Consider the following 101,434-nt stretch of genomic DNA (forward strand, 5'->3'; position numbering starts at 1 on the left):
AGATGCTCTCGTGCTCGCCGTTGGTGCGCAGCAGGTAGGCCTGCAGCTCCGCGCTGGTCTCGTTGCCCAGCCGCGCGCGCGGGATGATCTTGGCGCCCAGCGAGCTCAGCAGCTCGGGGAAGTGGCCGTTCTGCGTGGCGCGGGCGATCTCCAGGTGGAAGCCGAAGTCCGGCCCCACCGCGTCGCGCCCTTCGGCCACCGCCGCGGCGAAGGCGTCCAGCGCGCTGCGCATCTCGCGCAGGTTGTCCTCGGTGCGGCGCACCGCCGCCAGCGCCGCGGCCTCGGTCTCCAGCCCGATGCGCAGCTCCAGCACCGCGATCACGTCGCGCAGCGTCTCCAGCTGCTCCGGCGTGATGCGGAACGAGGCCTCGCCCGGCCCCACCACGAAGGTGCCCACGCCGTGGCGCGTCTCCACCAGCCCCGCGGCCTGCAGCTTGGAAATCGCCTCCCGCACCACGGTGCGGCTGACGCCGAACTCGGCCATCACCGCCGCCTCGGTGGGCAGCTTGTGGCTTGGCGCCAGGGCGCCCTCGCGGATGCGCTCGGTCAGCGCCTCGACCAGCTCCTGCGCCAGGGAGCGCGGCCTCTTGCGCGCGGTCAACACGGTGTTCATGACTAGTGAAACCCCTAACAGTTGCGCCTTGACAGTCAAGGCGCGAAAAATTCAAATAGTTGTACGACAACAGACGACAGACGACAAGCGTGGTTTCCCACTCAAACCTGTCGTGACACCCCGGAGTTTCGAACACCATGCTGACTGAGCCTGTCACCTCCCTGCGCTTCCATCGACTGCTGCTGACCGGCGCCGCCGGCGGCCTGGGGCGCGAGCTGCGCCAGCGCCTCAAGCGCTACTGCGACGTGCTGCGGCTGTCGGACGTGGCACCGCTGGGCGAGGCCGCCGAGGGCGAGGAGCTGATGTCCGCGCCGCTGCAGGACAAGGCCGCCATGCAGGCGCTGCTCAAGGACGTGGACGCCGTCATCCACCTGGGCGGCGTCTCCACCGAGCAGCCCTGGCAGCCGATCCTCGAAGCCAACATCGTGGGCACCTACAACCTGTACGAGGCCGCGCGCATCAACGGCGTCAAGCGCGTGCTCTTCGCCAGCTCCAACCACGTCTGCGGCTTCTACAAGCAGAGCGAGGTCATCGGCACCGACGCCCCCGCGCGCCCGGACGGCCTCTACGGCCTGTCCAAGGCCTTCGGCGAGGACGTGGCGCGGCTGTACCACGACCGCTTCGGCATCGAGACCGCCTGCGTGCGCATCGGCTCCTCCTTCCCCGAGCCGCGCGACCGCCGCATGCTGGCCAGCTGGATGAGCTACGACGACCTGGAGCGCCTGGTGATGGCCGTGCTGACCACGCCGGTGCTGGGCTACAGCGTCATCTACGGCATCTCCGACAACAAGACCCGCTGGTACGACAACAGCGGCGCCGCGCACGTCGGCTACCGCCCGCAGGACAGCTCCGAGCCCTGGCGCGCCGCGCTGGAGGCCAAGCAGCCCAAGCTGGACCTCAACGACCCGGCCGTGATCTACCAGGGCGGCGCCTTCGTGCGCACCGGCCCCTTCGACAACAACGCCTGAGGACCCTCCAGCCATGAACGAGCAGGACCAGGCCCTGGCGGCCGTGGAGGCGCTGTGCCCCGTGCGCAACCGCGTGGGCGAGAGCCCGGTGTGGAGCGTCGCGGAGCAGGCGCTGTACTGGGTGGACATCGAGGGGCGGGCGCTGCACCGCTTCGACTGGGCCACGCGCCAGGAGCGCCACTGGGCGCTGGCCGAGCGCGTGGGCTGCATCGCGCTGCACGCCGGGGGCGGGCTGATCGCGGGCATGGAGACGGGCGTGTTCCGGCTGCAGCCGGGCGCCGGCGACGACATCCGCGTGGAGCTGCTGCAGGGCGTGCAGTTCGCCCAGCCGGGCATGCGCTTCAACGACGGACGCTGCGACCGCCAGGGCCGCTTCTGGCTCAGCTCCATGGTGATGGACATGTCGCTGGCGCAGCCCGCCGGCGTGCTCTACCGCTACGACGCGCGCGGCCTGGTGCCGATGCTCGACGGGCTGATCACGGGCAACGGCCTGGGCTTCAGCCCGGACGGGCGCACGCTGTACCTGTCGGACTCGCACCCCAAGGTGCAGCGCGTGTGGGCCTTCGACCTCGATGCCCAGGGCAACCTCTCCAACCGGCGCGAGTTCATCGACATGAACCAGTACCCGGGCCGCCCCGACGGCGCCGCGGTGGACGAGGACGGCGCCTACTGGATCTGCGGCAACGACGCCGGCCAGGTGCACCGCTTCGGGCCCGACGGCCGCCTGGAGCGCTCGCTGCGCCTGCCCCTGAGCAAGCCGGCCATGTGCAGCTTCGGCGGCCCGGCGCTGCGCCACCTCTTCATCACTTCCATCCCGCCCGCGCAGCCCGCCGCGGGCTTCGATGCCGCGCTCGACGGCGCGGTGCTCGTGGCCCAGCCGGGGCCGCGCGGGCTGCCCGAAATGCCCTTCGCCGGCTGATTCCAGACCTGACCTCCACAACCACACCCATGGAGACACGCACCATGTTCAAGCAACTGACCCTCGCCGTGGCCGCCGCGCTGGCCGCCTTTGGCGCACAGGCCGTCGAATTCCGTTCCGCCGACGTGCACAACAGCGACGACTACCCCACCGTCGCCGCCGTGAAGCACATGAGCGAAGTGCTGCAGCAGAAGAGCGGCGGCAAGTACAAGATCAAGGTCTTCAACAAGAGTGCCCTGGGCACGGAGAAGGAGACGCTGGACCAGGTCAAGATCGGCGCGCTGGAGATGAACCGCGTCAACATCTCGTCGCTGAACTCCATGTGCCCGAAGTCGCTGGTGCCCACGCTGCCCTTCCTGTTCAACAGCGTCGAGCACATGCACAAGGTGCTGGACGGCCCGGTGGGCGAGGAGATCCTCAAGGGCTGCGAGCACGAGGGCCTGGTGGGCCTGGCCTTCTACGACAGCGGCGCGCGCAGCATCTACGCCAAGAAGCCCGTGCGCACCCTGGCCGACGCCAAGGGCATGAAGATTCGCGTGCAACCTTCGGACCTGTGGGTGGCCGTGGCCTCCGCGATGGGCGCCAACGCCACGCCCATGCCCACCGGCGAGGTCTACACCGCGCTCAAGACCGGCCTGATCGACGCCGCCGAGAACAACATCCCGTCCTACGAGGGCTTCAAGCACTACGAGGCGGTGAAGGTGTACTCCAAGACCATGCACTCCATGGCGCCGGAGATGCTGGTGATGAGCAAGGCGGTGTTCGACAAGATGCCCAAGGCCGACCAGGACCTGTTCCGCGCCGCGGCCAAGGAATCGGCGGACTTCCAGCGCAAGAAGTGGGCCGAAGCCGAAGCCAAGTCGCTGGAGATCGTGACCAAGGGCGGCGCGCAGATCGTCTCCGACGTGGACCTGCCTTCCTTCAAGGCCGCCATGGCGCCGGTGTACGCCAAGTTCGCCAACACCCCCGACCTGCAGCGCCTGGTCAAGGCTGCGCAGGACACCAAGTAAGCCTTTCCTCCAGGGCGCCAGCGGTTTCGCCGGTGCCCCTTGATGCGGGCCGCGCCGCCTTGGCGCGGTCCGCCCTTTCTGGAGACCCGTCATGACACACGCCGCTATGCCGGCCACCGTCGCGGACAACGAGAACGTCAACGCCGCCACGGGCAATCCGCTGATGGCCGAGGCCGAACACGCGCGTCCGCCGTCCACCCACCTCTACTCGCGCTTCTGCGCCTTCCTCTCCAAGGCCAGCCTGATGCTGGCCGTCGTCGGGCTCATCGCCCTGATTCTGTGCGTGCAGTTCCAGGTCGTCGGTCGCTACATCTTCAATGACACGCCCACCTGGGCCGAGGCCCTGGCGCTGCAGCTCGTGCTCTACATCACCGCACTGGGCGTGGCGGTGGGCGTGCGCGACGCGGGCCACATCGGGCTGGAGTCGCTGGTGTCGCTGCTGCCCGACGCCTGGCGGCTGCGCCTGGAGATCCTGATCCACGGCTTCGTCGTGCTCTTCGGCGCCATCATGGCCAAGAGCGGCTGGCTGTGGACCACCATCAAGTGGAGCGACATCAAGCCCATGCTGGGCGTGCCCGTGGGCGCGGACTACCTCGCGCTCGTGGTGGCCGGCGTGCTGATCGTTCTCTTCTCCATCGAACACATCATCGCGCTCATCCGCGGTGAGGAAGTGGTGCCGGCATGGAACTGACCGTCCTGACCCTGAGCTTCTCCGCCCTGCTGATCCTGGGCGTGCCCGTGGCCTTCTCCATCGGCCTGGCCTCCATCGCCACCGTGCTGTACTCGGGCATGCCCGTGGAGATCGTCTTCCAGAAGATGGTGGGCGGCATGCAGGTGTTCTCCTTCCTGGCCATCCCGTTCTTCGTCTTCGCCGGCGAGCTCATGCTCTACGGCGGCATCGCCGACCGCATCGTGCGCTTCGCCAACTCGCTCGTGGGCCACGTGAGGGGCGGCCTGGGCATGAGCAACGTCGTGGGCTGCACGCTCTTCGGCGGCGTGGCGGGCTCGGCGCTCGCCGACGTCTCGGCCATGGGCTCGGTGATGATCCCGCTGATGAAGAAGGAGGGCTACGACGCCGACTACGCCGTCAACGTCACGACCCACGCGGCGCTGGTGGGCGTGCTCATGCCCACCTCGCACAACCTCATCATCTTCACGCTGGCCACCACCGGCATCGCCTCGGTGAGCGTGCTCAGCCTGATCCTGGCGGGCATCATCCCGGCGCTGCTGCTGACCTTCTGCAACCTGGCCGCGGCCTACTACGTCGCCAGGAAGCGCGGCTATCCCATCCGCGGCGGCTTCCCCGGCTGGGCGGAAGTGCTGCGCGCCTTCCTGGGCTCGCTGCCGGGCCTGCTGATCGTGGTGATCATCCTCGCGGGCATCCTCTCGGGCATCTTCACCGCCACCGAAAGCGCCGCCACGGCCGTGTTCTGGGCCCTGCTGGTCACGGTGCTGGTCTACAAGACGCTGTCTTGGAAGGACTTCATCAAGGCCTGCGCCAAGGCCTGCAAGGCCACCGGCGTGGTGCTGCTGCTCATCGGCATCTCCAGCGCCTTCGGCTACTTCATGGCCCTCTATGAAGTGCCCCAGAAGACCGGCGAGCTCATGCAGTCGATCTCCAGCAACCCGCTGGTCATCTTCCTGATGATCAACGTGATGCTGTTCATCCTGGGCACCTTCCTGGACATGGCCGCCACCATCCTGGTGTGCACGCCGATCTTCCTGCCCATCGCCGTGCAGTACGGCATGGACCCGGTGCAGTTCGGCATCGTCATGCTCATCAACTGCGCGCTGGGCCTGAACACCCCGCCCGTGGGCGTGACGCAGTTCGTGGGCTGCGCCATCGGCGGCATCTCCGTGGGCCAGGTGATGAAGTCCATCCTGCCCTTCTACGGCGCCCTGGGCGTGTGCCTGGCCCTCGTGACCTACGTGCCGGCCTTCTCCATGTGGCTGCCCAACATGTTCCGATGAGGGTCCCGCGGTCGCGCCGCTCGCCGGCGCGCACCGCCCCGCCCTCCCCTTCCCGTTGAACCCGCGGCCGGCAAGCTCTTCCCCACAGGGCTTCCGGCCGCGCCCCATTTGAAGCAGGACCTTCACATGACCGCCTCTTCCGCACCGCTGCTCATCCGCATGCATGCGAACGACAACGTCGCCATCGTCGCCAACGACGGCGGCCTGCCCGCCGGCACCGAGCTGCCCGGCGGCCTGGTGCTGCGCGAGCACGTGCCCCAGGGCCACAAGGTGGCGCTGGTGGACTTCAAGGCCGGCGACGCCGTGCGCCGCTACGACGTGCCCATCGGTTTCGCCCTCGACGACCTGCCCGCCGGCAGCTGGATGCACGAGCGCCGGCTGCAGATGCCCGAGGCCCGCGGCCTCGAAGACCTGCCCATGGCCACGCGCCAGGTCGAGCTGCCGCCGCTGGAGGGCTACACCTTCGAAGGCTTCCGCAACCCGGACGGCTCCGTGGGCACGCGCAACCTGCTGGCGATCACGACGACGGTGCAGTGCGTGGCCGGCGTGCTGGACCACGCGGTCAAGCGCATCCGCGAGGAACTGCTGCCCAAGTACCCCAACGTGGACGACGTGGTGGGCCTGGAGCACGGCTACATTCCGCATGCCCTGGGCGTGTGCCTGGCCCTCGTGACCTACGTGCCGGCCTTCTCCATGTGGCTGCCCAACATGTTCCGCTGACTTCAGCGCAAACCCCGATTGCTTACCGCCAAGGTATCGGAAGCAACGAATTTTGAATTGGACGCTGCCCCCCGGCGTCTGCTGAAGTACCCGCCTACCGGTTCGAAACCCGGCGCAGCCCACGCGCCGGTTTGCACCACCCCGGCCGCCTCGCCGCGGCCCCATTACACCAAGGAGACAAGGATGCAAGCTCGATTCATCGCCCGCAGGACGGCGCTCGCCGTCGCCATCAGCGCGGCCTTCGCCTTCGGCCTGGCCGGCTGCGGCGGCTCGGACGACGACGCGCCCGCGCCCACCCCGCCGGCGCAGGCCACCAGCGCCTGGATGGGCGCGGAGATCGTCGCCGAGCAGAAGGCGGCCACCACGGACACCACCAGGGAAGCGGTAGCCAACCGGCGCGCCAAGGCGCTGCTGGCGGCCATGACGATCGAACAGAAGATGCAGCAGCTCACGGGCAGCATGCCGGAGCTCATTCCCGAGCTGCCGGGCTGCTACGGCGCCCGGCACGTGACGGGCATCGCCGCGCTCAGCATCCCGACGCTGCGCATCACCAACGGCCCCGTCGGCGTGGGCCAGAACGACTGCGTGGCGGCCAGCCTGGCCGAGGACGTCAAGGCCGGCCGCGCCAGCTTCACCATCGCCTACACGCACCCGTCCTCCGCGCAGGCGACGGCCCTGCCGTCCGCGATCTCGGCGGCCGCGTCCTTCGACCCGGCGGTAGCGACGGCCTACGGCGACGTCATCGGCACGGAGATGAACAACCTGGCGCTGCATGTGTTCGAGGCGCCGGGCCTGAACCTGGCGCGCATCCCGGTGCTGGGCCGCAACTTCGAGTACTTCGGCGAGGACCCCTACCTCACCGGCGTGATGGGCGTGGCCGAGACCAAGGCCGTGCAAGCCAAGGGCCTGATCGCCATGCCCAAGCACTTCGTCGCCAACGAGCAAGAGAGCAACCGCCAGAAGATCCAGGAGACCGTCGATCGCCAGGTGCTGCGCGAGCTGTACCTGCTGCCCTTCGAGATGGCGGTCAAGGACGCCAAGCCGGGCTCCGTCATGTGTGCCTACAACTACGTCAACGGCGTGCAGTCCTGCGAGAACAAGGAGCTGCTGACCGACGTGCTGCGCAACGACTGGGGCTTCACGGGCTACGTGCAGTCGGACTTCTTCGCCATGAAGAGCACCATCGGCACCATGCAGGCGGGCATGGACCACGAGATGCCGATCCCGCAGCAATGGGCGCCGGCCAAGCTCTCCTCCGCCATGGCCTCGGGCGCCATCACGGCGGCCATGATCGACAAGGCCCTGGAGCGCCGCTACACGCAGATGTTCCGCATGGGCATCTTCGACCGCCCGCTGGTGCAGACGGCGATCGACTTCGCCAAGAACGGCCAGGCGGCCCGCGACATCGGCACCCGGTCGGCCGTGCTGCTGCAGAACAACGGCGCGCTGCCCATCGCGTCCACGGTGGGCAAGGTCGTGCTCGTCGGCAAAGCCTCTCAGGTCTACGCGCAGCAGGCCGTGGCCGGCGGCTCGCTGCTGGGCAAGCCCATGGGCGCCGGCGGCGGCAGCTCGGATGTCGTGCCGAACTACACGGTGACACCGGTGGACGGCATCCGGAACACGCTCAAGGCGCTGGGCAACACCGCGGCCACGGTGCAGCTCGTCCTGGTCGATGACGCGAACGCGACCGCCACCATCGACGGCCGCGCGGTGTCCTTCGCCGAGGCCGTGGCCGCCGCGGCAGCGGCCGACGCCGTGGTCGTGATGGCCGGCACCATCTCCGAAGAAGGCGCGGACCGCGCCACCATGGCCGACGGCAGCACAACGTCGTCCAACACCGTGCCGCTGGCCTCCAGCGCGAAGCCCTCCGACGGCAGCAGCCTGGACTGGTACGCCACCGCCAGCTCCAGCGCGTATGCCACGGTGACCGGGACCAACGCGGTGAAGAACAGCCAGACGGTGGCGATGGTCAAGGCGCTCATGGCAGCCACTTCGACCACGGCGCGCACCATGGTTCAGAAGACGGCGCTGGTGCTCAAGGACAACGCCGGCGTGTCGATGGACCCGGCCCTGGTCGGCACGGCCGGCCCGTCCATCCTGGAAGCCTGGTTCCCGGGCCAGGAGGACGGCAACATCGTGGCCGACCTGCTGTTCGGGGTGAAGAACCCCTCGGGCAAGCTGCCGGTGACCTTCCCCATCCTGGGCAAGAGCTTCCTGGACCACGCGACGCTGGAGCAGTTCCCCGGTGTCGTGGCGGCCGACGGCGTCACGCAGACGGTCAACTACACCGAGGGCCTGCACATCGGCTACCGCTGGTACGACGCCAACAAGAGCGGCGAATGCGCGGTGGTCAACGGCAGCAACCCCTGCGTCGCCTTCCCCTTCGGACATGGCCTGTCCTACACCACCTTCGGCGTCACGGCGCCGAGCGTGGCGCTCAACCCCACGACGCGCGCCTATGACGTGAAGGTCAAGGTCACGAACACCGGCAGCGTCGCGGGCTCGGAGGTGGTGCAGGTCTATCTGGCGCTGCCCGCCAGCGCCAGCTCGGTGGGCGTGGAGCAGCCGCCCAGGCGCCTGGTCGGCTTCCAGAAGGTCGAGCTGGCACCGGGCGCGTCCAAGGACGTGGTGGTCTCCATCGACCCGAACGCGAGCAGCCACCCGCTGAGCGCCTGGAGCAAGAGCTACAACATGTGGATCACGCCGGCGGGCAGCTACACGGTCTACACCGGCACCTCCTCGGCGCCCGGTGCCCTCGCCGTGGCGGGCAGCTTCAGCCGCTGACGGCCAGGCTTCGCCTCGCCGGCACGCCAACACGGGCGCGGGCCCGCCATGCCCCGTGTTGGTGTTTGCCGGCTCCGCGAGGCGCAAGGCTGGTGCGTGACATGGATCTCGGTTGCATCGCTGTCGTACGCAATCTGTAAGCAACAGTGTGTACGACAATTGCTTGGTCTCTCCCTTTCCGGCCAAAGCGAGCACAACTCCTTGGCCGGCGACCCGGCTTCCGGCGCATGCCCCGGAGGCCGGAACTCTTCAACCGCTGCCGCGAACCGGCACCGGACGGACCAAGACGAAACCCATGTCAACCCTGCGCCAGCTCTCCATCCGTACCCGTTTCCTACTGGTCACCGCGCTCGTCACCGCCGCCCTGGTGGTGGTGGGCGTGTGGGGCCTGATCTCCACCGCCAGCGGCATCGCCACCGTCTCCAGCCTGTTCAACCAGGCCACCACCGCCAGCGAGGCCGTGGGCTCGCTGCGCGAGGCGCTGTCCGGGCTGCGCCGCTACGAGGCGGCGATGATTGCCCAGTCGGTCTCCAACCCCACCGAGGTCGAGAGCTACCACCGGCTCTGGAAGGAGCAGCTGCAGGCCCTGAAGAAGAGCGGCGAGGAGCTGCTGGCCGCCAGCGGCGGCGCGGCGGACATCGCGGCCCTGGTGGCGAAGCAGCAGCAGCTCGCCACCGAGTACGCCGGCATCGTTTCCCCCATCGCCGACAAGCTCCAGGCGGCGCAGCTCGATGCCTCCGCGGCGCTGGCCTACGCCTCGCAGGCCGAGGACACGGCCAAGGCACTGCAGGCCGTCAACGAGGAACTGCGCAAGGCCGAGCAGGCCAGCCAGGCCGGGCTGCATGAGCAGCTCTCCTCCGGCATGCAGCTGGCCTCCATGCTGCGCCTGGGCCTGGTGGGCGGCGTGCTGGCGATCTTCCTGCCGCTGATGCTGCTGACGCTGCGCTCGGTGTGCAGCCCGCTGGACGAGGCCGTGGCCATGGCCCGGCGCATCGCCCAGGGCGACCTCAGCACCGCGCCCACGGTGCAGGGCCGCGACGAGACGGCGCGGCTGCTGGAAGCGCTGGGCGACATGCAGGCCAACCTGCACCGCCTGGTGGGCCAGGTGCGCGACGCCGCATCGAGCATCCAGCTCGCCAGCGCCGAGGTGGCCAGCGGCAACACGGACCTCTCGCAGCGCACGGCCAGCACCGCGGCCAGCCTGCAGCAGGCGGCCGCGTCCATGGAGCAGCTCAGCAGCACGGTGGGGCACAGCGCGCAGTCCGCTTCCACCGCCAGCCGCCTGGCCGGCGAGGCCGCCGAGGTGGCCACGCGCGGCGGCGCGGTGGTGTCGCAGGTGGTGGCGACCATGCAGGAGATCGACGCCAGCTCGCAGCGCATCGCCAGCATCATCGGCACCATCGACGGCATCGCCTTCCAGACCAACATCCTGGCGCTCAATGCCGCCGTAGAGGCCGCGCGCGCGGGCGAGGCCGGGCGCGGCTTCGCCGTCGTGGCCAGCGAGGTCCGCTCGCTGGCGCAGCGCAGCGCCGAGGCGGCGCGCGAGATCAAGGCGCTCATCGGCACCAGCGTCGAGAAGGTGGACAACGGCGCGCGCCTGGTGGGCGAAGCCGGCCAGACCATGGACGAGATCGTCTCCGGCGTGCGCCGCGTCGCGCAGCTCATCGGCGAGATCAGCACCGCCGCCGGCACGCAGAGCGACGACATCGGCCAGGTGCACAGCGCGGTGCGGCACCTCGACGAGAGCACGCAGCAGAACTCCGCCCTGGTGGAACAGTCCGCCGGCGCGGCGCAGAGCCTGCGCCAGCAGGCCGAGCGGCTGGCGCAGGTGGTGGCGGTGTTCAGGCTGGAGGCGCGGGGGGCCTGAGCCCCGCCGCCGGGCTGCGCTTCACTCCCGGCTCGCCAGCAGCACCAGCGAGCGCCCTGCCATCGTCAGCCTCTCGCCGACGTCCAGCGCGATCGGCGGCGCATCGGGCTCGGCCGTGTCCAACAGCCGCAGCCACGGGCTGCCCTCGTCCGGATGCGCGGGCAACGAAAAATGGATCGGCTCGTGCCAGGCGTTGAACAGCAGCAGCACGCTGGCGTCGTCGGCCTGGCGCGGCACGGCGGAGGACGGCGCGCGCCCGTCCAGCAGCATGCCCAGGCAGCGCGTGTTCGAATCGTCCCAGCGCCCGGCGTCCATCTCGGCGCCGTCGCAGGACAGCCACACCACGTCCCGCACCTCCTCGCTCACGAGGTCACCGGTGAGAAAGCGCTTGCGCCGCAGCACCGGGTAGCGCCCGCGCAGCTCCAGCAGGCGCCGCGTGAAGGCCTCCAGCGCGCGCCCTGCGTCGTCGATGGCGGACCACTGCATCCATGAGATGTCGTTGTCCTGGCAGTAGGCGTTGTTGTTGCCCTGCTGCGTGCGGCCGAGCTCATCGCCAGCCAGCAGCATCGGCGTGCCCTGCGACAACAGCAGCGTGGCGAGCAGGTTGCGCTGCTGACGCGCGCGCAGCGTCAGGACTTCGGCATCGTCCGTCGGCCCTTCGGCACCGCAGTTCCATGAGCGGTTGTCGGAGTGGCCGTCGCGGTTGTCCTCGCCGTTGGCCTCGTTGTGCTTGTCGTTGTAGCTGACCAGGTCGGCCAACGTGAAGCCGTCGTGGGCGGTGATGAAGTTGACGCTGCACCAGGGCCGGCGCCCGCGGCGGTTGAAGCGGTCGCCGCTGGCGGTGAGGCATTGCGACAGCGGCGCGGCCATGCCCTCGTCGCCCTTCCAGAAGGCGCGCACGGTGTCGCGGAAGCGGTCGTTCCACTCGGCCCACCCCGGCGGGAAGCCGCCCACCTGGTAGCCGCCGGGGCCGCAGTCCCAGGGCTCGGCGATGAGCTTGACGCTGGAGAGCACCGGGTCCTGGCGGCAGCTGTCCAGGAAGCCGCCGCCTTCGTCGAAGCCGTATGGCTCGCGGCCGAGGATGGTGGCCAGGTCGAAGCGGAAGCCGTCCACGTGCATCTCCGTGGCCCAGTAGCGCAGGCTGTCCGTGACCATCTGCAGCACGCGCGGGTGGCTGAGGTTGAGCGTGTTGCCGGTGCCGGTGTCGTTGATGTAGTAGCGCGGCTGATCGGGCATCAGCCGGTAGTAGCTGGCGTTGTCGATGCCCTTGAAGCACAGCGTGGGGCCCAGCTCGTTGCCTTCGGGCGTGTGGTTGTAGACCACGTCCAGGATCACCTCCATGCCGCGCGCATGCACGCGGTCCACGAGGTACTTGAACTCGTCGATCCACGGCCCGGCCAGGTATGCCGGGTGCAGCGCGAAGAAGGCCAGCGTGTCGTAGCCCCAGTAGTTGGCGAGCCCCTGGTCCTCCAGCATCTGCTGGCTGATGAACATGTGGATGGGCAGCAGCTCGATGCTGGTGACGCCCAGGTCACGGATGCGGTCCAGCACCGCATCGTGCGCCAGCCCGGCGAAGGTGCCGCGCAGGTGCTCGGGCACGTCCGGGTGGCGCATGGTGAAGCCGCGCGCGTGCAGCTCGTAGAGCACGGTGCGGTCCCAGGGCACGCGCCGGCTCAGCGTCTGCGTCCACTTGAAGTGCGAGTCCACCACCACGCTCTTGGGCATGAAGGGGGCGCTGTCGCGCTCGTCGAAGCTCAGGTCGCCGTCCGGATGCCCCAGCGTGTAGCCGAACAGCGCCGGGTCCCACCGCAGCTGGCCCATCACGGCCTTGGCATAGGGGTCCAGCAGCAGCTTGTTCGGGTTGAAGCGGTGGCCCTCCAGCGGTGCGTAAGGTCCGTGCACCCGGTAGCCGTAGCGCGCGCCGGGCTGCAGCCCGGGGACGAAACCGTGCCACACCTCGTCGGTGAACTCGGGCAACGCCCAGCGGTCGATCTCGTGCTCGCCGCTCTCGTCGTAGACGCACACCTCCACGCGGGTGGCGTGCGCGGAGAACAGCGCGAAGTTCACGCCCTGGCCGGTGAAGGTGGCGCCGCGCGGAAAAGGTTCGCCTTCCTCGGCGATCTTGACGCCGTGGGACAGGATGGAGTCGGACATGGGCCTCCCAGTCGATGAGTGAGCCCCCTTGGCAAACGACGTACCAATTCCGGCGGTTTCAAGGCCGGTTCACGTTTGGAGCAGGAGTTTTCAGGGAATTTCCAGCGATCGTTCCGGACGCGTGTTAAACCGCCGGCGAGAAAAACAAATTCGCGCACCGCGTCAATCTGTCTCTCCCACACAACACTGGCGGCCGGCGCAATCCCATATCCACCAGGCACAGCGGCTTGAAGAATTTTCTTCAGCTGCCGCTACTGGACTCTCAATTTCGGTATCGAGAAGGAGCGTGCATGAAGGCAGTGAATATGTCGCGGCGGCGGCTGGTACAGGCCGTGCCTGCAGGGCTGGCCGCGCCGGCATGGGCGGCACCGTCGGGTCCGCGGCCCAATATCCTGTTCATTCTCGTGGACGACATGGATTACGGGATCTTCCAGCAGATGCCCAAGGTGAGGCGGTTGATCACCCAGCGGGGCATGGAATTCAAGAATAATTTCGTCAGCCTGGCCATCTGCTGCGCCTCGCGTGCCTCCATACTGCGGGGCCAGTTCGGGCACAACCATGGGGTACGCGACAATGAAGGCCCTTCGGGAGGATTCGAAAAATTCTTTCTCACCGGCCTTGAATCTTCCACCGTGGGCGTGTGGCTGCGCAGCGCGGGTTACCGGACCGGGCTGATGGGTAAATACCTCAACAACTACCCGAAGGAAGCATCGGGGCCGAATCACGTGCCCCAGGGCTGGGATACCTGGCTGGTCCCCAACGGCGGCAACTATTACCGGCAGCTCAATTACACGCTCAACGACGACGGCCTGACCGTGGCCTACGGCCATGCGGACGATGACCATTTCCACGACCTAATGACGCAGCGCGCCAACCGCTTCCTGCGCGCCGCGGCGGGAGACCCGCCCAGCCGGCCCTTCTTCCTGTACCTGGCGCCCTTCCTGCCGCATGGGCCCTCGCTGTCCCCGGAGCGCTACCTGAACCTGTTCCGCGACCTGGAACTGCCGCGCCCGCCGTCCTTCAACGAGGCCGATGTGAGCGACAAGCCGCGCTGGCTGCAGCGCCTGCCGCTGCTCGACGACGCCACCATCAAGCGCGTCCACGGCTTCTACCGGCGCCAGCGCCAGGCGGCGCAGGCCATCGACGACACGGTCGAATCCCTGGTCAACACGCTGGAAGCCACCGGCCAGCTGGACAACACCTACATCGTGTTCAGTTCCGACAACGGCTACTTCCACGGTGAGCACCGCATCCCGGGCGACAAGCGACGTGCCTATGAGGAAAGCATCCGCGTGCCGCTGGTGATGTGCGGCCCCGGCATCCCGGCCGGGCGCACGGTGGGCCAGCTCAGCTGCAACGTGGACCTGGCGCCCACCTTCGCCGCCATGGCGGGCGTGACGCCCCCGTCGTTCGTGGACGGCCGCTCGCTGATGCCGCTGTTCAGCGGCGCCGGGCCGGCACGCTGGCGCCAGTCGCTGCTGCTGGAGAGCCAGACGCCGGAGGTCAACAGCATCTACCAGTCCTACGTCGGCCTGCGCACGCGCAGCGGCAAGACCTTCGTGCGCTGGGACTACGGCTTCAACGAGTACTACGACCTGCGCACCGATCCCTACCAGCTCGACAACCGCGTCCGCACCATGCCGGCCGAGCTCAAGTCGGCGCTCGTGACGCAGCTGCGCACGCTGGAAAACGCCAGTGGCGCCGCGCTGCGCCGGGCCGAGGAAGTTGCCGCGGGCTGACCCAGGGCCTGCAGACAAGCGGTTTCATATCTGGCTTGACGCATGAGGGGAAGCGTAGGAATTTCGCTTCCCCGTTTTTCCGAATGCCGGGCGCAAATCCCGGCCCAGGAGCTGGACATGAAACCTGAACGCAAGAACAGCACGGCAGCCGTGAATATCTCCAGGCGCCGGCTCACCTTGGCAGCCTCGGCCAGCCTGGCCACGCCGGCGGGTTTGACGGCACAGGAAGCGACCCGCAGCAACATCCTGTTCATTTGCGTCGATGACATGGATTACGGCTTGTTCCAGCACATGGCGCAAGTGCAGCGCCTGGTGGGAACTCCCGGCATGGAATGCGCCAATCATTTCATCAGCCTGACGCTGTGCTGCCCTTCGCGCGCGACCATGCTGCGCGGCCAGTTCGGGCACAACACCGACATCGTCGCCAACGGCGGGAAATTCGGCGGTTTCAACAAGTTCTTCCAGGACGGACTGGAATCTTCCACCATCGCGACTTGGCTGCAGCGGTCCGGATACCGCACCGGGCTGGTCGGCAAATACCTCAACGATTATCCATCCGAAGCCTCCGGAAAGACGCATGTGCCGCCGGGCTGGAATACCTGGTTCGTGCCCAATGGCGGTGATGAATATGGCCAGTACAACTACGACGTCAACGACGACGGCCGCACCGTGCATTTCGGCAGCCGGCCCCAGGACCATTTCAACGACGTGATGCTGCAGCGCGCGCAGGCCTTCCTTCGCGACGCGGCGAGCGACCCGCCGGGGCGGCCGTTTTTCCTCTACGTGGCGCCGTTCCTGCCGCACGAGCCCTTCACCGCGCCGCCGCGCTACCTGAGCCTGTTCCCGGATGTGAAGGCGCCGCGGCCGCCTTCCTTCAACGAGGCCGACGTGAGCGACAAGCCCGTCTGGGTGCAGCGGCTGCCGCGGCTGGATGCCGACGCCATCCGCGCCATCGATGTCATGTACCGCAAGCGCCGCCAGTGCACCCAGGCGCTGGACGACATGGTGGCCGCGCTGGTGTCCACGCTGCGCAGCACCGGGCAGCTGGCCAACACCATCGTCGTCTTCACCTCGGACAACGGCTTCTTCCACGGCGAGCACCGCATCCCGGACGACAAGCGCCGTGCTTTCGAGGAGGCCATCCGGGCGCCGCTGGTGATGCGCGGCCCCGGCATCCCGGCCGGGCGCGTGGTGCGCGAGCTCACGGCCAACGCGGACTTCGCCCCCACCTTCGCCGCCATCGCCGGCGTGGCGACGCCCACCTTCGTGGACGGCCGCTCGCTGGTGCCGCTGTTCAGCGGCGGGCCGCCGTCGCGCTGGCGCCAGTCGCTGCTGCTGGAGAGCCAGCCGCCGGAGATCAACGGCCCGCGCCTGTCCTACAGCGGGCTGCGCACCGCCCAGCGCCAGAGCTTCGTGCTCTACAACAGCGGCGAGGGCGAGTTCTACGACCTGCGGCTGGACCCGTACCAGCTGCAGAACCGCTACGACAGCATGCGCGTCGCGCTCAAGGGCGCGCTGGCAGAACAGGTGCAGGCGCTCAAGAACGCGCGCGGCGCGGCATTGCGGCGCGCGGAGGAAGTGCCGGCCGGCACGCGCTGAAGCCTGAATTTGATCCCGCCACCGGTTTCTTCCCCGGCTTGACGGACGGCGGCAAAGGCGGAAATTCCCGCTCCCCTGCCGCCATTGCGCATCAGGCCTGGGGACATGGAAAGGAGCACCGTGATGAAACCGGCTCGTCAATCCGTGCAAGGTCCCGTCAATATCTCGCGCCGCCGCCTCGCCCTGGCGGCAACGGCCAGTCTCGCCATGCCGGCCAAGTCGGCCCCTCCCGGCGGCGAGCACCGCAACATCCTGTTCATCACCGTTGACGACATGGATGTGGGCGTGTACCAGCACATGTCCAAGCTGCGGCGGCTGGTGACGCAGCCCGGGATCGAATTCGCCAACCACTTCATCAGCCTGACGCTGTGCTGCCCTTCGCGCGCGACGATGCTGCGCGGGCAATTCGCTCACAACACCGGCATCCGGGACAACGTCGCACCCGACGGCGGCTTCGGAAAGTTCTATCTGGAGGGCAAGGAAGCCTCGACCGTCGCCACCTGGCTGCAGGCAGCCGGGTATCGCACGGCAATGATGGGCAAATACCTCAACAACTACCCATCCGTGGAGTCCGGGATGAATTACGTCCCGCCGGGCTGGAATACCTGGTTCGTGGCCAACGGCGGCAGTTACTACACCCAATACTGGTACAGCGTCAACGACAACGGCACGACGCGCAATTACGGCGGCGCGCCGGAGGACCATTTCCAGAACGTGCTGCTGCGCCGCGCTCAGCAGTTCCTGCGCAGCGCCGCCGCCGATCCGCCCGGACGGCCCTTCTTCCTGTTCCTGGCCCCCTTCCTGCCGCACAAGCCGTACCGGGTGCAGGTGGAGTACGAGGATCTTTTCCCCGGCATCCAGGCGCCGCGCCCGCCCTCCTTCAACGAAGCCGACGTGAGCGACAAGCCGACCTGGGTGCAGCGGCTGCCCCGCCTCGGCCCGGCCGCCGTCAGCGCCATCGACACCGTCTACCGCAAGCAGCGCCAATGCGCGGCGTCGCTGGATGACATGGTGGAGCGCCTGGTGTGGACGTTGCGCAGCACCGGCCAGCTTGGAAACACGTACATCTTCTTCACCTCGGACAACGGCTTCTTCCACGGCGAGCACCGCATTGCGGACGACAAGCGCCGGGCCTACGAAGAGGCCATCCGCGCGCCGCTGGTGGTGCGCGGCCCCAGCATCCCGGCCGGGCGCGTGGCGCGCCAGGTGACGGGCAACGTGGATTTCGCCCCCACTTTCGCGGCTTTGGCCGGCGTGACGCCACCGGACTTCGTGGACGGGCGCTCGCTGGTACCGCTGCTCGGCGGCGCGCCCGTGGTGCCCTGGCGGCGCGCCTTCCTGCTGGAGAGCCAGACGGCACAGGCGGTCGGCGCCGAGCTGGCCTACGCAGGCCTGCGCACGACGGCGCGCCAGAGCTTCGTGCTCTACGACAACGGCGAGGGCGAGTTCTACGAGCTCGCCACGGACCCCTACCAGCTGCGCAACCGCTACGCCGGCATGCCGGTCGCGCTCAAGGGCGCGCTGGCCGGGCAGCTGGGGCTGCTGCGCAATGCGGGCGGCGCTGCACTGCGCAGTGCCGAGGAAATGGTGGCTGGCGCGTAGTGCCAGCGGCAAGGTTCAGCGCCGCAGCTCCATCACCAGCGTGGGCAGCTCCCAGGCGCCGCCGCCGAAGCCCTTGCACAGGCCGGTGCTGCTGAGCCGGGTCTGCACGAAGCGGCGCCCGTCCCAGGCCCATTCCTCGTGGCCCCAGCAGTCGCCGATGCCGCGTCCCTTCTGCGCCGAGCTGATCACGCCCGCCGCGTAGTCCGTGGCCGCGGCCGTGACCAGCACCGGTTGGTAGGGCGGCTTGTCGTTGACGATCCACATGCCGTCGCCGCGGTTGTAGGCGGCCATCCAGCACGGGGTGGACACCAGCAGCTTCGATCCCGTCAGGCGGTGCACGGCCAGCGCGACCTCGGCGTCCCGGGTCTCGATCAGCAGGCTGCACTCCTCCTGCTGCTCGCCGTCCACGCTGTCGCGCAGCGCGTTGAGCAGCTCGACCGGCGGTTTCCTGGCCAGGCGGGCGTCCTCCGGCCGCGCCTTGGCCAGGGCGCCGAGCTTGAGCACCGGCACCGGCAGCGGCGGCAGCACGCGCTCCTCGGTCGCCGCTCCCTTGCGCGCCAGCGCGCCCTGCGTGCCCACGCGCTTCTGGAAGTCGTCCATCTTGAGCAGCACGGCGGCGGCGCCTTGGTCGGAGAGCGTCCAGCGCAGCTCCCCGGCGCTCCATTCAATGCGGCTCTTGCGCGTGAGCGAGGCCAGCAGCGCCGACACCTGCGCGGAGGACAGGTCGGCGCGCAGCTTGTCCTTGGGCACGACGACCGTGCCCTGGCCCTGGCCGTTGACCGTCATCGCCAGGCTCAGCTGGGCCGGCAGCTTCTTCAGCCGCATCTCGTCCTGGCCCAGGTCGATCTGCAGCTGGCCGGCGACTGCCTCTCCGGCACCGGCCTTGCGCGTGAGCAGCACCGACACGGGCAGCTCCGCGTCATCGCTTTGGTAGCCGGCGGCGCGGCAGGTGCGGGTGTTGTCGCAGGCGAGCTCCCAGTCGTGGTGGGAGAAGGACAGCTCCACGGGGTCCGCCGCCGAAGCGCCGGCAGCGAGGGTCAGGCCGGCGAGCAGGAGCAGCGTGCGCGGCGGGGTCGTCTTGTTGTGCATTGGAATGGGCCGTGGCCGGTGGAGGCCGCATTGTCCGGCCCGCCGGCCCGAGGCCGCTGGGGGCGGCGGGCGACCTGCGTCAAGGGCGGAGCAGATTCGTCCGCCGTTCCCGTCACTGCACGACCCGCACGTTCGCCGTCGCCGGCGACGTCGTCCCCCGGTTCTGCAGGCCGATGATCTGCGTCAGCAGCGAGAGCGCATGCACCGTGCGGTTGCCCGGCGCGTAGGGCGGCACGTGGTAGGTCTGGCCCTGGTAGTCGAACTTGAACACCGTGCGGCCCGGCTCCGCCGTGGGCATGTCGAAGAGCATGAAATCGCGCTCCCGCGTCGGCCCGTCCGGGAACAGCAGCGGGCGCCGGTTCGAGTTCTGCCAGCGCACCACCTCGCCCAGGTAATAGACCATCGCCTCGGGCGAGCGCAGCACCAGGCGGGCGCTGAGCTTCCCGGCCGCGGCGGCGGACGGGCTCGCCGCGCCGGTCAGGTCTGCCGGCGTCTCACGCCCCACGCCCGCGCGCGTGGTCGCCACCGTGGCCGACACCTCGCGCGCCTGGTCCTGCGCCGTCCTGAACTTGTGCTGGTCGCAGGCCGTACTGTCGGGCTTGTTGACCATCGTGAGCGCCAGGTCACCGTTGTCCGCCGCGAGCATGAAGCCGTTGGCAGCGTCCTGCTCCTGCGTGACCACCTTCCCGCCCACCACCGGCACCAGCCCGGCATTGCGTGCCGCCGCCGCGCCCACCGGGTCCTTCAGCTGGGCGCCGTCGAGACGGCCGGAGTAATAGACGAATTCACCGGTGGGGGTGCCGGCAATCTCGCAGTGGAACAGGGTGGCGACGAGGTCGGTGAAGCGCTGGAATTCCGCGCTGCCCGGCGCGTTTCGCACCCTTTCCCGCAACTGCCCGGCCTCGTCGAAAAACTCGATGGACTGCACGAACAGCGGCAGCAGGATGGACATGGGCCAGCCCTGGTCCAGGTAATACAGCAGCAGCGCGGGTTTTAGCGGCGTGGTGATGCCGCGGAAGAATTCCTGCTCATTCAGCACCGTGATGTCCACGTTGGGCGAGCCGTTGAGCGAAGGCCGCAGCGTGATGAGATTGCCCGCATCCCCGCCCAGCGCGAATTCAGCCCCCACGCCCGGTACACCCAGCCCGAAGCCATAAGGCGCCGGGCGCACCGCGGACACCTGCGTGAAATGCATGGGCATGCGGTTCACGGCCCGGGCCACGTTGAGTGCCAGCAGCTTGTTGTGTGCGTCCTCCTGCACCATGTTGGCGGAAACGGCGCTCTGGGACAGCGGCGCGGTGGTGCAGCCCGTGAGCAGGGCGCAGCCCGCCAGCAGCGCCATGGCACTCCAAAGGTTGGTCTTCAGATTCTCGCGCTCCGTCTTCCCAGGCAAATTCAAAAACATCCTTCAGCCTCAATATCCGATCGATTCCAGAAGCCAAGCCGGTCGAATTGAGCTATCGGCCTGGCAAACGCAGGCGACGCAAGGGCAGTTTCCGTGCCGGCCAAGCCGGGCATTTCCCGGGGTGTTCCGGGCATTGGAAAGGCCGGGTTTGAAAATGCCGCTTCGCCGGGAACCGGACTTGCCAGACAGGCTCACAGCCTCAAAAAAACGGAGAAGCCATGAGCCACGAATCCGAAGCCGCACAAAACACCTGGTCGCAGGCGCAGGTCAATCTGCAGGACGAAGCCGCCGTCCGGCGCTGGAGCGAGGCGCTGGGCACCACGGACGAAGCGCTGGTCGGCGCGGCCCAGGCCGTGGGCACGCGCATCGACCGGATCAAGGACTACCTGGGCGCCGGCGGCATGGCGGGGGATCAGGAAGACGCCTGAGCGGCAGTCACGAAGCGTTAAAGGGGGTCCGATCGCTGACCGGGCCTTGGGCAATGTTGCCCCGGCCCGCGCCACCACCCATCAGGCGCTGCCGCCTTCTTCCTTGTCCGCCTCGTTGCGCACGCGCTCGAAGGCGTCGTGCTCCTCCATCACCTTCTCGATGTAGCGGGGAGCCCGGCCCGAGTACTTCTGCAGCCCGCGCTGCAAGCTGGACTCGGCGTCGATGTACTCGGCCAGGATGCGCGCACCGACGTCGATGTTGGTCTCGGGATGGAACAGCGAGGCCTGGGCGTAGGTCGCGCGCACTTCCTGGAGCTTGTCCATGTGGAAACGCGGTACGACCTGCATCAGGCCCTGCGCGCCGTAGCCGCTGGTGGCACGGGGATTGAACGTGGACTCGCGCGAGATGATGGCCAGCAGCAGCGAGGGCTGCAGCTGATAGCGCGCGCCGGCCGCGTAGGCGGCGTTGACGATGCGCGCGGCCAGGTCCCGCGTGGTCTTGTACTCGACGGCGATGAAGCGTGCGAGCGCACCTTTCTCCGCCTCGCTGCGCACTTCCGCCAGCCTGGCCGGCGTGAGCATGGGCGCCGGCTGCGCCATCGGCGCACCCGCGGCGGAGTCGGCCGGCAGCGGCACGACGGTCAGGGCCCGCATGCTTTGCAGGGCCTCCAGCAGCGTCTGCGCCTGGGCGACGGGGGTGCCGACGGTCAGCGCCAGGCAAGCCATGGCCGCCGAAAAGGCCGGACGTCGTCGGCGCGGTGTGGTGACACTGGTCATCACAAGCATTCCTTGTTGTGCGGCGCCACCTCCGCCGAGGCCGGCACGCGTGTCGTCCGGACACCGCACACCAACGGTCACCCGGTCAGTGAACAGACCGGAGACCGACGTTTGCAGGCCGGGCAGGCTGATCCCAACGCCCGCGGCCGCCCAAGGCGAGCCACGAAGCGCCGAACCACGACCCCACAAGAACGCGCAGCGGTTATCAGACCCGGTGAGACGGCGCCCGGCTCGTGGCCAGGGCCGCGGTGCGCTCCAAGCGCCGCCGCGTGCCGTCCTCGGGAAATGCGTTCACCGTGGGACACATCTCGCAGTCACAACCCCTGGGCTGACGGACCGTGAAATACGTCACGGCACCTGCAAGACGGGCGGAGTCTAAAAGGGGGAACCGAAATCCCACCAACGGGGGAGGAAATGTCCCCACGGTTACTTCAGGCCACGAAAAAGAATGCAACGTGGGTGCGGGCACGACGACTTTTTATGGACAGGCCGCGGCACCTGGTGTTGCACAGGACCGCTGCTGAATAACCCTTCAGCAGCAGCCAAACTTGCCTTATCAGTTGCACTTGCAACGATATGGACCGCAAGAAACTCGCATTCAATCGGGCGCCCACGCGCACCGTGAAGTAGCGCGGCCTGATGTGAGCGCCTGCTTGCGCCAGATGACCCACTTGACGAACACGGCAGGAGGACGGGCCTTTATTCGCCCTGCAAGCCGTATTTGCGAATCTTGTCGTTGAGCGTGGTCTTGGGTATGCGCAGCGCCTTGGCGCTGCGGGCGATGTTGCCGCCCTGGCGCTGCAATTCGGCGCGAATGAGGCTGCGCTCGTAGCCCTCCACGCTTTCCGCCAGCGACAGGCTGCCCTCTTCCGCCGCGGCGGGCGCGGGACCGGGCTCCGCCGCCGCGGCCTCCAGCCCCGGCACGTTGGCGCGCACGCCCAGCACCAGGCAGTCCGCCACGTTGCGCAGCTCGCGCACGTTGCCCGGCCAGTCGTGCGCCATCAGCTTGTGCATCTGTTGCGTGCCCACCTCGGGCTGCGGCCGGCCGTAGCGGCTCGCGGCCAGCAGCATGAAATGCTCCAGCAGCAGCGGAATGTCCTCGCGCCGCTCGCGCAGCGGTGGCAGCTCGATGGTCACGACGTTGAGCCGGTACACCAGGTCGGCGCGGAAGCTGCCCTGCTTCGCTCGCGCCAGCAGGTCGTCCTTGGTAGCGGCCACCACGCGCACGTCCACCGGCTGCGGCACGTTGGAGCCCAGCCGCTCCACCACGCGCTCCTGCAGCACGCGCAGCAGTTTCACTTGCACGCCCATGGGCATGCTTTCCAGCTCGTCCAGGAACAGCGTGCCGCGGTGCGCGTGCTCGATCTTGCCAACGCGGCGCCGCTGCGCGCCGGTGAAGGCGCCGGCCTCGTGGCCGAAAAGCTCGCTGTCGAGCAGGTTGTCCGGCAGGCCGCCGCAGTTCAGCGCCACGAAGGGCGCGCCGCGCCGCTGCGACAGCTCGTGCAGTGCCTGCGCAACCACTTCCTTGCCGGTGCCGGTCTCGCCGTGGATGAGCACGTCCACCGGCGAGTCCGCAACGTCCATCACCAGGCGGCGCACGCGCTCGATCTGCGGCGAGCGGCCCACGATCTTGCCCTCCACCCCGCCGCGCTCGCGCAGCGCTCGCCGCAGCGACGCCACCTCCAGCGTCAGCGCCCGCTTCTCCAGCGCGCGGCGCACCACCTCCACCAGCTGCTCGGGCGAGAAGGGTTTCGTGATGAAGTCGTAGGCGCCGCTGCGCATGGCCTCCACCGCCAGGCTCACGTCGCCGTGGCCGGTGATCATGATGGCCGGCAGGTCGGGGTCGAGCTCGCGGCATCGGCGGATGACCGACATGCCATCGGCGCGCGGCAGCCGCATGTCCGTGACCACCACGCCGGGGAAGCCGGCGTCGAGCCTGGGCAGGGCCTCTTCCGCGGAGCCCACGGCCTGCACCTCCAGGCCCGCGAGCTGCAGGGCCTGCACGCAGGCGATCTGCATGTGGAGGTCGTCTTCGACCAGCAGGACGGTCAGTTCAGCGCTCATGGTTCGTCATTGTCCGGCGCCGCCGGCAGCCGCAGCGTCAGCCGCGCGCCGCCCTCGGGGCGGTTGGCGGCTTCCAGCTCGCCGTGGAAGTCGCGCGCGATGTCGCGCGAGATCACCAGTCCCAGGCCCAGGCCGGCGCCCACGGGCTTGGTGGTGAAGAAAGGTTCGAAGACGCGGTCCAGCGCCTGCGTGGAGAAGCCGCTGCCGCTGTCCAGCACGTCGATGCGCACGTTTGCGCGCTCACCCTGCGCGCCCGGCTCCAGCACCGCCCCCAGCGTCAGCGACTTGTGCGGCGCGTCCTTCATCGCGTCCAGCGCGTTGGCGACGAGGTTGATCAGCACCTGCTCCAGTCGGTTCTGGTCGCACCAGGCGAAGACCTGGCCCGGCTCGCAGCCGTTGTGCAGCACCACGCCCTCCTTGGCGATGCGCTGCTGGAACAGGAACAGCGCGTTGCCCACGGCCACCGCCACGTCGCAGCGCACCGGCAGCGCGGGCGACTTGCGGGCGAAGGCCTTGAGCGGCTGGATGATCCCGCCCATCTGGTCCGACAGCCGCGCCACCATGTCCAGGTTGCCCGCCACCGCCTGCAGGTTGCCGCGGCGCAGGAACTCCGCGGCGTTGCCGGAGAGCGTGCGGATCGCGCCCAGCGGCTGCGTCAGCTCGTGGGTGATGCCCGCGGCCAGCTGCCCCACCACGGCCAGCTTGGCGGCCTGGATCAGCTCGTCCTGCGCCGCGCGCAGCGTCTGCTCGGCCTGCACGCGCTCGGCCACCTCGCGGCGCAGCCGGGCGTTGGTGTCGGAAAGCACGCGCGTGCGCCGCGCCACCTTCTGCTCCAGGTTGGCGTTGGCCTGCTCCAGCAGCCGCTGCGCCTCCAGGCGCTGGCGCACGTTGCTGCGGCGCTGGCCCAGGAACAGCGACAGCAGCACCAGGAAGCCGGCCACCAGCGACGACAGGATGGCGTGCTCCAGCGCCTGATTGCGCGCCTCGCGCAGGTCCAGGAAGGTCAGCAGCCGCCAGTTCATGCCGTCGATGCTGCGGCCGATGAGCAGCATCTCGCGGCGCAGCAGCAACTCGCGCGGCGAGGCGCCGCCGCGCACGGTACCGTCGATCACCTGCCCGTCCTCGTCGAAGCGCAGCTGCACCGGCAGCGGAAAGGGATGGATGGGCTGCTCGTTGTAGAGGCGGCCGAGCTGCGCGTCCACGCGCTGCTCCACCGGCTGATCCACCAGCGCGGTGTAGAGCCACGCGGGCTCGGAGGACAGGATGACGACCTGGTTCGCGTCGGCCAGCAGCGCCGGCCCGTCGAGCATGGACCAGGCCTGGTCCACCGCCTGCAGGCCGATCTTGATCACCGCCACGCCCACCACGCGCGCGCCGTCGCGGATGGGATGCGAGACGAAGTAGCCCGGCTCGCCGTGCCGGATGCCGATGGCGAAATGCCGCCCCACGCGGCCCGACAGCGCTTCCAGGAAATAGGGGCGGAAGGAGAGGTCCTCGCCCACGAGGCTGTCGTCGCCCTCGCCGGCGTTGCTGGAGGCCAGCACCGTGCCGCGCTCGTCCAGCACGAACAGCGAGATGCTGCCCAGGTGCGCGTTGAGCCGGCGCAGCCAGGCATTGGCCGTGTCCACGCGCTGCGGCGACGCGGGCTCGCGCAGCAGCGCAAGGATGTAGGGGTTGAGCTGCACCGTGGCGGGGATGTGCTCCAGCCGCTTGACGACGCCCTCCACCGCCATGGCGAAGAGGTCCAGGCGATGGCTGGCCTCGGTGCGCAGCTCCGCGGTGGCGTGCTGGCGGCTCACGGTGTAGCCCAGCCAGCCGCTGCCGGCCACCACCGCCAGCGCCAGCGCCACCTGCGCCAGGCGGTGGCGCAGGGGCCGGCGCGCTTCGGGCTTGGTCGTGGCGGGCTCGGCAGGAGCAGACATGCCTGGGGCTGGGAAGGCTGCGGAGGAAGTCTGCGAAGTGTCCGTCATGCCGAACCCATGCGCCTGCAGGCCGCCTGTCCGGCTCCTGCCCGCCGTGGCGTCAGCCTCCCCTCGCCCGCCGGCGCGTGAAGGGCAAGGCGGAGGGTTGCGCCCTCAAGCACGCCGCTGCCGCTCAGTGCTGCAGGATCTTGGACAGGAATTCCTTGGCCCGCGGCGAGCGCGCGTCGGGGTTGCCGAAGAACTCCTGCTTGGTGCAGTCCTCGATGATCTTGCCCTGGTCCATGAAGATCACGCGGTGGCTGACCTTGCGCGCGAAGCCCATCTCGTGCGTCACGCACATCATGGTCATGCCCTCGTGGGCAAGCTGCACCATCACGTCCAGCACCTCGCCCACCATCTCCGGGTCCAGCGCCGAGGTGGGCTCGTCGAAGAGCATCACGATCGGGTCCATCGACAGCGCGCGCGCGATGGCCACGCGCTGCTGCTGGCCGCCGGAGAGCTGGCCCGGGAACTTGTCCTTGTGGGCGCTCAGGCCCACGCGGTCGAGCATCTTCAGGCCGCGCTTGAGCGCGTCGTCCTTGTTGCGGCCCAGCACCTTGATCTGCGCCAGCGTGAGGTTCTCCGTCACCGACAGGTGCGGGAACAGCTCGAAGTGCTGGAACACCATGCCCACGTGGCTGCGCAGCTTGGGCAGGTTGGTCTTGGGGTCGGCGATGCTCACGCCGTTGACGACGATGTCGCCCTTCTGGAAGGGCTCCAGCGCGTTGACGGTCTTGATGAGGGTGGACTTGCCCGAGCCCGAGGGGCCGCAGACCACCACCACCTCACCCTTCTCGATGTGGGTGGAGCAGTCGGTGAGCACCTGGAAGCTGCCGTACCACTTGCTGACGTTGCTGATCTTGATCATGGCGATGCTCACTCAACGGATGATGGCGATGCGGGCCTGCAGGCGCTTGACCAGCATCGACAGGCTGAAGCTGATGACGAAGTAGACGGCCGCGGCGAAGAGGTAAGTCTCGATCGGCCGGTTGAAGTTCTTGCCCGCGACCTCGAAGCCCTTGAGCAGGTCGTAGGCGCCGATGGCATACACCAGGCTGGTGTCCTGGAACAGCACGATGGTCTGCGTCAGCAGCACCGGCAGCATGTTGCGGAAGGCCTGCGGCAGCACCACCAGCTGCATGCTCTGGCGGTAGGTCATGCCCATGGCCTGGCTGGCGTAGACCTGCCCGCGCGGCACGCTCTGGATGCCTGCGCGCATGATCTCCGAGTAGTACGCCGCCTCGAACAGCGTGAAGGTGACGATGGCCGACACCTCCGCGCCCAGGCTGCGGCCCAGCAGCATGGGCACCAGCAGGAAGAACCACAGGATCACCATCACCAGCGGCACGCTGCGCATGGTGTTGACGTAGGCCGCGGCCGGCACGGCCAGCCACGGCTTGCCCGACAGCCGCATCAGCGCCAGCAGCGTGCCCAGCGCGATGCCGCCCAGCATCGCCACCAGCGTGAGCTGCAGCGAGAAGGCAAAGCCGCGCGAGACGTAGTCCACCAGCACGGAGCCGGTGAGGAAGGAGAAGTCAAGGTTCATTACTTTGCGCTCCCAGTGGCCAGGCCCGGCACGCGCATCGAGCGCTCGATCAAGCCGGCGACGCGGTTGATCACCAGCGCCGACAGGAAGTACAGGCCCGTGACGGCGAGGTAGATCTCCACGCCGCGCGAGGTCTCCTCCTGCGCCTGCATCGCGAACATGGTCAGCTCGGCCACCGACACGGCAAAGGCCACGGCCGAGTTCTTGATGATGTTCATGCTCTCGCTGGTCAGCGGCGGGATGACGATGCGCAGCGCCATGGGCAGCAGCACGTGGCGGTAGGTCTGCGGCAGCGTCAGGCCCATGGCCAGGCCGGCCATGCGCTGCCCGCGCGGCAGGGCCTGGATGCCGGCCTTGACCTGCTCCGACACGCGCGCCGAGGTGAAGAAGCCCAGCGCGAACACCACCAGCACCAGGCTGGGGAGCTGCTGCAGCACGGGGAAGACCTGCGGCAGCACGTGGTACCAGATGAAGATCTGCACCAGCAGCGGGATGTTGCGGAACACCTCCGTCCACGCGTTGCCGAACCAGCGCCACGGCGCCGAGGGCAGCGTGCGCAGGATGCCGATGAGGATGCCCGTTGCGAGCGCCACCATCAGCGCCAGCACCGACACCGACAGCGTCCAGCCCCAGGCCGACAGCAGCCAGTCCAGGTACGTGACGTCGCCGTTCTGGCCGAAGCAGCTCGTGCCGGCCTCCTCACCCAATGTGCTCTTGCAGAAAACCTGCCAGTCCCAAGTCATCGCTGACTCCTCGATGAAGGCTCACGCGGGGCGTGAGAGATGTTGTTGTTGGCCGCAGGCTCAAGCGGCCCGCCTACCACTTCGTCATTCCCGCGAAGGCGGGAATCCAGGCGGCCCCCAAGTGAGCCGCCAGAGGCCTGGTCGGCACGCCGCGGCTTCAAGCCCGGCTCGCTGCACCCTTGCTTCGCTCCAGCGTGGGGCCGCCCGGATCCCCGCCTGCGCGGGGATGACGAAGCAGGAGGCGAAACGCTCCGGCTAGCGGGATGCGCCAGGCTTCCTTGGAACCAGTTCAGTACTCCATGAAGAACCGCTGCACCTCGCGCGCGTCGGTCGTGCGCGTGAGCGCCAGCGCGGCCAGGATGCGGGCCTTCTGCGGGTTCAGGTCATGCGCCACGACCCAGTCGTACTGGTCGTCGGGCTGCTCGGCGTTGCGCAGCACGAAGCCGCCGCCGGTCACGCGCGCGGAGCGCACGATCTGCACGCCCTTCGAACGCAGCTCGCGCAGCGCGGGCACCACTTGCGCCGAGACGGAGCCGTTGCCCGTGCCGGCATGGATGATGGCCTTGGCGCCGCTGGCGGCCAGCGCCTTGTAGGCCACGTCCGTGACGTTGCCGCTGCCGTAGGCGATGCCCACCGGAGGCAGCGACTTGATGGCCTCGATGTTGAACTCCGAGTTGACCGTGTGGCGCTTGACCGGGGCGCGGAACCAGTAGGTCTTGCCCTCCACCACCATGCCCAGCGAGCCCCAGGGGCTCTTGAAGGCATCGGGGCGGATGTTGATGGCCTTGGTGACGTCGCGGCCCGAGAAGATCTCGTCGTTCATCACCACCAGCACGCCCTTGCCGCGCGAGGCGCGGTCCGAGGCGGTGGCCACCGCGTTGTAGAGGTTCAGCGCGCCGTCGGCCGACAGCGCCGTGCCCGGGCGCATGGAGCCCACCACCACCACCGGCTTGTCGGTGGGCACCACCAGGTTCAGGAAGAAAGCGGTCTCTTCCAGCGTGTCGGTGCCGTGCGTGATGACGATGCCGTCCACGTCGTCCTGCTTGGCCAGCGCCGCGACGCGGCGGCCCAGCGTCACCAGGTGCTCGTCGGTGAAGCTCTCGGAGGCGATCTGGAAGACCTGCTCGCCGCGCAGGTCGGCCAGCTTGCTCATCTCCGGCACGCTGGCCAGGAGCTTGTCCACGGGCACCTTGGCCGCCTGGTAGGTGGCGCTGTTGGCGGCGTCGGCACCGGCGCCGGCAATGGTGCCGCCGGTGGCCAGGACCACGACGTGCGACTTGGTCTGCGCGTGCACGGAGGCGGCCAGCGCCAGGCCGACCAGCGTGGCGGCCAGGGAGCGGGTGAAGGTCTTCGTCAGCATGGGAGAACTTCCTGTGGTGATCGGGAACGGGAGGTGGCCGCCCCGCGCCCTCGTGCGGCGAGGGGCGGCCAGTGCTTGCGCCACGGCGGCTGGCCGGGGCGCGATGCGCGAAAAGGATCGGAGATCGGGCGCCGGCGCTTATCCGGGCGGCCGGTCATTGGGGTTGCGGTAGAGCTCCAGCAGCGCCTCGGAGGGCGGCCAGTTCAGGTTGAGGCCCTTGGGCGGGATGGGCCGCTGGAACCAGCGGGTGTGGATCTGGCGCGCCTCGCCGGAGCGCATCAGCCGCTCCAGGCCGCGGTCCACGACCTGCTTGAAGGCGGTGTCGCCCTTGCGCAGCATGCAGCCGTACACCTCCGACGCCAGCGGCGTGCCCACGACGATCCAGTCCTCGGGCTTCTTCGCCTTGGCGCGCTCGCCGTAGAGCAGCGCGTCGTCGTGCATCACGGCCTGGGCCTCGCCGCTCTCCAGCAGCTTGAAGGCGGCGCCCTGCTCCCGTGCCAGCAGGATCTTCAGCCGCCGGCCCTGGTTCTCGTTGTAGGTGCGCAGCACGCGCTCGGACGTGGTGCCGGCGGTGACGGCCACGGCGCGGCCGGCGAGGTCGGCGAAGTCGCGGATGCCCGAATCCTTGTGCACCAGCAGCCGCAGCCCGACCACGAAGATGGAGTTGGAGAAGCTCACCAGCCGCTCGCGCTCCAGGGTGTGCGAGGTCACGGCGCACTCCAGGTCCACGGTGCCGTTCTGCACCAGCGGGATGCGGTTCTGCGTGGTCACCGGCACCAGCCGGATGGTGAGCGCCGGCAGCTTCAGCTCGGCCTTGATGCTCTCCAGCAGCCGCAGCATCAGCTCGTGCGAGTAGCCCACCACCTGCTTCTTGCCGTCGTAGTAGGAGAAGGGCGCGGCGTACTCGCGGTGGCCGAGGTTGATCGTGCCCGTCTGCGCGATGCGCTCCAGCGTCCCCATGTCCTGCGCGCGGGCGGCCGCGGCCAGCAGCAGGGCCAGCAGCGGCAGCAGCGGCAGCAGCCAGGGACGCGGACGGAAGAACATGGTCGAGGCTCCTTGCGGACGGACAGTGCGGCGATCCGCACGATGTGCCGTCTTGTCGCAGGGAGCGTGCCAGTGCGCCGCCATGCCGGCCGGCGCGTCCAAGTGCTTGATCCACAACAAAAGCCGCAGTTGCCGGCGCCCGCAAACGGACGGAAATCCGACCCTTGCCCGCCGTCCGTCGCATCAAAGAGACGGATTTCCGTCCCTAGCCGGACTCGGGGGTGGCGCACCGTCCACCGGGGTGCCACAAGTGCTCCGCCCCGGCAGGGGACTCGCTTAGGAGGAACGGAAATGAAATATCAGATTCTTGCGACCACGTTCGTTGCTTCTGCCCTGGTGGGCTGTGGCGGCGGTGGCGATGACACGGTATCAGGCGAAACCGCACTCTCGGCGGCGTCCAGCGAAACCGCCGCCGCCCTGCCTGCTCCGGCGGACGGCATTTCGGCCAGCCGGTTCAACCATCGCAGCATTGCCAACGGCAGTTTCGAGACCGGCGACACCACGGGCTGGAAGGCGAATATCGACCAGGGTTACTCTGGAATCTTCATTCCCCACGAACGGCCCGCGGGTACCGTGAGCGTGGTGGATTCCTTCAATTTCGGTGGAACCAAGCTGGCTTACGACGGCCGGTATTTTCTGAAGGCCTGCACTGGAAACGAATGGTTCGACGGTCAGGGCACCTACAACATCACGGCCAGCCAGACCGTGCTGCTGCACAAGGGTGATACCGTCACTGGCGCCTCGTCTTATTACAACGGCGACTTCGCGGCCCAGGACACGGTCTGGGTCAAGATTTTCGACAAATCCGGCAATCTGAAAGCCACGCCGTGGATCGATTTTTCCGGCAATGGCGCGCCGGGTGACAACAATTCGGTGCCCTACAACCACACCAGCGACTGGACGACCTGGGATTGGACTGCGCCGAAAACGGGCATCTACACCGTGAAACTCGGCGCCACGACCTTTGGCGACAACCGCTTCGCCACATGCGGTTTTCACGACGCCATCACCGTCGTGCTGAACGGCAAGGGCAAGCCGGCGGCTGCCGCCGCCCGCTGGCCCAACGGCATTCCGGCCCACGTGCCGGTGTTCGTGCACTGAGCGCGGAGCACGACTTCGGGCTTCGCAGCGAATCCACTCCAGTCATGAACTGACCCGTTCGCCCTGAGACATCGAAGGGCGAACCCGACAGGCTGCGATGGCTTACCCCGGCGAGGGCCGTTCACCCCTCAACACCTCGGGGTGACCGCAATACCTTGACCAACCGGCGCGAGCCGGGCTCAAGGCCCTGCGGTCTCCTCCTCCGCCACCTGCAGCGTCACTGTCACGCCGAAGGTGCTGCCCCGCCCCGGCGCGCTGTCCAGGCGCAGCTCGCCACCCATCATGGCCACCAGGCGGCGCACGATGGACAGGCCCAGCCCCGTGCCGCCGAAGCGCCGCGTGGTCGAGCTGTCGGCCTGGGTGAAGGGCTCGAAGATGCGCGCCTGCTTGCCAGCCTCGATGCCGATGCCGGTGTCCACCACCTCCATGCACAGCCTCGCGCGTCCGGGCTCTCGTGCCAGCTCGCGCACCCGCAGTGTCACGCTGCCCTCGGCCGTGAACTTCACGGCGTTGCCCAGCAGGTTGATCAGCACCTGCTTGAGCCGCAGCGGGTCGCCCAGCAGCTGAGGCGGCAGCGCCGCGTCGGCATCGAGCCGCAGCGCCAGCCCCTTGGCCTGCGCCTGGGGCCGCACCAGCGCGCAGGCCGCCTCCAGCAGCAGCGGCAGCTCGAAGGGCACCTGCTCCAGCCGCATCTCGCCGGCCTCGATGCGGGAGAGGTCCAGCACGTCGTTGATCAGCGCCAGCAGCTGCTCGCCGCCCTGCTCGATGTGGCGCACGAAGCCCAGCGCCCGCTCCGGCAGCTCCATGCGCGCCAGCAGGTGGCTCAACCCGATGACGGCATTGAGCGGCGTGCGGAACTCGTGGCTCATGTGCGCCAGGAAGGTGCTCTTGGCCCGGTTGGCCGCCTCGGCCTGCGCGGTGCGCTGGCGCAGCGCCTCCTCCAGCCGCTTGCGCTCGCTGAGGTCCGTGATCACGCCCAGGAAGCCCGTGGGCGTGCCCAGTTCGTCGCGCAGCACGCTGATGCTCAGCAGCGCCGGGAAGCTGCTGCCGTCGGCGCGCACGCAGCGCCACTCGCCCCCGGGCAGCGCGGGCCAGCGCCGCGCGTGCGGCTGCGAGTACGGCCACAGCGCGCGGCGCAACTCCGGCGGCAGGCCGTGGATGCGCCGGCGCAGCGTGCGGCGGTCGATGAAGTCCAGCGCCGACCGCCCCGCGGCCTGCGGCGCGGGCAGCCGCAGCAGGCTTTCGGCGGCGGGGTTCAGCGTGGTGATGTGCCCCGCCAGGTCGGTGGCGACGATGGCGCTGGCGGCGCTGTTGAGCACCGCGCGCAGCTCCCCGGTGCGCTGCTGCACGCGGCGCTCCAGCACCTCGCGCGCGCTGCGCTGCGCGTGCACGTCGGTGGCGGAGCCGAACCAGCGCACGGGGCCGCCGTCGCCGGCGTCGATCAGCTGCGTGCGAACGAGGTGCCAGCGGTACTGCCCGTCGTGGCGGCGGATGCGGTGCTCGTGCACCACCGGCTCGCGCCGGTCCAGCGCGCGGCGCCAGCGCGCGCGGGTCTCGGCCAGGTCGTCCGGGTGGATCACGGCCAGCCAGCCGCCGCCGTAGGCGTCCTCCGGCAGCAGGCCCGTGTACTCGGTCCAGCGGTGGTTGAACCAGTCCACGTGCCCTTCGGCATCGTTGCTCCACAGCAGGTCGGGCACCAGGTCCACGATGGCCCGGAAGCGCCGCTCGCTCTCGCGCAGCGCGAGCTCGGTCTCGCGGCGCGCGCTGAGGTCCACCGTCACGGCCAGCAGGTGCGGCTCGCCGCCATCGGGCGCGTCCAGCCGCGTGATGCTGCTCTGCGCGGGCACCGCGCCGCCGTCGGGACGCAGGTAGCGCTTGTCCAGCGTGGCGAATCCCTCGGACCCCAGCACCCGGCCCACCGCCGCGAGCGTGAGGGCCACGTCGTCCGGATGAGTGAGATCCAGCACGTTGAGCCCGCACAGCTCCTCGATGCGGCGGCCCACCAGCCGCGCCAGCTCGGCGTTCGCGCGCAGCACGCGACCGTCCACGGCGATCTCCGACAGCCCCACCGGCGCGCGCTCGAAAATCCGCGCCAGCCGCGCCTCGCTGGCGCGCAGCGCCGCCTGCGCCTGCTCGGCGGCCAGCGTCAAGGCGCGCAGCCGGTCCAGCATTTCGCGCTGCTGCGCTGGCAGCCTGGCCGTGGCCGGCGCGTCGCCTTGCTGCATCAGCCCCGTGAAGTCCTCGACGCGATGGATGACGAACGCCACCCCGCCGTCGGCAGCGCGCACCGGCGAGTTGACCGGGCTCCACCAGCGCTCCTCGAAGCCTGCGCCCAGCGCCGCGGGGCGGCGGATGGGGTAGCGCTGCAGCGGCATCACGTCCGCCTCGCCCGTGGCCACCACCCGCTGCAGCGAGGCGCGCAGGTTGTGCACGCCGTTGGCCTGCGCGTCCCGCGGGTCGTCGGGGAACATCTCGAACAGCCCCGCGCCCACCAGCGCCTCGCGCTGCGTCATGGTGGCGCGCAGGTAGGCGTCGTTGACCGCCACGATGCGGAACTCCGGCGGACGCAGCACCAGCAGCGGCGTGGGCACGGCCTCGAACAGGGCCTGGAAGTCCGGCGGGACCTCGGCCCCGGGGACGGGCTCAGGCGACGGTGCGCCGGCGGCAGGCGCGCACGGGCTCGGGGTCGTAGGTGGCTGCGGCGCCGGTCGCTCAGTGGGGAACATCAGACTGAAAACTGCGGGTGGCGGGTGGCCCGGGACCTCGGCTTCGTCGCCCCACGGCGTGCAAGCCGCATGCCCCGGGTCGCTGCAACGGATCAAGCAACACTGTAGCGGCGGTCCACCACGCGGCCTGCGCTGCGTCAAATCCGGCACGCATCGCGGGAAGACGGTGCGGCCCCCTCCAGGACAATGAAGGGCTGCGCACACGCAGCCAGCCCGCCACGGGCCACGACCAAGAATTCACCGAGGGATCCCCATGAAGCTTGTTTCTCCCATCCGCCGTGCCGGACGCCCGGGGCTGCGCTCCGTCCGGGCCCCGCTGTCGGCGGCCGTCCTGGCCTCGACGCTGCTGGGTCTGCACACGGCGCCGGCCTCGGCGGTCGAGCGGGCGCAGCCCAGCGCCGCAGCGGCCGCGGCGCCGCTGGAGTACAGCGACCGGCTGATCGTCCGGTACCGCAGCGCGGCCGAGGCCGACGTCCCGTCCGCCGGCCTACAGCTGCGTGCACATGCCGCTGCGCAGCCCTTCGGCACGCACATGAAGCACCTGCGCCGCCTGGGCACCGGCGCCCACGTGTTCCAGCTCGACCGGCCGATGCCGCAGGACAAGCTGCAGCAGATGGCCCGCGCGCTGCAGAACGGCGACGCCGACGTGGAGTACGCCGAGCCCGACCTGCGCATGCGGCCGCAGTTCGTGCCCAACGACGCGAAGTACGCCAAGCAGTGGAACCTGTTCGAGCCCACCACCGGGCTGAACCTGCCCACGGCCTGGGAAAAGTCCACCGGCGCCGGCGTGGTGGTGGCGGTGGTGGACACCGGCGTGCGCCCGCACGTGGACCTTCAGGCCAACCTGCTTCCCGGCTACGACTTCGTCACGGACCGCAGTACGGCCAACGACGGCAACGCGCGCGACGCCGACGCCTCCGACCCGGGCGACTGGACCGTCGCCGACGAGTGCGGCGAGGGTTGGCCGGGGGAGTCCAGCAGCTGGCACGGCACGCACGTGGCCGGCATCGCTGCCGCGGTTGCGAACAACGGCATCGGCGTGGCGGGCGTGGCCCACGGTGCCAAGCTGCTGCCGGTGCGCGCGATGGGGCGCTGCGGCGGCTACACCTCCGACATCGCCGACGGGATGATCTGGGCCGCGGGCGGCAAGGTCTCGCGCGTGCCGGCCAACAAGACTCCGGCCAGGGTGATCAACCTTTCGCTGGGCGGCGCGTCCAGAACGTGCAGCACCACCTACAGCGAGGCCATCAAGGCGGTGCGCCAGCGCGGCGCGGTGGTGGTGGTGGCCGCCGGCAACGAGAACATGAGCGTCGCCAGGAGCACGCCCGCCAACTGTGCCGACGTGGTCGTGGTCACGGCTGTCAAACGCAACGGCCACCGGGCCTCCTACGCCAATTACGGCACCGCGGTGGACCTGGCGGCACCAGGCGGCGACACGGGCGCAGGAATCCTCTCCACGCTCAACAGCGGGACGCGCAAGCCGGCCAAGGACACCTACGCCGGGTACAGCGGCACGTCCATGGCCACCCCGCACGTGGCCGGCGTGGCGGCGCTGATGCTCTCGGTCAACCCGAAGCTCACACCCACCCAGGTCGAGACGCTGCTCAAGGCTTCGGTGCGCCCCTTCCCCGGCAACTGCACCGGCTGCGGCAAGGGCATGCTGGACGCCAACATGGCGGTGGACGCGGCCATCACGGCCCGCTCGCTGACGGTGCAGGGCGCGCCCGGACCCTGAGGCCCGGGCGGTGCGGGTCTCCGGGCCCGCGCCACCCCATGCAGCGCAGGCTCAGGGCATGAACTGCCCGCCGTTGATGTCCAGCACCTGCCCCGTGATGTAGCCGCTGGCGGCGTGCGAGGCGAAGAACAGGAAGGCCGGGGCCGCCTCCTGCGGCCGGCCCAATCGCCCCATCGGGATGCCGCGCGCGATGGCCGCCTTCGTCTCGGCCGACTTGTCGGCATGGAAGGCAGTGTCGAAGGTGCCCGGCGAGAGGGTGTTGAAACGGATGCCGTCGGCGCTGTGGTACGCCACCCAGTTCTTCTGGATGTTGTGCAGCCAGGCCTTGGCCGCGCCGTAGAGCCCCGCGCCCGGCCCGCCGCCCACGTGCGCCGCCACCGAGCCGACCAGGATCACCGCGCTGCTCTCCCCGCTGGCCTGCGCCGACGCCTTCAGGTGCGGCAGCGCGAAGCGCGTGGTCATCAGCGCCGAGCGCGCGTTGAGGTCGTGCACGGCGTCGAAGAAGTCGTCGTCGATCTCCGGCAGCGGCTTGCGCGCCACCAGCCCGCCGGCGTTGTTCACCAGCACGTCGATGCCGCCGAAACGTTCCACGAAGGCCTCCACCACGCCGCGGCAGGCCTCGGTGCCTGAAAGATCGCCCGGCAGGAACATCCCTTCGCCACCGTGGGCGCCCAGCTCGTCCAGCCGGGCCTGCAGGTCCGCCGGGGCGCTGCGGCCGTTGAATCCCACCCGCGCCCCGCAGCGCGCGAAAGCCTGCACCGCAGCCCAGCCGATGCCCTGCGTCGCGCCGGTGACCAGCACCCGCTTGCCCTTCAAGTCGTCGTACATCAAAGCTTCTCCTTGCATCGCGTGGCAACCGGATCATCGATTCAGATACCGGTTTCATCGTGGCGGCACATGCTAGAAACGGCTTAGCGGCGGCGTCAAGGCTCTCAATATCTGGGATACATGCCCGATATTTGACTCAATTCAAGACCCAGTCATACGATGACATCCACCATGCACCACCTCATCACCTCGTCCCTCGAGCCTTCCACCGGAGCCGCCGCGAGCGCGGCGCCGGGCGAGGCACGCGGCACGGCCGGCGGCACGCAGACGCTGCTGCGCGGGCTGGCGGTGCTGGAGTGCGTGGCCGAGGGCGTGAGCGACGTGCGCGGCATCGCGGCGCGGCTGGGCACGCCGCGCAGCACCACGCACCGCCTGCTCGGCAGCCTGGTGGCACAGGGCTACCTGCACCACATCCCGTACCGCGGCTACCTGCTCGGCCCCAAGCTGCTGCTGCTGGGCCAGCGCGCGCTGGAGCAGCGTCCGCTGGCAGCGCTGGCGCGCTCGCACCTGGAGGCGCTGGCCCAGCAGACGGGCGACACCGTGCACCTGGGCGTCGTGGAAGGCGACGAGGTGCTCTACCTGGACAAGGTCTCCGGCACCAAGGGGCTGGAGATGCGCTCGCGCGTCGGCCAGCGCATGCCGCTGGCCTCCACCGGCGTGGGCAAGGCGCTGATGCTGGGCATGGACGAGGCGCGCTGGGAGACGCTGTACCGGCTGGCCGAGGTGCAGCGCTCGGGCCAGCCGGACAAGCCGCCCATGCGTCCCTGGGCCGGGTACCTGGACGAGATGCGGCGCTACCGCGCGCAGGGCGTGGTGCTGGACCTGGAAGAGAACGAGCTGGGCATCCGCTGCGTGGGCGCGCCGGTGCGCGACATCGGCGGGCGCGTGGTGGCCGGCCTGAGCGTGGCCAGCGCCCTGCCCTGGATGCCCGAGGAACGCATGGCGCGGCTGGCACCGGTGGTGCGGCAGCGCGCGGAAAGCCTGTCGAAGGAGCTGGGATGGATACCCGCATGAACGAGGCCGGCAGCCCGGCCGCCGCCGCCCTGGTGGCGCTGGACTGGGGCACCTCCAGCCTGCGCGCCTTCCTGATGGATGCCGGCGGCGCGGTGCTGGCCGAGCGCGCCGGCACGCACGGCATCCGGCACCTGCCGCAGCCCGGCCCCGCCGGCTTCAGGCAGGCGCTGGCAGCCATCGCGGGCGACTGGCTCGACGCCGGCCCCGGCTTGCCGCTGGTGGCCTGCGGCATGGTCGGCAGCGCACAGGGCTGGCGCGAGGCGCCCTACGTGGGCTGCCCGGCCGACGTTGCCACGCTGGCCGCGCACGCCGCGCGCGTGGACGACGCGGCGCAACGCCCGCTGTGGATCGCGCCCGGGCTGCTGTACGAGCCCCCCGGCGCGGCGCCGGACGTGATGCGCGGCGAGGAAGTGCAGATCGCCGGCGCGCTGGCGCTGCAGCCGGCGCTGGCGCGGCGCGCCTGCATCGTGCTGCCGGGCACGCACAGCAAGTGGGCCTGGATCGAACATGGCCGGGTCACGGCCTTCCGCACCTACATGACGGGCGAGGTCTACGCCGTGCTGCGCGGGCACTCGCTACTGGGCCAGCTGATGGCCGCGCCAGCGCAGCCCGAGGCCGTGGCGGCGGACGCCGAAGCCGCCTTCGACGCCGGCCTGGAGGCAGCACGCGCCAGCCGCCCCGGCGACCTGACGCACCAGCTCTTCGCCACGCGCACGCTGGGGCTCACCGGGCGGGTGCCCGCGCACGCGCTGGCCGACTACCTCTCGGGGTTGCTGATCGGCCACGAGATCGTGTCGGCGCTGGCGCAGGGCGACCCGGCCGCCCAGGAGGACGCGCCGCTGCTGCTGGTCGGCGAAGCCGGGCTGACGCGCCGCTACGCGCAAGCGCTGCAGCGCCTGGGCCGCGCGCCGGCGGCCGAGCTCGGCAACACCGCGCCGCAGGGGCTGTGGCGCTTCGCCGCGGCCGCCGGGCTGATCCATACCGCCACCTGAGCAAGGAGAACTTTTCATGAACACCGAGGACGCCGGTACGCTGCCGGCACGCCTGGACGCCGCCCTGCGCGCGCTGCCGCTGGTGGCGATCCTGCGCGGGCTGCGCCCCGACGAGGCCGCCGGCGTGGGCGCCGCGCTGTTCGACGCCGGGTTCCGGCTGATCGAGGTGCCGCTGAACTCGCCGCGGCCCTTCGAGAGCATCGAGACCCTGCGCCGCGGCCTGCCGCAGGAGGCGCTGGTGGGCGCGGGCACGGTGCTTCGCGCGGAGCAGGTCGCGCGGCTGGCCGGCATCGGCGCCGAGCTGGTGGTGATGCCGCATGCCGACGCCGCGGTGATCCGAGCCGCCAAGGCGCAGGGACGGCTGTGCATCCCCGGCGTCGCCACGCCCACGGAGGCCTTCGCCGCGCTGGAGGCCGGGGCGGACGCGCTGAAGCTGTTCCCCGCCGAGCTGCTCACGCCGCCCGTGCTCAAGGCCATGCGCGCGGTGCTGCCGCCAGGCACGCGGATGCTGCCCGTGGGCGGCATCGCGCCCGAGTCCATGCGTACCTACGTCGCCGCCGGAGCGGCGGGCTTCGGCCTGGGATCGGCGCTGTATGCGCCGGGCATGCCGGTGGACGAGGTGGCGCGGCGCGCGCGCGAGTTCGCCGCCGCCTGGGCCGCGCTGCGCGGCTGAGCCTCCACAGACCCACCCGCCCGCCAGGCCGGCAGCAGACCGGCCGGGGGCCGTGCTTTCCCAACCCGGCGCGCAAGGCGCCGCACCACCAAGAGCGAGCAAAAGGAGAGAGACATGACCCTGGACCGCAGAACCCTGCTGGTGGCCGGCCTGGGCGCGCTGGCGCTGGGCCCCGCGCCGGCGCTGGCGCAGGACTACCCGGCACGGCCCGTCGAGCTGATCGTCCCTTTCCCGGCCGGCGGCGGGACGGACGCGGTGGCGCGGGCCTTCGCGGACTCGTTGCGCAAGCACCTTCCACAGTCGGTGGTGGTGGCCAACAAGACCGGCGCCGGCGGCGCCATCGGCCTGACCGAAGTGATGTCCGCCCGCCCCGACGGCTACAAGCTGGGCGTCGGCACGGTGGAGATGACGATGCTGCCGCACCTGGGCACGGCGCGCTTCACGGCCGAGGACTTCGTGCCCATCGCGCTGCTCAACGCCGAGCCCAGCGCCATCACCGTGCATGCCCAGGCGCCCTGGCGCACGGTGGAGGAGTTCCTGGCCCATGCCAGGGCCTACCCGGACAAGGTGCGCGTGGGCAACTCCGGCGTGGGCGCGATCTGGCACCTGGCGGCGGAGCAGCTGGGCCACAAGAGCGGCGTGAAGTTCTCGCACGTGCCCTACGCTGGCGCCAACCCGGCCATCAACGACCTGATGGGCGGCCACATCGAGGCCGTCTCGGTCAGCCCGGCCGAGGTGGCGCAGCACGTGGCCGGCGGCAAGCTGCGGCTGCTGGCCGTGATGGCCGACCAGCGCGCGAAGCGCTTCCCCGACGTGCCCACGCTCAAGGAGAAGGGCATCGACGTGAGCGTGAGCACCTGGCGCGGCATCGTGGCGCCGAAGCGCACGCCGCAACCCGTGGTGGACACGCTGCGCAGCGCCGCCCGCAAGGCCGCGGACGAGCCGGATTTCCGCGACGCGCTGGCGCGGCTGGACCTGACCCACGCCTGGGCTGACGCGCCGGCGTTCCAGAAGGTGATCGAGCGCGACAACGCCTTCTTCAAGGGCCTGATGGGCGAGCTCGGCATCGCCAGGTGAGCCGGCGTCGGCGCGTGCGGCGCGCCGGAGAAAAAGCCTGCGGGCGCGGTTCGTTGAAGAACGAGCGGCGGGTCAGGAGGGGATGACTTGCGCGTCGCACCGCCGCCCGCGGGCGCAAACCTGGGCTCAGGCGCGGAGGTTCAGCTGCGAGCCGGTCGAGGCCTGGCTGCCGAACTGGGCGCTGACGGCGGCGTACTGCTGCACCATCAGCTGCGCCAGCTTGGCGGCCTGCGCCTGCAGCGCGCCGTCCTGCGCCGAGCCGGAGGACGAGGCCTCGGAACCGGCCGCGGAGGACGAGGACGCCCCGGCCACCGTCTCCAGCGCCTGGCTCAGCGCGTCCTGCATCGCCGACGCCTCGGTGGCGTCGATGCTGTCGTCGCCGTTGGCGTCGGCCGCCTCCAGCAGCTTCTGCATCGCCCCCTTGAGCTCGCCCACCGCGCGCTCCTGCGCCGACACCACGCCGTCCTCGTTGGTGTCCAGCGGGTCGTAGGTGGTGCTGGACGAGCTCTCGGTGCTGTCACCGCCGCCCGGGCCGCCGGGACCGCCCATGCCACCCATGGCCTGGCCGCCCTGCGGACGGCCGGCGGCGAACTCCTCGGCGCTGAGCGAGCCGTCCTCGTCGGTGTCCAGGCGCTCCATCGCGCCGTCGTCCTCGATGCCCATCTTCTCCTGCAGGGCAGCCAGCTCGTCGCTGTCGATCGAGCCGTCGCCGTTGCCGTCCACCTTGGAGAACAGGTCGTCCTCGCCGCCGCGCTGCTGCGCGAACTCCACCGTGGAGCCGGGTTTGGGCATGAGCGCCTTCATGGCCGTGTCCAGCTCGGTGGCGTCCAGGCTGCCGCTGCCGTCGCCGTCGAGCGCGCTGAAGTCCACCGAGCTGTCGTTCGCGGCGGACGCGCTGGCGCCGGGGCGGTGCGACACCAGCTCCTGCAGCTCGCTGGCGTCCACGCCGCCGCTGCCGTCGGCATCGGCCCGCTTGAAAAGCGCCTCCTTCGAGGGCGGTTGGGGACGCTGCAGGGCGGAAAAACCGCCGCCGCCGCTGCCGATCGATCCGATGCTGCTCATGGGATGTCCTTTCCAGTGGGGAGTCGCAGCGATTCTGGAAATCCCAGGTATGTGGGGTATTGCCCGGGTGTGTCGGCGTTGACACATGGCCCGGCGTGGATGGCCGGAGCCCGACCGCCCTTCCTGCTCAAGCCAGCGGCAGCCGCACCAGCGCGCGCAGCCCGCCGCCCTCGCGGTTGTGCAGGCTCAGCGTGCCGCCCTGGCGCCGCACCAGGTCGTGCGCGATGTGCAGGCCCAGCCCCAGGCCGGCGCGGTGGCGGCCCCGCGGGTCGTCGGCCAGCTGCACGAAGGGGTCCAGCGCCGCCTGCAGCTGCGCCTGCGGGATGCCCGGGCCGTCGTCGTCCACGCTGATGCTCACCGCGTCGCCCTCGCGGCGCAGCGCCAGCCAGGCCTGCGTGCCGTGGCGCAGCGCGTTGTCCAGCAGGTTGTTGAGCACGCGGCGCAGCGCCACGGGCTGCACGCGCGCGGTCGCGGCCTCGCCCTCGCAGTGCACGGCCTCGCCCTGCTCCGCGCGGTCGTCGGCCAGGGCCTGCACCAGCGCCAGCAGGTCCGTGGGGCGCGCGGGCTCCAGCGCCTGCTCGCTGCGCACCAGCTCCAGCGCCGACTCCACCAGCGCGTCCATCTCGCGCAGGTCGGCGATGCAGCGCTGCGCCAGCGCCGCGTCCTCCAGCCGCTCCAGGCGCAGCCGCAGGCGCGTCAGCGGCGTGCGCAGGTCGTGCGAGACGGCGGCCATCAGCAGCGAGCGGGCGCGGAACTGCTGCTGCAGCTGCGCCGCCATGGTGTTGAACACGCGCGCGGCCTCGCGCACCTCCTGCGTGCCGCCCGCCTCGTCCAGCCGCGGCGGCGCCGCGTCCGAGCGCAGCGCGGGGCCGAGCTGCTGCGCCGCGCCGGCCAGGCGGCGCATTGGCGCCGTCACCCAGCGCGCGCCCCACCAGGCGGCCAGCGCGATGACCAGCAGCCGCACGCCGTAGTCCAGCGCCAGGTCCGCCGGCGGCAGCCCGCCGCGGCGCGGCCACGCACCGGGCGGCGCGGACTCGGGGCCCCCTGCCGGCGCCGGCCCCATCGCGTCAGGGCCAGGACCGGGTCCGGGTGGCCGCAACGCCCCCGGCCCGGGCGATGGCGGAGGGACATGCGGCGCCGTCCCCGGCACGCCGGGCGTGGGCGGCAGCGACGGGAAGGTGGGCAGCGGCATGTCCGCCGGCCGCATGGGCAGCGCGCCGCGCAGCATCACCACCGAGTAGGCGGCCAGGTGGCTAAGCACCAGGGCGGCCCACATCAGCAGGAAAAAACGCTTGAACAGCGAGTCACGCAGCAGCCGCTTCATGGCCGCTCCCCGGCACCCGCACCCGCGCTCACGGGCCCACCCGAACGTCGAGCTGGTAACCCTCGCCGCGCACGGTGCGGATGAGCTGGGGGTCACGCGGCGAGTCGCCGAGCTTCTGGCGCAGGCGCGAGACGCCCAGGTCGATGCTGCGCTCGTTGACCTCCACGCCCGGCACGCGCGTGAGCTCCACCAGCCGCTCGCGCGCCAGCACCCGGCCCGCGTGCTCGACGAAGGCCGACAGCAGCCTGAACTCCGCCGCCGACAGCGACACCACCACGCCCTGCGGCGACAGCAGCTCGCGACGCAGCCGGTCGAAGCGCCAGCCCTCGAACTGCAGCTGCGCCGGCGCCTCGGCCGCGGGCGCGGCGCCGGCCCCCGCGCCGCGCCGGTTCCGCCGCAGCACGGCATGGATGCGCGCCACCAGCTCGCGCGGCTCGAAGGGCTTGCCGATGTAGTCGTCCGCGCCCAGCTCCAGGCCCAGCACGCGGCTGACCGGGTCGCCCTGGGCCGTGAGCATGATCACCGGCAGCGCCAGCTGCTGGACCACCTGGCGGCACAGCTCCAGGCCGTCCTCGCCGGGCAGCATCACGTCCAGCAGCAGCAGGTCGAAGCTTCCCTCGGCCAGCGCGCGGCGCATGGCCTCGCCATCGGGCACCGTGCGCACCGCCATGCCGTAGCGCTCCAGGTAGCCCTGCACCGCGTGGCGGATCTCGGCGTCGTCATCGACCAACAGGCAGCGGATCACGGCTTCCAACGCCAAGCCCCTTTGGAATTGCAATCGCGCGATTGTGGGGGCCGGCGTGAGCACAGACCCCGGCTCGCAAGCAATTGCAGCCGTCACGGCCCTTATGAAGAACACGCTTACAAGCACGGAAAGCGCATAAGAAAGCAGCAAATGCTTCGTAGGCGGGCGGGTCCGTGCTCATTACTTTCATGGCTCAACATCGTTGCGCCCGGCATATGCCCGCTGACTGGCGGGCCGTGCGGGCCCCGCCCCATGGAAGCACGCAATCCGCTCGAAGCCGTTCCTGTTCCCCTCGCCGCCGCAACCCAGGCCGCCGCTCCGCCGGGCGACTTCTCGGCCTCGCACCATCCCGACGACCATCCGGAGCTGCGCATCGCGCTGTGGGTGGCGGTGTCGATCCTGTGCGGGCTGCTGAGCTTCCTGGCCTGGCGGCTGTTCTTCGGCACGGAGGGCGTCAACGGGGTGCAGGTGGTGCGCGACGCGCTGGCCAACCCGACCTTCTGGAGCGCGGTAGCCGTGGGCCTGCTGGCGCAGGTGGTGGACGGCGCGCTGGGCATGGCCTACGGCGTCACGGCCACCACCTTCCTGCTGGGCGCGGGCGCCACGCCGGCGGCGGCCAGCGCCAGCGTGCACATCGCCGAGGTCTTCACCACGGGCATGTCGGGCATCTCGCACTGCAAGCTGGGCAACGTCAACAAGTCGCTGTTCCTACGCCTGCTGGTGCCGGGCAGCCTGGGCGCGATCCTGGGGGCGGTGGTGATCACGCAGTTCGACGCCTCGGTGATGAAGCCCATCGTCTCGGCCTACCTGCTGCTGATGGGGCTGTACATCCTGCGCAAGGCGTGGCGGGCGCGCTTGCAGCGCAAGGAGCCGCGCCACGTGGGCAAGCTCGCGCTGCTGGGCGGCTTCGTGGACGCCACGGGCGGCGGCGGCTGGGGCCCGGTGGTCACCAGCAACCTCATCGGCGCCGGCGGCGACCCGCGCACCACCATCGGCTCGGTGAACTTCGCCGAGTTCTTCCTGACGCTCTCCAGCGCCACCTCCTTCATCCTGCTGGCCGGCGAGCCCACGACGTGGCTGCTGGTGTCGGGCCTGGTGTTCGGCGGCCTGTTCGCCGCGCCCTTCGCCGCGCTGCTGTGCAAGCGGCTGCAGCCGCGCACGCTCATGACCATCGTGGGCTGCCTGATCACGCTGCTGAGCGCCTACAACGTGTGGCGCGCCCTGGCCTGAGCCTCAGCCGCCCACGGCCAGCCACAGCTCGTAATGGCAGGGGCGGATCGACCTGGAGTCCTCGTAGCCGGGGACGAGCCGCGCCGGCACGTTGGGCAGGCCCGCCCGGCGCAGCGCGGCCGCCGCGGCCAGCGCGCCGACGCCCTCGGCGTTTCGGAAGTAGCGGACTTCCGTGTCGGCGGGCAGCTTGCGCGCCGGCAGCACCTCCGCCTTCATGACGTTGAAGCCGGCTTCGCGCAGCGCGGGCTTCACGCGCTCGATCACCGCCAGGTCCGCCTCGCTGCCGACCTGCGGATAGAGCCGCCGCCCGGCGGGGCAGTCCGGCGGCGCCGGGGCCGGCTGCAGGCTGCTGTTGGCGTAGGAGCGCTGGGCTTCCGACAGCAGCTCGGTGGCCTGGGCCGGGGCTGATCCGCTCTTGAGCAGCTGGACGGCCTGGTCGACCTTGCGTTCGGCCGTAGTGAGGTTCTTCTGCGCGCTCTGCCACCGGTCGTACTGGCTCTGGGCCTGCAGCGCGCTGTCCCTCCACGCCGCTAGCGCCTCCTGCGCGCGCTGGCTCTCCTCGTGTGCGCGCTGCCGCTCGTTCCAGGCCCACACGGCCATCGCCCCGGCCCCGAAGACGGCGAGCACCAGCAGCCGGTTCATGCGCCGGAAACGGCGGCTCACGGCCTGCGCCTGCTCGGCACGCTGCTGCTCCTGCCGGGCTCGCTGCTCTTCCATTTCGGCGCGCTGCTCCAGCAGCACCCGCTCGGCGTTCTCCTTCTCGCGCAGCAGCCGCTGCGCGGCGTCCGCCTGCTGCAGCGCGGTCTGCGCGTGCCGCAGCGCCACCGCGGCCAGCCGGTCGTGCACCAGCTCCACCTGCGGGCCCTGCTCGGTGTTCTCCACGCGCAGCAGCCGCTGGTCCACCAGCTGCGCCAGCGCCGGACGCAGCTCGTCATCGACCGCCTCGACCGGAAACGGCCGGCGCGTACCGCCGTCGGTGATGAGCTCGTTCTCGACCCAGCGCGCCGCCGGCTCGCGCAGCGGCGGCGCCAGCGTGGCGAAGGCGTCGTCGTAGAAGCGGTCCAGGATCTGCGAGCCTCGGGCTTCCAGATCGTCCACCACCAGCGACGCCCCGGGCGGCTGCTGCGCCAGCCGGTCGGCGTTGAGGCTGGCGCAGACCAGGCTCAGCAGCGCCGGCTCGATGGCGCGGCTGGGCTGCAGCGCGCGCCCCGCGCCGTCGGCCGCCGCCTGGCGGCTCACGAAGTCCACGATGCGCGCTGCGTCCTGCGCCTTCACCAGCGTCCCGCCCGTCTGCCGCACCGCCTGCAGGGCCTCCTCGGCCGACATGGGCGTGAGCCGCACGCGCTGGGCGCCCAGCCGCGGAATGAGGTGGACCCATGCCTCCACTTCGGGCAGGAAGTCCTCGCGCAGCGAGAGCAGGAAGCGGTAGCGCTGCGCGTCCAGGTCGATGCGGTCGAGCAGCGCGTCGTCTGCATCCAGCCGCGCGTCCACCGTGGGCGGCAGCCGGTTCTCCAGCAGGTCCCCGAGCTCGCAGAAGAGCCGCCGGCGCAGCTCCTCGTCCGGCTGCAGCGTGAAGACCTCCTCGAACTGGTCCAGCACGAAGACGATGCTCCAGGCACGGCCCTGCTCGTCGAGCAGCCGCTGCTGCCGGTCGTGCAGCTGCTCCCACAGCGCAGCGACGAAGTCGCCCTCGGCCGGCGCCGTGCGGGGCGGGCCCTCCCAGCGCAGCGGCTGCGCGGAAGCCGCCACGGCCGCGTCGAGCGCGCGCAGCAGCTGCGCCGACAGCGGGGCGGCCCCGGCGCCGTGCTCCAGGCGCCGCAGCGGCACCGGCAGCATCTGCCGCTCGCGCAGCAGCGGAAACAGCCCGGCCAGGAGCAGCGAGGTCTTGCCCAGGCCCGACTTGCCGAAGAGCACGCACACCGGCACGGCCAGCACCGCGCGCAGCAGGGCCTGCAGCGCCTCGTCGCGACCGTTGAAGAAGCGGCTGGCGGACTCGGTGAACGGCTCCAGCCAGGGCCACGGGTGCTGCGCGTCGATGCGGGTGCGCTCAGTCATGGCGAGCTTGCGCGAAGCGCTCGCTGCGCTCGCGCAGTGCCTGCAGGCCCTCGGCCGGCAAGCGGCCCTGCGGCGCGTGCAGCAGGTGGATGCGGCGGAAGTCGCAGGTGAAGCCGCTGAAGATCCGCTCGTAGCCGCTGCGGTCCGGCGCCGTGTCGTCGATGCCCACGGGCAGCACGAAGCTGTCGTTGACGCGCATCGCCCGCACCACGGCCTTGCGCCACTCCTCCCAGAACACGCCCTCGCGGCGCCGGTCGGCCTGGTGCGAGAGCACCGGCATGAAGAAGTCGCAGTGCTCGATGGCCTCCTCGATGCGGTCGGACCAGTCGTCGCCGGCCACGAGCTTGTGCTGGTCGAACCACACGTCGCCGAAGCCCGCCTGCAGCAGCGCATCGGCCAGGCGACGCGCCGCCTCGCGGTCCTCGCTGGCGTAGCTGACGAACACGGTGGGCTGCCGTACGCCGGCCACGGTCGCGGCGGCTGCCGCAGCCAGGGCCGGGGCGTTGCCGGCCGGCGGCCTCGCCACCCCCACGCACAGCGCTTCGAGCTCGCCGATGAACTCCTGCGGCGACCACGGGAACACGCAGGCGTTGGGGTTGAAGCGGGCCAGGAAGGAGTTCAGCAGCGCGTCCTGCGTGTCCGCGGCGAAGAACTCCATCTTCTTCTCCGGCCAGGACAACCGCTTCTCGTTGGCCACGCGCAGGAAGGCGCGGCCGAGCCAGTCCGGCAGGTTGCAGCCCAGCAGCAGCAGGTCGCGGCTGCGCAGCTCGGCCAGCAGGCTGGGCGCGCGGCGGGGGCCGTACTCCTGGAACTGGTAGAAGTATTCGAGCGCGTCCTCCTCGTGGATGGCCAGGTGGTGGCCGGGGGCGCTGCGGCCCAGCGGGAAGAACACGCGCACGGCGCCGGCGCGCGGCAGGATGTCCACCGGCTGCGAGCTGTCGGCCGTGGGCGCGAAGGCGCCGATGTCCACCTCGCGGCCGGGCAGCCGGCGCAGGGCCTCCACCAGCAGCTCGTCCGGCGTGAGGCAGACATAGAGGTCGAAGGCATCCAGCCGCGCCAGCCGGTCCAGCAGCGGCGCGGCCAGCACCTGCGCCGCCAGCCGCTTGATGGTGGCGGACACGCAGCGGCGCAGCCGCTCGGTGCTGGATTCGCGCCTTTCGGCCAGCACCTGCGCCACGGCCTGGTGCAGCGGCCAGCCGCCGCCCTTGGCGCCGGCCGGCACCTCGGCCGGGGAGCAGCCGTAGGTGCGCAGCAGCTCCTCGGCCACGAGGCGGTAGAAGGGCACGCCGCGCCGCCGCCCGGTGCCGTCGTCCACCTCGACTTCCAGCATCTCGGGGCCGATGACCGGCACCACGCCGCGCTGGCCCAGGGCCAGGGCCAGGCTCTCCCGGCTGGTCAGCAGGCTGTCCATGCGCGGGCCCGGCTCGAAGACGTGCGGACGGGCACCGGCGTCATGCGCAGGCCTGTTTCCGGGCCGGCGCCGCGGCGCATCGGCACGCCACCGGCGCGGCTGCCGCCTCTGGGCTCGATGGGGTGAAGCATGGGTCGGCCCTCCTGCTCGGCCCACTGTAGCGCCGTGCCGGGCCGAGGCAAGGACGCGGCGCGGCACGCGTCCCGCGCGTGCCGCCGCGGGCGGCCCTTCAGCGCCGGCGGTTGAGCAGCGCCACGCCGGCGAGCACCAGCACCGTGCCCATCACCACGCCCGGCGTGATGGGCTCGTCCAAGATCAGCACGCCCATGGCGATGGTGCTCATGGGGCCGATCATCCCGGTCTGCGCCGCCGCGCCCGGGCCGATGCGCTCGATGGCCATCATCACCATGAGCACCGGCGCGAAGGTGCAGGCCGTGGCGTTGAGCAGCGACAGCCACCACACCGCCGGCGCCAGGTCGGCCAGCGCCCCCACCGGGCGCAGCAGCAGGTACTGCGCAATGCACAGCACGCAGGCCACGCTGGTGGCCAGCCCCGTGAGTCGCAGCGCGCCCAGGCGCCGCACCTCCTCGCCGGAGTAGGTCAGATACAGCGCATAGCTCAGCGCGCTACCCAGCACCAGCAGCAGCCCCAGCCCGGCCTGCGTGCCGGCGAACTGCGCCTCCTGCCCGAAGGCCACCAGCACGCCGGCGTAGCTCACGCCCATGGCGACCCACTGGCGGCGGTTGGTGCGGCGCCCGAACAGCAGCCAGCCCAGCAGCAGCACCAGGGTCGGATTGAGGTAGAGCACCAGCCGCTCCAGGCTGGCGCTGACGTACTGCAGGCCCAGGAAGTCGAGGTAGCTGGCGAGGTAGTAGCCGCTGAAGCCCAGCAGCACGACGGCGCGCCAGTCGCGCCGCGTCAGCGCCGGGCGCCCGCGCCCGGCCCAGGCCGCCAGCAGCAGGAACAGCGGCAGCGCGAACAGCATGCGCAGCATGATCACCGTCACCGCATCGGTGCCGTAGCGGTAGGCGAGCTTGACGATGATGGCCTTGCCGGAAAAGGCGGTGGCGCCACCGGCAGCGAGAAGCAGCCCGGGCCACTGGCGCTGCTGCGTGCCGGTGCCGGGAGAGGTTGCAGACATCGGGCGGATTCTAGGGAGAGCGCTCCGGCACGGCCTTCGCGACTGGACAAGTCCCGCTTGCATGTGGTTGCGCTGGCAACCTGCGCGTGGCGCGCAGTCGGCCTCAGCCCTTCAGCGTGGCGCGCAGCGCCGCCATGCGGCCGTGCAGCCCGGCCACCGCGGCCAGCACCGGGTTGGACTCCAGCGCGTACAGCTCCAGCTCGGCGGCGGCGAGGTCCCCGTCCGCCCGCAGGCATTCGGCCAGCCGCACGCGCGCCTCGGCCTCGCCCGCGGGCGCGCCCACCGCGTGCCAGTGGCGCACGGCCTGGCGCAGCTGCTGGATCGCCTCGGCATGCCGCTGCTCGTGCCAGTCCAGCTCGGCGCGGGCCTGCGCGGCCAGGCCCTGCAGGGCCTGCGGCGCCAGCAGCGGCGGGTCGGCCTCCAGCAGCCGCAGCGCCTCGCGCGCGCGCTCCGCCTCGCCGGCGGCCAGCGCGGCATGCACCAGCGCGCACAGCAGCTGTGCCCGCCGCTCGCACAGCGCCCAGTTGCTGTCGCCCAGCGCCCGCTCCAGCCCGCGCAGCGCCTGCTGCGGCTGGCCCTGCGCCAGCTGCAACCGTGCCAGGCCGGGCTGCGGCTCCCAGCCCAGGGCGTGGGCGCGGCGGAAAGCGGCCTCCGCGCCGGCCAGGTCGCCGCAAGTCAGCCGGATGTCGCCCAGCACCCGGTACGCATCGCCCTCGGCCCAGGGCGCCGCCTGCGCCAGCAGCGCGGCGGTCCGGTGGACCTCGTCCGCGGCGGCGACGAGGTCGCCGCGCACGCCGCGCACCTCGGCGCAGTAGAGGCGGCAGGTGCCGGGGAAGGCCGTCATCCGGCTGGCGCGGCACCAGTCGGCGAAGGCCTGCGTCCACTGCATCGCGCGCAGCCAGTCGCAGCGGTTGCGGCTGGCCGTGATGACGGAGCAGTACACCCAGCCCACCACCCACAGGCTCACGCCGCCCAGGCGGATGGCGGCCGCCGCCTCCTCGTGCTGTTCGCAGGCCGCGGCATAGTCGCCCAGCGCCATCAGCGCCTGCCCCCGGTAGGCCAGCCCCAGGCATTCGACGTCGGCGTTGCCCAGCGCCCGGCCCAGCGCCAGCGCCGCGTCGGCATGGCGCAGCGAGGCGCCCAGGTCGCCCAGGGCCAGCGCCAGCCGGCTCGACATCCAGGCGTGGTGCCCCTGCTCGGCGCAGGGCGGCAGGCCGTCGAGCCAGCGCACGGCGCGGCGCAGCAGCCCGCCGGCCAGTGCCGGCTCCATCCGGTCGGTGCGGATCTGCACCAGCAGCAGCACCGCGCGCGCGGCCCCCAGGGCGTCGCCCGCCTCGGCCTGGCGGGCCGCGGCGCGTTCCAGCGGCTCCAGCACGCTCGCGCCCTGCCCGGCGCTGATGGCCACGCGGCCCCACGCCAGCAGTTCCTCGGGCGGCAACCCGCCGTGCGCCTGCGCCCGCGCATAGGCCTCGCAGGCCGCGTCCCAGTCGCAGCGCGCGCAGGCTGCGCGGGCCTCGGCCAGGGCGCCTTCATCCCCACCGGCCGCCACGGCGGCGGACGCATCGCCCTCGGCCTCGGGCTCGGCGCCTTCCGGCGCGCAGAAGCGGTAGCCCAGGCGGGCATAGGTGCGCACCGCCTGCCCCAGGCCGGCCTCGGCCAGCGCGGCGCGCGCCAGGCTGACGCTGCGCTGCAGCGCGTTGTCCACCACCACGCTGCCCGGCCACAGCGCGGCCAGCAGCTCTTCCTTGGGCACCACGCGGTCGCGATGCCGCACCAGGTAGCACAGCACCTCGAACACGCGCGGCTGCAGCAGCACCTCGCGGCCTTGCACCAGCAGCGCGCGGCGCGCTTCGTCCAGCTCGCAGGCGCCGAAGCGCCAGCGGCGCGCGCCCGGCGGCGTGGGAGGCGGGAGGGAGGCATCCATGGCGGCGGGAAAAGTATCAGGAATCGATCAGCGCGCGCGAAGGACTTATGGCGACCCGGTTTCTAGTCTTGGGACAAGGCTGCAGCGGCGATGGAAACCCTCCACCCCCGGCCCGCCGCCCGACCGGCCAACTCCACGGCCCGATCGGGCGACCGCCTCCAACACCGCCGTGGACATCCCCAGGAGACAGCATGAACACCTTCACCATCCGCCGCCGCGGCATCGCCGCCACCCAGGCCGACATGGACGCCGCGCTGGAGCGGCTGCGCGCCCTGGACCAGGGCTCGGAGCGCACACATTGGATCCGCACTTACGTGCTGCGCGAGGCCGACGGCCGCTTCGGCACCCGCTGCGTGTTCCAGGCCACCGACGCCGCCGCGCTGCGCGAGCATGCCGCGCTGGCCGGGATGCCGGCCGAGGAGATCCTGCCCGCAGCCGACACCGTGCTCATCCGCCCCGACGCGCCGGTGAACGTCTACCAGATCCGCCGCCCGCACCACTGGTCCTGCGCCGACGACCTGAAGGCCACGGCCGCGGTCTCGCGCCGCGTGGGCGACACCGAGATGGCGGACAAGGTGAGCTGGCTGCGCAGCTACGTGGTCCACGAGTCCGACGGCACGCTGGGCACGGTGTGCATCTACCAGGGCGTGGACGCGCAGGCGATCCGCGAGCACGCCGCGCGCGTGGGCATGCCGGCCGAGGACATCGCGCCGGTCGTCGCCTGCGTCGTGCAGCGCGCGGACCCGATGGCGCAGCCGGCCGCAACGCAGGCGGCCACGGCCTGAGGCTCCGCCCGCCCGGCCGGCCCTACCGGTGCTTCGTCACCCCCACCCGCGCGCACATGTCGCGCACCGGGCAGGTGGAGCAGCGCGGCAGGCTGGGCGTGCACACGTGCTTGCCGAAGGGCACCAGCAGCGCGTTGATCTCGATCCAGTGCTCGCGCGGCAGTTGCCGCTCCAGCACTGCCAGCGTCCCTTCGGGCGCGCGGGCCTGCGCGTAGCCCCAGCGGTTGGTGATGCGGTGCACGTGGATGTCCACGCCGATGCGCGGCTGCCCGCAGGCGATGCCCAGCACCAGGTTCGCGCACTTGGGCCCCACGCCGCGAAAGCCCAGCAGCACCGCTTCGTCGCAGGGCAGCTCACCGCCGTGGCGCGCCACCACCTCGCTCGCGATGGCGTGGATCTGCGCCGCCTTGGGCTCGTGGAAGGTGCTGTCGGCGATGGCGGCGTCGATGTCCGCCACGCTCAGCGCCGCCACCGCCGCGGGCGTGCGCGCCAGGCCGAAGAAGCGCCGCGCGCACACCAGCGTGGTCTCGTCGCGGGTGCGGATGGACAGCATGCAGGCCACCAGCTGCTCGAAGGCCGACGTGAAACCCTCGTCGTGCAGCTCGAACAGCGCCGCCTTGGGATAGGGCCGCACCGCCACCTCGATGCGCCGCAGCGCCTCGGTGACGTCGAAGGGCTTCGAGGCGGCGGGCGTGTCCATGGCGGCGGGCTCCGGGCTCAGAACGAGCGCTGTGCCGCGGCTGGCGGCGTCCACTGGTAGCTCCAGGTCTCGCTCATGGCGCGGCCCTTGTAGCGCAGGAACAGCCGCAGCTCGACGGGATCGACCAGGTCGTCGGTGGGGCGCAGGTCGAAGCTCGCGCGCCAGCCGCGGATGGAGGCCAGCGGGCGCGCCGAGGTGATCTCGACGATGCCGCGCGAGGCGGTGATCACCGGCTCCAGCTCCGCCTGGCTGGCCAGCAGCTCGAAGTCGCCGCCGGCGAAATCGACCACGAAGCGCGTCGAGTAGTACTTGCGCTTCTGCCCCACGACGCCGCCCATGCCGGTGCGCGTGGCCACCACCTGCGCCATGCGCGGCGCCACCGGCAGCTGGGCGCCCCAGTGCAGCTGGTAGCTGAACAGCCGCTCCTCGCCCGGCACCAGCGGCTGGGCCGGGTTCCAGAACGCGACGATGTTGTCGTTGGTCTCGTCGTCGGTCGGGATCTCCACCAGCTGCACCTGCCCGCGGCCCCAGCCCGCCTTGGGCGTGACCCAGAGGCTGGGCCGCCGGTCGTAGAACACGCCGTCGTCCTGGTAGTGGTCGAAGTTGCGGTCGCGCTGCAGCAGCCCGAAGCCGCGCGGGTTCTCGTCGGTGTAGGCCGAGAAGCGCAGCTGCTCGGGGTTGGTGAGCGGGCGCCACAGCCACTCGCCCTGCCCGCTCCAGATCGCCAGGCCGTCGGAATCGTGCACCTCGGGGCGCCAGTCGTTGGCGCGGCGCCGGTCGTTCTCGCCGTACTGGAACATGCTGGTCAGCGGCGCGAGGCCCAGCCGCTCCACGGCGCGGCGCGGGTACAGCGCCGCGTCCACGTCCATCACCAGCGTGTTACCGGGACGGATGTCGAAGCGGTAGGCGCCGCTGACGCTGGGCGAGTCCAGCAGCGCGTACACCGTGAGCACGTCGTGGCCCGGCGCGGGGCGCTCGAACCAGAAGTCCGTGAACATCGGGAACTCTTCCGGGCGGCCCAGGCCGGTGTTGATGGCCAGGCCTCGCGCCGAGAGCCCGTACTGGCGCTCGCCGCCCACGGCGCGGAAGTAGCTCGCGCCCAGGAAAGCGGCGACGTCGCCGCGCCAGTCGGTGTGAAAGTTGACCCGGAAGCCGGCGAAGCCCAGGTCCTTGGGCAGCGAGCCGCCGCGCAGGCCGCTCTTGCCGTAGTCGAACAGGGCCGGGTCGTAGGCCAGCTCGCGCGCCTGCCCGTTCACGACCTCGTGCAGCTGCACGGCGGACTTGAAGAACAGGCCCAGGTGGAAGAACTTCAGGTGGAAGTTGCTCTGCGCGTCGTCGGCCCACAGGGCGTGGTCGTCACGGAAGCGGATGGCCTGGTACTGGTCCCAGTCCAGCGACTCCACTGCCTTGGGCAGCTCGGCGGGCGGCGCCTTGTACGGCGCCGCGGCCCGGGCGCGGGCCACGCCCTTGAGCCAGGCGTAGTCGAAGGGTTGGGAAGGCGCGGTGCCGGCGGGACTGCTGGCGGCGGGCGCCGCCCGGAGCGCGGGCCAGCAGGTGATGGTGGCGAGCGCGGTGGCGGCACGGGCGAAATCGCGGCGTTGCATCGGTTTCGTCGTTGGCTTGCTGCAGTTGGGACCGGCCCAGCATAGCCGGCCGGTTCGGGAAAGCCCGGTGCAGGGCTACGGCGCCGTCACAGCGAGCGCACGCACACACCGTAGCTGGCGGGGCAGCCCGTGCGCAGGCCGCCGGCGTTGTCGCGCCCGAAGGACTCGGACTTGAACATCCGCAGCACGTTGTTGTAGGGCTTGTGCGGCCCGCTCAGCGTGCGCGACCAGAACAGGTAGTTGGCGTGCAGCCGGTTCTGGGCGAACGCGTGCAGCTCCGTCACCTTGGGCGGCGAGTGCGGGCCGTTCTGGGAGCGGCTGATGTAGTTCTCCGGCTGCACCGACGGGCCGATGGGCACCTTGCCCTGCGCCTGGTCGTAGAGCGGGTAGGTGTTGCGGTTGAGGTCGTGGTCGTTGAGGAAGGTGTCCGGGCCGCCCAGCGCCACCGAGGCGTTGAGCATGTTGCGCACCAGCCCCGGCATGTAGCTGGACGGGAAGTTGATGAACTGCATCACCACGGTGTTGGGGAAGGCGCGGCGCGTGGCCGTGTTGACCTGTGCCAGGTTGCGGAAGAAATCATCGCTCTGCGCCTTGCTCAGCGGATTGACCGCCTGCCCCATGGCCGTCTCGTTGAAGGTCACGCCTTCGACGGCGTTGTTGAGGTTGAAGCGCCGGCCCATCGCGCTGGTCAGCGCGATGAGGCGGTCGCGCACCTGGCCGTTGTAGAGCGCGATGTTTTCGCCATAGCGGTGGCTGGTGCCCAGGGTGGGCTTGGCGCTGATGCGGATCTTGTAGGCCCCGCCACCGTACTCGCGCGTGTACATGTACGAGGGCGCCGCGCGCAGGCCGGACTTGAAGGCCTTGGTCTCGATCATGATGAACACCCGCTTGCCGTAGGAGCGCGCCAGCGCCACGTCGCGGTCGATGGTGGCGAAGTTGTACTCGCCCTTGCGCGGCTCCAGCTGGCGCCAGCTGTAGCGCAGCAGCAGGCCCTTGACCTGCGGAACGCTCTTGATCTCGCGCAGCGCGGTATGCAGCGAACCCACGTCGCGGCGGCTGAGCGCGACGTAGTGGCCCGGGTTCCACTTCACGCGCGTGCCGGCTGCGCGAGCCTCGGAGGACACCGGCGGCAGGCTAGCAATGAAGGCTTGCGCGGTGGCGTCGTCGTACTCCAGCTCCCAAGGCTGCGGGTCGAGCGAAGTGACGAGGTCGTCGTCGCCCTCATCCGCCGCGGCGGTGCCGCCTGCAGTGCTCAGGGCTTGGGCCGTCTCAAGCGATTGCGCCAGCTCCGGCGCCGATGCCGCTGCAAGCTCCTGCGGCGTGGCTTCTCCGCCACCGCCACAAGCTGTCAACGCGGCGGCGGCCAATATCGTGGAACTGCCCAGGAAAAGGCGCGAAAAAAGATTGCGCATAAATAGATACCCACGGTTGATGCGTGGCAGGGCGGGGCATGCCATGGCAATGGCACCCGGCATGCGGCCGGGAAAAGCCGGCGCAAACTGCCACATTCTTCGGAGGGGAAGGCCTGCCCGAAGGCGGCGTCCACTGGCCGCGGACTCTACAAGCCGAGGGCGCGCAATCAGCGCCCTACGTCTTCTTTCATTTTCACGAATGGTTAGATCACGTTTAGCAAGGTAAATCGCGCTTCATTTTTGGTTGTGATGAGGTCCAATGTGTGGGCATTTCACAAATTACGTAGCTAATTGAAAAATTACGGAACTCAATTTCCCCGCCAATTCGCAGTAATTATCGGTCGCGCACAGCACAAATCGCGGGAATGGTGTAGATAAACGAAGCAGCCGACAAGGGAAATTAAATCGCGGCGGCTTTTAATTAGAAATACCAGCTTGCCGCTGGTTTCCCCAGGCGTCAATCCGGCGCAGCAGCCATTTCCCAACACCGCCCCAAAAATTCCGGAAACCGGGCGGCCATGGGCCGGCCATCGCACCGGCGCGCGAGCGGGAGCGCTGCTGCACGTTCAGCGCAGCAGGGCCTGCACCTGGCAGTTCACGGTGTTGGCCTTGTACGGGAAGCTCAGGCTGGAGCTCGTGGTGCGCGACACCCGGCCGACGTTGCAGCCGGCCGAGACGTTGCGCGTGGCCTCCCAGGTGGCGCCCAACGCCGTGAAGCGCGTGGTGTCGCTGCCGCTGAGGTTCTGCACGCCGCCACCGGCGTCCACGACCGGGTTGACCAGCTTGCGGTCGCTGTAGCGCAGGTTGGCGTTGACGGCCACCTTGGCGGTGGCCTGCCAGGTGCCGTCCAGGATGGCCGAGTTCGTCACCCGCGAGCCTGCGGCCGTGAGGTCCGTGGTGTCCGCGGGCAGGAGGCGGTCGGTGTCGTCGGCGTCGCGCACCAGCGAGGTGGTGAAGGTGAGTTTGCCGGTGGGCTGCCAGCGCCAGCGCACCAGGCCGTTGATGCCCGAGAAGTCGCGCCGCGTCGCGAGCTCGTAGCGGCGCTGCTCGTAGCCGATGCGGCCGTCCAGCCGGCTCTTGCCGGTGGCCTCCCAGTCGGCGCTGATCTCGACGCCGTGGCTGCGGTACTCGTCGGGCAGCGGCGCGATGCCGCCGCCGCTGGTGCGGGAGAAGGGATATTTGCCCCGCGCCTGCACCGCGGCCGTGGCCAGCGTCAGCCGGTCGCTGGGACGCCAGCGCACGCCGGCACGCACGGCGCGGCGCTCGTTGTTGCGAAAGCGGTAGGCCTCGGCGGAATATTCTGTCTTGCGGGTATTGAAACCCACGAAGGGCTGCAATTTGCTGCTCGCCGTGCCGCGCTGCACCGTGGCGTTGAAAGTGCGCTCGCGCAGGATATTGCGCTCGCGCAGCGTGGTGGCCGTGAATGGCGAGCCATAAGACGCCAGGGATTTCTCTCTCGTGCCTTTCACCTGGCCGGAAAAGCGCCCGGCAGTTTCCCAATCCACACCCGCGCTGGCGCCATATCCATTGTTGTCCAGCTCGTTGAGGCGACTGAACCGCTGGCGCCGCACGGCCAAGTCGGTGTAGACGCGCTGGCGGCCGATGGGCTTGTCGACACCGGCCAGCACGGAGCCGGTGGTGTACGAGTCCGATTGGGGCCCCTGGCCCGGCGGCACGCGGAACACGTTCGAGTCACGCCCCCGCGCGACCGAGGCCCCCAGGTAGTAAGGGCTCGCGGCGCTGCTGGCCGGGGGCTTGGGCGGGCCGGATTGCGCCTGGGCCGCCAGGGAGGCCAGCAGCAGCGCGCAGCCGCTCAGGACCAGTCGGGCTCGCGGCGGTGTAGGGCTCACGGCAAATCTCCACGTCAGGTTTTTCTGGCGGCGGCCCCGGGCATGGGAAACCGCTGGCGCCGCCTGCCCATGACCGCCGAATCAAATCAGCCGGAAACCCGGCAGAAGTGACGGGAGATCCTAGGACACGCCCCTGCCCGCCTCGCCGTGCGTATCGAATTCGCCACGCCCGAAAATTCAGCCCGATACTGTAACCAAGCCCTGTCACGGCAAAAGACCCGGCTCTCCACGGGCAACGGGAATGCAGGCTTGTTAATTCTTGATGCGACAGAAATCCGAAATTGCGAACGGTTGGGAAATGATGCTTTTGCGCTCGCAAAACATGGCTGCCGGACTTCGATGCAAATCACGGCACGGGATGGCACCCGCGCGGCCGGCTGCGTGCGGTGCTTGGGCGAGGCCGGGCACGGGCGCCGGCCGGTCTCGTGCACCGCGCCGGCGATGGCGCGGCCGGCTCGAACGTTCTGCGGCAGTGAGGCCCTGGATCTGTCCGGCCTGACCGTGGGGGTGCCTGGCGCCTTGGGTGATGACGCAACCGATGGACGGCCTTGAGGTGGCCGTCCGGGATCAGCGGGCCGCCTGCGCCAGTTGCGCCAGCGCCGCCTGCAGCCCCGCCACGCCGCCCACGCGCTGGTCGTTGATGAAGATCTGCGGCATCTGGCGCACGCTGGGCCCGCAGCGTTCGTAGAACGCCAGGCGCTCGGCCTCGTCGTCGATCTGGATGACCTCGAAGGGCAGGCCGCGGCTTTCGAGCAGGCGCTTGGCGGTGTCGCACTGGGGGCAGGCGCTCTTGCTGTAGACGACGATTTTCAGATTCATGGAAGTTGTTGATACAAAGCAGGCTCCAGTATCGCCGCCCGGTAGAAGCTGCTCGTTTCGCCGGCATGCACGCGCTCCAGCGCCCTGCCCGCTTTGGCTGGCTGGCGTCAAGACACTGTTGCGCCCAGATCAAACGGGGCACCGCGACGCCGCATGCCTGCGGCCCATGCCATGGAAGAATCGCCACCCGGAGGATCGGAGGGAAGCGTGAAGGGGATCGTTGCGTTCGTGCTGTTTGCGCAATTGATGGCGGTGGCATCGGTGTTGGCCGCCGTGAAGCTGCGCCAGGCCCTGGGAGCGCCCGGGGTCACGCCGCTGCAGTTCCTCGTGATCTCGTTGCAGATGTGGCTACCCACGGCCGTCGCCTTCGTGTTCGTGATGAACGTGGTGCTGGAGAAGTGGGAGCTGCGTCCGCTGCTGGCCATCCCGGTGCTGCTGGTATCGTTGCTTGTGCCGGGAGTGGCGATCGCGGCCTGGCTGCTACGGCGCATACAGCGCCGCGCAAAGACGGCCCAGCCGCTCACGGCCTGAGCCTGTGCAGCAGGTTCGGGCCAGGGGCGGCATGCTTACCCCGGCCTTGCAATGATCCGGTGTACAACACCGGGCAAGCTTTATTGCCCTCCCCCTCCGTGCGCCCGGTGATCTGAGCGCACAATTTCCGCGTCGCAACAACGCTTCACTTCAGGAGACCGTCATGAACGTTTTCTTTACCCAAGCCCAGGAAGCCGCCAAGCAGTGGAGCGAGCTGAGCACCGCTTTCTTCCAGGAACAAGCCAAGCTGTTCCAGTCGCCGCTGACGGCCGGCGCCGGTGCCGCGACGGACCCGAACGCTGCCATGGCCGGCCTGGTCAAGGCCACCGAGCAGGCCGACGAGTTCATGGTCAAGGCCGTGAAGCTGCTCGACGCCCAGAGCGCCCAGCTGATGGACGCTGCGCTGCAGGACAACGCTGCCAAGGAATCGCTGGCCCCGGTGATCGCCGGCTACAAGTCGGCCTCGCAAGCCGTGGTGGCCGCCGTGGAGCAGCTGGCCCAGGCCCGCAAGGCGCTGCTGGACAAGACCCGCGCCGGCTGAACCGCCGCCGCGCTGACATCACAGGGGCCCTCGGGTCCCTTTTTTCATGGACGCGCGCCGGACCGGCGGCTACGCCGCCTCGTCGCCCGGGCCCAGCGCCCTGGCGGCGTGCGACACGAGGCGGTCGAGCAGCCGGTCGAGCTGCTCGCGCTCGGGCGCATCCAGGCAGGCAACAATTTCCTCGTTGCGGCGCTGGATCAGTGCCTTGACCCGGCGCCAGGTCTGACGCCCCTGCGGGGTGAGCTTGAGCACCACGCCACGCCCGTCCAGCGCGCTGGTCTGCTTGTCCACCAGCCCCTGGTCCACCAGCGTCTGTGCCGCGCGGCTGGCCTGGCCCTTGGTGAGGTTGGCCAGGCGCGCCAGGTCGTTCACCGACAAGGGCGCGAACGCCCCCACCGCGGCGAGGCAGCGCCCCTCGTTGAGCGGAATGCCCGCCTCCTGCAGGTAGACGGCCTGGCTCACCCGGTCGGTGAGCTTGGACAAGGTGTGGAGCCGGTGCGTGACCGTGCGATCGAGTTCGAAATCGGCCTTCTTCGCGGGCATTTTCTGGACGTCGGCAAATGTCGTGGACACGGCAAACCTTAACCCACTTCGGCCCGTGGACCGCCGCAGGCCGTGCCTGCTCCCGTCTTGATGCCTGTCAACGCCACGCCGCCCCGGCGCGTTGAACCGGACATGGCGGCTGGCGAAGCCGCCTCACCTGTTCAACGAGCCTGGAGTTGTCGTGGGTCTCGAAAAACGCCTCATCACGCTTGCCGCGGCCGGCCTGCTGAGCCTCTTTGGCGGTTGCGCAGTCGTTCCGGCCGGGCCACCTTATGCATCGGTCACGGTTGCGCCCGCACCGGTCTACATCGCTCCCGCGTATCCCAGTCCCGGCCCGGGCTGGGGCTGGGCGTACCGGCCGTACTACGGCTGGGGCTGGCGCCACCCCTACTACGGCTGGCGCGGCGGGTACCGCGGCGGCTGGCGCTGAAGACCGGCGCTGAAGGCAAGGACAGTCCCGGCCCGGCCGGGACGAGGCACATGGCTCGGGGAGTTTTCTTTCCCTTGTCCTTCAGCACCGCTCCGGCGGCCTTGCCGGCCAGCAAGGCCGCAAGGGCTTTTGCCGCGACCCTGGCTCCGGCCTGAGGCGGCGATGCCGCGTGCCACGTGCACGCTCAAGCCTGCTTGTAGGCCACGGCCGCGCTGCCCGGGCCCACCAGCGGGATCAACTCCGTGCGCTGGAAGCCGACCTCGCGCGCCCAGCGGTCGAAGTCCGCTCCCGTGTAGTCGAAGGCGTCGCCGAACTCGATGAGCATGTTCAGCGACATCAGCAGCCCGAAGGCGTTGTGGCGGCGGTCGTCGTCGATGAGGTTGTCCACGGCGATGAGGCAGCCGCCCGGCGGCAGCGCGTCGTAGGCCTTGCGCATGAGCTGCAGCTTCTTCTCCAGGTTCCAGTCGTGCAGGATCATGCCCATCGTGATCACGTCCGCCTGCGGGAAGTCATCGCTGAAGAAGTCGATGGGCCGAGCCTGCACGCACCCGGCCAGCCCGCGGCGCTCGATGTGGCGCTCGGCGATGGCCGTGACCTGGGGCAGGTCCAGCGTCGTGCAGCGCAGGTGCGGATGGCGCGCCGCCACGAGGCAGGCGAGCTGTCCCGTCGCGCCGCCGATGTCGGCCAGCGTGCGGTACGGGCCGAAGTCGAACTTGTCGGCCAGCAGGGTGAAATTGCCGGCCGAGATGCCGCTCATTGCGGCCATGAACTGCTCCAGCCGCGCCGGGTCCTCGTAGAGCTTGGCGAACATCGGTTCGCCGCTGTGCTTGATCTCGTTCTGGGGCTGGCCGGTGCGCAGCGCCTCGGTGAGGCCGGCCCAGAAGGGATACAGCCGCGCATTCGCCATCTCCAGGACGCCACCGATGTAGCCCGGCGAGGCGCGGTCGAGGAAGAACTGCGTCTCTGCGGTGTTGCTGTAGGCCGCCAGCTCGCCGCTGCCCTCGCGCTGCACAAAGCCCAGCGCCAGCAGCGTGTCCAGGAAATCGGGCATGGCGCGCGGGTGCAGGCCCAGGCGGCGGCGCAACTGTTCGGCGGTGTGCGGCCCCTCCGCCAGCAGCGTGAACACGCCCAGTTCCACGGCGGACAGCAAGGCCTTGGAGCCCCAGAAGGCCATGCCGGTCTGGAGGATGTGTTCGGGGGAAAGCGAGGCGTTCATGCGGGCTCCTTGCGGTGGGTCGCGGGGTTCAGTCACTGCCTGGGGCCGCCGGGTGGCGGCGGATCGGCAGTGTCCCGATACCGCAGCGGGCGCGCATCGCTCCAAGGGCGGCCGCGGCCTCGCTCGGACGGTGGCCTCGGCCCGCCCGAAGGTGGGTGCCCCGTCCGGGTCAGGTCGAAGGCGTCACCGGCACCGTGGGCCGGACCGGCTGCGCGGTGGTGTCCTGAACCACGCCACCGGCCAGCGGACGCGCCGTCGTGCTGGCAGGCCCTTCGTTCAGCCCGTACACCCCGCGCCAGAACGTGGCGCTGCCCATCTGCTCCATCGCTTCGGCATAGGCTTGGCGCAGCTCGGGCAAGCGCCGCAGGAACGGGCGCAACTGAGCCAGCATGTCGCGCATCTCGGCCAGGAAGCGCCCGCGGTCCAGCTCCACCATGTAGCCGGTTTCGCTGGCCACGTGACGGTAGAGCACGCGACGGAAGCCGAAGACGTCGCGGGCGCGGCCATGGAAGCTCTTTTCGTGCACCAGCACCTTGCTGCTCAGCAGCGAGCGCGGCAGCAGGTAGCCCTGCAGCGTCAGCACGCGCAGCAGGCGGCGCAGCTTCGGCTCGCGGCCACTGGGGCGCGGCAGCCGGTACGCCTCGTCCAGGCGCACCAGCGGCACCATCTTCTCCACCGGCGCCCAGCCCGCGATCTCCGCCCGCACCTGGGCCAGGTCCATGTTGTCGCGGAAGAAGCGAGGCCCCGCCGCCACGTGCCGCAGCGCCAGCGTGACGGCCCGCGCGCTGGCGTACTGGTAGCCCTTGAGCGCCTTGATGAACAGCTCGCGCACCAGCTTGAGCACGCGCCGTGCGCCGCCGCGCTGCAGCAGCACGGCCCACACCAGGTGATAGCGCGCATCCAGGTAGGCCGTCATCGGCCCGGCCTTGACGTGGAAGTCCTCGCCCTGACAGGCGATGCCCAGCGTGGTGATGATCTCGAAATCGTTGTGCAGCCCGAAGAAGATGTCGTCGCCGCGCACGAAGAACGGGAAAGGCCAGCGCTGCACGTCCGCCAGCCCGAAGGCGAAGAACCACCAGGCGCCGTAATCCGGGCGCGGGTCGCCGCGGTCGCAGTCCAGCAGCGCCGGCACGTGGCGCAGGTCGCGCCCGATGCCGATGGGCTGCACGTAGCCGTCGAAGCGCGCGCCGTTCTCCAGCAGTTGCCAGGGCCGCGACTCGCTGATCAGCGCCCCCGTCACCGCCAGGCGCGGCGTGCGGGCGTAGGACAGCAGCGCCAGCGCGCGCGCGATGGACTCCGTCTCGCACGAGGCATCGTCGTCCATGAACAGCGCATGGGTGTGGGTGCCGCCGTCGATCAGCGACAGCATCCCGCGCACGAACCCACCGGTGCCGCCGAGGTTCTGGTTCGGGATCACCGTCACTTCCGCGTCGCTGGCCAGCGGCAGGTTGCGCGAGTTGTCCACCACGGTGAGCGTGAGCCGCCCGCGCAGGTCGGGGCGGCGCAGCAGACACCGGATGCGCTCCACCGCTGGCAACACCTGCGCCACGCGGTTGAAATGCGTCACCACCAGCCCCAGCTGCACCGCGTTGGGCGGCGGCTGCGGCGTGACGTAGCGTGCCGCGGTGAGCCGCCCCGGCTCCAGCGCCCGCAGGCGGAAGAACAGCAGGCCGTCGGGCAGGCTGTCCCAGCCCGGCACGACCATCAGCGCCGGCATGCCGGGTTGCAGCCGCAATTCCTGCTCGGCCACCCACGACGGCGCCTGGGCGTGCCGGTGCAGGCCCAGGCTCAGCACGAAGCGGCCCTCTCCTTCGACTTGCAGCAGCACGTCCTTGAGCGCGCAGTGGCGGCGCCACGTGCTCACGGACAGCGCGCCGTAGTAGGTATCGGTCAAGGCCAGGCCGCCGGCCTCGAAATGCAGCGTGGGCTCGTCGAGGCGGCACCAGGCCTGGTCGTTGAGCCGCACATACAGATCCTCGGGCGCCTGCACGCCCAGGTTGGGCAGTACCAGGCTTTGCAGCGTGTGCAGGGTCGGGTTCAAAACGGAATCCATGTCGATCAGTCCAGGGTCTGCGCGCGCACCATGCCGGCATACAGGCCGCCCGCGGCCAGCAGCTCCTCGTGGCGGCCGCTCTCGACCATGCGGCCCTCGGACAGCACCACGATGCGGTCGGCACGCCGCACGGTGCTGAGCCGGTGCGCGATCAGGATCAGGGTGCGCGAGCCGCGCTGCTCCTCGATGGCGCGGTGCACGATGCGCTCGGACTCGCTGTCCAGCGCTGAGGTCGCCTCGTCGAACACCCACACCGCGGCCTCCTTGTAGAGCGCGCGCGCGATGGCCAGCCGCTGGCGCTGGCCGCCCGAGAGCCGAGCGCCGTTGGTGCCCACGCCGGTGTGCATGCCTTCGGGCAGCGACTGCACGAAGTCCCACAGGTGCGCCGCGCGCAGGCAGCGCTCGACGCGCGCCGAATCCTTGGGCTGGGCGTAGGCGACGTTGTCCTCGATGGTCCCGTCGAACAGCACGATGTCCTGCGAGACCACGGCGAACTGCCGCCGCAGCGAGGCCTTTCGGATGTCGGCGATATCGATGCCGTCGATGAGCACGCTGCCGGCGCTGGGCGTGACGAAGCGCAGCAGCGTGCTCACCAGCGTGGACTTGCCGCCGCCGGAAGGGCCGACGAGGGCCAGGGTCTGCCCGGCCGGGACGTCCAGGTCGAGGTCCGCCAGCGCCGGATGCTCGGCGCCCGGATGCATCACCGTCAGCGCCTGCAGCCGGATGCCCTGCCGCACACCGTCGATCTCGCGCTCGCCGCTGTCCGGCTCGGCCGGCGTGTCCACCAGCTCGAAGCAGGCTCGCGCCACGATCAGTCCCGTGATCACCGGCTGCGTGACATCGGTGAGGCGGCGCAGCGGCGAGATCGTCATCAGCAGCGCCGTGACGAAAGCGGCGAACTCGCCCACCGTGATGCCGCCGCGGGTGGCGTCCAGCAGTGCCAGCGTGATGATCAGCGCCACGCCCAGGCTGGCCACCAGCTGCGTCAGCGGGCTCATGAGCGCCGCGGCAGCCGCCGACTTCACCGTGGCATGGCGAAAGCGCTGGGCCTCCGCGGCGAAGCGGGCCTCCTCGAAGTCGCCGGCGTCGAAGGTGCGCACCACGCGCCAGGCGCGCGCGATGTCGTCCACGATCCCGGTGAGCCGCACCTGCGATTCGTAGCTGCGCGCGCCCAGCATCACGACGCGCTGCTTCACCCGCTGCACCACCCAGCCCAGCAGCGGCGCCGTCACCAGCGACACCAGGGCCAGGCGCCAGTTCAGGTAGAAGAGGTAGCCCAGCAGCGCGACGAACGAAGTGCCGTCCTTCAGCAGCGTGGTGAGCGCGTTGCTCAGCGACGCGGTGGCGTTCTGCGGGTCGTTGATGACGCGGGCCGCGGCCACGCCGGGACTCAGCGAGGCGAACAGCCGCGCATCGGCATGCACCAGGGCCCGTACCAAGTCGCGCCGCAAGTCGAGCACGCCCTTGGAGGTGGACCAGGCGAAGAGGTAGGTGCCGCAGAAGCTCAGCAGACCGCGCAACGCGAACAGGCCCACCACGACCACCGGGACGATCCACAGCGGGAAGCCGAGCTGGGGGCCGAAGCCGTGGTCCAGCAGGCGCTGCAGCAGCGCCGGGGCCAGCGGCTCCAGCGCCGCCGCGCCGAAGAAGGAGAGCACGCCGCCGCCCAGGGCCCAGCGGTACGGCCACATGCAGCGGCCCAGGCGCTTGCCGGCCGCGCCCAGGCTGCCCGGTCCGCTCTTGGGCAGCAGGGCGGCCAGCCAGCGGCGGCCCCGGCCTTGGCGCGCCTCAGCGCGCGCGCAGGTGCTTGCGCCGTCCATTGAGTCGCTTGAACCAGAACACGATGCGCTGGCGCATCGGCAGCGGCACCGCCCGCACCCGTGCGTGCACGCTGTACTTGGCCAGCGCGCGGATCTCCTGCAGCCCGTACTTGCGGATCAGCTGCGCGGCGTCGTTGCGGGGGTCGAGCTCGTGGTTGCGGTAGAGCTCACCGCCCAGCGGCCGCGTGTGCCAGACCGGCGTGGCGTCGATCACGGCGATGCCCGAGAGCCCGGCGCGCTCGCACAGCATCGGCCAGATCCAGTCCAGGCCCCAGCCGCTGCGGCTTTCGCCAAAGCTGCCGGCGCACGCGCGCAGCGCCGCGGCGCTGAACAGCGGCGCCATCACTTCGACGAAGCGCGTGTAGCGCAGGTGGCACTGCGGATCCTGCAGCAGCGTGTTCCAGGTGTGGTACGAGTTGCGCGTGAGCGCCGGCTGGGCCAGGTTGAGCTCGTGCGCGTGGAAGAAGGCAAACATGCGGTTGAGGGTGGCGGTCGAAACCGACAGGTCGTCGTCCGGGAACCAGACGCAGTCGTAGGCGGCCACCAGCGCGGCGTGCTCGGCCACCAGCTCGGCGATGCAGGGCCACTTGGGCCCGGAGCGCATCTCGTAGTGGTCGGCGTCCTCGCGCCAGCGTTCCGGGGTGCGGCCGTAGTAGCTGATGAAGAGGTCGAAGTCGCGCCGCGGCCCGGCGATCCATTCGCGATGCAGCGAGCCGTCGCCGGCACGCAGGACGATCAGGTTCCGGGTAGCGCGCGCGATGGGCTCAGGAGCGCTCATGCCGGCCCAGCACTGCCTGAGGCTGCAGCTGCCGCGGCAGCGCCGCGCCGCTGCCGGGCCGGCGGGCCAGCCGCGCCTGCCAGTTGCACCAGGTGTAGCGCGCCTGCTGCCACAGCCTGCGCCAGCGCTGCGCGGCATCGCGCTCGGCCGCGCGCCCCACCATGGACGACTCGCGCGCGCAAGGCGCTTCGCGCACCGGGTAGGGCTGCACGCCCTGCACCTCCAGCCCGCATTCCCACCAGTGGCGCAAATCCACGTCCACCGGGCGGCCAAACGGGGGGCGATGCGTGAGCAGCTTCTCGGCGCCGCGCCGGTGGAGCACGTAGGCAGCGGTGAGGCTGGGTACGCGGCGATAGCAGATCAGCGAGCAGCCCTCGCACAGCGGCTGCGCGCCGTCCACCTTCTCGACGCTGCGGCCGATGAGCTTGACCAAGTCCCAGTCGTCGGGCATGGACTCGATGGCCGCCAGCACTTGCGGCAGCGACGGGTCGATCTCGACGTCGTCCTCCAGCACCGCGATGCAGTCGGCACTGGAATGCAGAAGGCGCTGCCAAACGGCCAGGTGGCTGGCGTAGCAGCCGATTTCGCCGTCGCACAAGGGCTGATGGTAGAGGCGGCGGTTGAGCTGTTCGCTGTAGAGCACGGAGCGCTGCTCGCTGCTGAGCGAAGCGCCATGGACGGCGGGAATGCGGATCGGGCGCATGCCCATGCCCAAAAGCTGCTGCCACATGGCACTCCAACGCTCGGCCCGCGTGGCAAGGTTGATCACAACGACTTCCATCAATGCGACGGTGCCAGCCTGTGCTGCGGCGCAACAACCCGGGCAGCCGTCGCCTTACCCAGGGTAAACCCGGGTTTTTTGAGCGTTTGCGCCAGTGCCTTACAGCACTTACATGGCAAGTGTCCGCTCGCTGGCGAAACGAGCAGGCGCTCACGCGTTGGATTCTCCCGTGCTGTCAGCCTAATGTTGTACAGGGTCACTTGCACCAATTCACGCAGCAAATACTGTATGCGCGTACAGTATTTGCTGGCGAGCCAAGTTGAAGCAGTACGGCATGGGCACGAGAAAGTACCGGAAGGAAGCTGGAGCAGCGGCGGCAGCCGAAACCGTGCCGGCGCCGGAAATGACGCTCGAACCGGCGCTGGGCGTGACGCTGGATCTGTTCGGCGACCTGGACGCGGCCTTTGCCGGTCCGTCGGCGGACGAGGCACGCCGCACGGCGCGTGGCCGTGCGCGCGCCAGGCGCGAAGCGCCCGCCGCCCAGCGGCCCGCTGCCGCGGCTCGCATCGGCGTGCCGTTTTCCGTGCAAGCGCCGGACGAGGCGCCCACCCATGCCACCGTGCCGGCCGGGGTGGCGCAGGAGCTGCTGAGCGGCCCGGTGGAGCAGGCACTGCTGGCGCTGCCGGCCGAGCAGTTGCAGGGTGTGGTGGGCCAGGTGGCTACCGCGATCGTGCGCAGCGCGGAGTTCCAGGTGGCACTGCGCGCGCAGCTCTACACGCTGGTGGCGCCCGCCATCACGCAAGCGCTGCACGGCGCGTTGTCACAACAGGAGATCCGCGAGTCGCTGCGCGAGAGCGTCGGGCCGGGGGCACCGACGGCGACCACCTTGACGGGGCGCCCCGGCGCAGTGCCGCCGTCGCCCACGCCGGGCGTGGCACAGGTGGCACCGTCGCCGCTGCCGGCGGACGCGGTTCTGCCGGGGGGCGAGGTGGTGATGCTGGCCGGCTATGAGCCCGCCATCGCGCGGGGCTACAAGACAGCGCTGGCGGAAGCGGGGTACGAAGCGCTGATCGTGGAGATCGGCCCCAACGACCAGGCCCTGCCGGTGGAGGCCTACCGCTGCGCCATCGCCTGCCTGCCCGATGACGTGCTGGAGCACGTGGAGTCGGTGGTCTCGCGCCACCCGCTGCGCAAGGTGCTACACCTGAGCGTGACGGCACGGCGCCTGGTGGAGGCGGTGGAGCTGGAGCTGCCGCTGGGACAGGCGCAGGCTTGAGGCGTTGCTGACGCGCCCAGGCTCAGAACAGCTCCACGTCGCTCGTGGCCGAAGCCGATTCCTCGAACAGGTCCACGCTGCCACCGCGCGAAGCGCTTTCGAGCAGGCCTGCGGGCACCATGGTCGCCGGTCCCACGACGCAGTTGCGGCCCTTGGCCTTGGCCAGGTGCAGCGCGCGGTCGGCGCGCTCGATGGCGCTGGTGGGCAGGTCCGAGGGCCGCACGGCCGTGAAGCCGATGCTCACCATCACGTGACCCACCTGCGGAAACTTGTGGCGCGCGACCTGCTCGCGCAGGTCTTCCAGCACGGCCAGGGCTTCCTTCTCGTCCGCGGCATCCAGCAGCACCGCGAACTCCTCGCCGCCGAAGCGGAACAGGCGGTCATCGAAGCGCAGCACCGTGCGCATGACCCGCGCCGTCAGCAGCAGCACCTCGTCGCCGATGAAGTAGCCGAAGCTGTCGTTGATCTGCCTGAAGTGGTCCAGGTCCACCGCGGCCAGGAAGTATTGCGGCGTCGGCTCGCCGGCCTGCCCGGCGAACTGCTCGCTGGGTGTGATGGCGCGCTGCACCACGGCGTGCATGAAGCTGTCGTTGAACTTCTTGCGGTTGAACAGCCCGGTGAGGGGATCGCGTTCGCCGTAGTCCAGCAGCGCCCGGTAGTTGCCGTACAGCCTCACGATGGACTGCGCGGCACGCCGGCCCTCCTCCGTCAGGGTGTTGGCGCCGTGCACCTCCACCACGCCCACGGCCAGCGAGTTCACCACGATGGGCATCAGCGCCAGTGTGGGCGGGCCCTCACGCTCCACGATGCGCAGGTCGCGCAGGCACTCCACCCATTCCGGATGCCGGGCCAACGCCGGCCGGTGCTCGTAATCGACCCGGCTCGTACCCTCCGGTACCGGGCTCGCCGGTGCCTCGCTGCGAGGCAACGTGGTTCGCCAGCGCAGGTTGTGCGCCTCGCCCACGCAGTGGTGCAAGGCCAGGAACTGCGGCTGCAGCACCTTGGCGAGCATGTCGAGCAGGAGCGCGTCGGCCTGCTCACGGTCCCGATAGCTCGTGAGATCGGCCAATTGGTCAATCAAAAACGTCATCTGGTCGTATCGATAGGCTGGAAGGTCGACGTGGTCCTGCTCGGTCATGGCGTCCAGGGCACGGCTTGCATACCCGGGTGCTCTGCCTTCATCGGCTCTTTCAACGGAAACTCAAGGGGCACCGCGCAAGCAGCGGCACAAGTCCGCACCTTATCCGTCCAGCCCAACGCATACCTTGCGGTCACTCGGGCCCGCACCGGACCGCGGATTCGGGAACGACATGGCTTGTCGAAAGGGCAGCTGGAAACTTTCGAGGAAGGTTCGTGACGCTGCTTTTAGCTCAGATAACTACCCATAATCTTTAATATCAAAAAATCACTCCAATAGAGTGACCGGAGAGAATTCCAGTGAAGGGCTTTGTCCTGACAGCAGGATACGGAGGCCCGCCCTGCCACACCGTCCATTTGCGAAGCGGCATGGCAGCCAACTGCTCCACGGGTGCCACGCGCATCCACGGCCAGTTCCAGAAGGTTCACCGACACGTCAGGCCAAGCGGGCAATGCCGCTGAGACGACTCGCCACGGGCCTTGCAGGCTGCTCAAACGGACTCCGCTTGGTTTTCGGCCACGGGAAAGTCCATTTGTGCCGAGGTACTGGATGTGCCAACGGGCATGCTGGCTTGTCGCAAACCGCGGCTCTCCACCTCTCGATACCTCAAGCCGAACGGGATACGGGCTCGAAAACTTCTCAGGCCCCGTACCAGGAACTACCGCTCGCCATTGCAGCCCATCGTCACCGGCGTGCTGGAGCCTTCAGCGCGACATCGGAACCGCCTCGTGGCGGGTTTGGTGAGTGCGGGCATCGATGCCACCCGTTCGGCCCATGAACGGTCACCTTGAAATCCAGCCTGGAGATTGCGCTAGGACGGCTTGGATCCTTTCGCGATGCAAGGCGGAGCCGACTCTTGGCTGAAAAGACGCTCACCCGCTACGCCCGGTCCCATGGGCGGTCACCTGAACGTTGTGCCTTCGGCAAGCGCTGGCCGAACCAGGCATTGGTGACCATCTTTGGGATGGCGGACCTTGCATCGCATCCCCCAGCACGGTCCACGCGCCATTCCTGCCCGCCGATCATCATCTGAGCCAAGGCCCTTGGGAAGCCGCGAAGGGAAACGCTTACGGGATTCGAGGTGCTGCTTCGCGCCCTCTGGATGCAGGCCGCACCTTTGACGGGCCCCGAAGCCCCGCGATGTTCCCGACATGCGCCTTGTCGATTCGTACTATGAACCGCTTGAAAATCGAGCACTTGATTGCCGACGAAGGCGTGGCTGCCGGTAGAGCGGAAGGTAGCGGCCTGCCGGCATCGGCGTTGAATACGAAGGTGACCGTTTCTGGGACATCGCGCGGTCCGGGCACATGCCGGCCGGTCACCTTCAGGAAATTCCCCTGGGTCACGCGTGAATCTGCGGTGTTCCAGCGCGCATCCGTCCCATGGATGGTCACCCGAAGTCGCAGGCAGAAGGAACGGTCCACCTCCGGTACCGCAAGCCCGTGGCACGACCAGCCATTGCCATGGTCACCGGCATTTGACGCGGATCGATGCTTACGCATGAGCTTGCTTCGCTGCGACACCCGCGCACAGCGGTCCTGCGTGCCGACGGGCCGATCGCTGCAAACAGGCACCGGTTCTTGAAGACAACCACGGGCTGGCCCTGGCAGGCTTGTGCAAGCACCTTGGCGGCTCGCGGCGTCAGGGCCGACGCGGGCGCTGCGGCGAGTGCAGCCCCTGTGCTCGCGCAGTCGCACGAATGCCGTGTGGTCGAGGTGCTTGGAGCGGAGCCTGCACGTCACCTGGCACGGGCATCGTCCACTTCCGGCTTCCTTCATGCAGCAGGCGACCCGTTCCGTGGTTTGCGGGGGTACGGCATCGGGACCCGGGTGAGGGTGGTTCGTGCGCAGACCGCAACGACGCTCCGAAGCAGGAGCCCGTCCAGGTCACCGCACAAGGACTACGCTGTCAGGACTGCATCCAGGAGGCTCCCCACCCTTCTCCCCGGCCTCACCCCTGCAGCGCAGGACGTTGACCGGCGAGGGCTCATACCGCTCGCGGGCCAATGGCCGTTGAATGGGTTCGATGCGCACGAGCACCGTGGAAGAAGCTGCGACAAGCGACAGGCATGTGCGCGGTGAGGGCGCGTTGATCGCGACACGCTTGGCCAACTGCAGGAGACATGGCGGGCTTCCCGGCTTCAAGGACGATGCGCCGCGCGGCTGGAAACACATGGCCCCCCTCGCCCGTCTGCGCATGGCAACGACAGGGAATGAATGCCGCGGCTTCGCGGGTGAGGAGGTGAACAGCGCAGCGGGCTTGAGCCGGTCGGCTTGGCGAGGGCAGCCCATCGGGCTCAAGCTCGAATTGATGCCCCTGCTCGACGCTTGCCAGAGGGGTCCAGCAGCAGCACACCGGCGCCGCTGGCCGCCCAACGCGAAGTAGCAAGCTCGTTCATTTGCCGGGCCTCCAGCAAGGGCCGGGCGTCGTGTTTGAAGCTATCGGGCGTGCGCACAGGCGGGAACCCGGCGACGGACAGTCCGATGGGGATGCGCCGCACGTCCTTGCGCTTGGCCCCGGGTCGTCGAGCAACACCGCGTCGGCACTTGGTGAGCAGAGCAGCCCGTCACCAAGCTCTCCGAGCAACGCCTTGCTCTCCGACAGGGGGTGCAGCAGTTCGCCCTTGGCACCCTCGGCCGCCTCGGCCAGCGCGGCACGTTCGCGCTGGCGGCTCAGCCACGTAGCGCCAACCCACCAGGCTCGGGCGTTGTCCACCAACCCCTTGCGCGGCAGGCCTCCGGAGCAGCAGAAGGCTGCTTCAAGTCCATGCAGCCATGCCGATGGGCGCGCATGAACGAGCAGCACCATGGAGATACGGCGCGAGCAGCCCAGCGCGGCCATGGACAGGGACGCCTTCCACCTCCTCGCCCATGCCCATGTGTGTCGATCCAAAGCAGATCCGCAGCTGCAGCCTTGTGGCGTCTCGAAGCGCATCGTGGCCCAACCTTGCGCCAGCAGCTCGCGGTACAGGGATGCCGCGGCGCGTTCCACAGTGCGCCGTTTTACCAACGCCGTGCACGCACTGCAGTTTCTGGCGCAGGTCGCGCCATCCCGTGTTGCGGCTGCAGCCTGGCTCAGCGATCCCAGTTTGGGCATCGCCTGCACGATCTCAGGCATGTGCATCACCCCAGCCCGATGCCACACGTGCTGAAGATCCAGCGTGACGCGCTGCGCGGGAACCAGGCTTGACCAGGCCTGGCCTCAAGCCAAGGGCACAGCGCCGAACACCGGCGCGCACCCTCGTCTTTTCCATAAGTCCTTGATTCACAAGGACTTCATACTATGAACCGGTGCGTGAGCCCTCGGCCAGCTCCTGCAGCAGCCGTGCGATGCGCGCCTCGGCCTCGATGCGGTGCTCTTCGTCCTTGAAGTCGATGCGCAGCGTGGTGCCGCGGCTGACGTACTGGCAGAAGTCCAGCCGGCCCGCTCGCACCTTCACCGGCTTGCCGGCCGCGGGCGTCGGCGGCAGCCGTGCCGGACGCCGGCCCGCATGGCCCACGGCTTCCTTCTGCGTGAGCTTGCCGCTCACCAGCAGTTCCACCGCTTCCACCACCCGCTCGGCGGCACCCTCCCGCGCCAGCCGCGCCAGCTCGGCCGCGCAGTTCATGCCGATGCCGTCCGGGCGGTCCTCGATCAGCTGGCGCGCGCGCGCGGGCAGGTGCTCGAAGGCGAACAGCATTGACACCGTGGACTCCGGCACCCCGGCCGCCTGCGCCAGCTCCTTCTGCGTCGCGCCGGTCTTCTCCTTCTCGCGCCGGAAGCCCAGGTACTTCTCGAAGTCCGGCAGGGAAGGCTGCAGCAGGTTGGCGTAGAAGGCGGTGCGGTCGAGGATTTCCTCCTCGATGTCCACCACCACCACCGGCACGGCGGCGCGGCCCAGGGCACGGAAGGCATCCACCCGGTTGTGGCCGGAGACGATCTCGAAGCGCCCGTTGTCCAGCGCCTTCACCGCCACCGGATGCACCAGCGGGTTGCTGCGCAGGTTCTCCTTGAGCTCCTCGAACTGTTCCGGCGTGAGCTTGCGCTTGCGGCCCGGCTTCTCGTCGAGCTGCTCCAGCGGCACTTCCGTAGGCTGGCTGGCGAGCTTGCGGCGCAGCTCGGCATTGGCGGCCTCGGCGTCCTTCACCCGCTCATTGAGCGAGTCGATGGTGGGCTGCAGGAAGGCCACCGCGCCCGGCGTGGTGACCGGCCGCGCGCCCTGCGGCTCCGCACCCTTGGCTGCAGCCGGCTTGGCCACGCCCATGTGCTCGACGGCACGCTGGCTCTTCTTGAGCAGTTCGTCGCGCAGGCTCATTCCTCGGCCACCTTCCATACCAGCGCCTGGACCGACTGGTCGATCATCTCGACGAACTTGTCGAAGGCATCACGGATCCGGCCATAGGTGTCGGCGCTCACGCCACCGCTGTACTTGCCCAGGTCGTAGACGGTGCCGAACTTGATCGCGCTCAGCGAGCCGGCCGGGCTCTTCGGAATTTCCACCGGCAGCATGTAGGGCCCATAAGTCTTGATGATCCAGTCGCGCACCAGGCTGGAGGCAAGCTTGGAATCCACCTTGGACAGCAGCACGCGCATGAACGCGAAGTCCTTGTGGTAGCGCCGGCCGCTGGCCAGCGCGCCCAGCGTCTCGGACAGCAGGTTCCAGAACGCTACCGAGGAGGCGAAGTCCAGCGTCTCCGGCGGCACCGGCATGATCAGGCCGTCCGACGCGATCACCGCGTTCACCGCCAGGTACGACAGCGCAGGCGCGGTGTCGAAAATGATGACGTCGTAGTCCTCGCGCAACGGCGTGATCGCGCGGTTGAGCATGTCCCACCACGCGATGTCCGGATCGCGCGAGTGGATCGGCAGGAAGATCTCGGCGCCGAACAGCGCCGGCGCAGCCGGGATGATGTCCAGCCCGTCCCAGTAGGTGCGCTGCACGGCGTAGCGCAGGTCCTTGGGCGCCTCGCTCAGCGGCGGAATGAACAGCGGCGCCGCCGTCTGGTCTTCCAGCACTTCCGCCGCCGGCAGCAGCCCGGTGAGCGTGGTGGAGGAGGCCTGCGGGTCCAGGTCGCAGATCAGCACCCGCCGCCCGCGCAGCGTCAGCCCCTGCGCCAGGTTGAAGGCGGTAGTCGTCTTGGTCGAGCCGCCCTTGAAATTGACGATGGCGATCGTGGCGCCCGGCGCGCCCTCGGGACGCTTTGGGATCTTGGACAGCCTGGACACGTACTGCCGTGCCTCGGCCAGCGTGAACATGCGCCGCGCCCCATTGGCCTCATGGGAACCCGCCGGCAGGTCGCCGCGCTTGGCCAGATAGGTCATCTGCTTGGGCTCCACGCCGGCCAACCGCGCGACCTGCGCGCCGGTGAAGGTGGGCGGTGTCTTGCGCGGATGCGGTTCCAGCATGTCGGAGCGCACGGTGTCCAGGCTGTGGCTCGCCACCTGCGCCAGCTCGAGCAGCGCTTCCAGCGAGAAACGCTGGGCCGAGGAAGGGTCTAGTACGGCGTCAGCCATAAGGTCCTTGTCAAATTCTGAGGTCAGCCGCAATTTTGGCTGCGACCTCAGAACTTGGCAACGAGCTTATGACTTTGCCGCGAGCATGCGTTGCGCGAAGTCCAGCAGTTCCTCGGAGGAGGGCTCGCCCCAGGTGTCCTGCACCAGCCAGCGCCGGAAGCCCGCCTCCGCCGCCTTGGTCGTGCGCTTCTTGAGCCGCAGCGGCGCGATGGCCTGGGCGTTGTAGCGCTCGATCAGCGCTGCCTGGTCCTCGGCGTCGAGTTCCTTGAAATAGCGCTCGGCTTCGCCGAGCTGCGATTCGAGGTAGGCCTCGCGCAAATCCACCTTGGGCGCCGGCGCGGGCCGGGCCTCGGCCACCGGCATGGCATAGCGGTGCTGCAGCGCGTGGCGGAAGTAGGCGGCGGGCTTCTCCAGCTTGCCGGCACGCGAGTCCGTCATGCGCCGGCGCGTGTACTCCAGCGCGGCGCGCAGCTCTTCCAGGCCGTGGTCCTTGGCCAAGCGCCGCACCTCGGACTGCGGCAGTCCGAGGTTCACCAGCTCGCCGATCATCTCCAGCACCTTGCTGTCGTCCACGGCAGCCTGGGCCTCGGCCTTCTTTTCGAGCTGGAAGCGCAGCGCCGCCACGCGCTTGCCGAGCTTGGCTTCCACCAGCTCGATGCGCAGGTTCGATGCGGCATTGACCTCGGCGATGGCCGGCTTGAGCACCTTGGCCTTGAAGTACTTGTACTCCTGGTAGGTCTTCGCCTCGGCCGTCTCGCCGAGGATCATGTCGCGGAACTCCTCCCAGCGAACCTCGGCCGTGTGGCCGATCTTCTCGAAGCGCACGCAGAACTCCCAGATCGCCAGCGAGCTCGCGCGCCGAAAGCGCCGCACCACGTTCATGTCGATGAGCGCGTAGATCTCGGGCTTGACGATGAGCTGGCGCAGCTGGCTGCTGATCTGGTAGCGGATCACGTCCGCGTGGATCTCCACCTCCGGGAACATCACCGAGGCTTTCCAGGGGCGCTTGGGACTGGTGGCGATCACGTCCCACTCGAACACGATGCGCATCAGCGCCTCGGCCGACTCCTTCAGGTACTGGCGGTTGTTGGAGTCGAAGCCCACGTCCTCCGCCAGGTCCCGGATCCGCAAGGTCCACCAGCCCTGCTCGTCCGGGTTGTGCTCGATGGCGTGCTTGGCCCAGGCATTGCCCAGCTTGCGCTGCAGCAGGCTCAGCGGCTGCTTGGGCTTGCTGTGGACGATCTGCACCGCCTTGCGGAAAGCATCCGGCGCTTCCGGGCTCGCAAAGAGGGAAATCTGGGTTTCAGGTGACTCCTTGGGAGTTTTTCGGCTTGCCATAGGTGACCAGACAGGGGTGCGAAATAGTAACCTGAAGCGCGATATTTCCTGCCGTGTATCCGGAAAAAGTTCTTTTCTCCGTCGGCTTGACGCTGCCGGTCAGCATGTTGTGTATTTATTTGAAGGACGCTTTAGATCCTTTAATACCTTTAGCGTCGGAATTTCCTTTTGCCGACAAGCACTTGCATGATTCAAAGTCACCATTCATGGGATTCACGGTGACCATTCATGGGGTTTCAGGTGTGTGGATTTGGGATAAGGGTGACCACTTCTGGGAATTCAGGTTTCTGGATATGGGACGAAGGTGACAAATCATGGGAGGGTGTCTCGCAAAGCACTACCGTCATGGTCCGATTCACCTTCAGGTGACCATTCATGGGACTTTGACACGGTGACCATTTATGGGATCGAAACACCGCGTTCGGGCACCCTTGCCGCACGCTCCGAACCACGGCGGGGCGGTTTCCCGGGAGAAAACCCCGTCCGAAAGCTACGAAGGTGACCATGCATGGGATCTGGAACGGTGACTGACCATGGGATGCCACCTTGCAACTACCCCAGTGCCGGGCCGCCGCAGGGTGCTCCAAGCCGCGTTCCAAGCCCAAGGTGACCATTCATGGGATCGGTATGGGTCGCCGTGTCCCATAGCCCGTCACCTTGGCCCGCGGGCGAGACTGGAGAAGCCGCCCGCCGAGCCAATCGGTTGTTTACGCAACCGACGCCACCTCGCGCCGCCGGGGCGGCAGGCCAGGCTACGGTGCGCGAGCCGGAATCAAAGCCTATGCCGTCACGGGATTTTCCCCAGCTCCTAGAATGGCCAGGCCGGCGCCGCGAGGTGTCGGCAGCGTTCTCAGGGCGGGGTGGAATTCCCCACCGGCGGTATTCGCGGCCTGTGCCGCGTGAGCCCGCGAGCGCCCGGCACCTCATGGTGCCGGGGTCAGCAGACCTGGTGCGAAGCCAGGGCCGACGGTCACAGTCCGGATGAAAGAGATCGCGTTGCCGTGATGGCTCAGCGTTTGCGCGCGGCCATCGCGTGTGCGCGTGCATGCGCCCTGATTCTGGCAACCCTCGTCGTACGGACCATGAATCAGATTCCGACTTCCGCTTCCTCCCTCGCCACCGCCGGCCTGCGCATCGCCGTGGTCAGCGCCTCCTGGCACCGCGACATCGTCGAGCGTGCCCACGAGGGCATCGATGCCGAGCTGGCGCGCCAGGGCCTGGACCCGGCCGCCACCCTCACGCACTTCGCCGTGCCCGGGGCCTTCGAGATCCCGCTGCATGCGAAGAAGCTGGCCGAGAGCGGCCGCTTCGACGCCGTCGTCGCCTGCGGGCTGATCGTCAACGGCGGCATCTATCGCCACGAGTTCGTCACCAGCGCCGTCATCGACGGCCTGATGCGCGTGCAGCTCGACACCGGCGTGCCCGTGTTCTCCGCCGTGCTCACGCCGCGCGACTTCCACGACCACGAGGAGCACCGCAGCTTCTTCGCCACGCACTTCGTCAAGAAGGGCGAGGAGGTCACCAGCGCCTGCCTGGCCACGCTGCGGGGCCTGCGCCAGCTCCAGGCGCTGGCGCAGTGAACGGAGCGGCGGCCATGAAATCCGACGCTCCCGAAACGCTGCTGCCACAGGTCGAGCGCGGCCCCTCCGCGCGGCTGCCCACGCCGCACGGGGAGTTCGAGCTGGAAACCTGGCAGGACCATGGCAGCGGCACCGAGCACCTGGTGATTCGCAAGGGCGAGCTCGCCGGCGCGCAGGGCGTGCTGGTGCGCGTGCATTCCGAGTGCCTCACCGGCGACCTGCTGGGCTCGTTGCGCTGCGACTGCGGGCCGCAGCTGGAGCTGGCGCTGGCGCGCATCCAGCAGGCCGGGCAGGGTGCCGTGATCTACATGCGCGGCCACGAAGGCCGCGGCATCGGGCTGGCGCAGAAGCTGCGCGCCTACGCGCTGCAGGACCAGGGGCTGGACACGGTCGATGCCAACCTGGCGCTGGGCCACCCGGTCGATGCGCGCCGCTACGAGGCGGCCGCGGCGATCCTGCAGGCCCTGGGCGTGGCCTCGATCCGGCTCATGAGCAACAACCCGCTGAAGCTGCTGGCGCTGCGCGAGCACGGCATCGAGGTGGTGGAGCGCGAAAGCCACCAGACCGACGCCCAGACGCATAACGCCGCCTACCTGGCCACCAAGCGCGAGCGCCTGGGCCACCTGCTCGAAGGCGACGCGCCGGCGGCGGCTCCCGTCGCCGAGACGGCCGAAGCGGGCATTTGAGGGCGCGGCGCAGGCCCGGCACGGGAGCCGGGCCGCGTTCCGGGCTCATGCCCTTCCCGCGCCGGCGCCGGGCGCGGTTCGGGCCTGCGGGCCGGCGTTCCTGAACCACTGCGCCAGGAACTCCACTGCCACGCGCAGCTTGGCCGAGCGCTCCAGCCGCGTCGGGTACACGGCCCAGACGTTGGCCGGCTGGATGCAGCCGGGCAGCAGCTGCACGAGCCGCCCCTCGGCCAGCAGCGGCGCCACCTCCCACAGCGAGCGCAGCACGATGCCGTGCCCGTCCAGCGCCCAGCGCAGCGCGATCTCGCCGTGGTTGCTCGACAGCGGCCCCGACACTTTCAGCGCCTGCTCGCGTCCCTCGCAGCGCAGCTGCCACACGCCGAAAGGGTGGTCGCGCTCCTTGATCGCCAGGCAGTCGTGGCCTGCCAGCTCCGCCGGCGTGCGTGGCAGGCCGCGGCGCGCCACGTAGGCCGGCGCGGCGCACAGCACCCGGTGGTTGTCCGCCAGCCGGCGCTTGATCAGGTGCGGCGCCGCCTCGTCGCCCACGCGCACGTCCAGGTCGAAGCCCTCCGCCGCCACGTCGATCAGCCGGTCGAACACCTCCAGCCGCACCTGCAGCTGCGGATGCCGCTCCACCAGCGCGCCGATGGCCGGCGCCACCTGCTGGCGCCCGAAGCCGAAGCTGCTGCACACGCGCAGGCTGCCGCGCGGCTGCGCCCGCGTGCCGCCCACCTCCTGCAGCAGCTGGTCCAGGTCGTCCAAGATGCGCTGCGCCCAGCGCAGCACCCGGTCGCCGTCCTCGGTCAGCGCCACGCTGCGCGTCGTGCGGTGCAGCAGCCTCGTGCCCAGCTGCTGCTCCAGCAGCCGGATGCGCTTGCTGACGTAGGCGGGCGACACCTGCAGGTCGTCCGCCGCGGCGGTGAAGCTGCTCTTGCGCGCCACCACGCTGAACACGCGCAGGTCCTCGTTGGCCGGGGTGGAAGTGTTCACGTTGCGTGCATAAAGACTTCACAGGGAAGTGGATTATCGGCGCGGCGTGAATGGCTACGATGCGCCATCTATTCAACGGAGCACCCACCATGGCCCAGGACAAGAGCTACAAGATTGCCGTCATCCCTGGCGACGGCATCGGCAAGGAAGTGATGCCCGAGGGGCTGCGCAGCGTGCAGGCCGCGGCCGACAAGTTCGGCATCGCGCTGGAGCTCGCGCACATCGACTGGGCCAGCTGCGACTACTACCAGGCGAACGGAAAGATGATGCCGGACGACTGGAAGGCCCAGCTCCAGGGCATGGACGCCATCTTCTTCGGCGCCGTGGGCTGGCCGGCGATCGTGCCGGACCACGTCTCGCTGTGGGGCTCGCTGCTGAAGTTCCGCCGCGAGTTCGACCAGTACATCAACCTGCGCCCGGTGCGGCTGTTCGAGGGCGTGCCCTGCCCGCTGGCCGGGCGCAAGGCCGGCGACATCGACTTCTTCGTGGTGCGCGAGAACACCGAGGGCGAGTACACGAACCTGGGCGGACGCATCTACGAGGGCACCGAGCGCGAGATCGTGATCCAGGAGTCGGTGTTCTCCCGCCACGGCACCGAGCGCGTGCTCAAGTACGCCTTCGAGCTGGCGCAGTCGCGCGCGCGCAGGAAGCTCACCGTCGCCACCAAGAGCAACGGCATCGCGGTGAGCATGCCCTGGTGGGACGAGCGCGCCGACGAGATCGGCCGCCGCTACCCGGAGGTGGCGGTGGACAAGCAGCACATCGACATCCTCAGCGCCCGCTTCGTGCTGCAGCCCGACCGCTTCGACGTGGTCGTCGCCAGCAACCTCTTCGGCGACATCCTGTCGGACCTGGGCCCGGCCTGTACCGGCACCATCGGCCTGGCGCCTTCGGCCAACCTCGACCCCGAGCGCCGCTTCCCCTCGCTCTTCGAGCCCGTGCACGGCTCGGCGCCGGACATCTACGGCCAGAACATCGCCAACCCGGTGGCCATGGTCTGGTCCGGCGCGCTGATGCTGGACTTCCTCACCCACGGCCAGGGCGCCGGGCGCGCGGCGCACGATGCCATCGTCAACGCCATCGAGACCGTGCTGCGCGAGGGCCCGCGCACGCGCGACCTGGGCGGCAGCGCCAACACCACCGAGATGGGCCAGGCGATCGCGGCGCTGATCTGATTCCAGTTCGTCTTCCAGGCTGAGACAAATCCCGTTCGCCCTGAGCTTGTCGAAGGGCAGGCGCCCGGATCTCGGCGCAGGGCTTCGACAGGCTCAGCCCGAACGGGCTACTTCACTCTTCAGTCTGTAGCGCCGGGCCGAGCTGCAGGCGCCGCAGCAGCGCCTCGGCGTCGCCCGCTTCCACCGCCTTGGAATACAGCCAGCCCTGCGCCCGCGCGCAGCCCAGCGAGCGCAGCGTGCGGGCCTGGGCCTCGGTCTCCACGCCCTCGGCCACCACTTCCAGGCTCAGCACCTGCGCCACTTCCAGCGCCGCCTTCACCACCGCGAGGTGGTAGGGGCTCGTCTCGATCTCGTTGATGAAGCTGCGGTCGAGCTTGACCTGCTGCACCGGCAGCCGGTGCAGCGCCGCCAGCGAGGAGTAGCCCGTGCCGAAGTCGTCCAGCGACAGCCGGCAGCCCAGCTCGCGCAGCCTGTGCAGCACCTGCAGCGAGCCGTCGTCCTCGGCCATGGCCAAGCTCTCCGTCACCTCCAGCTGCAGCCGCTGCGGCGGCATGCCGATCTCGGCCAGCAGCTTCTCCACGCGCGCGGGCAGCGCCGCGTCCGTGAGCTGCGCGCGGCTGACGTTGACCGACAGCCGCTGCCGCGCCGCCGGCGCGCGCGCGTTCCAGGCCACGAACTGCGTGCAGGCCTGGCGCAGGATCAGCTCGCCCAGCACCGCGATCTGCCCGCTGTCTTCCGCCACCGGGATGAAATGCGCCGGGTTGATGAAGCCGTGCTCGGGGTCGCGCCAGCGCGCCAGCGCCTCGAAGCCGGTGATCGCCCCGCTGGCGATGTCCACGATCGGCTGGAAGACCGGGAACACCCGGCCCTCGATCGCCAGCGCATGGCGCAGCCGGTTCTCCAGCGTCATGGCGCTGGCCACGCGCTGCTGCATCTCGGGCTCGAACAGCACCCAGCGGCTGCGCCCGCCGCGCTTGGCCTCGTACATGGCCGTGTCCGAGTCCCGCAGCAGCTGCTCGGGATCGCTGTGCGGGCCGGCCAGCACCACGCCCATGCTGACCGTCAGCACCAGTTCCTGGCCGCTCAGCTGGTAGGGCTGGGCCAGCGTGCGCACCAGCCGCTCCGCCAGCGTGGCCGCGTCGGCGGGGGTCCGCACGCCGTCGGCGATCACCACGAACTCGTCGCCGCCCAGGCGCGCCGCCACGTAGGGGTCCGCACCGCCGGCCACGCTGGCCGCGTCCCGCTCCTGCTTCGCGATCACGTCGCCCGGGCGCAGGCAGCCGCGCAGCCGCTGCGACACCATCCGCAGCAGCTGGTCGCCCAGCGCGTGGCCCAGGCTGTCGTTGATCTGCTTGAAGCGGTCGCAGTCCATGAACAGCATCGCGAAGGGCCGCTGTTCCATCAGGCGCTGCGCCAGCTGCGACAGCAGCCCGCTGCGGTTGAACAGCGAGGTCAGGCTGTCCGTCTCGGCCCGCCAGGTCAGCTCGTGCAGCAGGCGCTCGCGCTCGGTCACGTCCACGAGCACGCAATGCCAGGGGCCCGCCGCCATGCGCCGCTGCGCGGCCAGTTCGATGCGGCGCTGCGGCCAGCGCCGCGGCTGCAGCACCACCAGCCAGCGGGGCGTGTCCTGGCGTTCCGCCTGCTCCAGGGCGTCCTGCAAGGCCTGGCGGCTCTCCGGGGTGAGGCTGTCCAGCAGTGCCGCCGCATCGGCCAGCACCTGGGTGTAGGTGACGCCCAGGAGGTCCAGCAGCGGGCCGCTGGCGTACGGGAACTGCACCTGCCCGCCCACGGGCTGCACCTGCAGGATGGCGCCCGGCATCGCGTCCAGGCTGTCCTGCGCCCGGCGCAGCTGCGCCATCAGCTGCGCGCGCTCGGCGCCCGGCACCACCATCACGACGTAGGCCTGCCCGCCGGGGCCGTCGCGCCGGCGCCAGAAGCTCAGGAGCTGCACGGGCTCGGAACCCTCGTTCCATACCTCCAGCACCACCTCGTCCAGCACGCCGGTGTTGCCCAGCGCGGGCCAGATGGTCAGCTCCCACAGCACCCGGTACGCCGAAGTCAGCCGCTCGTTGATGAAGCCTGCGGGCAGGCAGCGCCCCGGCTGGCCGGGCAGCGCGGCCGGGGCCAGCAGCCGCCCCTGGGCATCGACCTGCCAGGTGGCGACCGGCAGCTCCGGGGTGCTGCCGGCCGCCAGGGACTGATCGGAATCCGCGCTCACGCCGTCCCTCCATCACCGCCGCCGCGCCAGCGGGCGTGCCGGAGCAGGACGCCGGCCACCTCCTCGGGCTCGCTGACATGCGGGCAGTGGCCCTGGGCCTGCAACGCCACGAGCCGGCCGAGGGGCAGGTGCCGGTGCAGCCAGTCGTTCACGCCGGGAGGCACCAGCGCGTCGTTGCGGCAGGGCAGCACCAGCGTGGGTACCCGGACCAGAGGAATGGCGGGCCGCACGTCCATCAGGAAGGTGGCCCGGGCCCAGCGCACGGCGATGGTGGGGTCCATCAGGCAGAACTGCGCCTCCAGCTCCAGGGCCAGCGCCGGGCGCTCGGGGTTGCCCATCACCAGCGGCGCCATGGCCTTGGCCCAGGCGTTATGCCCCTCGGCCAGCTCGCGCACCAGCGTGTCCAGCTGCGCCAGCTCGAAGCCGCCCGGGTAGTCCGGCAACTCGTTCAGGAAGCAAGGCGAGGGCGCCAGCATCGCCAGCTGGCCGAACAGCCCGGGCGCGCGCGCGGCAGCCAGCGCGCCGATGGAGGCTCCCACCGAATGGCCCACGTACACCACGTCGGGCAGCGCCAGCTCGTCCAGCAGCGCGATCAGGTCGTCGGCGTAGCCGTCCAGGGTCTGGTGGCGCAGAGGGTCATAGGCATCGGCCTGCGCGTGCCCCGCGCCCGGCCAGTCGAACAGCAGGCAGCGCGAATCGGCGGCCAGCAGCCGCGCGGCCGGGTACCACATGCTCTGGTCGCAGCCATAGCCGTGGCCCAGCAGGAACGTGGTCGTGCCCGTGTATCCAGCCGGCTTTATCTCCCGGACGTTCAGTTTTTTCCTCAGCGACACCAGTGCCCTCCTTTCACTGCCAAGTTCACTTGGTCACCTTGACGGTCACCCTACTTCGGCTGTTTTTCCTCAATGTTGATGCAGCACATACCCTTTTGCAGCTGGCGGCCCCGCCGCGACAGTTGCGCGGATTCATGCCGGCCTGCGAGTGGCTTGGCCGAGCGCAAGACCGGCGCAAGGCGCAGCCGCTAGGGTGGGGCTGACGCCAGGGCGGTACGCGGACAGGCGAGGGCGCGTCCAGACGGCCTCGCCCCGGGCGCCCGGCCCCTGCTTCCGATTCCGTTTCCAGATGCCCCAGCCCGTCCTCATCCGCGAAAGCTCGCTGCCCGCCGACAGCGCCCGCCTCCAGTGCGTCATCCGCGAGTACGTCGCCTGGCTGGGCCCGGACCTGTCCTACCGCGGCTTCGACGCCGAGATGGCCGACTTCGACCGCACCTACACCCTGCCCAGCGGCACCTTCTTCCTGGCCGAAAGCGGTACCGAAGCCGCCGGCTGCGCCGGGCTGCTGCGCCATGGCACCGAGGTGGCGGAGCTCAAGCGCGTCTTCGTGCGGCCAGCCTTCCGGGGCCACGACCTGGGCCGGCGGCTGGTCGAGGCCGTCATCGCCAAGGCGCGTGCGCTGGGCCTGCGCCGTCTGGTCCTGGACGCCGTGCCGCAGACCGTCCACGCGCAGCAGCTTTACGAGCGCATGGGCTTCGAGGAAACGGCGCCGTACTACGACGCGGTGCTGCCGGGCACCCGTTTCTTTGCCATGACACTCCGCTGACCCTGCCACCGCCGCCTCTCCATGACCAAGAAGATCGCCGTTCTCGCCCTCCTGCTGGCGCTGCTCGCCGCCGCGGTGCTGGGCTGGCGCCGGCTCCACCCGCCGGTGGACACGCGGCAGCTCACGCTCTACGGCAACGTGGACATTCGCCAGGTGTCGCTCGCCTTCGAGGGCAGCGACCGCGTGGCGCAGATGCGGGTGGAGGAGGGCGAGCACGTGCAGGCCGGGCAGGTGCTGGCGGTGCTGGACACGCGCACCGCCACGCTGCGGCTGGCGCAGGCCGAGGCCCAGGCCGCGGTGCTGGAGCAGGCGCTGCGCGCGCTACGCAGCGGCAGCCGGCCGGAGGAGATCGGCCAAGCCGCGGCGCAGGTGGCGGGCGCGCAGGCCGAGGCACAGCGCGCCCGGCTGCAGCTCGAACGCCTGGAAGGCGCCGCGGCCGGCACGGACGGCCGCGGCGTCAGCCCGCAGGACCTGGACAACGCCCGCGCCCAGGCGCGCGTGGCGCTGTCGCGGCTGGAAGCCGCACGCCAGGCCGAGCGCCTGGCCCGGCTGGGCCCGCGCCGCGAGGACGTCGCCCGCGCCGAGGCGCAGCTGCGCGCCGCGCAGGCCGAAGCCGCGCTGCTGCGCCACCAGATCGCGCTGGCCGAGCTCAAGGCGCCGCAGGCCGCGGTCGTGCGCGCGCGGCTGCTGGAGCCGGGCGACATGGCTTCGCCGCAGCGCCCGGCCTACACGCTGGCGCTGACCGACCCCAAGTGGGTGCGGGCCTACGTCAGCGAGCCGCAGCTCGGCCGCATCCGCCCCGGCATGGCGGCGGGCGTGAGCACCGACGCCGCACCCTCGGAAACCATTCCCGGCCGCATCGGCTTCATCTCCTCGGTGGCGGAGTTCACGCCCAAGTCGGTGCAGACCGAGGCACTGCGCACGGAGCTGGTCTACGAGATCCGCGTCCGGGTGGACGACCCGCAGGACCGCCTGCGCCTGGGCATGCCGGCCACGGTGCGCATCGACCTGGGCGCGGCGGACGCCCCGGCCGCGCCCGCCGCTTCGGCCGCCTCCGCCGCCTCGCGATGAGCCCCGATCCCGCACCGGCGGTGGCCGCGCGCGGCATCCACAAGGCCTTCGACGACCGTGCCGCCAAGCGCCGGGTGCAGGCGCTGCAGGACCTCACGCTGGAGGTGCCGCGCGGCGCGGTGACGGCGCTGGTGGGCCCGGACGGCGCCGGCAAGACCACCTTCATGCGCCTGGTCGCCGGGCTGATGTCGCCGCAGGCCGGCACGCTCCAGGTGCTGGGGCTGGACGTCACGGCGCAGCCGCAGGCCGTGCAGGACCGCATCGGCTACATGCCGCAGCGCTTCGGGCTGTACGAGGACCTGAGCGTGCAGGAGAACCTGGACCTCTACGCCGACCTGCATGCCGTGCCGCCGGCGCAGCGCGGCCGGCGCTTCGAACAGCTGCTGCACATGACGGACCTCGCCCGCTTCACCGCGCGCCCGGCCGGCAAGCTCTCCGGCGGCATGAAGCAGAAGCTGGGGCTGGCCTGCACGCTGGTGCGCTCGCCGGAACTGCTGCTGCTGGACGAGCCCACGGTGGGCGTGGATCCGCTGTCGCGCCGCGAGCTGTGGGAGATCGTGCAGCGCCTCGTGGACGACGAGCGGCTGACGGTGCTGCTGAGCACCTCGTACCTGGACGAGGCCGAGCGTTGCGCGCAGGTGCACGTGCTGCACGAGGGCCGGCTGCTGGCCGGCGGCACGCCCGCGCAGCTGCGCGCGCCGGCGCAGGGCCTGTGCTTCGTGGCCGCGCCCGCGCCGGGCGAGCCTGCGCGCGCGCTGCAGGCGCGGCTGCTGGACCGGCACGATGCGGTGCTGGACGCCGTGCCCAGCGGTGGCCGGGTGCGGCTGATCCGCCGCACCGGCGCCGACGACGCCGCTCTGGGGCTGGCGCCCGGCCAGGCGCAGCCCGTGCAGGCGCGGCTGGAGGACGGCTTCATGCTGCTGCTGCGCGCGCGCGGTGGATCGCCGGCGGTGGCGGACGCGCCGGTCTTCGACAGCCCGGCGCGCTCAGCAGCAGCGCCCGGCGACGGCGCGCCGGTGATCGAGGTGCAGGACCTGGTGCGCCGCTTCGGCGACTTCGTGGCCGTGGACCGCACCACCTTCAGCGTGCGGCGCGGCGAGATCTTCGGGCTGCTGGGCCCCAACGGCGCGGGCAAGACCACCACCTTCCGCATGCTGTGCGGGCTGCTGCCGGCCAGCAGCGGCCAGGCGCGCGTGGCCGGGCTGGACCTGCGCCGTGCCCGCGCCGCGGCGCGCCAGCACATCGGCTACGTGGCGCAGAAGTTCTCGCTCTACGCCAACCTGTCGGTGGCGGAGAACCTGCGCTTCTTCGGTGGCGCGTACGGCCTGCACGGGCGGCGCCTGCGCGAGCGCATGGACGCCGTGCTGCAGCAGTTCGAGCTGCGCGGCCACGAGGCGCAGCCGGCCGGGCAGCTGCCCGGCGGCATCCGCCAGCGGCTGGCGATGGCGGTAGGGCTGCTGCACGAGCCGGAGATCCTGTTCCTGGACGAGCCCACCAGCGGCGCCGACCCGCTGGCGCGGCGCGGCTTCTGGCGCCGCATCACGGCGCTGGCGGCCACGGGCATCACCATCGTCGTGACCACGCACTTCATGGAAGAGGCCGAGTACTGCGACCGCATCGTGATCCAGGACGGCGGCCGGCTGCTGGCGCTGGGCACGCCGCAGGAGGTGCGCCGCCAGGCCGGCGAGACCGACGCGCAGCGCCTGGACATGGAGCAGGCTTTCATCGGCATCGTCGAGCGGGCCCGCGTCGCAAGGCAGCCCGAGCGCGCGGCATGAGCGACGGCGGGTTCTGGCGCCGGCTGCGCTCGCTGGTGCGCAAGGAGTTCCGCCAGCTGCTGCGCGACCGCAGCAACCTGCTGGTGGGCCTGGGGCTGCCGATCGTGCTGATCCTGATCTTCGGCTACGGCCTGACGCTGGACGTGCGCAACGCGCGGCTGCTGCTGGCGCTGGACGACGCCTCGCCCGCGGTGCTGGAGGTCATGGCCGCGCTCGACGGCTCGCCCTACATGGCCGCCACCCGCGCGCCCTCGCTGCCGCAGGCGCTCGCGGCGCTGCAGGCGCACCAGGCGGACGCGCTGGTGCACGTGCCGGCCGACTTCTCGCGCCGCCTGGCCGCCGGCGACGCGCGGCTGCACCTGCTGCTGCAGGGCGGCGACCCGATCCGCGCCGCGGCCATCCAGGGCTACGTCGAAGGCGCGGTGGCGGTGTGGGGGCTCAAACGGCTGGACCGCGCGGGCGTGCGCGCCGGCACCGGCGGCGGCGTGGTGGTGGTGGACCGGATGTGGTTCAACGCCGCCAACAACAGCACCTGGTACCTGGTGCCGGGGCTGATCGTGCTGATCATGACCCTCGTGGGCACCTTCCTCACCGCGCTGGTGATGGCGCGCGAGTGGGAGCGCGGCACGCTGGAAGCGCTCTTCGTCACGCCGGTGCGGCCGGTGGAAGTGCTGCTGGCGAAGATCGTCACCTACTTCGTGGTCGGCATGGTGGGCCTGGCGCTGTGCCTGGCCGCGGCGCGCGGGCTCTTCGGCGTGCCGCTGTACGGCTCGCTGGCGGTGCTGCTGCTGGCGAGCATGCTGTACATGGTGGTGTCGCTGGGCATCGGGCTGCTGATCTCCGCTTTCACGCGCAACCAGTTCCTGGCCAGCCAGATCGCCATCCTCGCGAGCTTCATGCCCGCGCTCATGCTCTCGGGCTTCGTGTTCGACCTGCGTAACGTGCCGCTGGCGGTGCGCATCGCGGGCCACGTGCTGCCGGCGACCTACTTCATGGAGCTGGTCAAGACGCTGTTCCTGGCCGGTGACCAGTGGGGGCTGATCCTCAAGGACGGCGCCATCCTGGCCGCCTACGCCGTGGGGCTGCTGGCGCTGGCGCGCGCGGTCACGCGCAAGCGGCTGGACTGAAGGACGACCCATGCCTGCATCGCTGCTCGACATCCTGCGCCGCCTGGCGAACCTGTGCCGCAAGGAACTGCTGGCCGTGCTGCAGGACCCGGCCAGCCGCGTGGTGCTGGTGGTGCCGGCCCTCCTGCAGAGCCTGCTCTTCGGCTACGGCGCCACCTTCGACCTCACGGACGTGCCCTACGCGGTGCTGGACCAGAGCCGCGGCGAGGCCTCGACCCGGCTGCTGGCGCACCTGGACGGCACGGGCGTGTTCCAGCGCGTGGCGACGCTGCAGGCGCCGCGGCAGATGGCCGAGGTGATCGACGCCGGCGATGCGCTGCTGGTGCTGCATTTCCCGCCGGACTTCGAGCGGCGCCTGTCGGCGGGCCAGCCCGCGCCGCTGCAGCTGGTCCTGGACGGGCGCAACTCCACCACCGCCGGCAACGCCGCGGCGCAGGTGCGCGCCGTCGTGGCGGCGTTCAACGCCGCGCTGCCCGGCGCCGCGAAGCCGCCGGTGACGGTGCTGTCGCGCGCCTGGTTCAACCCCAACCTGGAGACGCGCTGGAACATCATGCCGGGGCTCATCGCCTCGCTGAGCATGCTGCAGGTGATGATGCTGGCCGCGCTGTCGGTGGCGCGGGAGCGCGAGCAGGGCACCTTCGACCAGCTGCTGGTGACGCCCTACACGCCGCGCATGCTGCTGGTGGGCAAGGCGCTGCCGTCGATGCTCATCGGGCTGCTGCAGTCCTCGCTGATCCTGCTGGTGGCGCGCTTCTGGTTCGGCATTCCGATGGTGGGTAGCCCCTGGACGCTCTATGCCGGGCTGCTGCTGTTCACGCTGGCGGTGGTGGGCACGGGCCTGTCGATCTCCGCGCTGTCGGCCAACATGCAGCAGGCGATGCTCTACACCTTCGTGCTGCTGATGCCGCTGGTGCTGCTGTCCGGCCTGGCCACGCCGGTGCGCAACATGCCTGAGGCGTTCCAGGTCGCCACCTACGCCAACCCGCTGCGCTTCGCCATCGACCTGGTGCGCCGTGTCTACCTCGAAGGCGCGACGCTGGCGCAGGTGTGGCGGGACCTGGTGCCTTTCCTCTGCGTGGCCGCCGTCACGCTGCCGCTGGCGGGCTGGCTGTTCCGCCGCCGCCTCGTCTGAGCCCTGCGATTTCCGCTTCCCCGCCCCGTGCTTCCATGTACCGCTCCTGCCTCCTTCCCTTGGCTGCCGCGCTGGCGCTGCTGGCGGGCTGTGCCGCCGTCGGACCGGATTTCCACCCAGCCGCGCCCGCCGCCATGGCCCAGCGGCCCACGAGCGCGCCGGACCTCGCCAGCGACGTGCCGCTGGGCGAGCAGGCGCTGCCGCAGCGCTGGTGGACGGTGTTCGGCGACCCGGTGCTGGACGGCCTGCAGGCGGGGCTGCTGGAGAACAGCCTGGACCTGCGCAACGCCGCGCTGCGCTTCGCGCAGAGCCGGCTGCAGCGCAGCGTGGTGGCTTCGCAGGAGCTGCCGCACGTGGACGCGCGGGCGCAGGCCACGCGTCAGCGCCAGAGCGAGCACGGGGCCGAGACGCGGCTGGTGCAGGCCATTGGCGGTGCCAACCGGCAGGCGCTCACCGAGCTGCTGGCCGAGCCCTTCCCGCTGTACCAGGCGGGCTTCGACGCCTCGTGGGAGCTGGACCTGTGGGGACGGGTGCGGCGCAGCGTCGAAGCCGCCGACGCGGGTGTGGAGGCCGCCGATGCGCTGCTGGCGCAGGCGCGGCTGGCGCTGTGCGGCGAGCTGGCGCGGACCTATTTCAACCTGCGCCTGGCGCAGCGGCAGCAGGCGCTGCTCGACGAGCAGGTGGCCGTGGCGCGGGACACGCTGGGGCTGTTGGAAAGCCAGGCGGCGCACGGGCTGATTCCCGACGACGAGGTGCTGGCCCAGCGCGCCCGCGTGGCGGAGCTGCAGGCGCAGCGCCCGCCGCTGCGCGCGCGCGAGGCGGCGCAACTCAACCAGCTCACGACCCTGAGCGGCACGCTGCCGGGCACGCTCAACGAGGCGCTGGCCCCGCTCCCGTTGCCTGCTACCGACGCAGTGCCGGCGCTGCCGGACCTGGCGCTGGGCCTGCCGTCGGCGCTGGCGCGCCGGCGCCCGGACCTGCGCGCTGCGGAGGCGCAGCTGCATGCGGCCACGGCCGACATCGGCATCGCGGTGGCCGACCTGTATCCGCGCATCGCGCTGGGCGCGGGCGCGGGGCTGCAATCCATCGAGGCCGGGCGCTTCGGCGACTGGAGCGCGCGCACCTGGCAGGTCGGCCCGGTGCTGAGCCTGCCGCTGTTCGACCACGGCCGCCGCCGCGCCACCGTGGAGCTGCGCAAGCTGCAGCAGCAGCAGGCCGCGGTGGCCTACCAGCAGGCGGTGCTCAAGGCCTGGCAGGAGATCGACGACGCGCTGGCGGACTACGCCGCGGAGCGCCAGCGCCGCGCGCAGTTGCAGGCGCGGCTGGACGAGCGTCGGCGCGCCTGGGCGCTGGCGCAGGGCCGCCGCGCCAACGGCCTCAGCAGCGAGCTGCCGGTGCTGCAGGCGCGGCAGGCCTGGCTCCAGTCGCGCGCCGACCTGGCCGATAACGAATCCAGGCTGAATACCGCGCTGGTGGCGGTGTTCAAGGCGGTGGGGGGCGGGATGGAGGGGGGCGAGTAAGGAGTGGGGAGGCGCCTATCAGCGCGCGCTGGCCGCTACGCCGGCACGGCCGATGGGACTGCAGCCGTCATCAGCCGCGCGTCCGGACCGTAGCTGCGCAGCTTCTCCCGCTGCTTCGGCCCGTCCGCCGGCACCGCTTCGAAACCTTGGCGTTGCCAGTAGGGCGCGGAGCCGTTGACGGCAGTGAGGGACAGCGCCTGCAGGCCCGCCGCCGCCGCGCGCTCGCGCAGGCACGCAAGCAGCGCCGCCGGCGCGCCCAGGCCGCGCGCCGCGGGCAGCAGGGCGACGTCGTGCAGGTACCAGCTCAGCGGCTGCGGCGGCAGCGCGCCCAGCAGCGTGTCCAGGGCGGGCGGCTCGCCGCGCCAGGGATGGCTGATGCAGTAGCCGAGCGGCCCGCCGCCGTCCTCGAGCACCAGGCAGCCGCCGGGATGCAGCGCCAGCCGCTCGGCGAAGACTTCATCGCGCTCTGGGTAGCCGGGATGGACCTCGGCGGCGATGCGCAGCACGGCGGGCAGATCCGCCGGCGCCATGGCGCGCCAGCGCGGCGTGGGCGTCGGAAAGGGGTGAAAGGTCACGTGCGGGCAAAAGGCGGGATTCTCGCCCGCCCTGCCAGCCGCCCCGGTGCGCGGCGTCCCGCGCGTCTCAGATCCCGCGCGGCAGCACGCCTTCCACCTCCACGCCCCGCGCCGTGTTGCGGCCTTCCACGCGCCCGCCGTGCGCGGCCACGAACTGCTGGACGATGAACAGGCCCAGTCCCAGGCCGCCGCTGCGTCCCTCCTGCGCGCCCTTGAAGGGGTCGAACAGGCGCGGCAGCGCGTCCTCCGGGATGTGCCCGGCGTTGCGCACCACGAAGCGCAGCGACTGCGCATCGCCGCCGTCGAGCACCAGCTCCACCAGCTGCTCCGGCTCGCCGTGCTGCAGCGCGTTGCCCACGAGGTTGGAGAACACCTGCGCCATGCGGTCGGCATCGAAGCGCCCGCGCTGGTCGCCCATCACCAGCAGTTCCACGCGGGCCCCGGGATGCGCCTGCCGCAGCTCGGCCACGGCGGCGTCGGCCACGGCGCGCAGGTCGTGCGGCTGCGGGTCCAGTGCCAGCGTGCCGGAGCGGATGCGCGAGAAGTCCAGCAGCTGGTTGATCATCTGCGACATGCGCCGGCCGCTGTCCTTGACGCGCTGCGCCGCGCGCCGGGCCGTGTCGTTGGCCGCCAGGTGCTTGAGCACCTCCGCGCTCATCAGCATCGCCGACAGCGGCGTGCGCAGGTCGTGCGAGAGCACGGCCATCATCACCTCGTTGAGCTTGAGCATCCGCTCCAGCGCCTCGTTGCGCTGGCGCAGCAGCCGGCGCTGGCGGTGCAGCTCCACGAACACGCGCACCTTGCCCTGCAGCACGTGCGGCTCCAGCGGCTTGTGCAGGAAGTCCACCGCGCCGGCCTCGTAGCCGCGGAACAGCCGCAGCGGGTCGCCCGGCGCGGCGGTGACGAAGATGATGGGGATGTCGCGCGTGCGGCTGGAGCCGCGCATGAGCTCGGCCAGTGTGAAGCCGTCCATCTCCGGCATGTGCACGTCCAGCAGCGCCAGCGCCACGTCGTCGTGCTCCAGCAGCAGCTCCAGCGCCTGCGCGCCCGAGGACGCGGTGAGCAGTTGCAGCCCGGGCTGCTGCAGCAGCGCCTGCATCGCCAGCAGGTTCTGCGGCACGTCGTCCACGACCAGCAGCTTCACCGGCTCGGCATCGGCGGCCGCGGCGTCGTCGCGGGGATCGTGGGGAGATTCCAGGGCGTTCATTCGGATCGGGCCGCCAGACGGCGGCACATCTGGTCGAGGGTGAGCACGGCGTCGGCGCCGGCATGGGCCAGCGCCGCGGCGGGCATGGTGGCGGCGCTGGCGCTGGCGGGGTCCTGCACCCACGCTTGGCCGCCGCGGCGGCGCACGGCCGCCAGCCCGGCGCTGCCGTCGGTGCTGGCGCCGGTGAGCAGCAGCGCCAGCAGGCGCGGACCGTAGGCGGCGGCGGCGGATTCGAACAGCGGGTCGATGGCCGGGCGCGAGAACAGCACCGGGTCGTCCACCGACAGCGCCAGGCAGCGCTCGGGCTCCACCAGCAGGTGGTAGTCCGGCGGCGCCAGCGTGACGGTGCCGCCGCGCACGGGCTGCTTGTCCAGCGCCTCGGCCACCGGCAGCGCGCAGGCCGCGCCCAGCAACTCGGCCATGAGGCTCTCGCGGCCGGGGGACAGGTGCAGCACCACCAGCACCGCGGGTGGGAAATCGGCGTCCAGCGCGCCCAGCAGCGCCTGCAGCGCGTGCACGCCGCCGGCGGAGGCGCCGATCACGACGGCATCGGCGTCGCGTCGGGGGATGAAGTCGAGCGGCGGCGTCATGGGAGCTTCCGGTAGAGGCGCTGCGCCGGGCACCAGTCCTCGAAGGCGCCGGCGTGCGCGCTGAAGCTCAGCGTTTCCCGGTTGCCCAGGCCCAGGAAGCCGCGGCGCACCAGTGCCTCTCGGAACAGGCCCAGCGCCCGGTCCTGCAGCGCGCGGTTGAAGTAGATCAGCACGTTGCGGCAGGACACCAGGTGCACCTCGGAGAACACGCTGTCGGTGGCCAAGCTGTGGTCGGCGAAGACCACCTGGCGGCGCAGCGCGCGGTCGAACACCGCGCCGTGCGGCGAGGTGGCGTAGTGGTCCGAGAGCGAGCCCGTGCCGCCGGCGGCCAGGTAGTTGCGGCTGAAGTCGGCCATGCGCTCCAGTGGGTACACGCCGCGCTCGGCCTGGCGCAGCACGGCCGGGTCGATGTCGGTGGCGTAGACGATGCTGCGCTCCAGCAGCCCCTCCTCGGCCAGCAGCACGCACAGCGACCACACCTCCTCGCCGCTGCTGCAGCCCGCTACCCAGAGCTTGAGCGAGGCGTAGGTGCGCAGCAGCGGCGCCACCTGCTCGCGCAGCGCGCGCCAGTAGGGCGGGTCGCGGAACATCTCCGACACGTGCACGGTGAGGAAGCGCAGCGCCTGCTGGAACAGCGGCGGCTCGCGCAGCAGCCGGTGCTGAAATTGCGCCACGCTGGCGCAGCCGAAGTGCTCCAGCGCCTGGCGCACGCGCCGGCGCATGGAGGCGATGGCGTAGTCGCGGAAGTCGTGCTGCCAGCGCAGGTACACCGCCTCCAGCAACAGCTTGACTTCCAGGTCGAACAGCTCGGGGTCCTCGTCGTCCGGGTCCATCAGCGGGTCGGGGCAAGCGGTGTTCATTTCGGGCACCAGACGCGGCACAGCGAGATCAGCCGCTCCACGTCGATGGGCTTGGCGATGTAGTCGTTGGCGCCGGCTTCCAGGCAGCGCTCGCGGTCCTCGGGCATGGCCTTGGCCGTGAGCGCGATGATGGGCAGCTCCGCCCAGCGCGGCTCGGCGCGGATGCGGCGCATGGCTTCCAGGCCGTCCATCTCCGGCATCATGATGTCCATCAGCACCAGGTCAATGTCCTGGCGCTCCAGCCGCTGCAGCGCCTCGCGCCCGTTGCGCGTGATCTCCAGCCGCACGCCCAGCGGCTCCAGCACGCTGGAGAGGGCGAAGATGTTGCGCGCATCGTCCTCGGCCAGCAGCACGCGGCGCCCGTCGAGCACGCTGTCGCGCTTGAGCGCGCGGCGCAGCATCTGCTGCTGCTCCGGCGGCAGCGCCGATTCCACGCTGTGCAGGAACAGCGTCACCTCGTCGAGCAGCCGCTCCGGCGAGCGCGCGCCCTTGACGATGATCGACTTGGAGTAGCGCCGCAGCCGCTGCTCCTCGTCGCGGGTGAGGGTGCGGCCGGTGTAGACGATCACGGGCGGGAAGGCGCGGTCCTCCATGGCCGCCATGCGGTCCAGCAGGTCGTAGCCGCTGCCATCGGGCAGCGCCAGGTCCGTGACCATGCAGTCGAAGTTGTGGGCGCGCAGCGCCTGCAGCGCCTCGGCCATGGTGCCCACGGCCGTGATCTCCAGCGAGCCGTCGGCCAGCAGCTTGCGCAGGCTCTCGCGCAGCGTGGCGTCGTCTTCCACGATCAGCAGCCGGCGCAGCGGCTGCTGCAGCCGCTGCTCGATGGCGCCGATGGCGTGCGCCAGCGCCTCCTGCGTCGCGGGCTTCATCAGGTGCCCCACCGCGCCCAGCTCCATCGCCGTCTGCCCACGCTCCAGCGCGGAGGCGGTGTGCACCGGCACGTGGCGCGTGGCGGGGTCGCGCTTGAGCTGCTCCAGCACCGTCAGGCCCGAGCCGTCGGGCAGCATGATGTCCAGCAGGATGCCCTGCGGCTTCAGCTCGCGCGCCAGCCGCAGCGCCTCGGCGGCGGTGGGCGCGATCACGCCGTCGAAGTCGTGCTCGTGCACCAGCCGCAGCATGGCCTGCGAGAACACCGGCTCGTCCTCGACGATGAGGATCAGGCGCCCCGGACGGCCGCGCTGGTCGCGGTCGTCGCTCGCCTGGGCCGCGGCGGGCTGCGGCTGCACAGGCACGGGTGCCGGCGCGGCGGCCGTTTCCGCGGGCGCCGCACGGCCGGCTGCCGGAGCCCGTGCCGGCGCTGCGGGGGCCGCGGTGCCGCGCGTCCCATGGCTTTCCACCTTGGCCATGGCCGGCGGCGGCAGCGGGCCGGCCGTGGGCGCCGCCTGCGCCAGGGCTTCGGCCTGCGCCGTCATGTCCACCGGCAATTCCAGGCTGAAGGTGCTGCCGCGGCCGGGCTCGCTCTGCAGCATGATGTCACCGCCCATGCGCCGCGCCAGCTCGCGCGCAATGGACAAACCCAAACCCGTGCCGCCGTACTTGCGGCTGGTGCTGCCGTCGGCCTGGCGGAAGGCTTCGAAGATCACCTCCTGCTGCTCGCGCGCGATGCCGATGCCGGTGTCGCGCACCGCAAAGCGCACGCGCGTGCCCTCGGCGGCGGGCTCCACGCGCAGCGACACCTCGCCGCGGTCGGTGAACTTCACCGCGTTGGCCAGCAGGTTGCGCAGCACCTGCTGCAGCCGCTGGCGGTCGCCCACGATCTGCGCCGGCGTGCCCGGTGCCAGCTCCACGCTGAAGTGCAGGCCCTTCTGCCGCGTCATGGGCTCGAAGGTGGTCTTCTTGCGCTCCAGCAGGTCGGCCAGCGCGATGGGCTCGGCGGACAGGTCAGCGTGGCCGGCCTCGATCTTGGAGAGGTCCAGGATGTCGTTGATCAGCACCAGCAGGTCGTTGTTGGCCTCGAACACGGCCCGCGCGTACTTCACCTGCTCGGCGCTGAGATTGCCCTCGCGGTTGTCGGCCAGCAGCTTGGTGAGGATCAGGGCGCTGTTGAGCGGCGTGCGCAGCTCGTGCGACATGTTGGCCAGGAACTCGGACTTGTAGCGGCTGGCCTCCTCCAGGCGCTGCGCGTAGTCCTTGAGATCGGTCTGGGCGCGCACCAGGTACTGCTTCTGCCGCTCCAGCGCCTGGGTCTGCTCCTCCAGGCGCACGTTGCTCTGCTCCAGCTCGGTCTGCTGCACCTCCAGCCGCGCCTGCGAGTCCTGCAGCGCCCGGGTGTGCTCTTCCAGCTCCTCGTTGGTGACGCGCAGCTCCTCCTGCTGCGTCTGCAGCTCCTCGCTCTGGCGCTGCGTTTCCTCCAGCAGCTCCTGCAGGCGCTGGCGGTACACGGCGGTGCGCAGTGCCAGGCCCAGGGACTCGCCGCAGGCGGCCAGCAGCTCCAGCTCGCGCGGCTGCGGCGGCTCGCGGCGCACCAGGCCCAGCTCGATCAGGCCGCAGGGCCGGCCGTCGGCCGTCAGCGGCGCCAGCATCAGGTGCCGCGGGATGCTGCGGCCCAGTGTGGTGGTCAGGTCCAGGTGGCCGGGCGGCACATCGGCCACGGCACGCGGCCCGGCGCCGGCCTGCAGCAGCTCGCCCGCCAAGCCGTGGCGCACCGAGAGCTGCTGCGGCAGCGTGGCCTCTTCAACGCCATGGCTGCCCGCGAGGTGAAGGTGATCGCTTTCGAGCCAGTACAGCGCGCCCACCTGCGCGCCGGTGAAGTCGCACAGCGCCTGGGCCGCCGAGTGGCCCAGCTCGGCGGCCGAGCGCTGCTCGCCCAGCAGAGCCCGGCCGACCTGCGCCTCGCCCTGTTGCAGCCACAGCAGCTGCGAAATCTGCTGGCGCGTGGTCAGCACGCGCCAGATCACGCCGGCCACCAGCAGCTCGGTGAACGCGCCGACGCTGCGGTTGAACAGCGACAGCGACGGATTGATGCCGTGCGGCGACAGCCAGATGCCCAGGTAGCACAGCAGCGCCGAGGCCACGCCGAAGACCAGCGGCACCGAGGGACGGGACTGGAACAGCGTGACGCCAATGGGCAGGAAATACAGCGCCCACACGCTATAGCCCAACGGGGTGAGTGCGTCGGTCACCAGGACGGCCACCAGCAGCACGAAGGAAAGGACGAGGGAGTTGTTGTCTCTGGTCAACACGGGCACACGCAAGTCAAACCTGCGCCTAGAGCAATTTGAGTGCCCGCAAGGGTATAGCGCTTCAGCCCCGCGCCAGCCGGATCAGCGTCAGCTCCGTGCGCGTGCCGAAGCGCACCGGCGGCCCCCAGCTCCCCGTGCCGGCGTTGACGTAGACCCACATCCTCCCCAGCCGCGACAGGCCCGCGACGTGCGGCGCGTGCACCATGCGCACGGCCAGCGTCCACGGGAAGAACTGGCCGGCGTGGGTGTGGCCGGAGAGCTGCAGGTCGAAGCCGGCCTGCGCGCCCAGCCGGGTCAGGGCCGGGTTGTGCGCCAGCAGGATGCGCAGCGCCGGCCCCTCCTCGGGCGCGGACGCGAGGTCCGGGCGCGGCACGGCGCGCGGCTCGGAGAGCTGCAGCGCCGGATCGACCACGCCGCCCACCACCACCTTCGCGTCGCCCCGGCGCAGCAGCAGGTGCTCGTTGAGCAGCACCTGCAGGCCCAGCGAGCGGAAGTGCTCGATCCAGCGCCGCGCGCCCGAGTAGCAGTCGTGGTTGCCGAGGATGAAGACGCTGCCGTGCGCGGCGCGCAGCTCGCCCAGTGGCGCGACGTGCGGCGCCAGCCGCGCCGGGGCGCCGTCCACGATGTCGCCGGTGAGCACGACCAGGTCCGGCCGCAGCGCGTTGCTGCGCTCCACCACGTGGCGCACGTAGCGCCGGCCGATGGTCGGGCCCACGTGCAGGTCGCTGATCTGCACGATCTGGAACCCTTCCAGCGCCGGCGCCAGGCCCTCGATGGGAATGGTCACCCGCCGCAGGCTGGGCCCGCGCAGCGCCACCAGCGCCCCGATGCCCAGCGCCGCCAGCGAGCCGGCGAAGACCACTGGCACGCCGATGGTCCGGGCCGCCGCGGCCAGGCCCTGCGCGCCGGCGAGATGGGCCAGGCCCAGCACCAGGTCGCGCGCCAGCGTCAGCAGCAGCAGGAAGTTCAGCCAGCCCGCGCACACGTAGGCCGCGGCATGCAGCAGCTCGTCCCCGCGCCGCGTGCTCTCGCGTCCGCCCACCCAGTACACGCAGGGCACGAGCCAGACCAGCAGGCAGGGCACGAACAGCAGCGCGCGCGCCGCGGCCGTGTCGGTCAGGCGCCAGGCGAGGTAGGCATAGCCGAACGCGATGATCGCGCTCAGCGTGAGCATGAAAGGACTGAGGAAACGCTTCATGGAGGCGGGCGGCGAGGTTGGCAACGCACTGTTTCGATCCGGGACCGCCACCGCGGCGGAGGAGCCCCCGATCCGCGCCATCATCGCGCCCGGCAAATCGAGGCCGCCCCGATCGGGGCTTCGGCGCGGCAGCAGGGAGGCTGCGCGGCGGCGGCCCATAGCAAGAGGAAGTCCATGCTCAACAAAGCTCTGTCCTTCGCCACCGACCGGGTGCGCGAGCAGTTCGGCGTGCCGGTCACGCTGCGGCGCTTCCTGGCCGGGCAGGCGCAGGGCCTGCAGGTGCCGCTCGAACCCGCGCCCGATGCGCTCTGGCTGGGCAGCGTGCCCCGGTGGCACGAGTGGGGCCAGGCCGGCGCCGGCCGGGGCGAGGCCTTCAAGGCCGGAGAGGTCACGGGCTGGCGCGCCGGCCGGCACTTCGGCTACCACGCCACGCGCGAGGTGCTGCCGGACCTGGCGGCCTTCGGCAGCTGCACGCGCACGCCGCGCTGGCGCTGCGACATCCAGGACGTGGCCGGCCTGCAGGCTTCGAAGTCCGAGCTGCTGAAGTTCGACAGCCTGGACGCGTTGGCGCAGCGCGGCGCGCGCTCGATGGCCAGCGAGGTGACGCGCTCGAAGCTCTCCGCGCTGCTGGCGCATCGGGACCTGCGCTTCCTGCGCCAGCCCAAGGCCTCGGAGCACTTCGTGCGCTACTTGTGGGACGGCCGGCTGTTCCTGGCCAACGGCGGCGGCACGCTGCGCTTTGCCGCCGCGCGCTGGATTGCCGGTCGCATCGGGCTGCCCGTGCCGCTGAGTGCCGACTTGCACAGCGGCTCCATCGAGCCGCTGGCGGTGAGCGGGCTGCGGCGCCACTACGAGCTGTTCGCCATCAGCACGCGCGACCCCGCGCTGGCCGCCGGGCTGCACGAGGGCTTGCGCCGGCTGCGCGCGCCGTACTTCAGCAAGCCGCTGCCGGCGCCATATGCCGACGCGCAGGTGCTGTTGCTGCCGCGCGGCGACAAGCGCGCCCTGGTGGCGGCGGCCGAGCTGCGCGCGGCCGGGCTGCCCGATCTGGGCAAGCACCTGTCGGCGCTGGTGCTGCGGCAGCACATGAACCTCGTTCGACAGGGCGAGGGCACGCAGGCGATGGCAGCATGAGCGGATGCCAGCTGCCTCTGAAAACCCGTGAATTTTCTCGATGAATTCCATCGAGAGAAACAGCTTTTCTCGAATCATCGATCCCGCAACAATGCGTTGGTCGGCGGTTGAAGCAACCAGGCCGGCGACCAAGGCCGGTGCGCATCCCGCGCGCCGGCACATCAAGACGAACCTGCTACCAAGGAGATCGATTTGGGCCTTTTCGACATGTTCAAGAGCGACTCGGGCGAGAAGATGACGCCGCACAAGGCGCTGGCCACCAGCCTTCTCTACATGATGTCCGCCGATGGCGAGATGGACCACGAGGAAATCGGCCACCTGCTGTCCGTGCTGGGCGGGCAGGACAGCGGCAACGGCACCGTCGGTGTCGGCGCGCAGAACCAGGCGCTGCTGGACAGCGCGCTCAAGTACCGGCGCTCGCACACGGTGGAGCAGTTCCTGTCCGAAGCCACGCCGCTGCTCAGCGATGCGCAGCGCATGTGCATCCTGGTGAACCTCATCGACTCGTCGCTGTCCGACGGCCAGCCCGAGCCCGAGGAGCAGGTGCTGTTCGGCAAGTTCCTGCAGGCCTTCGGCGTGTCCGAGACGCGCTTCAAGCCGTTCTTCGAAGTGATCGTGCTCAAGAACGACCGTTCGGTCTTCACGCGCCAGGACCATCCCAGCAACGCCGCGGGTTACCAGGTCAAGCTCAGCGTGCCGGCCTGATGAAGCAAGAACGCCCGTGCCATGGGCACGGGCGTCGGGAAGGGCCGGCACATGCCGGCCCTTTTCATTGGTGCGAGCCGCCCCGGCTTCAGCCGGCGAACCAGCGCGCCGGCACGGTGACGATGGAGGGGAAGAACACCATCAGGAACATGACGATGAACTGCGCGGTCATGAACGGGATGACGCCACGGGTGACCTCGTCCATCTTCATGCGGCCCACGCCGGCCACGACGTTGAGCACGGTGCCCACCGGGGGCGTGATCAGGCCGATGGCGTTGTTGATGATGAACAGCACGCCGAAGTAGACCGGATCGATCCCCGCGGCCTTGATCACGGGCATGAGCACCGGGGTCATGATCAGGATGGTGGGCGTCATGTCCATGGCGGTGCCCACGGCCATGACCAGGAACATGATGGCGATGAGCAGCAGCGTCTGGTTGCCCATGAAGGGCTCCAGCAGGCTGATCATCTGGCTGGGGATGTCGGCCACGGTGATGAGCCAGGCCGAGACCATCGCGGCGGCCACCAGGAACATGATCACGGCGGTGGTCTTGGCCGCCGAGACGAACACGCCGTAGAGCTGGTTGAGCTTCATCTCGCGGTACACCAGCATCGACACCAGCAGCGCGTACACGGCGGCCACCACGGCGGCCTCGGT

General features: G+C 70.4%; 82 protein-coding genes, 1 pseudogene and 1 riboswitch (1 of these 84 cut by a window edge). Of the genes and pseudogenes, 35 read left to right on the forward strand and 48 right to left on the reverse strand.

Going from position 1 to position 101,434, the window contains the following annotated elements:
- A protein-coding gene (locus H537_RS0107630; protein WP_028997427.1) for a FadR/GntR family transcriptional regulator crosses the window boundary here: on the reverse strand, positions 1-613 show its 5' portion. 107 nt of this gene lie to the left of the window's left edge; only the first 613 of its 720 coding nucleotides appear in the window; its start codon is at positions 611-613; its stop codon lies beyond the left edge, outside the window.
- A 137-nt stretch (positions 614-750) separates the two neighbouring features.
- Between H537_RS0107630 and H537_RS0107635 the strand changes: the two genes are divergently transcribed.
- From H537_RS0107635 to H537_RS41745, 8 genes and pseudogenes are all read left to right on the forward strand, one after another.
- Positions 751-1,581: an NAD-dependent epimerase/dehydratase family protein gene (locus H537_RS0107635; RefSeq protein WP_028997428.1), complete on the forward strand. Its 831-nt coding sequence runs from the start codon at positions 751-753 to the stop codon at positions 1,579-1,581.
- 13 nt (positions 1,582-1,594) lie between these two features.
- Positions 1,595-2,500, forward strand: coding sequence for an SMP-30/gluconolactonase/LRE family protein (locus H537_RS0107640; protein WP_051242121.1), 906 nt, complete (start codon positions 1,595-1,597; stop codon positions 2,498-2,500).
- A 44-nt stretch (positions 2,501-2,544) separates the two neighbouring features.
- Entirely contained in the window at positions 2,545-3,510 is a 966-nt protein-coding gene (locus H537_RS0107645) for a TRAP transporter substrate-binding protein (RefSeq protein ID WP_211234977.1), read from the forward strand.
- A 163-nt stretch (positions 3,511-3,673) separates the two neighbouring features.
- Positions 3,674-4,201 (forward strand): TRAP transporter small permease, encoded by a 528-nt coding sequence (locus H537_RS0107650; RefSeq protein WP_043458395.1) that lies wholly within the window; start codon positions 3,674-3,676, stop codon positions 4,199-4,201.
- Entirely contained in the window at positions 4,192-5,481 is a 1,290-nt protein-coding gene (locus tag H537_RS0107655) for a TRAP transporter large permease (protein ID WP_028997432.1), read from the forward strand. The genes H537_RS0107650 and H537_RS0107655 overlap by 10 nt, the downstream gene beginning before the upstream one ends.
- Positions 5,482-5,607: 126 nt before the next feature.
- A pseudogene (locus H537_RS0107660) lies at positions 5,608-6,117 on the forward strand (UxaA family hydrolase); the annotation flags it as partial.
- A gap of 267 nt (positions 6,118-6,384) precedes the next feature.
- Positions 6,385-8,985, forward strand: coding sequence for a beta-glucosidase family protein (locus H537_RS0107665; RefSeq protein WP_028997434.1), 2,601 nt, complete (start codon positions 6,385-6,387; stop codon positions 8,983-8,985).
- Positions 8,986-9,280: 295 nt separating this feature from the next.
- A complete protein-coding gene (locus H537_RS41745) occupies positions 9,281-10,852 on the forward strand; it encodes a methyl-accepting chemotaxis protein (RefSeq protein ID WP_051242123.1) in 1,572 nt (523 codons plus the stop codon).
- A gap of 21 nt (positions 10,853-10,873) precedes the next feature.
- Here the strand turns inward: H537_RS41745 and glgX are convergent, their stop codons facing one another.
- The gene (gene glgX, locus H537_RS41750; protein ID WP_043458397.1) at positions 10,874-13,006 is read right to left on the reverse strand and encodes a glycogen debranching protein GlgX; all 2,133 of its coding nucleotides are present in this window, start codon (positions 13,004-13,006) and stop codon (positions 10,874-10,876) included.
- Positions 13,007-13,296: 290 nt separating this feature from the next.
- On the opposite strand from glgX, the gene H537_RS0107680 reads away from it, so the two are divergent.
- The 3 genes from H537_RS0107680 to H537_RS41760 all read left to right on the forward strand — a co-directional run bounded on the left by H537_RS0107680 (position 13,297) and on the right by H537_RS41760 (position 17,946).
- On the forward strand, positions 13,297-14,745 hold the full coding sequence (locus H537_RS0107680; RefSeq protein WP_028997435.1) for a sulfatase family protein: 1,449 nt from the start codon (positions 13,297-13,299) through the stop codon (positions 14,743-14,745).
- A gap of 117 nt (positions 14,746-14,862) precedes the next feature.
- Complete coding sequence (locus H537_RS41755; protein WP_051242125.1) at positions 14,863-16,344, forward strand: sulfatase family protein; 1,482 nt, start codon at positions 14,863-14,865, stop codon at positions 16,342-16,344.
- A 123-nt stretch (positions 16,345-16,467) separates the two neighbouring features.
- Positions 16,468-17,946 carry a sulfatase family protein gene (locus tag H537_RS41760; RefSeq protein ID WP_169516965.1) on the forward strand — a complete coding sequence of 493 codons (1,479 nt, stop codon included), beginning with the start codon at positions 16,468-16,470 and terminating at the stop codon, positions 17,944-17,946.
- A gap of 15 nt (positions 17,947-17,961) precedes the next feature.
- Here H537_RS41760 and H537_RS0107695 read toward each other — a convergent pair whose 3' ends face one another.
- Both H537_RS0107695 and H537_RS0107700 read right to left on the reverse strand, forming a co-directional pair.
- The gene (locus H537_RS0107695; protein ID WP_051242129.1) at positions 17,962-19,035 is read right to left on the reverse strand and encodes a DUF1176 domain-containing protein; all 1,074 of its coding nucleotides are present in this window, start codon (positions 19,033-19,035) and stop codon (positions 17,962-17,964) included.
- Between the two features lie 112 nt (positions 19,036-19,147).
- Positions 19,148-20,428, reverse strand: coding sequence for a hypothetical protein (locus H537_RS0107700; protein ID WP_211234978.1), 1,281 nt, complete (start codon positions 20,426-20,428; stop codon positions 19,148-19,150).
- A 230-nt stretch (positions 20,429-20,658) separates the two neighbouring features.
- Here H537_RS0107700 and H537_RS0107705 point away from each other — a divergent pair, with 230 nt between their 5' ends.
- Complete coding sequence (locus tag H537_RS0107705; RefSeq protein ID WP_028997438.1) at positions 20,659-20,868, forward strand: DUF3606 domain-containing protein; 210 nt, start codon at positions 20,659-20,661, stop codon at positions 20,866-20,868.
- Between the two features lie 81 nt (positions 20,869-20,949).
- On the opposite strand, the gene H537_RS48990 is transcribed toward H537_RS0107705, so the two are convergent.
- The 8 genes from H537_RS48990 to H537_RS0107745 all read right to left on the reverse strand — a co-directional run bounded on the left by H537_RS48990 (position 20,950) and on the right by H537_RS0107745 (position 30,363).
- A complete protein-coding gene (locus H537_RS48990; RefSeq protein WP_051242130.1) occupies positions 20,950-21,645 on the reverse strand; it encodes a transglycosylase SLT domain-containing protein in 696 nt (231 codons plus the stop codon).
- A gap of 699 nt (positions 21,646-22,344) precedes the next feature.
- A complete protein-coding gene (locus H537_RS0107715; RefSeq protein ID WP_028997439.1) occupies positions 22,345-23,709 on the reverse strand; it encodes a sigma-54-dependent transcriptional regulator in 1,365 nt (454 codons plus the stop codon).
- Positions 23,706-25,631, reverse strand: coding sequence for a sensor histidine kinase (locus H537_RS41770; protein WP_051242132.1), 1,926 nt, complete (start codon positions 25,629-25,631; stop codon positions 23,706-23,708). Before H537_RS41770 ends, H537_RS0107715 begins: the two co-directional genes overlap by 4 nt.
- A gap of 172 nt (positions 25,632-25,803) precedes the next feature.
- The gene (locus H537_RS0107725; RefSeq protein WP_028997440.1) at positions 25,804-26,538 is read right to left on the reverse strand and encodes an amino acid ABC transporter ATP-binding protein; all 735 of its coding nucleotides are present in this window, start codon (positions 26,536-26,538) and stop codon (positions 25,804-25,806) included.
- Between the two features lie 12 nt (positions 26,539-26,550).
- Complete coding sequence (locus tag H537_RS0107730) at positions 26,551-27,216, reverse strand: amino acid ABC transporter permease (RefSeq protein ID WP_028997441.1); 666 nt, start codon at positions 27,214-27,216, stop codon at positions 26,551-26,553.
- Entirely contained in the window at positions 27,216-27,959 is a 744-nt protein-coding gene (locus tag H537_RS0107735; RefSeq protein WP_028997442.1) for an amino acid ABC transporter permease, read from the reverse strand. The genes H537_RS0107730 and H537_RS0107735 overlap by 1 nt, the downstream gene beginning before the upstream one ends.
- A 289-nt stretch (positions 27,960-28,248) precedes the next feature.
- Positions 28,249-29,319 carry an asparaginase gene (locus H537_RS0107740; RefSeq protein ID WP_028997443.1) on the reverse strand — a complete coding sequence of 357 codons (1,071 nt, stop codon included), beginning with the start codon at positions 29,317-29,319 and terminating at the stop codon, positions 28,249-28,251.
- A gap of 138 nt (positions 29,320-29,457) precedes the next feature.
- Complete coding sequence (locus H537_RS0107745) at positions 29,458-30,363, reverse strand: transporter substrate-binding domain-containing protein (RefSeq protein WP_051242133.1); 906 nt, start codon at positions 30,361-30,363, stop codon at positions 29,458-29,460.
- Positions 30,364-30,654: 291 nt separating this feature from the next.
- Between H537_RS0107745 and H537_RS0107750 the strand changes: the two genes are divergently transcribed.
- Positions 30,655-31,464 (forward strand): hypothetical protein, encoded by an 810-nt coding sequence (locus tag H537_RS0107750; protein WP_043458382.1) that lies wholly within the window; start codon positions 30,655-30,657, stop codon positions 31,462-31,464.
- Positions 31,465-31,643: 179 nt separating this feature from the next.
- Here the strand turns inward: H537_RS0107750 and H537_RS0107755 are convergent, their stop codons facing one another.
- Positions 31,644-34,190, reverse strand: coding sequence for a PAS domain S-box protein (locus tag H537_RS0107755; RefSeq protein ID WP_084150510.1), 2,547 nt, complete (start codon positions 34,188-34,190; stop codon positions 31,644-31,646).
- 253 nt (positions 34,191-34,443) lie between these two features.
- Here H537_RS0107755 and H537_RS41775 point away from each other — a divergent pair, with 253 nt between their 5' ends.
- Positions 34,444-35,925 carry a S8 family peptidase gene (locus H537_RS41775; protein ID WP_084150511.1) on the forward strand — a complete coding sequence of 494 codons (1,482 nt, stop codon included), beginning with the start codon at positions 34,444-34,446 and terminating at the stop codon, positions 35,923-35,925.
- Positions 35,926-35,976: 51 nt separating this feature from the next.
- On the opposite strand, the gene H537_RS0107765 is transcribed toward H537_RS41775, so the two are convergent.
- Entirely contained in the window at positions 35,977-36,753 is a 777-nt protein-coding gene (locus H537_RS0107765) for an SDR family NAD(P)-dependent oxidoreductase (protein ID WP_028997447.1), read from the reverse strand.
- 171 nt (positions 36,754-36,924) lie between these two features.
- Here H537_RS0107765 and H537_RS0107770 point away from each other — a divergent pair, with 171 nt between their 5' ends.
- The 4 genes from H537_RS0107770 (at position 36,925) to H537_RS0107785 (ending at position 40,509) form a co-directional block, all read left to right on the forward strand.
- On the forward strand, positions 36,925-37,767 hold the full coding sequence (locus tag H537_RS0107770; protein ID WP_028997448.1) for an IclR family transcriptional regulator: 843 nt from the start codon (positions 36,925-36,927) through the stop codon (positions 37,765-37,767).
- Positions 37,752-38,759, forward strand: a complete 1,008-nt coding sequence (locus tag H537_RS0107775; protein WP_156901525.1) for a 2-dehydro-3-deoxygalactonokinase — start codon at positions 37,752-37,754, stop codon at positions 38,757-38,759. Before H537_RS0107770 ends, H537_RS0107775 begins: the two co-directional genes overlap by 16 nt.
- Positions 38,760-38,775: 16 nt before the next feature.
- Positions 38,776-39,432 carry a 2-dehydro-3-deoxy-6-phosphogalactonate aldolase gene (locus tag H537_RS0107780; protein WP_028997450.1) on the forward strand — a complete coding sequence of 219 codons (657 nt, stop codon included), beginning with the start codon at positions 38,776-38,778 and terminating at the stop codon, positions 39,430-39,432.
- A 114-nt stretch (positions 39,433-39,546) separates the two neighbouring features.
- The gene (locus H537_RS0107785; protein ID WP_051242137.1) at positions 39,547-40,509 is read left to right on the forward strand and encodes a Bug family tripartite tricarboxylate transporter substrate binding protein; all 963 of its coding nucleotides are present in this window, start codon (positions 39,547-39,549) and stop codon (positions 40,507-40,509) included.
- Between the two features lie 126 nt (positions 40,510-40,635).
- Here H537_RS0107785 and H537_RS41780 read toward each other — a convergent pair whose 3' ends face one another.
- The 3 genes from H537_RS41780 to H537_RS0107800 all read right to left on the reverse strand — a co-directional run bounded on the left by H537_RS41780 (position 40,636) and on the right by H537_RS0107800 (position 43,640).
- A complete protein-coding gene (locus H537_RS41780) occupies positions 40,636-41,571 on the reverse strand; it encodes an EF-hand domain-containing protein (protein WP_051242139.1) in 936 nt (311 codons plus the stop codon).
- Between the two features lie 127 nt (positions 41,572-41,698).
- A complete protein-coding gene (locus tag H537_RS56480; RefSeq protein WP_028997452.1) occupies positions 41,699-42,895 on the reverse strand; it encodes an ATP-binding protein in 1,197 nt (398 codons plus the stop codon).
- A gap of 28 nt (positions 42,896-42,923) precedes the next feature.
- Positions 42,924-43,640, reverse strand: coding sequence for a response regulator (locus H537_RS0107800; protein WP_211234979.1), 717 nt, complete (start codon positions 43,638-43,640; stop codon positions 42,924-42,926).
- Between the two features lie 252 nt (positions 43,641-43,892).
- On the opposite strand from H537_RS0107800, the gene H537_RS41785 reads away from it, so the two are divergent.
- On the forward strand, positions 43,893-44,870 hold the full coding sequence (locus tag H537_RS41785) for a sulfite exporter TauE/SafE family protein (RefSeq protein ID WP_043458383.1): 978 nt from the start codon (positions 43,893-43,895) through the stop codon (positions 44,868-44,870).
- Between the two features lie 3 nt (positions 44,871-44,873).
- Here the strand turns inward: H537_RS41785 and H537_RS48995 are convergent, their stop codons facing one another.
- From H537_RS48995 to H537_RS0107825, 4 genes are all read right to left on the reverse strand, one after another.
- Positions 44,874-46,925, reverse strand: a complete 2,052-nt coding sequence (locus tag H537_RS48995) for an nSTAND1 domain-containing NTPase (RefSeq protein ID WP_028997455.1) — start codon at positions 46,923-46,925, stop codon at positions 44,874-44,876.
- Positions 46,918-48,336: a toll/interleukin-1 receptor domain-containing protein gene (locus tag H537_RS0107815; protein WP_028997456.1), complete on the reverse strand. Its 1,419-nt coding sequence runs from the start codon at positions 48,334-48,336 to the stop codon at positions 46,918-46,920. Before H537_RS0107815 ends, H537_RS48995 begins: the two co-directional genes overlap by 8 nt.
- A 229-nt stretch (positions 48,337-48,565) precedes the next feature.
- Positions 48,566-49,477: a DMT family transporter gene (locus H537_RS0107820; protein ID WP_051242141.1), complete on the reverse strand. Its 912-nt coding sequence runs from the start codon at positions 49,475-49,477 to the stop codon at positions 48,566-48,568.
- A 103-nt stretch (positions 49,478-49,580) separates the two neighbouring features.
- Positions 49,581-51,401 (reverse strand): winged helix-turn-helix domain-containing protein, encoded by a 1,821-nt coding sequence (locus H537_RS0107825; RefSeq protein ID WP_028997458.1) that lies wholly within the window; start codon positions 51,399-51,401, stop codon positions 49,581-49,583.
- Between the two features lie 191 nt (positions 51,402-51,592).
- Here H537_RS0107825 and H537_RS50730 point away from each other — a divergent pair, with 191 nt between their 5' ends.
- Positions 51,593-52,186: a nickel-binding protein gene (locus H537_RS50730; protein WP_169516966.1), complete on the forward strand. Its 594-nt coding sequence runs from the start codon at positions 51,593-51,595 to the stop codon at positions 52,184-52,186.
- Positions 52,187-52,208: 22 nt separating this feature from the next.
- Here H537_RS50730 and H537_RS0107840 read toward each other — a convergent pair whose 3' ends face one another.
- The 5 genes from H537_RS0107840 to H537_RS0107860 all read right to left on the reverse strand — a co-directional run bounded on the left by H537_RS0107840 (position 52,209) and on the right by H537_RS0107860 (position 58,571).
- The gene (locus tag H537_RS0107840; RefSeq protein WP_028997459.1) at positions 52,209-52,886 is read right to left on the reverse strand and encodes an endonuclease III domain-containing protein; all 678 of its coding nucleotides are present in this window, start codon (positions 52,884-52,886) and stop codon (positions 52,209-52,211) included.
- A gap of 17 nt (positions 52,887-52,903) precedes the next feature.
- On the reverse strand, positions 52,904-54,490 hold the full coding sequence (locus tag H537_RS0107845; protein WP_028997460.1) for an OpgD/OpgG family glucan biosynthesis protein: 1,587 nt from the start codon (positions 54,488-54,490) through the stop codon (positions 52,904-52,906).
- Positions 54,491-54,576: 86 nt separating this feature from the next.
- Positions 54,577-55,902, reverse strand: a complete 1,326-nt coding sequence (locus H537_RS0107850; protein WP_043458384.1) for a beta-galactosidase — start codon at positions 55,900-55,902, stop codon at positions 54,577-54,579.
- Positions 55,903-56,468: 566 nt separating this feature from the next.
- Positions 56,469-57,752 carry a porin family protein gene (locus H537_RS0107855; protein ID WP_028997462.1) on the reverse strand — a complete coding sequence of 428 codons (1,284 nt, stop codon included), beginning with the start codon at positions 57,750-57,752 and terminating at the stop codon, positions 56,469-56,471.
- 567 nt (positions 57,753-58,319) lie between these two features.
- Entirely contained in the window at positions 58,320-58,571 is a 252-nt protein-coding gene (locus H537_RS0107860) for a glutaredoxin family protein (RefSeq protein ID WP_028997463.1), read from the reverse strand.
- Positions 58,572-58,778: 207 nt separating this feature from the next.
- On the opposite strand from H537_RS0107860, the gene H537_RS0107865 reads away from it, so the two are divergent.
- Positions 58,779-59,102, forward strand: a complete 324-nt coding sequence (locus H537_RS0107865; protein ID WP_028997464.1) for a hypothetical protein — start codon at positions 58,779-58,781, stop codon at positions 59,100-59,102.
- Between the two features lie 163 nt (positions 59,103-59,265).
- Positions 59,266-59,643, forward strand: coding sequence for a hypothetical protein (locus H537_RS0107870; protein WP_028997465.1), 378 nt, complete (start codon positions 59,266-59,268; stop codon positions 59,641-59,643).
- Positions 59,644-59,712: 69 nt separating this feature from the next.
- Here H537_RS0107870 and H537_RS0107875 read toward each other — a convergent pair whose 3' ends face one another.
- On the reverse strand, positions 59,713-60,186 hold the full coding sequence (locus H537_RS0107875; RefSeq protein ID WP_028997466.1) for a MarR family winged helix-turn-helix transcriptional regulator: 474 nt from the start codon (positions 60,184-60,186) through the stop codon (positions 59,713-59,715).
- Between the two features lie 181 nt (positions 60,187-60,367).
- Between H537_RS0107875 and H537_RS50735 the strand changes: the two genes are divergently transcribed.
- Complete coding sequence (locus H537_RS50735) at positions 60,368-60,616, forward strand: hypothetical protein (RefSeq protein ID WP_084150514.1); 249 nt, start codon at positions 60,368-60,370, stop codon at positions 60,614-60,616.
- Positions 60,617-60,800: 184 nt separating this feature from the next.
- On the opposite strand, the gene H537_RS0107880 is transcribed toward H537_RS50735, so the two are convergent.
- The 5 genes from H537_RS0107880 to H537_RS41800 form a co-directional block, all read right to left on the reverse strand.
- Positions 60,801-61,832, reverse strand: a complete 1,032-nt coding sequence (locus tag H537_RS0107880) for a methyltransferase (RefSeq protein WP_028997467.1) — start codon at positions 61,830-61,832, stop codon at positions 60,801-60,803.
- Positions 61,833-62,001: 169 nt separating this feature from the next.
- Complete coding sequence (locus H537_RS41795) at positions 62,002-63,885, reverse strand: glycosyltransferase family protein (protein WP_051242143.1); 1,884 nt, start codon at positions 63,883-63,885, stop codon at positions 62,002-62,004.
- 5 nt (positions 63,886-63,890) lie between these two features.
- Positions 63,891-65,705 carry an ABC transporter transmembrane domain-containing protein gene (locus tag H537_RS0107890; RefSeq protein ID WP_084150515.1) on the reverse strand — a complete coding sequence of 605 codons (1,815 nt, stop codon included), beginning with the start codon at positions 65,703-65,705 and terminating at the stop codon, positions 63,891-63,893.
- Positions 65,674-66,483, reverse strand: coding sequence for a DUF707 domain-containing protein (locus H537_RS0107895; RefSeq protein WP_043458385.1), 810 nt, complete (start codon positions 66,481-66,483; stop codon positions 65,674-65,676). The genes H537_RS0107890 and H537_RS0107895 overlap by 32 nt, the downstream gene beginning before the upstream one ends.
- Complete coding sequence (locus tag H537_RS41800) at positions 66,470-67,264, reverse strand: glycosyltransferase family 25 protein (protein WP_084150516.1); 795 nt, start codon at positions 67,262-67,264, stop codon at positions 66,470-66,472. The genes H537_RS0107895 and H537_RS41800 overlap by 14 nt, the downstream gene beginning before the upstream one ends.
- A 274-nt stretch (positions 67,265-67,538) precedes the next feature.
- On the opposite strand from H537_RS41800, the gene H537_RS56485 reads away from it, so the two are divergent.
- Positions 67,539-68,480 carry a hypothetical protein gene (locus H537_RS56485; protein WP_156901533.1) on the forward strand — a complete coding sequence of 314 codons (942 nt, stop codon included), beginning with the start codon at positions 67,539-67,541 and terminating at the stop codon, positions 68,478-68,480.
- A 22-nt stretch (positions 68,481-68,502) separates the two neighbouring features.
- Here H537_RS56485 and H537_RS41805 read toward each other — a convergent pair whose 3' ends face one another.
- The 6 genes from H537_RS41805 to H537_RS54340 form a co-directional block, all read right to left on the reverse strand.
- Positions 68,503-69,570, reverse strand: coding sequence for a GGDEF domain-containing protein (locus H537_RS41805; protein WP_064735928.1), 1,068 nt, complete (start codon positions 69,568-69,570; stop codon positions 68,503-68,505).
- A gap of 2,442 nt (positions 69,571-72,012) precedes the next feature.
- Complete coding sequence (locus H537_RS55465) at positions 72,013-72,735, reverse strand: hypothetical protein (RefSeq protein ID WP_238446628.1); 723 nt, start codon at positions 72,733-72,735, stop codon at positions 72,013-72,015.
- Between the two features lie 163 nt (positions 72,736-72,898).
- Positions 72,899-73,912, reverse strand: a complete 1,014-nt coding sequence (locus H537_RS41810; RefSeq protein WP_051242148.1) for a ParB/RepB/Spo0J family partition protein — start codon at positions 73,910-73,912, stop codon at positions 72,899-72,901.
- Positions 73,909-75,111 carry an AAA family ATPase gene (locus H537_RS0107920; RefSeq protein WP_043458386.1) on the reverse strand — a complete coding sequence of 401 codons (1,203 nt, stop codon included), beginning with the start codon at positions 75,109-75,111 and terminating at the stop codon, positions 73,909-73,911. Before H537_RS0107920 ends, H537_RS41810 begins: the two co-directional genes overlap by 4 nt.
- A gap of 66 nt (positions 75,112-75,177) precedes the next feature.
- On the reverse strand, positions 75,178-76,359 hold the full coding sequence (locus tag H537_RS0107925) for a replication initiation protein (RefSeq protein WP_051242150.1): 1,182 nt from the start codon (positions 76,357-76,359) through the stop codon (positions 75,178-75,180).
- A gap of 55 nt (positions 76,360-76,414) precedes the next feature.
- The gene (locus H537_RS54340; protein ID WP_169516968.1) at positions 76,415-76,555 is read right to left on the reverse strand and encodes a hypothetical protein; all 141 of its coding nucleotides are present in this window, start codon (positions 76,553-76,555) and stop codon (positions 76,415-76,417) included.
- Between the two features lie 736 nt (positions 76,556-77,291).
- Positions 77,292-77,446: riboswitch (FMN riboswitch) on the forward strand.
- An 85-nt stretch (positions 77,447-77,531) separates the two neighbouring features.
- Here H537_RS54340 and H537_RS0107930 point away from each other — a divergent pair.
- Both H537_RS0107930 and ribA read left to right on the forward strand, forming a co-directional pair.
- The gene (locus H537_RS0107930) at positions 77,532-78,029 is read left to right on the forward strand and encodes a 6,7-dimethyl-8-ribityllumazine synthase (RefSeq protein WP_028997473.1); all 498 of its coding nucleotides are present in this window, start codon (positions 77,532-77,534) and stop codon (positions 78,027-78,029) included.
- Positions 78,030-78,043: 14 nt separating this feature from the next.
- Positions 78,044-78,715 carry a GTP cyclohydrolase II gene (gene ribA / locus H537_RS0107935; protein WP_028997474.1) on the forward strand — a complete coding sequence of 224 codons (672 nt, stop codon included), beginning with the start codon at positions 78,044-78,046 and terminating at the stop codon, positions 78,713-78,715.
- Between the two features lie 45 nt (positions 78,716-78,760).
- On the opposite strand, the gene H537_RS0107940 is transcribed toward ribA, so the two are convergent.
- Positions 78,761-79,705, reverse strand: coding sequence for a LysR substrate-binding domain-containing protein (locus H537_RS0107940; RefSeq protein ID WP_043458387.1), 945 nt, complete (start codon positions 79,703-79,705; stop codon positions 78,761-78,763).
- 89 nt (positions 79,706-79,794) lie between these two features.
- On the opposite strand from H537_RS0107940, the gene H537_RS0107945 reads away from it, so the two are divergent.
- Positions 79,795-80,880 (forward strand): tartrate dehydrogenase, encoded by a 1,086-nt coding sequence (locus H537_RS0107945; protein WP_028997476.1) that lies wholly within the window; start codon positions 79,795-79,797, stop codon positions 80,878-80,880.
- A 112-nt stretch (positions 80,881-80,992) separates the two neighbouring features.
- On the opposite strand, the gene H537_RS41815 is transcribed toward H537_RS0107945, so the two are convergent.
- Both H537_RS41815 and H537_RS41820 read right to left on the reverse strand, forming a co-directional pair.
- Positions 80,993-83,098: a putative bifunctional diguanylate cyclase/phosphodiesterase gene (locus tag H537_RS41815; protein ID WP_051242152.1), complete on the reverse strand. Its 2,106-nt coding sequence runs from the start codon at positions 83,096-83,098 to the stop codon at positions 80,993-80,995.
- Positions 83,095-83,931 (reverse strand): alpha/beta fold hydrolase, encoded by an 837-nt coding sequence (locus H537_RS41820; RefSeq protein ID WP_051242154.1) that lies wholly within the window; start codon positions 83,929-83,931, stop codon positions 83,095-83,097. The genes H537_RS41815 and H537_RS41820 overlap by 4 nt, the downstream gene beginning before the upstream one ends.
- 289 nt (positions 83,932-84,220) lie before the next feature.
- On the opposite strand from H537_RS41820, the gene H537_RS0107960 reads away from it, so the two are divergent.
- Genes H537_RS0107960 through H537_RS0107985 form a run of 6 tightly spaced genes read left to right on the forward strand, consistent with a single transcriptional unit; the run spans position 84,221 to position 91,325 of the window.
- Positions 84,221-84,697 carry a GNAT family N-acetyltransferase gene (locus H537_RS0107960; protein ID WP_028997477.1) on the forward strand — a complete coding sequence of 159 codons (477 nt, stop codon included), beginning with the start codon at positions 84,221-84,223 and terminating at the stop codon, positions 84,695-84,697.
- 21 nt (positions 84,698-84,718) lie between these two features.
- The gene (locus H537_RS41825; protein ID WP_051242156.1) at positions 84,719-85,768 is read left to right on the forward strand and encodes an HlyD family secretion protein; all 1,050 of its coding nucleotides are present in this window, start codon (positions 84,719-84,721) and stop codon (positions 85,766-85,768) included.
- The gene (locus H537_RS0107970) at positions 85,765-87,546 is read left to right on the forward strand and encodes an ATP-binding cassette domain-containing protein (protein ID WP_028997478.1); all 1,782 of its coding nucleotides are present in this window, start codon (positions 85,765-85,767) and stop codon (positions 87,544-87,546) included. Before H537_RS41825 ends, H537_RS0107970 begins: the two co-directional genes overlap by 4 nt.
- Entirely contained in the window at positions 87,543-88,673 is a 1,131-nt protein-coding gene (locus H537_RS0107975; RefSeq protein ID WP_028997479.1) for an ABC transporter permease, read from the forward strand. Before H537_RS0107970 ends, H537_RS0107975 begins: the two co-directional genes overlap by 4 nt.
- Before the next feature lie 10 nt (positions 88,674-88,683).
- Complete coding sequence (locus H537_RS0107980) at positions 88,684-89,805, forward strand: ABC transporter permease (RefSeq protein WP_028997480.1); 1,122 nt, start codon at positions 88,684-88,686, stop codon at positions 89,803-89,805.
- 35 nt (positions 89,806-89,840) lie between these two features.
- A complete protein-coding gene (locus H537_RS0107985; RefSeq protein ID WP_028997481.1) occupies positions 89,841-91,325 on the forward strand; it encodes an efflux transporter outer membrane subunit in 1,485 nt (494 codons plus the stop codon).
- Between the two features lie 35 nt (positions 91,326-91,360).
- Here H537_RS0107985 and H537_RS41830 read toward each other — a convergent pair whose 3' ends face one another.
- The 6 genes from H537_RS41830 to H537_RS52455 form a co-directional block, all read right to left on the reverse strand.
- Positions 91,361-91,900, reverse strand: coding sequence for a GNAT family N-acetyltransferase (locus H537_RS41830; protein WP_238446629.1), 540 nt, complete (start codon positions 91,898-91,900; stop codon positions 91,361-91,363).
- A 67-nt stretch (positions 91,901-91,967) separates the two neighbouring features.
- Positions 91,968-93,107 carry a hybrid sensor histidine kinase/response regulator gene (locus tag H537_RS41835; RefSeq protein WP_043458388.1) on the reverse strand — a complete coding sequence of 380 codons (1,140 nt, stop codon included), beginning with the start codon at positions 93,105-93,107 and terminating at the stop codon, positions 91,968-91,970.
- On the reverse strand, positions 93,104-93,697 hold the full coding sequence (locus tag H537_RS0108000; RefSeq protein ID WP_051242158.1) for a chemotaxis protein CheB: 594 nt from the start codon (positions 93,695-93,697) through the stop codon (positions 93,104-93,106). Before H537_RS0108000 ends, H537_RS41835 begins: the two co-directional genes overlap by 4 nt.
- On the reverse strand, positions 93,694-94,557 hold the full coding sequence (locus H537_RS0108005; protein ID WP_238446630.1) for a CheR family methyltransferase: 864 nt from the start codon (positions 94,555-94,557) through the stop codon (positions 93,694-93,696). Before H537_RS0108005 ends, H537_RS0108000 begins: the two co-directional genes overlap by 4 nt.
- Positions 94,554-97,739, reverse strand: a complete 3,186-nt coding sequence (locus H537_RS0108010) for a response regulator (protein ID WP_238446631.1) — start codon at positions 97,737-97,739, stop codon at positions 94,554-94,556. The genes H537_RS0108005 and H537_RS0108010 overlap by 4 nt, the downstream gene beginning before the upstream one ends.
- Positions 97,740-97,800: 61 nt before the next feature.
- Entirely contained in the window at positions 97,801-98,937 is a 1,137-nt protein-coding gene (locus tag H537_RS52455; RefSeq protein WP_028997485.1) for a metallophosphoesterase, read from the reverse strand.
- Between the two features lie 174 nt (positions 98,938-99,111).
- Here H537_RS52455 and H537_RS52460 point away from each other — a divergent pair, with 174 nt between their 5' ends.
- A complete protein-coding gene (locus H537_RS52460; protein ID WP_051242162.1) occupies positions 99,112-100,071 on the forward strand; it encodes a DUF6685 family protein in 960 nt (319 codons plus the stop codon).
- A gap of 192 nt (positions 100,072-100,263) precedes the next feature.
- On the forward strand, positions 100,264-100,776 hold the full coding sequence (locus H537_RS0108025) for a tellurite resistance TerB family protein (protein ID WP_028997486.1): 513 nt from the start codon (positions 100,264-100,266) through the stop codon (positions 100,774-100,776).
- Between the two features lie 88 nt (positions 100,777-100,864).
- On the opposite strand, the gene H537_RS0108030 is transcribed toward H537_RS0108025, so the two are convergent.
- A partial coding sequence (locus H537_RS0108030) for a TRAP transporter large permease subunit (RefSeq protein ID WP_028997487.1) occupies positions 100,865-101,434 on the reverse strand: 570 nt, incomplete at its 5' end.

Origin of the sequence: Azohydromonas australica DSM 1124 (assembly GCF_000430725.1) — a bacterium.
Taxonomy (GTDB): domain Bacteria; phylum Pseudomonadota; class Gammaproteobacteria; order Burkholderiales; family Burkholderiaceae_C; genus Azohydromonas; species Azohydromonas australica.

Coding starts and splice junctions, on each gene's coding strand:
- H537_RS0107635 (WP_028997428.1), top strand. CDS start 751: ATGCTGACTGAGCCTGTCACCTCCCTGCGCTTCCATCGACTGCTGCTG.
- H537_RS0107640 (WP_051242121.1), top strand. CDS start 1,595: ATGAACGAGCAGGACCAGGCCCTGGCGGCCGTGGAGGCGCTGTGCCCC.
- H537_RS0107645 (WP_211234977.1), top strand. CDS start 2,545: ATGTTCAAGCAACTGACCCTCGCCGTGGCCGCCGCGCTGGCCGCCTTT.
- H537_RS0107650 (WP_043458395.1), top strand. CDS start 3,674: ATGGCCGAGGCCGAACACGCGCGTCCGCCGTCCACCCACCTCTACTCG.
- H537_RS0107655 (WP_028997432.1), top strand. CDS start 4,192: ATGGAACTGACCGTCCTGACCCTGAGCTTCTCCGCCCTGCTGATCCTG.
- H537_RS0107665 (WP_028997434.1), top strand. CDS start 6,385: ATGCAAGCTCGATTCATCGCCCGCAGGACGGCGCTCGCCGTCGCCATC.
- H537_RS41745 (WP_051242123.1), top strand. CDS start 9,281: ATGTCAACCCTGCGCCAGCTCTCCATCCGTACCCGTTTCCTACTGGTC.
- glgX (WP_043458397.1), bottom strand. CDS start 13,006: ATGTCCGACTCCATCCTGTCCCACGGCGTCAAGATCGCCGAGGAAGGC.
- H537_RS0107680 (WP_028997435.1), top strand. CDS start 13,297: ATGAAGGCAGTGAATATGTCGCGGCGGCGGCTGGTACAGGCCGTGCCT.
- H537_RS41755 (WP_051242125.1), top strand. CDS start 14,863: ATGAAACCTGAACGCAAGAACAGCACGGCAGCCGTGAATATCTCCAGG.
- H537_RS41760 (WP_169516965.1), top strand. CDS start 16,468: ATGAAACCGGCTCGTCAATCCGTGCAAGGTCCCGTCAATATCTCGCGC.
- H537_RS0107695 (WP_051242129.1), bottom strand. CDS start 19,035: ATGCACAACAAGACGACCCCGCCGCGCACGCTGCTCCTGCTCGCCGGC.
- H537_RS0107705 (WP_028997438.1), top strand. CDS start 20,659: ATGAGCCACGAATCCGAAGCCGCACAAAACACCTGGTCGCAGGCGCAG.
- H537_RS48990 (WP_051242130.1), bottom strand. CDS start 21,645: ATGACCAGTGTCACCACACCGCGCCGACGACGTCCGGCCTTTTCGGCG.
- H537_RS0107715 (WP_028997439.1), bottom strand. CDS start 23,709: ATGAGCGCTGAACTGACCGTCCTGCTGGTCGAAGACGACCTCCACATG.
- H537_RS41770 (WP_051242132.1), bottom strand. CDS start 25,631: ATGTCTGCTCCTGCCGAGCCCGCCACGACCAAGCCCGAAGCGCGCCGG.
- H537_RS0107725 (WP_028997440.1), bottom strand. CDS start 26,538: ATGATCAAGATCAGCAACGTCAGCAAGTGGTACGGCAGCTTCCAGGTG.
- H537_RS0107730 (WP_028997441.1), bottom strand. CDS start 27,216: ATGAACCTTGACTTCTCCTTCCTCACCGGCTCCGTGCTGGTGGACTAC.
- H537_RS0107735 (WP_028997442.1), bottom strand. CDS start 27,959: ATGACTTGGGACTGGCAGGTTTTCTGCAAGAGCACATTGGGTGAGGAG.
- H537_RS0107740 (WP_028997443.1), bottom strand. CDS start 29,319: ATGCTGACGAAGACCTTCACCCGCTCCCTGGCCGCCACGCTGGTCGGC.
- H537_RS0107745 (WP_051242133.1), bottom strand. CDS start 30,363: ATGTTCTTCCGTCCGCGTCCCTGGCTGCTGCCGCTGCTGCCGCTGCTG.
- H537_RS0107750 (WP_043458382.1), top strand. CDS start 30,655: ATGAAATATCAGATTCTTGCGACCACGTTCGTTGCTTCTGCCCTGGTG.
- H537_RS0107755 (WP_084150510.1), bottom strand. CDS start 34,190: ATGTTCCCCACTGAGCGACCGGCGCCGCAGCCACCTACGACCCCGAGC.
- H537_RS41775 (WP_084150511.1), top strand. CDS start 34,444: ATGAAGCTTGTTTCTCCCATCCGCCGTGCCGGACGCCCGGGGCTGCGC.
- H537_RS0107765 (WP_028997447.1), bottom strand. CDS start 36,753: ATGTACGACGACTTGAAGGGCAAGCGGGTGCTGGTCACCGGCGCGACG.
- H537_RS0107770 (WP_028997448.1), top strand. CDS start 36,925: ATGCACCACCTCATCACCTCGTCCCTCGAGCCTTCCACCGGAGCCGCC.
- H537_RS0107775 (WP_156901525.1), top strand. CDS start 37,752: ATGGATACCCGCATGAACGAGGCCGGCAGCCCGGCCGCCGCCGCCCTG.
- H537_RS0107780 (WP_028997450.1), top strand. CDS start 38,776: ATGAACACCGAGGACGCCGGTACGCTGCCGGCACGCCTGGACGCCGCC.
- H537_RS0107785 (WP_051242137.1), top strand. CDS start 39,547: ATGACCCTGGACCGCAGAACCCTGCTGGTGGCCGGCCTGGGCGCGCTG.
- H537_RS41780 (WP_051242139.1), bottom strand. CDS start 41,571: ATGAGCAGCATCGGATCGATCGGCAGCGGCGGCGGCGGTTTTTCCGCC.
- H537_RS56480 (WP_028997452.1), bottom strand. CDS start 42,895: ATGAAGCGGCTGCTGCGTGACTCGCTGTTCAAGCGTTTTTTCCTGCTG.
- H537_RS41785 (WP_043458383.1), top strand. CDS start 43,893: ATGGAAGCACGCAATCCGCTCGAAGCCGTTCCTGTTCCCCTCGCCGCC.
- H537_RS48995 (WP_028997455.1), bottom strand. CDS start 46,925: ATGACTGAGCGCACCCGCATCGACGCGCAGCACCCGTGGCCCTGGCTG.
- H537_RS0107815 (WP_028997456.1), bottom strand. CDS start 48,336: ATGGACAGCCTGCTGACCAGCCGGGAGAGCCTGGCCCTGGCCCTGGGC.
- H537_RS0107820 (WP_051242141.1), bottom strand. CDS start 49,477: ATGTCTGCAACCTCTCCCGGCACCGGCACGCAGCAGCGCCAGTGGCCC.
- H537_RS0107825 (WP_028997458.1), bottom strand. CDS start 51,401: ATGGATGCCTCCCTCCCGCCTCCCACGCCGCCGGGCGCGCGCCGCTGG.
- H537_RS50730 (WP_169516966.1), top strand. CDS start 51,593: ATGAACACCTTCACCATCCGCCGCCGCGGCATCGCCGCCACCCAGGCC.
- H537_RS0107840 (WP_028997459.1), bottom strand. CDS start 52,886: ATGGACACGCCCGCCGCCTCGAAGCCCTTCGACGTCACCGAGGCGCTG.
- H537_RS0107845 (WP_028997460.1), bottom strand. CDS start 54,490: ATGCAACGCCGCGATTTCGCCCGTGCCGCCACCGCGCTCGCCACCATC.
- H537_RS0107850 (WP_043458384.1), bottom strand. CDS start 55,902: ATGCGCAATCTTTTTTCGCGCCTTTTCCTGGGCAGTTCCACGATATTG.
- H537_RS0107860 (WP_028997463.1), bottom strand. CDS start 58,571: ATGAATCTGAAAATCGTCGTCTACAGCAAGAGCGCCTGCCCCCAGTGC.
- H537_RS0107870 (WP_028997465.1), top strand. CDS start 59,266: ATGAACGTTTTCTTTACCCAAGCCCAGGAAGCCGCCAAGCAGTGGAGC.
- H537_RS0107875 (WP_028997466.1), bottom strand. CDS start 60,186: ATGCCCGCGAAGAAGGCCGATTTCGAACTCGATCGCACGGTCACGCAC.
- H537_RS0107880 (WP_028997467.1), bottom strand. CDS start 61,832: ATGAACGCCTCGCTTTCCCCCGAACACATCCTCCAGACCGGCATGGCC.
- H537_RS41795 (WP_051242143.1), bottom strand. CDS start 63,885: ATGGATTCCGTTTTGAACCCGACCCTGCACACGCTGCAAAGCCTGGTA.
- H537_RS0107890 (WP_084150515.1), bottom strand. CDS start 65,705: ATGGACGGCGCAAGCACCTGCGCGCGCGCTGAGGCGCGCCAAGGCCGG.
- H537_RS0107895 (WP_043458385.1), bottom strand. CDS start 66,483: ATGAGCGCTCCTGAGCCCATCGCGCGCGCTACCCGGAACCTGATCGTC.
- H537_RS41800 (WP_084150516.1), bottom strand. CDS start 67,264: ATGGAAGTCGTTGTGATCAACCTTGCCACGCGGGCCGAGCGTTGGAGT.
- H537_RS56485 (WP_156901533.1), top strand. CDS start 67,539: ATGGGCACGAGAAAGTACCGGAAGGAAGCTGGAGCAGCGGCGGCAGCC.
- H537_RS41805 (WP_064735928.1), bottom strand. CDS start 69,570: ATGACGTTTTTGATTGACCAATTGGCCGATCTCACGAGCTATCGGGAC.
- H537_RS55465 (WP_238446628.1), bottom strand. CDS start 72,735: ATGCCTGAGATCGTGCAGGCGATGCCCAAACTGGGATCGCTGAGCCAG.
- H537_RS41810 (WP_051242148.1), bottom strand. CDS start 73,912: ATGAGCCTGCGCGACGAACTGCTCAAGAAGAGCCAGCGTGCCGTCGAG.
- H537_RS0107920 (WP_043458386.1), bottom strand. CDS start 75,111: ATGGCTGACGCCGTACTAGACCCTTCCTCGGCCCAGCGTTTCTCGCTG.
- H537_RS54340 (WP_169516968.1), bottom strand. CDS start 76,555: ATGCTGACCGGCAGCGTCAAGCCGACGGAGAAAAGAACTTTTTCCGGA.
- H537_RS0107930 (WP_028997473.1), top strand. CDS start 77,532: ATGAATCAGATTCCGACTTCCGCTTCCTCCCTCGCCACCGCCGGCCTG.
- ribA (WP_028997474.1), top strand. CDS start 78,044: ATGAAATCCGACGCTCCCGAAACGCTGCTGCCACAGGTCGAGCGCGGC.
- H537_RS0107945 (WP_028997476.1), top strand. CDS start 79,795: ATGGCCCAGGACAAGAGCTACAAGATTGCCGTCATCCCTGGCGACGGC.
- H537_RS0107960 (WP_028997477.1), top strand. CDS start 84,221: ATGCCCCAGCCCGTCCTCATCCGCGAAAGCTCGCTGCCCGCCGACAGC.
- H537_RS41825 (WP_051242156.1), top strand. CDS start 84,719: ATGACCAAGAAGATCGCCGTTCTCGCCCTCCTGCTGGCGCTGCTCGCC.
- H537_RS0107970 (WP_028997478.1), top strand. CDS start 85,765: ATGAGCCCCGATCCCGCACCGGCGGTGGCCGCGCGCGGCATCCACAAG.
- H537_RS0107975 (WP_028997479.1), top strand. CDS start 87,543: ATGAGCGACGGCGGGTTCTGGCGCCGGCTGCGCTCGCTGGTGCGCAAG.
- H537_RS0107980 (WP_028997480.1), top strand. CDS start 88,684: ATGCCTGCATCGCTGCTCGACATCCTGCGCCGCCTGGCGAACCTGTGC.
- H537_RS0107985 (WP_028997481.1), top strand. CDS start 89,841: ATGTACCGCTCCTGCCTCCTTCCCTTGGCTGCCGCGCTGGCGCTGCTG.
- H537_RS41835 (WP_043458388.1), bottom strand. CDS start 93,107: ATGAACGCCCTGGAATCTCCCCACGATCCCCGCGACGACGCCGCGGCC.
- H537_RS0108000 (WP_051242158.1), bottom strand. CDS start 93,697: ATGACGCCGCCGCTCGACTTCATCCCCCGACGCGACGCCGATGCCGTC.
- H537_RS0108005 (WP_238446630.1), bottom strand. CDS start 94,557: ATGAACACCGCTTGCCCCGACCCGCTGATGGACCCGGACGACGAGGAC.
- H537_RS52455 (WP_028997485.1), bottom strand. CDS start 98,937: ATGAAGCGTTTCCTCAGTCCTTTCATGCTCACGCTGAGCGCGATCATC.
- H537_RS52460 (WP_051242162.1), top strand. CDS start 99,112: ATGCTCAACAAAGCTCTGTCCTTCGCCACCGACCGGGTGCGCGAGCAG.